120 protein-coding genes, 1 pseudogene and 1 riboswitch (1 of these 122 only partly in view) are annotated in these 115,343 nt (G+C 50.0%); of the genes and pseudogenes, 106 read left to right on the top strand and 15 right to left on the bottom strand.

What is annotated here, in order from left to right; all coding sequences use genetic code 11:
• From L3D05_RS15670 to L3D05_RS15660, 3 genes are all read left to right on the top strand, one after another.
• Positions 1–106, top strand: partial view of a carbohydrate ABC transporter permease gene (locus L3D05_RS15670; RefSeq protein WP_239617301.1) — the final stretch only. 779 nt of this gene lie to the left of the window's left edge; the window shows 106 of its 885 coding nt (coding positions 780–885); its start codon lies off the left edge, out of view; the stop codon is at positions 104–106.
• Complete coding sequence (locus tag L3D05_RS15665) at positions 106–939, top strand: carbohydrate ABC transporter permease (RefSeq protein WP_239617236.1); 834 nt, start codon at positions 106–108, stop codon at positions 937–939. The genes L3D05_RS15670 and L3D05_RS15665 overlap by 1 nt, the downstream gene beginning before the upstream one ends.
• A gap of 132 nt (positions 940–1,071) precedes the next feature.
• The gene (locus tag L3D05_RS15660) at positions 1,072–2,403 is read left to right on the top strand and encodes an ABC transporter substrate-binding protein (RefSeq protein ID WP_239617235.1); all 1,332 of its coding nucleotides are present in this window, start codon (positions 1,072–1,074) and stop codon (positions 2,401–2,403) included.
• Positions 2,404–2,532: 129 nt separating this feature from the next.
• On the opposite strand, the gene L3D05_RS15655 is transcribed toward L3D05_RS15660, so the two are convergent.
• From L3D05_RS15655 to rpsD, 3 genes are all read right to left on the bottom strand, one after another.
• Positions 2,533–3,039, bottom strand: coding sequence for a ferritin (locus L3D05_RS15655; protein ID WP_239617233.1), 507 nt, complete (start codon positions 3,037–3,039; stop codon positions 2,533–2,535).
• A gap of 62 nt (positions 3,040–3,101) precedes the next feature.
• The gene (locus L3D05_RS15650; RefSeq protein ID WP_239617232.1) at positions 3,102–3,326 is read right to left on the bottom strand and encodes a DUF1450 domain-containing protein; all 225 of its coding nucleotides are present in this window, start codon (positions 3,324–3,326) and stop codon (positions 3,102–3,104) included.
• A gap of 123 nt (positions 3,327–3,449) precedes the next feature.
• Positions 3,450–4,049, bottom strand: coding sequence for a 30S ribosomal protein S4 (gene rpsD, locus L3D05_RS15645; protein ID WP_239617230.1), 600 nt, complete (start codon positions 4,047–4,049; stop codon positions 3,450–3,452).
• 324 nt (positions 4,050–4,373) lie between these two features.
• Between rpsD and L3D05_RS15640 the strand changes: the two genes are divergently transcribed.
• The 5 genes from L3D05_RS15640 to L3D05_RS15620 all read left to right on the top strand — a co-directional run bounded on the left by L3D05_RS15640 (position 4,374) and on the right by L3D05_RS15620 (position 9,181).
• On the top strand, positions 4,374–6,350 hold the full coding sequence (locus tag L3D05_RS15640; protein ID WP_239617229.1) for a sensor domain-containing diguanylate cyclase: 1,977 nt from the start codon (positions 4,374–4,376) through the stop codon (positions 6,348–6,350).
• Between the two features lie 122 nt (positions 6,351–6,472).
• Positions 6,473–7,213, top strand: coding sequence for a hypothetical protein (locus tag L3D05_RS15635; RefSeq protein ID WP_239617227.1), 741 nt, complete (start codon positions 6,473–6,475; stop codon positions 7,211–7,213).
• Positions 7,214–7,243: 30 nt separating this feature from the next.
• Positions 7,244–8,359, top strand: coding sequence for an aminopeptidase (locus L3D05_RS15630; protein ID WP_239617226.1), 1,116 nt, complete (start codon positions 7,244–7,246; stop codon positions 8,357–8,359).
• Between the two features lie 83 nt (positions 8,360–8,442).
• A complete protein-coding gene (locus L3D05_RS15625; protein ID WP_239617224.1) occupies positions 8,443–8,682 on the top strand; it encodes an HPr family phosphocarrier protein in 240 nt (79 codons plus the stop codon).
• A 208-nt stretch (positions 8,683–8,890) separates the two neighbouring features.
• A complete protein-coding gene (locus L3D05_RS15620; protein ID WP_239617223.1) occupies positions 8,891–9,181 on the top strand; it encodes an Fpa/YlaN family protein in 291 nt (96 codons plus the stop codon).
• 81 nt (positions 9,182–9,262) lie between these two features.
• Here L3D05_RS15620 and cax read toward each other — a convergent pair whose 3' ends face one another.
• Positions 9,263–10,321, bottom strand: coding sequence for a calcium/proton exchanger (cax, locus tag L3D05_RS15615; RefSeq protein ID WP_500786044.1), 1,059 nt, complete (start codon positions 10,319–10,321; stop codon positions 9,263–9,265).
• A 206-nt stretch (positions 10,322–10,527) separates the two neighbouring features.
• Here cax and L3D05_RS15610 point away from each other — a divergent pair, with 206 nt between their 5' ends.
• Positions 10,528–10,905 carry an Asp23/Gls24 family envelope stress response protein gene (locus tag L3D05_RS15610; RefSeq protein ID WP_182301643.1) on the top strand — a complete coding sequence of 126 codons (378 nt, stop codon included), beginning with the start codon at positions 10,528–10,530 and terminating at the stop codon, positions 10,903–10,905.
• Positions 10,906–10,963: 58 nt separating this feature from the next.
• Here the strand turns inward: L3D05_RS15610 and ftsW are convergent, their stop codons facing one another.
• The gene (gene ftsW / locus L3D05_RS15605; protein WP_239617220.1) at positions 10,964–12,145 is read right to left on the bottom strand and encodes a putative lipid II flippase FtsW; all 1,182 of its coding nucleotides are present in this window, start codon (positions 12,143–12,145) and stop codon (positions 10,964–10,966) included.
• Between the two features lie 19 nt (positions 12,146–12,164).
• Positions 12,165–12,509 (bottom strand): YugN family protein, encoded by a 345-nt coding sequence (locus tag L3D05_RS15600; protein ID WP_239617218.1) that lies wholly within the window; start codon positions 12,507–12,509, stop codon positions 12,165–12,167.
• A 213-nt stretch (positions 12,510–12,722) separates the two neighbouring features.
• Here L3D05_RS15600 and L3D05_RS15595 point away from each other — a divergent pair, with 213 nt between their 5' ends.
• The 12 genes from L3D05_RS15595 to L3D05_RS15540 all read left to right on the top strand — a co-directional run bounded on the left by L3D05_RS15595 (position 12,723) and on the right by L3D05_RS15540 (position 24,570).
• Complete coding sequence (locus L3D05_RS15595) at positions 12,723–13,895, top strand: M20 metallopeptidase family protein (protein ID WP_239617217.1); 1,173 nt, start codon at positions 12,723–12,725, stop codon at positions 13,893–13,895.
• 117 nt (positions 13,896–14,012) lie between these two features.
• Positions 14,013–14,453, top strand: coding sequence for a CBS domain-containing protein (locus tag L3D05_RS15590; RefSeq protein ID WP_239617216.1), 441 nt, complete (start codon positions 14,013–14,015; stop codon positions 14,451–14,453).
• Positions 14,454–14,564: 111 nt separating this feature from the next.
• On the top strand, positions 14,565–16,268 hold the full coding sequence (locus tag L3D05_RS15585) for a DNA repair helicase XPB (protein WP_239617215.1): 1,704 nt from the start codon (positions 14,565–14,567) through the stop codon (positions 16,266–16,268).
• Complete coding sequence (locus L3D05_RS15580; RefSeq protein ID WP_239617213.1) at positions 16,265–18,232, top strand: helicase-associated domain-containing protein; 1,968 nt, start codon at positions 16,265–16,267, stop codon at positions 18,230–18,232. The genes L3D05_RS15585 and L3D05_RS15580 overlap by 4 nt, the downstream gene beginning before the upstream one ends.
• Before the next feature lie 65 nt (positions 18,233–18,297).
• Positions 18,298–18,789, top strand: coding sequence for a YlbF/YmcA family competence regulator (locus L3D05_RS15575; protein ID WP_369417979.1), 492 nt, complete (start codon positions 18,298–18,300; stop codon positions 18,787–18,789).
• A 27-nt stretch (positions 18,790–18,816) separates the two neighbouring features.
• Positions 18,817–19,080: a YlbG family protein gene (locus L3D05_RS15570; protein WP_135150394.1), complete on the top strand. Its 264-nt coding sequence runs from the start codon at positions 18,817–18,819 to the stop codon at positions 19,078–19,080.
• 223 nt (positions 19,081–19,303) lie between these two features.
• A complete protein-coding gene (locus L3D05_RS15565; protein WP_239617211.1) occupies positions 19,304–20,386 on the top strand; it encodes an ABC transporter substrate-binding protein in 1,083 nt (360 codons plus the stop codon).
• A 60-nt stretch (positions 20,387–20,446) separates the two neighbouring features.
• Positions 20,447–21,373 carry an ABC transporter permease gene (locus L3D05_RS15560; RefSeq protein WP_239617209.1) on the top strand — a complete coding sequence of 309 codons (927 nt, stop codon included), beginning with the start codon at positions 20,447–20,449 and terminating at the stop codon, positions 21,371–21,373.
• Entirely contained in the window at positions 21,374–22,168 is a 795-nt protein-coding gene (locus L3D05_RS15555) for an ABC transporter ATP-binding protein (protein ID WP_239617208.1), read from the top strand.
• Between the two features lie 121 nt (positions 22,169–22,289).
• Entirely contained in the window at positions 22,290–22,727 is a 438-nt protein-coding gene (locus L3D05_RS15550) for a hypothetical protein (RefSeq protein WP_239617206.1), read from the top strand.
• Between the two features lie 108 nt (positions 22,728–22,835).
• Positions 22,836–23,741, top strand: a complete 906-nt coding sequence (locus L3D05_RS15545) for a LysR family transcriptional regulator (RefSeq protein ID WP_239617205.1) — start codon at positions 22,836–22,838, stop codon at positions 23,739–23,741.
• The gene (locus tag L3D05_RS15540) at positions 23,731–24,570 is read left to right on the top strand and encodes a PHP domain-containing protein (protein WP_239617203.1); all 840 of its coding nucleotides are present in this window, start codon (positions 23,731–23,733) and stop codon (positions 24,568–24,570) included. Before L3D05_RS15545 ends, L3D05_RS15540 begins: the two co-directional genes overlap by 11 nt.
• A gap of 145 nt (positions 24,571–24,715) precedes the next feature.
• Here L3D05_RS15540 and L3D05_RS15535 read toward each other — a convergent pair whose 3' ends face one another.
• Entirely contained in the window at positions 24,716–26,458 is a 1,743-nt protein-coding gene (locus L3D05_RS15535) for an Rqc2 family fibronectin-binding protein (protein WP_239617202.1), read from the bottom strand.
• Positions 26,459–26,635: 177 nt separating this feature from the next.
• Here L3D05_RS15535 and L3D05_RS15530 point away from each other — a divergent pair, with 177 nt between their 5' ends.
• Positions 26,636–29,455: a calcium-translocating P-type ATPase, SERCA-type gene (locus tag L3D05_RS15530; protein ID WP_239617200.1), complete on the top strand. Its 2,820-nt coding sequence runs from the start codon at positions 26,636–26,638 to the stop codon at positions 29,453–29,455.
• A gap of 83 nt (positions 29,456–29,538) precedes the next feature.
• Here the strand turns inward: L3D05_RS15530 and L3D05_RS15525 are convergent, their stop codons facing one another.
• Both L3D05_RS15525 and L3D05_RS15520 read right to left on the bottom strand, forming a co-directional pair.
• The gene (locus L3D05_RS15525; RefSeq protein WP_239617199.1) at positions 29,539–30,060 is read right to left on the bottom strand and encodes a hypothetical protein; all 522 of its coding nucleotides are present in this window, start codon (positions 30,058–30,060) and stop codon (positions 29,539–29,541) included.
• A 54-nt stretch (positions 30,061–30,114) separates the two neighbouring features.
• On the bottom strand, positions 30,115–30,765 hold the full coding sequence (locus L3D05_RS15520; protein ID WP_239617197.1) for a TetR/AcrR family transcriptional regulator: 651 nt from the start codon (positions 30,763–30,765) through the stop codon (positions 30,115–30,117).
• 157 nt (positions 30,766–30,922) lie between these two features.
• On the opposite strand from L3D05_RS15520, the gene purT reads away from it, so the two are divergent.
• The 19 genes from purT (at position 30,923) to spoVM (ending at position 50,903) form a co-directional block, all read left to right on the top strand.
• Entirely contained in the window at positions 30,923–32,083 is a 1,161-nt protein-coding gene (purT, locus tag L3D05_RS15515) for a phosphoribosylglycinamide formyltransferase 2 (protein ID WP_239617195.1), read from the top strand.
• Between the two features lie 125 nt (positions 32,084–32,208).
• Entirely contained in the window at positions 32,209–33,039 is an 831-nt protein-coding gene (dapF, locus tag L3D05_RS15510; protein ID WP_239617194.1) for a diaminopimelate epimerase, read from the top strand.
• Positions 33,040–33,211: 172 nt separating this feature from the next.
• Entirely contained in the window at positions 33,212–33,493 is a 282-nt protein-coding gene (locus L3D05_RS15505) for an ArsR/SmtB family transcription factor (protein ID WP_239617191.1), read from the top strand.
• An 81-nt stretch (positions 33,494–33,574) separates the two neighbouring features.
• On the top strand, positions 33,575–34,777 hold the full coding sequence (locus L3D05_RS15500) for an MFS transporter (RefSeq protein WP_239617189.1): 1,203 nt from the start codon (positions 33,575–33,577) through the stop codon (positions 34,775–34,777).
• 110 nt (positions 34,778–34,887) lie between these two features.
• On the top strand, positions 34,888–36,774 hold the full coding sequence (locus tag L3D05_RS15495) for a bifunctional homocysteine S-methyltransferase/methylenetetrahydrofolate reductase (protein ID WP_239617188.1): 1,887 nt from the start codon (positions 34,888–34,890) through the stop codon (positions 36,772–36,774).
• Between the two features lie 211 nt (positions 36,775–36,985).
• Positions 36,986–37,246 (top strand): extracellular matrix/biofilm regulator RemA, encoded by a 261-nt coding sequence (remA, locus tag L3D05_RS15490; protein WP_027084220.1) that lies wholly within the window; start codon positions 36,986–36,988, stop codon positions 37,244–37,246.
• A 13-nt stretch (positions 37,247–37,259) separates the two neighbouring features.
• On the top strand, positions 37,260–37,886 hold the full coding sequence (gmk, locus tag L3D05_RS15485; protein WP_239617186.1) for a guanylate kinase: 627 nt from the start codon (positions 37,260–37,262) through the stop codon (positions 37,884–37,886).
• A gap of 13 nt (positions 37,887–37,899) precedes the next feature.
• Complete coding sequence (gene rpoZ, locus L3D05_RS15480) at positions 37,900–38,121, top strand: DNA-directed RNA polymerase subunit omega (RefSeq protein WP_239617184.1); 222 nt, start codon at positions 37,900–37,902, stop codon at positions 38,119–38,121.
• A 113-nt stretch (positions 38,122–38,234) separates the two neighbouring features.
• Positions 38,235–39,494: a bifunctional phosphopantothenoylcysteine decarboxylase/phosphopantothenate--cysteine ligase CoaBC gene (gene coaBC, locus L3D05_RS15475; protein WP_239617183.1), complete on the top strand. Its 1,260-nt coding sequence runs from the start codon at positions 38,235–38,237 to the stop codon at positions 39,492–39,494.
• Positions 39,491–41,986, top strand: coding sequence for a primosomal protein N' (priA, locus tag L3D05_RS15470; RefSeq protein ID WP_239617181.1), 2,496 nt, complete (start codon positions 39,491–39,493; stop codon positions 41,984–41,986). Before coaBC ends, priA begins: the two co-directional genes overlap by 4 nt.
• A 41-nt stretch (positions 41,987–42,027) precedes the next feature.
• Positions 42,028–42,519, top strand: a complete 492-nt coding sequence (def, locus tag L3D05_RS15465; protein ID WP_239617179.1) for a peptide deformylase — start codon at positions 42,028–42,030, stop codon at positions 42,517–42,519.
• 1 nt (position 42,520) lies between these two features.
• Positions 42,521–43,474: a methionyl-tRNA formyltransferase gene (fmt, locus tag L3D05_RS15460; RefSeq protein ID WP_239617177.1), complete on the top strand. Its 954-nt coding sequence runs from the start codon at positions 42,521–42,523 to the stop codon at positions 43,472–43,474.
• A gap of 250 nt (positions 43,475–43,724) precedes the next feature.
• A complete protein-coding gene (gene rsmB, locus L3D05_RS15455; RefSeq protein ID WP_239617176.1) occupies positions 43,725–45,122 on the top strand; it encodes a 16S rRNA (cytosine(967)-C(5))-methyltransferase RsmB in 1,398 nt (465 codons plus the stop codon).
• Positions 45,123–45,148: 26 nt separating this feature from the next.
• A complete protein-coding gene (gene rlmN / locus L3D05_RS15450; protein WP_239617174.1) occupies positions 45,149–46,219 on the top strand; it encodes a dual-specificity RNA methyltransferase RlmN in 1,071 nt (356 codons plus the stop codon).
• 17 nt (positions 46,220–46,236) lie between these two features.
• On the top strand, positions 46,237–46,992 hold the full coding sequence (locus L3D05_RS15445; protein ID WP_255807551.1) for a Stp1/IreP family PP2C-type Ser/Thr phosphatase: 756 nt from the start codon (positions 46,237–46,239) through the stop codon (positions 46,990–46,992).
• A complete protein-coding gene (gene pknB / locus L3D05_RS15440) occupies positions 46,989–49,070 on the top strand; it encodes a Stk1 family PASTA domain-containing Ser/Thr kinase (RefSeq protein WP_239617171.1) in 2,082 nt (693 codons plus the stop codon). The genes L3D05_RS15445 and pknB overlap by 4 nt, the downstream gene beginning before the upstream one ends.
• A 64-nt stretch (positions 49,071–49,134) precedes the next feature.
• Positions 49,135–50,040, top strand: a complete 906-nt coding sequence (rsgA, locus tag L3D05_RS15435) for a ribosome small subunit-dependent GTPase A (RefSeq protein ID WP_239617169.1) — start codon at positions 49,135–49,137, stop codon at positions 50,038–50,040.
• 1 nt (position 50,041) lies between these two features.
• Positions 50,042–50,686: a ribulose-phosphate 3-epimerase gene (gene rpe / locus L3D05_RS15430; RefSeq protein WP_239617168.1), complete on the top strand. Its 645-nt coding sequence runs from the start codon at positions 50,042–50,044 to the stop codon at positions 50,684–50,686.
• A 136-nt stretch (positions 50,687–50,822) separates the two neighbouring features.
• Positions 50,823–50,903 carry a stage V sporulation protein SpoVM gene (spoVM, locus tag L3D05_RS15425; protein ID WP_041064529.1) on the top strand — a complete coding sequence of 27 codons (81 nt, stop codon included), beginning with the start codon at positions 50,823–50,825 and terminating at the stop codon, positions 50,901–50,903.
• A gap of 89 nt (positions 50,904–50,992) precedes the next feature.
• On the opposite strand, the gene rpmB is transcribed toward spoVM, so the two are convergent.
• Entirely contained in the window at positions 50,993–51,181 is a 189-nt protein-coding gene (rpmB, locus tag L3D05_RS15420) for a 50S ribosomal protein L28 (RefSeq protein ID WP_239617166.1), read from the bottom strand.
• A 202-nt stretch (positions 51,182–51,383) separates the two neighbouring features.
• Here rpmB and L3D05_RS15415 point away from each other — a divergent pair, with 202 nt between their 5' ends.
• The 22 genes from L3D05_RS15415 (at position 51,384) to L3D05_RS15310 (ending at position 71,971) form a co-directional block, all read left to right on the top strand.
• Positions 51,384–51,743 carry an Asp23/Gls24 family envelope stress response protein gene (locus L3D05_RS15415; protein ID WP_239617164.1) on the top strand — a complete coding sequence of 120 codons (360 nt, stop codon included), beginning with the start codon at positions 51,384–51,386 and terminating at the stop codon, positions 51,741–51,743.
• 24 nt (positions 51,744–51,767) lie between these two features.
• Positions 51,768–53,600, top strand: a complete 1,833-nt coding sequence (locus tag L3D05_RS15410) for a DAK2 domain-containing protein (RefSeq protein ID WP_239617162.1) — start codon at positions 51,768–51,770, stop codon at positions 53,598–53,600.
• Positions 53,601–53,631: 31 nt separating this feature from the next.
• Positions 53,632–54,489: a DegV family protein gene (locus tag L3D05_RS15405; RefSeq protein WP_239617161.1), complete on the top strand. Its 858-nt coding sequence runs from the start codon at positions 53,632–53,634 to the stop codon at positions 54,487–54,489.
• Between the two features lie 29 nt (positions 54,490–54,518).
• Positions 54,519–56,570 (top strand): ATP-dependent DNA helicase RecG, encoded by a 2,052-nt coding sequence (recG, locus tag L3D05_RS15400; RefSeq protein ID WP_239617159.1) that lies wholly within the window; start codon positions 54,519–54,521, stop codon positions 56,568–56,570.
• Positions 56,571–56,716: 146 nt separating this feature from the next.
• Positions 56,717–56,947 carry a stage VI sporulation protein F gene (locus tag L3D05_RS15395; protein ID WP_239617299.1) on the top strand — a complete coding sequence of 77 codons (231 nt, stop codon included), beginning with the start codon at positions 56,717–56,719 and terminating at the stop codon, positions 56,945–56,947.
• A gap of 90 nt (positions 56,948–57,037) precedes the next feature.
• A riboswitch (TPP riboswitch) is annotated at positions 57,038–57,149 on the top strand.
• Positions 57,150–57,266: 117 nt separating this feature from the next.
• Positions 57,267–58,313: an ABC transporter substrate-binding protein gene (locus L3D05_RS15390; protein ID WP_239617157.1), complete on the top strand. Its 1,047-nt coding sequence runs from the start codon at positions 57,267–57,269 to the stop codon at positions 58,311–58,313.
• Between the two features lie 26 nt (positions 58,314–58,339).
• On the top strand, positions 58,340–58,642 hold the full coding sequence (locus L3D05_RS15385) for a thiamine-binding protein (protein ID WP_239617156.1): 303 nt from the start codon (positions 58,340–58,342) through the stop codon (positions 58,640–58,642).
• Positions 58,632–59,417, top strand: coding sequence for an ABC transporter permease (locus L3D05_RS15380; RefSeq protein WP_239617154.1), 786 nt, complete (start codon positions 58,632–58,634; stop codon positions 59,415–59,417). Before L3D05_RS15385 ends, L3D05_RS15380 begins: the two co-directional genes overlap by 11 nt.
• Positions 59,414–60,202: an ABC transporter ATP-binding protein gene (locus L3D05_RS15375; protein WP_239617153.1), complete on the top strand. Its 789-nt coding sequence runs from the start codon at positions 59,414–59,416 to the stop codon at positions 60,200–60,202. The genes L3D05_RS15380 and L3D05_RS15375 overlap by 4 nt, the downstream gene beginning before the upstream one ends.
• A 229-nt stretch (positions 60,203–60,431) precedes the next feature.
• Entirely contained in the window at positions 60,432–60,911 is a 480-nt protein-coding gene (locus tag L3D05_RS15370; RefSeq protein WP_239617151.1) for a hypothetical protein, read from the top strand.
• The gene (locus tag L3D05_RS15365; RefSeq protein ID WP_239617149.1) at positions 60,908–62,698 is read left to right on the top strand and encodes an ATP-binding cassette domain-containing protein; all 1,791 of its coding nucleotides are present in this window, start codon (positions 60,908–60,910) and stop codon (positions 62,696–62,698) included. Before L3D05_RS15370 ends, L3D05_RS15365 begins: the two co-directional genes overlap by 4 nt.
• Positions 62,676–63,128, top strand: a complete 453-nt coding sequence (locus L3D05_RS15360) for an HAD family hydrolase (protein ID WP_239617148.1) — start codon at positions 62,676–62,678, stop codon at positions 63,126–63,128. Before L3D05_RS15365 ends, L3D05_RS15360 begins: the two co-directional genes overlap by 23 nt.
• Complete coding sequence (locus L3D05_RS15355; RefSeq protein ID WP_239617146.1) at positions 63,125–64,021, top strand: MauE/DoxX family redox-associated membrane protein; 897 nt, start codon at positions 63,125–63,127, stop codon at positions 64,019–64,021. The genes L3D05_RS15360 and L3D05_RS15355 overlap by 4 nt, the downstream gene beginning before the upstream one ends.
• Positions 63,945–64,349 carry a hypothetical protein gene (locus tag L3D05_RS15350; protein WP_239617145.1) on the top strand — a complete coding sequence of 135 codons (405 nt, stop codon included), beginning with the start codon at positions 63,945–63,947 and terminating at the stop codon, positions 64,347–64,349. Before L3D05_RS15355 ends, L3D05_RS15350 begins: the two co-directional genes overlap by 77 nt.
• A gap of 14 nt (positions 64,350–64,363) precedes the next feature.
• Complete coding sequence (locus L3D05_RS15345) at positions 64,364–65,689, top strand: ABC transporter substrate-binding protein (RefSeq protein WP_239617143.1); 1,326 nt, start codon at positions 64,364–64,366, stop codon at positions 65,687–65,689.
• A 1-nt stretch (position 65,690) separates the two neighbouring features.
• Positions 65,691–65,885 carry a hypothetical protein gene (locus tag L3D05_RS15340; protein WP_239617141.1) on the top strand — a complete coding sequence of 65 codons (195 nt, stop codon included), beginning with the start codon at positions 65,691–65,693 and terminating at the stop codon, positions 65,883–65,885.
• Between the two features lie 403 nt (positions 65,886–66,288).
• A complete protein-coding gene (locus L3D05_RS26765) occupies positions 66,289–66,555 on the top strand; it encodes a helix-turn-helix transcriptional regulator (protein ID WP_369417978.1) in 267 nt (88 codons plus the stop codon).
• Between the two features lie 133 nt (positions 66,556–66,688).
• The gene (locus L3D05_RS15335) at positions 66,689–68,806 is read left to right on the top strand and encodes an alpha/beta hydrolase fold domain-containing protein (protein ID WP_239617140.1); all 2,118 of its coding nucleotides are present in this window, start codon (positions 66,689–66,691) and stop codon (positions 68,804–68,806) included.
• A 191-nt stretch (positions 68,807–68,997) separates the two neighbouring features.
• Positions 68,998–69,195, top strand: a complete 198-nt coding sequence (locus L3D05_RS15330; protein WP_239617138.1) for a WYL domain-containing protein — start codon at positions 68,998–69,000, stop codon at positions 69,193–69,195.
• A complete protein-coding gene (locus tag L3D05_RS15325; RefSeq protein WP_239617136.1) occupies positions 69,185–70,444 on the top strand; it encodes a DNA polymerase IV in 1,260 nt (419 codons plus the stop codon). Before L3D05_RS15330 ends, L3D05_RS15325 begins: the two co-directional genes overlap by 11 nt.
• Complete coding sequence (locus L3D05_RS15320; protein WP_239617134.1) at positions 70,441–70,917, top strand: YhjD family protein; 477 nt, start codon at positions 70,441–70,443, stop codon at positions 70,915–70,917. Before L3D05_RS15325 ends, L3D05_RS15320 begins: the two co-directional genes overlap by 4 nt.
• 817 nt (positions 70,918–71,734) lie before the next feature.
• Entirely contained in the window at positions 71,735–71,971 is a 237-nt protein-coding gene (locus L3D05_RS15310; protein ID WP_239617130.1) for an alpha/beta-type small acid-soluble spore protein, read from the top strand.
• Positions 71,972–72,027: 56 nt separating this feature from the next.
• On the opposite strand, the gene L3D05_RS15305 is transcribed toward L3D05_RS15310, so the two are convergent.
• Together L3D05_RS15305 and L3D05_RS15295 are read right to left on the bottom strand one after the other, a co-directional pair.
• Entirely contained in the window at positions 72,028–72,237 is a 210-nt protein-coding gene (locus tag L3D05_RS15305; RefSeq protein ID WP_239617128.1) for a DUF378 domain-containing protein, read from the bottom strand.
• A 765-nt stretch (positions 72,238–73,002) separates the two neighbouring features.
• Entirely contained in the window at positions 73,003–73,569 is a 567-nt protein-coding gene (locus L3D05_RS15295) for a hypothetical protein (RefSeq protein WP_239617125.1), read from the bottom strand.
• 248 nt (positions 73,570–73,817) lie between these two features.
• On the opposite strand from L3D05_RS15295, the gene L3D05_RS15290 reads away from it, so the two are divergent.
• The 4 genes from L3D05_RS15290 (at position 73,818) to L3D05_RS15275 (ending at position 77,412) form a co-directional block, all read left to right on the top strand.
• Complete coding sequence (locus L3D05_RS15290) at positions 73,818–74,084, top strand: YolD-like family protein (protein WP_239617298.1); 267 nt, start codon at positions 73,818–73,820, stop codon at positions 74,082–74,084.
• A gap of 908 nt (positions 74,085–74,992) precedes the next feature.
• On the top strand, positions 74,993–75,136 hold the full coding sequence (locus L3D05_RS15285) for a hypothetical protein (protein WP_239617123.1): 144 nt from the start codon (positions 74,993–74,995) through the stop codon (positions 75,134–75,136).
• Between the two features lie 159 nt (positions 75,137–75,295).
• Positions 75,296–76,723, top strand: a complete 1,428-nt coding sequence (locus L3D05_RS15280; protein WP_239617121.1) for an acyltransferase family protein — start codon at positions 75,296–75,298, stop codon at positions 76,721–76,723.
• Positions 76,724–77,166: 443 nt separating this feature from the next.
• The gene (locus L3D05_RS15275) at positions 77,167–77,412 is read left to right on the top strand and encodes a hypothetical protein (RefSeq protein WP_239617119.1); all 246 of its coding nucleotides are present in this window, start codon (positions 77,167–77,169) and stop codon (positions 77,410–77,412) included.
• 53 nt (positions 77,413–77,465) lie between these two features.
• On the opposite strand, the gene L3D05_RS15270 is transcribed toward L3D05_RS15275, so the two are convergent.
• The gene (locus tag L3D05_RS15270) at positions 77,466–77,915 is read right to left on the bottom strand and encodes a hypothetical protein (protein ID WP_239617118.1); all 450 of its coding nucleotides are present in this window, start codon (positions 77,913–77,915) and stop codon (positions 77,466–77,468) included.
• A gap of 248 nt (positions 77,916–78,163) precedes the next feature.
• Here L3D05_RS15270 and L3D05_RS15265 point away from each other — a divergent pair, with 248 nt between their 5' ends.
• The 6 genes from L3D05_RS15265 to L3D05_RS15240 all read left to right on the top strand — a co-directional run bounded on the left by L3D05_RS15265 (position 78,164) and on the right by L3D05_RS15240 (position 82,288).
• Complete coding sequence (locus tag L3D05_RS15265) at positions 78,164–78,469, top strand: YhjD family protein (protein ID WP_239617116.1); 306 nt, start codon at positions 78,164–78,166, stop codon at positions 78,467–78,469.
• Between the two features lie 325 nt (positions 78,470–78,794).
• The gene (locus tag L3D05_RS15260; protein WP_239617114.1) at positions 78,795–78,980 is read left to right on the top strand and encodes a hypothetical protein; all 186 of its coding nucleotides are present in this window, start codon (positions 78,795–78,797) and stop codon (positions 78,978–78,980) included.
• A 60-nt stretch (positions 78,981–79,040) separates the two neighbouring features.
• Positions 79,041–79,670, top strand: a complete 630-nt coding sequence (gene rsmD / locus L3D05_RS15255; RefSeq protein ID WP_439647951.1) for a 16S rRNA (guanine(966)-N(2))-methyltransferase RsmD — start codon at positions 79,041–79,043, stop codon at positions 79,668–79,670.
• Positions 79,667–80,197 (top strand): pantetheine-phosphate adenylyltransferase, encoded by a 531-nt coding sequence (gene coaD, locus L3D05_RS15250; protein WP_239617111.1) that lies wholly within the window; start codon positions 79,667–79,669, stop codon positions 80,195–80,197. Before rsmD ends, coaD begins: the two co-directional genes overlap by 4 nt.
• Before the next feature lie 148 nt (positions 80,198–80,345).
• A complete protein-coding gene (locus L3D05_RS15245; protein WP_239617297.1) occupies positions 80,346–80,864 on the top strand; it encodes an RNA polymerase sigma factor in 519 nt (172 codons plus the stop codon).
• Positions 80,861–82,288, top strand: a complete 1,428-nt coding sequence (locus L3D05_RS15240; protein ID WP_239617109.1) for a DUF4179 domain-containing protein — start codon at positions 80,861–80,863, stop codon at positions 82,286–82,288. The genes L3D05_RS15245 and L3D05_RS15240 overlap by 4 nt, the downstream gene beginning before the upstream one ends.
• Positions 82,289–82,352: 64 nt before the next feature.
• Here the strand turns inward: L3D05_RS15240 and L3D05_RS15235 are convergent, their stop codons facing one another.
• Entirely contained in the window at positions 82,353–83,582 is a 1,230-nt protein-coding gene (locus L3D05_RS15235) for a hypothetical protein (protein WP_239617107.1), read from the bottom strand.
• A 100-nt stretch (positions 83,583–83,682) separates the two neighbouring features.
• On the bottom strand, positions 83,683–84,918 hold the full coding sequence (locus L3D05_RS15230) for a nucleotidyltransferase (RefSeq protein ID WP_239617106.1): 1,236 nt from the start codon (positions 84,916–84,918) through the stop codon (positions 83,683–83,685).
• Positions 84,919–85,084: 166 nt separating this feature from the next.
• On the opposite strand from L3D05_RS15230, the gene L3D05_RS15225 reads away from it, so the two are divergent.
• From L3D05_RS15225 to L3D05_RS15065, 33 genes and pseudogenes are all read left to right on the top strand, one after another.
• A complete protein-coding gene (locus L3D05_RS15225; protein WP_239617104.1) occupies positions 85,085–85,603 on the top strand; it encodes a YceD family protein in 519 nt (172 codons plus the stop codon).
• 52 nt (positions 85,604–85,655) lie between these two features.
• The gene (gene rpmF, locus L3D05_RS15220) at positions 85,656–85,829 is read left to right on the top strand and encodes a 50S ribosomal protein L32 (RefSeq protein ID WP_115990919.1); all 174 of its coding nucleotides are present in this window, start codon (positions 85,656–85,658) and stop codon (positions 85,827–85,829) included.
• A 197-nt stretch (positions 85,830–86,026) separates the two neighbouring features.
• Positions 86,027–86,602: a transcription factor FapR gene (gene fapR / locus L3D05_RS15215; RefSeq protein WP_239617103.1), complete on the top strand. Its 576-nt coding sequence runs from the start codon at positions 86,027–86,029 to the stop codon at positions 86,600–86,602.
• A gap of 67 nt (positions 86,603–86,669) precedes the next feature.
• Positions 86,670–87,659, top strand: a complete 990-nt coding sequence (plsX, locus tag L3D05_RS15210; protein ID WP_239617101.1) for a phosphate acyltransferase PlsX — start codon at positions 86,670–86,672, stop codon at positions 87,657–87,659.
• Between the two features lie 9 nt (positions 87,660–87,668).
• On the top strand, positions 87,669–88,655 hold the full coding sequence (locus tag L3D05_RS15205) for a beta-ketoacyl-ACP synthase III (RefSeq protein WP_239617099.1): 987 nt from the start codon (positions 87,669–87,671) through the stop codon (positions 88,653–88,655).
• A 50-nt stretch (positions 88,656–88,705) separates the two neighbouring features.
• On the top strand, positions 88,706–89,632 hold the full coding sequence (gene fabD / locus L3D05_RS15200) for an ACP S-malonyltransferase (protein ID WP_239617097.1): 927 nt from the start codon (positions 88,706–88,708) through the stop codon (positions 89,630–89,632).
• Positions 89,633–89,678: 46 nt separating this feature from the next.
• Positions 89,679–90,425: a 3-oxoacyl-[acyl-carrier-protein] reductase gene (gene fabG / locus L3D05_RS15195; protein ID WP_239617296.1), complete on the top strand. Its 747-nt coding sequence runs from the start codon at positions 89,679–89,681 to the stop codon at positions 90,423–90,425.
• A gap of 82 nt (positions 90,426–90,507) precedes the next feature.
• Positions 90,508–90,741: an acyl carrier protein gene (gene acpP / locus L3D05_RS15190; RefSeq protein WP_115990925.1), complete on the top strand. Its 234-nt coding sequence runs from the start codon at positions 90,508–90,510 to the stop codon at positions 90,739–90,741.
• Between the two features lie 102 nt (positions 90,742–90,843).
• Positions 90,844–92,082 carry a beta-ketoacyl-ACP synthase II gene (gene fabF / locus L3D05_RS15185; RefSeq protein WP_239617095.1) on the top strand — a complete coding sequence of 413 codons (1,239 nt, stop codon included), beginning with the start codon at positions 90,844–90,846 and terminating at the stop codon, positions 92,080–92,082.
• A gap of 97 nt (positions 92,083–92,179) precedes the next feature.
• The gene (gene rnc / locus L3D05_RS15180; protein ID WP_439647954.1) at positions 92,180–92,881 is read left to right on the top strand and encodes a ribonuclease III; all 702 of its coding nucleotides are present in this window, start codon (positions 92,180–92,182) and stop codon (positions 92,879–92,881) included.
• A 30-nt stretch (positions 92,882–92,911) separates the two neighbouring features.
• Positions 92,912–96,481 (top strand): chromosome segregation protein SMC, encoded by a 3,570-nt coding sequence (smc, locus tag L3D05_RS15175; RefSeq protein ID WP_239617092.1) that lies wholly within the window; start codon positions 92,912–92,914, stop codon positions 96,479–96,481.
• 641 nt (positions 96,482–97,122) lie between these two features.
• Positions 97,123–98,127, top strand: coding sequence for a signal recognition particle-docking protein FtsY (ftsY, locus tag L3D05_RS15170; RefSeq protein ID WP_239617091.1), 1,005 nt, complete (start codon positions 97,123–97,125; stop codon positions 98,125–98,127).
• Between the two features lie 172 nt (positions 98,128–98,299).
• Positions 98,300–98,453, top strand: a pseudogene (locus L3D05_RS15165) (alanine--glyoxylate aminotransferase family protein); the annotation flags it as partial.
• A gap of 553 nt (positions 98,454–99,006) precedes the next feature.
• Entirely contained in the window at positions 99,007–99,357 is a 351-nt protein-coding gene (gene ylxM, locus L3D05_RS15160; RefSeq protein WP_239617089.1) for a YlxM family DNA-binding protein, read from the top strand.
• A gap of 66 nt (positions 99,358–99,423) precedes the next feature.
• Positions 99,424–100,800: a signal recognition particle protein gene (gene ffh, locus L3D05_RS15155; RefSeq protein WP_239617087.1), complete on the top strand. Its 1,377-nt coding sequence runs from the start codon at positions 99,424–99,426 to the stop codon at positions 100,798–100,800.
• A gap of 42 nt (positions 100,801–100,842) precedes the next feature.
• Complete coding sequence (gene rpsP / locus L3D05_RS15150) at positions 100,843–101,115, top strand: 30S ribosomal protein S16 (protein ID WP_239617085.1); 273 nt, start codon at positions 100,843–100,845, stop codon at positions 101,113–101,115.
• Between the two features lie 26 nt (positions 101,116–101,141).
• Positions 101,142–101,375: a KH domain-containing protein gene (locus L3D05_RS15145; RefSeq protein WP_115990949.1), complete on the top strand. Its 234-nt coding sequence runs from the start codon at positions 101,142–101,144 to the stop codon at positions 101,373–101,375.
• 198 nt (positions 101,376–101,573) lie between these two features.
• Positions 101,574–102,959, top strand: a complete 1,386-nt coding sequence (locus L3D05_RS15140; RefSeq protein ID WP_239617083.1) for an APC family permease — start codon at positions 101,574–101,576, stop codon at positions 102,957–102,959.
• Between the two features lie 45 nt (positions 102,960–103,004).
• Positions 103,005–103,775, top strand: a complete 771-nt coding sequence (locus L3D05_RS15135; RefSeq protein WP_239617082.1) for an SDR family NAD(P)-dependent oxidoreductase — start codon at positions 103,005–103,007, stop codon at positions 103,773–103,775.
• Between the two features lie 91 nt (positions 103,776–103,866).
• Positions 103,867–104,388, top strand: coding sequence for a ribosome maturation factor RimM (gene rimM, locus L3D05_RS15130; protein WP_239617080.1), 522 nt, complete (start codon positions 103,867–103,869; stop codon positions 104,386–104,388).
• 1 nt (position 104,389) lies between these two features.
• Complete coding sequence (gene trmD / locus L3D05_RS15125; protein WP_239617078.1) at positions 104,390–105,160, top strand: tRNA (guanosine(37)-N1)-methyltransferase TrmD; 771 nt, start codon at positions 104,390–104,392, stop codon at positions 105,158–105,160.
• 195 nt (positions 105,161–105,355) lie between these two features.
• Complete coding sequence (gene rplS, locus L3D05_RS15120; RefSeq protein ID WP_182301555.1) at positions 105,356–105,700, top strand: 50S ribosomal protein L19; 345 nt, start codon at positions 105,356–105,358, stop codon at positions 105,698–105,700.
• Positions 105,701–105,778: 78 nt separating this feature from the next.
• Positions 105,779–106,516, top strand: a complete 738-nt coding sequence (lepB, locus tag L3D05_RS15115) for a signal peptidase I (RefSeq protein ID WP_239617076.1) — start codon at positions 105,779–105,781, stop codon at positions 106,514–106,516.
• A 54-nt stretch (positions 106,517–106,570) separates the two neighbouring features.
• On the top strand, positions 106,571–107,443 hold the full coding sequence (gene ylqF / locus L3D05_RS15110; protein WP_239617075.1) for a ribosome biogenesis GTPase YlqF: 873 nt from the start codon (positions 106,571–106,573) through the stop codon (positions 107,441–107,443).
• Between the two features lie 136 nt (positions 107,444–107,579).
• Positions 107,580–108,005 (top strand): thiol-disulfide oxidoreductase DCC family protein, encoded by a 426-nt coding sequence (locus L3D05_RS15105; protein WP_239617073.1) that lies wholly within the window; start codon positions 107,580–107,582, stop codon positions 108,003–108,005.
• Positions 108,006–108,161: 156 nt separating this feature from the next.
• On the top strand, positions 108,162–108,545 hold the full coding sequence (locus tag L3D05_RS15100) for a DUF5684 domain-containing protein (protein WP_239617072.1): 384 nt from the start codon (positions 108,162–108,164) through the stop codon (positions 108,543–108,545).
• A 243-nt stretch (positions 108,546–108,788) separates the two neighbouring features.
• Positions 108,789–109,415 carry a ribonuclease HII gene (gene rnhB, locus L3D05_RS15095; protein ID WP_239617070.1) on the top strand — a complete coding sequence of 209 codons (627 nt, stop codon included), beginning with the start codon at positions 108,789–108,791 and terminating at the stop codon, positions 109,413–109,415.
• A 133-nt stretch (positions 109,416–109,548) separates the two neighbouring features.
• The gene (locus L3D05_RS15090; RefSeq protein WP_239617069.1) at positions 109,549–111,408 is read left to right on the top strand and encodes a TP0910 N-terminal domain-containing protein; all 1,860 of its coding nucleotides are present in this window, start codon (positions 109,549–109,551) and stop codon (positions 111,406–111,408) included.
• On the top strand, positions 111,405–111,731 hold the full coding sequence (locus tag L3D05_RS15085; RefSeq protein ID WP_239617067.1) for an EscU/YscU/HrcU family type III secretion system export apparatus switch protein: 327 nt from the start codon (positions 111,405–111,407) through the stop codon (positions 111,729–111,731). Before L3D05_RS15090 ends, L3D05_RS15085 begins: the two co-directional genes overlap by 4 nt.
• A gap of 13 nt (positions 111,732–111,744) precedes the next feature.
• The gene (locus L3D05_RS15080) at positions 111,745–112,140 is read left to right on the top strand and encodes a YraN family protein (RefSeq protein ID WP_239617065.1); all 396 of its coding nucleotides are present in this window, start codon (positions 111,745–111,747) and stop codon (positions 112,138–112,140) included.
• Between the two features lie 458 nt (positions 112,141–112,598).
• A complete protein-coding gene (gene hflK, locus L3D05_RS15075; protein WP_239617064.1) occupies positions 112,599–113,630 on the top strand; it encodes an FtsH protease activity modulator HflK in 1,032 nt (343 codons plus the stop codon).
• Positions 113,627–114,493, top strand: a complete 867-nt coding sequence (gene hflC, locus L3D05_RS15070) for a protease modulator HflC (protein ID WP_239617063.1) — start codon at positions 113,627–113,629, stop codon at positions 114,491–114,493. The genes hflK and hflC overlap by 4 nt, the downstream gene beginning before the upstream one ends.
• A gap of 139 nt (positions 114,494–114,632) precedes the next feature.
• Entirely contained in the window at positions 114,633–115,325 is a 693-nt protein-coding gene (locus L3D05_RS15065) for a GTP pyrophosphokinase (RefSeq protein ID WP_239617061.1), read from the top strand.
• Positions 115,326–115,343 lie beyond the last annotated feature (18 nt).

The raw sequence follows: 115,343 nt of genomic DNA, 5'->3' as shown, positions 1-115,343 counted from the left end.
CCATTACGGACTTGGAACGGCCAAAGCGATGATCTTCTTCTTCGGCGTTGCGTTGATTACGGTAACGCAAGTATTGCTGACGAAGAAGCGGGAGGTGGAAGTCTAATGCTGGAGAGGAAACGTTTTTCAACGGGGTTGTTCACTGCGGAAGTGATTGGGATTTTACTGGCGCTGTTGTTCTTGTCGCCTTTCTACTTTCTGATCATCAACTCTTTCAAGAAGCTTAAGGATATTCTTATTGACGCGGCCAAGCTTCCGGAGCATTTTAATCTGGACAACTACCGCAGAGCGTGGGAAGCGATAGATTTCCCGATCGTGTTCATGCATTCCGTTGTTCTAACTTGCTTGAGCGTTGCGGGGCTCGTCATAATCAGTTCAATGACGGCTTATCGAATCGTTCGCAGTCCGAGCTTGTTCAACCGTTTATTGTTCACGATGTTCGTAGCTGCAATGATTATTCCTTTTCAATCGGTTATGTTGCCGCTCATGAAAATAAGCGCGATTTTCGAGCTTAGAGGCCATCTCTACGGAATCGTAATCTGCTACCTGGGCTTCGGCGTTTCGCTGTCGATGTTTCTCTTTCACGGATTTATCAAATCCGTGCCTAGGGAGATCGAAGAGGCCGCCGTTGTAGATGGATGCTCGCCGTACGGCGTGTTTTGGAAAATCGTGTTCCCGGTATTGCGGCCTATCGTCGCAACCGTGGTTATCCTGAACGTCCTGTGGATTTGGAACGATTACTTGCTTCCGGTGCTTGTCGTCAACAACACATATACGACGATTCCGCTTGCTATTCAACTCTTTTTCGGACAATATTTACGCAAATGGGACATGGCCATGGCGGCTTTGACGCTAAGTACGATTCCGATCGTGTTGTTCTTCCTTTTCTTGCAAAAGCACATTGTAGAGGGAATTGCGGCAGGTTCGATCAAAGGGTAAATATTTGACTATACCTATCGAAATAATCAAGATTTTACACCTAACAGTACAATAAATTAGGTGTTAGGAATAAACTTATCCCCTTTATAATGACGCTGTAGCACCAGAAAAATAACCTTGGGAGGTCACACAATGACTAAGAAATTATCGATCCTGTCTTTGCTAGCCGTTATGCTCGTAACGCTAATCAGCGCTTGCGGTAAAAGTAACGACAAAGGTAGCGAAGCAAGCAGCCAAGCTACTTCGTCCGCGCCTGCTTCTTCCGCCGCGGAATCTCCTGCAGCAACGGAAGTCGCGAAAAAAGACGTAACGATCAAAGTGTATCAGTTCAAGGTTGAAATCGCAGAAGCATTAGGCAAACTAGCTAAGGAATACGAAGCCGAAACGGGCGTTAAAGTCGATATCGAGACGCACGGCGGCGGAGAAGATTACAGCGCGTTGCTCAAAGCTACGCTTGCCGCTGGCGAAGAGCCTGAAATTTTCAACTCCTCCGGATGGTCGGCATTCGATCCATACGCGGACCGCGCAGTAGATTTGTCGAACGAGCCTTGGGCTAAAGATTTGGTAGAAGCTTCTAAACCGCAAATTACTCGTGACGGCAAGCTGCTCGGCATGCCAATGAATTTGGAAGCTTACGGGTTCACTTATAATAAAGATCTGTTCGCCAAAGCAGGCATTACGGAGCTTCCTCAGACGCTTGATGAGCTTGAAGCGGATGCTAAGAAATTGAAAGACGCAGGAATCATTCCTTTCGCTCTTACGAACGAGTGGTGGTCCATGGGGATCCACACGTTAAACATCGCGTTGGCTAACCAACCTGATCCAGCTGCTTTCATCGATGAAATCAAAGCCGGCACGAAATCCTTCAAAGACGATCCGATCATGAAACAATGGATTCGTTTGGTTGATATCATGTTCGCTAATGGCCAAGATAAAGCAATCACGACGGACTACAACACTCAAGTTGCGGAATTCGCTTCCGGTAAATATGCAATGATTCAACATGGTAACTGGATTCAAGGTATGGTTGATGAAGTGGATCCAAGCTTGAACCTTGGTATGATGCCTGTGCCTCTTCTTGATAAGCCAAACGTTTTCACTGGCGTTCCGAACAACTGGATCGTTAACAATAAGTCCGCTCACCCTGAAGAAGCTAAAGCATTCTTGAATTGGCTGGTTACTTCCGAGAAAGGCAAGAAATATATCACGACCGATTTCAAATTCGTTCCCGCCCTTAACTCCATCGCTCCGAACCCGGATGCGGTAGGTAAAATCGCCGGCGACTTCTCGGTATTCGCTCCTGCACACCCTGACCAAGTTAAAACTTGGAACTGGGATCGTTTCCCGGACGGCATCACGCAACAATGGGGCGCGGCGATGCAAGAGTACCTAGGCAAACAAATCAAGAGCGATCAATTGCTAGAGAAATTGGATAAAGCGGTTGCGGATATCGTAAAAAAATAAAACGCAAATAAATGGCTGCGCAGACTTAGGTCTGCCAGCCATTTGGTGGTTGAGATACGCTCCCGGCATAAACGTTGCCCCGCCTTCCCTATGGATGGCGGGGCAACGTTTATGCTTATGTGGATTGGTTTACAGAGCAGGAGGCGTGAAAGTCCGTTGCGAGAATTCCGTGTCCATCATGAAGAAGGCATTGCTGTCCTTATCGATGCGCTTGAGCTTATTAATGATGCTGTCGAACATCGATTCTTCTTCTACTTGCTCGTCGATAAACCATTTCAGGAATTGGATAGTCGCATGCTCTCGGTCATTCATAGCGAGATCGGAGAGATGGTAAATCCGTCTTGTCACTTCTTGTTCATGCTCGAAGGCATGCTCGTAAGCATCTAGGATCGAGGTGTATTCGTTGTTCGGAGTATCCATTCCGACCATCGTTACCCTTTTGCCGCGGTCGTTTAAGTACTTGTAAATTTTCATCGCATGGAATTTCTCTTCTTCAGCTTGAACCATGAAGAAGTTAGCGAATCCATCCAAGCTTTCGCCCGAGCAGTACGCGGCAATGGCCAAGTAGACATGAGCGGAATAGAGCTCGAAATTGAGTTGGTCGTTCAGTGCTTTGCTTAAAGATTCATTCAGCATCTTGCCACTCACTCCTTCTGAACTTTGTAGGATCTACCCGAATTGTACCATAAATTAACGGGTCATCCTATCCGGTGCTTTAATTTCTCGTAAAGCGCCTCAGGGGAGGGGGCCACGATCACTTCCGTTTTGCCGATCAGTACCATGCACTGCTTCGTGCATAATTTGCATTCGCCGAGGCAGTCCTTTTTCTTCTGCTTCATATCGGGAAACTCGGCCTTCAGCGTTTTGTATACCGTCTTGGAGCCGTGCTTGAAGTTTTTGCAGCAATACTTAATTTTCCTCATGCTCGACCAGCTTTCTTGGAAAATGGGGGTACTCCAATTGATGATATTAATTCTCATTATCAATGTCAAGTGGGCAAATAAAAAACCACCCCAGTAACTGGAGTGGTTTCGGTGGCTAATGGATTAACGGCTGTAGAACTCAACGATTTGTTTCTCGTCGATTTCTTGGGAAAGCTCGCCACGATCTGGAAGACGGATAAACTTACCTTCCATAGCAGTAGCATCGAATTCTACGTAGCCCGGCAAATGATGACGGCCTTCGGAAGCTTCTTTAATCGATTTCAGGGAGCGGGAACGCTCGCGAAGACCGATAACATCACCGATTTGTACGGTGTAGGAAGCGATATCGACTTTCTTGCCATTGACTGTCACGTGACCGTGAGAAACCAATTGGCGGGAACCGTAACGAGTGTTAGCCCAGCCAAGACGGTACACGAGGTTGTCTAAGCGGCTCTCAAGCAAGAACATGAAGTTCTCACCGGCAATACCTTGTTGCTTCGATGCGCGATCGAACAAGTTGCGGAATTGCTTCTCGTTCAAACCGTACATGTGGCGAAGTTTTTGTTTCTCAAGTAATTGCTTACCGTATTCGCTGACTTTGCGACGTTGGTTAGCTCCGTGTTGTCCCGGTGGGAAAGCACGTTTTAAATCTTTACCGTTTCCGCTGAGGGAAATTCCCAGACGGCGACTTAACTTGAACTTAGGACCTGTATATCTTGACATGAGTTAGAAAGCTCCTTTTTCAAAATGAAATTTTCTGAAAATGGGTTTTCGTTGCGCGGATTTCTCCATAACCGATGTGTCGGTTCCAGTAGGGATGTTCAGCCGCAGCCCGCTGGTGGATCGTCCGAGAGGGTGTCACAAGAGCTAAGCCCAGTATTCAACAAGTTATATTATAAGAAACTGTGAGCAATTGTCAAGCTACTAAGTTAGAACCTATCATCTTTTTTTGAGAAATAGGTCTAAAGACTTCTATGAACCTAGTGCAAAAATCACTGTTTCATTGTATAGTTAAGGAAAGTGGACATCGGGGCGGAGGTGTCGGGTATGGTCAATAAAAGAAAAACGCAGCAGCAACAGGACGTGCTAGAGGATCTAGAGAATCCAACCCGCACCCGTCAGCAGCTGCCGGGATGGTTGCAAAAGCAAGATCTAACGGAAGCGGATCTCCCCTATATCCATTCTTTATTGGTTTGCAGCTATTCGGAGTGGCGGGAAGACGTTGATGGTTTTCCGTGGTTAGGCGGACAATTATCGTTATTGCATCCGGATGGAACATGCATATCCGCCGGGCAAATGGAAGACAACGAATCCAATATCGCGTCTTGGAGTCCAGATCGGATAGGGCCAACGGCAGCCAGTACGGCGCTTGAGACGTGTCGTCCTACCTTAATGCGCGCCGAGGAGCATCAACATTTCAGGCTTAAAGCGTTCGATTCAATTGCAGTTCCTATATTTACGCGAACGACAGGATTTCCTTGCGCAGTGGTTGCTTGCTTATTGCCGGCGGGTATGGCACAAGCGGGCGATCTGAAGCTGCTTCAAGCGGCTGCCTTACATATTAGAAGCTGTATTTATCGTCATTTTGAAAATTTATTCGTTGGTGGCCTCTTAAGGGAACGCAAGCTATCCATGAAAGAGGAAAGCCGGAGAGATATTCTCTTCGACGTCATGCGCCGGCTAAACGATCATATAGACGTGGAGAACGTTCTGTCCGAAGTACTGGACAGCCTTGAACAGCTGTATCCGATTTGTAAAGCGGATTTGTTCTTATCCCAAGACTATAATAGTCCGAATGAAAAGGTCAAGCCGTTAGCTTTCCATTTGAACGACATGGATTTATGCAAGTCTGCATTCGTGGACGGAAAAATTCGCGAAGACCGTTACGGAGGCCGTCATAAGTTAGCCGTACCCTTGTCCGGTAAACAAGGCGTCTACGGCGTTCTGAGACTAGATTTGCCGGAAAGCGAATTCGACGAGGCGGATATCAGTTTCTTGTCGATGCTGGCTGCATCGGCAGGCGCGGCATTCGAGAAAGCGAAGCTCCATGAGCAAGCGAACATTTTGGTCGGAGAATTGCGCCTGATCAACGAACTGACCCAGCGGCTCAACAGCAGCTTGAAATTATCGGATACGATGCAGTTTGCGTCGGCCGAATTGCTCGGCATTTTTAAATCGGATTTCTGTTGCATTCTCCAGTTCGACGTGGATACCCAGCAATTTGTCGTGATGTCTGCTAATGTAACGGAGATGCTTGGAGAAACCTATTCCAAGGATTACGGCTTTTGCGGCGTGATGTGGTCGACGAAGGAGCCCATTATCTTATCCGACTATTGCTCGGCTACACCTGTAGCTTCGCAACTGATGGACGTAACGAATTCGAGATCGCTATTGGCGGCTCCTTTGTTGCTTAACGGGGAAGTCATAGGTGCGGTCCTTATCACGAAGTACGAACCGAACCATTTTTCGTATGACAATTACAAGCTGTTGCAAGTATTGTCCGCGCATTTAGGACTGGCTATGTCGAATGCCACTTTGCATGCGAAAGTACGTAAAATGGTCATTACGGATAATCTAACCGGGTTATTTGCCCGCCACTACCTCAATGAAAGAATTGGACGCAAACAGCTCAGAGACAATTCGGGTTCGCTCATCGTCGTCGATATTGATCATTTCAAGAAAATCAACGACACTTACGGGCACCAAGTCGGTGACGATATCCTCATCCAGGTGAGCGGAATTATTCGTTCCTCGATTCGCGATAGCGACATCGCCGCGCGGTGGGGCGGGGAAGAGCTGGCCATCTATTTGCCGTTGCTCGGTCTGGAGAAGACGGAGCGGGTCGCAGAGAGAATTCGGCAACGGGTCGAATCGGAGACGAACCCGCAAGTAACGGTATCGTGCGGAATCTCGGAGTGGCGTCTTGCGGATGAGAAGATTAGCGTTGAATCGTTGTTCTACAAGGCCGACATGGCGCTGTACGAAGCTAAGCACCAAGGTCGGAACTGCATTGTGGTCGGTTAGTCTAAAATGAGAATAAGCTTGCTTTAAGTCAACGGACTTAAGCAAGCTTTTTTGTTGTGTCCATTATTCGCGTATAGTCGTGGTAAAAGGGGAGAGCATACGAAGCGAAAGGGGAGAATCTTATGTGGAGTACAATAAGAACAATAGCGAACCTAACAGGGATAGGGCTAATGTTCATGATTAGCATGCAGGGTTGCATGACTAACCCGGCCTCCTTGTCGGCAAGGGATGCGTTGGCATTGTCCGCTTCCGCGCTATCCGGAAGCGAGAGCTATCAGTTCGCGGGAGAAGTATCCGTGCTCGATCCCGGAGGCGTGGTCGGGGGGAGAGCGGCTTATAAGGGAGAAGTTACCATGCACGGTAAGCTGGACATGCAGTGGAAAACGCCGACTGGCATATCGCAGTCCAGTATAAACGAGAAAACGATCACTTATCGTCCTCTGCAATTGCTTGAATCGGTTAAAGCGACTAACGCAACGATTTCTTATGTCGAGGAACCGAGCTCGGACCGGCCGATTCGCATGCAGATTAAGTTAGACGATGTTACGGCCAAGGAAAGGGTCGTCAAACAGTTGAAGGAGGAATTTACGCTTCTGCGCGCCGATAAAGACCTTCTGCGAGGCGATCCCGTAAAAGCGGAGGAAGTATTGCGGACTTCTGAGGCGAGGCTAGAAAAGGCGCTGACAACCTTGAAGGTGTCGACGGTATGCCAATGGACTGCGAATCCGAAAAGCTGGTTTCCGTCTCGTCTGAAGGAAGAAACGGAGCTATCGTATGATTGGAATGGCAAACCGTGCAAGGAGAAACGAATATCGGAAACAAATTTTATCCTTAAAGGGCAAGGTGGTACAATGAAGAAGTAAAAAAGAGTTAACTAAAGGAGAGTTGTTGGGATGAGAGATTCACGACTACAGAAATTAGCAGCTAATCTTGCGGGATATTCCGTTAAGGTTCAACCGGGAGATAACGTCCTTATTGAAATGATAGGCTCCGAACGCGAATTGCTCAAGTGCTTGATCGAGGAGGTGGCACGCCTAGGCGGTAATCCTTTCGTAGAAATCGAGGACCGCTCCGTACTGCGAACTTTGCTTAACTGCGCGAACGAGGAACAGTTGGCGACTTGGGCTTCTTATGACCTGGAGAGAATGAAGCAAATGCAGGGTTACATTGGAATTAGGGCTGGAGAGAACGTGAACGAGCTTGCGGACGTTCCGGCGGACAAAATGAAAATGTACGATCGAATTCACAGGCATCCCGTACATATGGAGCAACGGGTCAAGAAAACCAAGTGGGTCGTCCTGCGTTATCCGAACAGCTCCATGGCCCAGTTGGCCAACATGAGCACGGAAGCTTTCGAGGACTTTTATTTCGACGTCTGCAACCTAGATTACGCGAAAATGGATCGAGCCATGGACCCTCTGCAACAGCTGATGAGCCGTACGGATAAGGTGCGTATCGTCGCGCCAGACACCGATCTAACGTTCTCGATTAAAGGGATCGGAGCCCAGAAATGCTCCGGAGAGCGCAATATTCCGGATGGAGAAGTGTATTCGTGTCCGGTTCGCGATTCCGTCAACGGTACGATTGCTTATAATACGCCAAGCGTATACAACGGATTTACTTACGAGAATATCAAGTTCACGTTCAAGAACGGGAAAATTATCGAAGCGACCGCGAATGACACGGACCGAATTAACGCGTTGCTCGATAGCGATGATGGAGCGCGCCATATTGGGGAGTTTAGCCTCGGCTTCAATCCGTACATTCTGCACCCGATGAAGGATACGCTGTTCGACGAGAAGATCGCCGGAAGCTTACATTTTACGCCAGGGCAAGCCTACGAGGTAACCGACAACGGCAACCGTTCTTCCATCCACTGGGATCTCGTGCTTATTCAAAGGCCGGAATACGGCGGGGGAGAAGTGTATTTCGACGATGTGCTTATCCGTAAGGACGGCTTATTCGTGATTCCGGAACTCGAAGGCTTGAACCCGGATTCTTTGAAATAATACATTCTCCTCTTGCGTGAATTTAGGGGAACAAGGTATGATGTGAAAGAGATTGATTTTGCCTAAAATTTAGGAGGGATACTATGTCTAATAATGCGGCTATTGTTGAATTGTCCCAAACCGCTAATAAGTTTCGTTCATCCATCGTTCTTCAAGCTGAGAACAAGTACATCGACGTCAAAAGTATCCTTGGATTGTTTACGACGCTCGTAGGCAACCTTTCTTATGAACTTCATGTTCATGGACCGGATGCTGAAGAGGCGAAGAAGGAACTGGGCGCGATTTTCGCCAAACATAGCTTGAACGTTAAAGTTGTGGAATAGGCAGCAAACTAACGGAATAATAGTTAACAATGAGACATCTCGTCCGGTTGGGCGAGGTGTTTTTGTATAAAGGGGTCCAGTGATCTTGTACTTCTGAGCAATATCGTCTAATATAAAAGGGATAGCTAGAGACGGCTAGCGTGCTACGCATTAACATAGGCGCGGGGGCTCGCTCTTTATCGGTAGTATGGGCACAGGGGGAGTGGGAATGGCAGCATCGGATACCAAGATCGATCTTAATGAAAAGGCTCAACGTCTGCTTCAGGAAGATGCCGACAAAATCGAGAAGTTGATCGCGATCCAGATGGAAAATCTGACGACCCGCAAATGCCCGCTATATGAAGAAGTGCTGGACACCCAGATGTACGGCTTCTCGAGAGCGGTTGATTTCGCGGTTAGGACAGGACTGGTTGAGGAAGGCGCGGGCAAATTGCTGATCAGCCAGTTGGAACGGAATCTGGCGATTTTATACGAAGCGTTGGAAACGAAAGAAGAGTAGCACCCATAGGGTTGCTGCTCTTCTTTTTTTGCGTGGAATGTGTTAGAGAATCCATTCGTCTACCCGGTCGATCGGTTGCTCCTATACGAAATAAAAGGATACGCCCAGAATGATATAGACGATCAGAAGCAGCTTTCCTTCAAACCAGGTTGTCGCACCGTCTCTGGAAATAGAGGTCGCGATGAGAACCGAGACGCCGATCGCGGCTAGTTCGATCGGTGTGAAGATGAGGTTCATTTCGTTGCCGAACAGCAAGCTGATGAACACGAGCACCGGTGCGACGAAAAGCGCGATTTGCAAGCTGCTTCCGACGGCGATCTCTACGGCGGCTCCCATCTTGTTCTTCAGGGCCAGCATAATGGCTGCGCTGTGCTCCGCCGCGTTTCCAACGATAGCGACAACGAAAGCGCCGACGAACAATTCGGATAGTCCGAAGCGAGCGGAGAAAGTATCCAGCGTATGGACAAGCCATTCGCTTATGAAAGCAACCATCACGGTGGCGACGATCAGGAATACAACCGACTTTCCTTTGGACCAGGCCGGCTCCTCTCCGTGGTCGGGCTGCATCTCCACATGATCCTCAAGCATGTCTTTGTGAGTAAACATCGAGTAAACCAGCCATCCGACATAAGCGAGAATGAGAAACGCTGCGACCACAATACTGATCGTCATCGTATTTTGTTCGGAAATATGCTCGGTTTTGACGAAAATGGCGGGAACGAACAAGGCGATGATCCCTAGAAGCATGAGAGAAGCGTTCTGGCTGGCGAGATGCTTATTAAACTTCTGCTCTTTGAATTTTAATCCTCCGGCCAAGGCGCTTGCGCCGAGAACGAGCAGGAGATTACCGATAATCGCGCCCGTTAAGCTCGCTTTGACGATATCGAATAATCCTTCCTTGATGAGGAAGATAGCTATGATAAGCTCCGCCGCGTTACCGAACGTCGCGTTGAGAAACCCGCCAAGCCGCTGTCCTGCGTAATGGGCTACGGATTCCGTCGCTTTGCCGAGGAGTCCGGCGGCGAATAGAATAGCCAATCCCGCGAACGCGAATTCAAGCTCCGCTCCCCAATGCATGAAATGGGACAAGGCACTTAGGGCGAACGTAGCGATAAGAAGAGGAAAGAACATTTTTTTCAACAAACGAACACCTCATCGCGGATACATTTTTGAACAACCTCTAAATTTAGAAGCAAATGGCATTTCTTACTATACCCAATAAATAATGTTAAGTAAACAGAGGTTCTAAAGTTCAATAAGAGGCGAGGTTGGCATCGCTTACGGTTGATTATGGGCTAGTCTTCCATTACAATGTAATCATAACGGGTTCGGGAGAGTGAGCCGCCATGACGGAAGAGATGCAGCAAGGTTTAATTCGAATTTCTGATGATGTCGTAGCTACGATTGCCGGATTAGCGGCATTGGAAACACCTGGAGTCGCCGCTATGTCGGGCGGAATTTCGGAAGGCTTAGCCAAAAGGCTTAGCGGTCGTAACGCGCAGAAGGGCGTTTCCGTAGAAGTAGGACAAGTTGAAGCGGCCATTGACTTGAGAATCGTGGTTCAATACGGAATTCCGATTCAAGAAGTCGGGCGCCGACTACAAGATAATGTTCGGGAAGCGGTTGAGAATATGACCGGCCTTACCGTCGTGGAAGTGAACGTCAAGGTAGAAGGCGTTGCTTTCAAAGACGAGGAGACGGAAGAGGCTCACCGGGTTAAGTAAAGGGATTCAAAAGAAAAACGTGATCGAGCAGCCTTAGGGCAGCTTAATCACGTTTTTTTTAATTTCTTTTGGAATAGGATGATGGCGGTTCTTTCTCCACCCGATTATATTCGCGGGAAATGCTAAGCAGAATTCCCATGCCTGTTAACAAGGTCAGCATCGAGGAGCCTCCGTAGCTAATGAAAGGCAAGGTTACTCCGGTAATCGGAATTGCGCCGCTTACGCCGCCCATATTGATAAGCGCTTGGATCGCAATCAAGGATACGAGTCCGATTCCGACCAGCGTTCCATAGATGTCCGGGCAACGAAGGGAAACGATTAACGCTCTCCATAAGAAGACGATATAGAACAGGATGAATATAGTCGTGCCAACGAACCCTAGCTCTTCTCCGATGACCGCGAAGATGAAATCGTTATAAGCGTAAGGCAAGTAGAACAGCTTCTGAACGCTATTGCCTAAGCCGGTGCCCAGAAGCCCACCATGCCCGAAAGCTTCGAGGGAACGCGTCAGGTGATAGCCGGTGCCTTGCTGATCGGCCAAAGGATCCATGAAGGCCGTAAAGCGGTCTCCCCGGAAACCTAGACTGGCATCGCTGTTTATAAGAAAGTAAAAACTTGTCCCAAGTGCCGCCAGGCCCAGAAGGACGCCTGATGAAAGCACGATATGCTTGAGGTTCGAGCCTCCGGCAATTACGATGGCGGAAGCGCACATGACGAGTATCGCGCAGGAACCGAAGTCAGGCTGCAGCATGATCAGGAAGGCGAAGAAGCCGACCACGATCATAACCGGAAGCAGACCGCGCTTGAAGTCGCGGAACTTCTCATCCTTCTTCGCGATAATCGCGGCTAAGTATAAGATGATGGCCAGCTTGGCGAACTCCGTCGGTTGCACGCCGAAGCCTCCGATTCCCAGCCAGCTCGTCGCGCCGTTTCGCGATTCGCCGATGATTGGAACTAGAACGAGCAGAACTAGCGTCCCGATAAAGAAAAGCATAAACAGCTTCTTGTACTTCTGGAAATGGATGTTCATCATTACAAGCATCACAAACGTTCCAAGCCCGACCCACATCAATTGAAGCTTCACGAAATGCAGAGCATCATTGTTGTAGGCGGGCTTAGAGACGGCCATGCTTGAGCTTGCGCTGAACACCATGACAAGACCGAAACCCACGAGCAGAAGCGTCAGAATAAGCAACAGAAAATCTGGCGTGCCCCGCTGGCCGCTCTCCGGAGTCTTCATCACTGATTCCCCCGCGCCGCTAGGACAGCAGTTTTTTTAATTCCTGCACACGCTGTGTTGCCGAGCTTAGAATCGGTGCCGGAATCGGCGATTCATAATCAAGTCCGTGAGGGAACGTTGCACGTCCGATATAGACACCTTCTACCTCAAGAATAGCATCCGGGTTCTCAAGCTTGCCTTCAACTGCTCTTGTCGCGATGCGCAAGAAGAAATCTTGACCGCTTGTCCGGTCATGCAACTTAAGGTCATATGTAGCGCGGCGATATTCCCACTGCCAACGTACGAAACCCAATTTGTCGCTGGATTCGTCCAGATGTCCGAGGTCGCTGCGCATTCCGTTTAATCCGGTATTGTCAAGTAACATGGATAATCCTCCCTTATCGTCGCTGAGGTCAAAATAAGCGCTTTTCCTTTCCATGATAGACGGTTTGCGATTCTTCTGCAAGCCCGCCTACGCACACAACTTCGAACGTTCATTGACAATTATCCCCTCTAGCCCTGCTTGTAAGGTTACGGAGCGGTACGCTTTCTGATACAATAGTACAAATAGACGGATTACGGGAAGGGAGGCGCCACCATGAGGGTTAAGGAGCAAACATTGTTATCGCTATATGAAGATATGGTCAAATGGCGCCGGCACTTGCATCAACATCCAGAGCTTTCCTTCGAAGAACATGAAACATCCAGATTAATCGCCGATTTGTTGAGTTCTTGGGGACTTGAAGTGCGCCGCGGAGTAGCGGGAACCGGAATCGTCGCCAAGCTTCACGGACAATTGCCGGGTCGAACGATTGCCCTTAGGGCGGACATCGACGCGCTTGCCATACAAGATGCGAAAGACTGCGCGTACCGATCCACCGTTCCCGGCGTTATGCATGCGTGCGGACATGACGGACATACTGCCCAGTTACTTGCCGTCGCTCGTTATTACAGCCTACATAGAGACGAAACTGCAGGCACGCGAGTTTTCTTGTTCCAACCAGGTGAGGAAGTGTTGCCAGGCGGAGCGATTCGGATGATTGCGGATGGGGCGTTAGAGGGAGTGGATGCGATCTATGGTATTCATCTATGGTCGCCGTTCCCCTATGGAACTGCGACGACCCGACCCGGACCGATTATGGCTACGCCGGATGAATTCGAGATCGAAATCACGGGCAAAGGCGGCCACGGCGGATTACCTCACGAGAGCAGAGATGCTTTAGTCGCAGGGGCTTCGCTAGTCATGGCGCTTCAGACGATCGTGTCCCGAAGCGTGAATCCGCTAGATGCGGCAGTGTTGTCAGTCGGCAGGATCGCTGCAGGGTCCGCGAACAACGTAATCGCGGCAAGCTGCAAGTTGAGCGGAACGGTACGTTCTTTCAATAAAGAAATTCGAGCTGTCGTCCGCAAGCGGATGGAGGAAATCGTCAAGCATACTTGCGAAATGCATGGCTGCGAGTATAAGTTGCAATATTTCGAAGGTTATCCTCCGGTAGTCAACGACGATCGTGAAGCCCATAGAGTGCTGCGAATAATCGAGGAAATGATGCCGGAAACGGCTGCCGGACCCTGCGAGCAAATCATGGCAGGAGAAGATTTTGCTTATTATTTGGAACAGAAGCCGGGTTGCTTCTTCTTCGTGGGCGCAGGCAATGGCGCGGGCAGCTCTGCTCCCCACCATCACCCTCAATTCGACATCGAAGAGAAAGCGATGCTGCATTCGGCCAGACTGCTGATTGCCGTAGCGGATGACTCGGCTTCAGATTCCTAAGCTGAAATGAATGCCGTATAAGGTTTTCCTGTTTCGGTCATCCTAGACTCCGATTGAGTATGAGGATAGGCAACCGGTGATTGAGGTTGGTTGCTGAATCGAAACAGGAGGAATAACATGCGTAAAATTGCAGATATCATGTCAGCGGATTGTATTACGATTACACCGCAGAGCGACATTAAAGAAGCGGCGAGTATGATGAAGGAGCATGACATTGGCTTCATCCCTGTTATCGAGGGACGAAAGCTTGTCGGAGTCGTTACCGACCGCGATCTCGTTATCCGGGGCTACGCGAACAACCATGATGGCTCTACGTCCGTCTCGCAGGTGCTTTCCGATAACGTTCGAACGATTTCTCCTGACGTATCGGTCGACGAAGCTGCTGCAATGATGTCATCGGGTCAAATTCGCAGATTGCCGGTCGTGGAGAACGGACACTTGGTCGGAATCGTTTCATTAGGGGATTTAGCCATCCGGGAAATCTTTGTCAATGAAGCAGGGGAAGCATTAAGCGGCATATCCGAGCAAGAGGGTCAATCGTCCCAATTCGCCCATTAAGAGAATAAGGGTCCATTTCACGGGAACCGTGAGATGGGCTTTTTTTGCGTGATCAATAAGCTTAGATCCTCATAGGAAAGGGAAGGCTGAATAAGCAAGGAGGGATATGGAATGAACAGATCCAAGCCGTTATGGGTGCAATCCGATGGCACGGTGTTGCTGGACGAGCGACATCCCGAGTACGAGGAAACGAGAGATTTTCTTAGAGTGATCGCCGAGCTTCATAAGCGGCCTGGAGAGTGGCACACCTATCGTCTAACTCCGGTGACGTTATGGAATGCGGCGGCTTCGGGATGGCAGTCCGAGCAGGTCTTGAAGCGGTTGGCCGATCATTCGCGGAATGCGCTCCCCCATCGGTTAGAAGAGGAAATTCGCACGCAAATGCGCAGATACGGACAAATAAGGCTAACCCCTTCGCCCCTCGGCTTGACGCTTATCGCGGAATCTTCAGAATTAATGACGCAACTGTGCAATTGGGAAACTGTTTCATCGGCGTTCGCATATCCTCCTGCAGAGACGAACGTTGTTATCCATGAAGCATCCCGAGGAAGGATTAAACGCGAGCTGGCCGCAAAAGGATATCCCGTCAAGGATGAGGCTGGATTTCATGCCGGCGAGGCATTGGAAATTTCTCTGCGCGAAACTTCTGATACCGGAGCGCCTATCGTACTAAGAGATTATCAAGTTGAAGCGGTGAAGGCCTTACTCGGAGACGAAACGCTCGACGGGGGGAGCGGCGTTATCGTGCTTCCATGCGGTGCCGGGAAAACGTGGGTAGGGATGGCGGCAATCGCCAAGTTAAAATGCGAAACGTTGATCTTGACCCCGAACGGAGTATCCGTCTCGCAATGGATCACCGAACTGCTTCGCAATACGACGCTTACGGACGGCGAAGTCGGTGAATATACGGGACATAAGAAAAACGTGAAACCGATCACGGTGGCAACTTATCAAGTACTTACACATAGAAGCTCCAAATCGGAGGAATATCCTCATTTAGCGCTTTTCGTTAATCGGGACTGGGGGCTTATTATTTACGATGAAGTCCACTTATTGCCGGCTCCGGTGTTCCGAATGACAGCGGAAATCCAAGCGACGAGACGATTGGGGCTAACGGCAACGCTCGTCAGGGAGGACGGGTGTGAAAAGGACGCCTTTGCTTTAATCGGGCCTAAACGATATGAAATTCCTTGGAAGGCAATGGAAGACAAAGGGTGGATTGCGCAAGCCGCATGCACGGAAGTGAGAGTCGCGCTTGATCCGGAAACCGCGATTCTCTATGCAGCGGCTCCTAAGCGGAGCCGACATCGAATAGCGGGAGAAAATCCGCGCAAGACCGAGGTCGTCAGGTCATTGCTGGAGCGCCATCATGGGATGCAGACGCTCATTATCGGACAATATTTGGACCAGCTTCGCGAGATGTCGAACGAATTGTCGCTTCCACTCATTACAGGAGAGATGCCTCATCGCAATAGGAAGCAATTGTTCGACCGGTTCAACGAGGGGCAAATCGACGTGCTACTCGTATCGAAGGTAGCTAATTTCGCGGTGGATCTTCCGAATGCGTCCGTCGCGATTCAAATATCGGGGAGTTATGGGTCTCGGCAGGAGGAAGCGCAGCGTTTAGGCAGGATCATGCGCCCTAAGCAGTCAGGAGGGGGAGCGACTTTCTATTCGGTTGTAAGCGAAGGGACGGACGAGGTGGAGTTTGCCCGTAATCGGGAACGGTTTCTACTGGAGCAGGGTTATCCCTACCTCGTAGATCGATGGGATTCGTCGACGAATACCTATACAAATCAGAAGGTGGTGCCATGAACTTACTTTTATCCGTTCAACGTCTTCCCGATTCCATTCGTCGACTGATCGCTTCCGACCCGGCAGTTAAACTAAGGCATGATCAGGGGGAGCCATTAGAAGCCATCCTCGGCAGCCGTAAGTGGGCGGAAACGTGGTCTAGGCATCATAGCGAATCTCAGGAGCTTCGGGTTCTCAGAGCCATTCTAATGAACTTCGCCAGTGTTCCGTTCGAGGTCGAAGCGTTATCTAAGCTTATGGAGCGAACTTCCGCTTTCACTGGGGCGGAAATTCGGGTTGCCGTGACGAAGCTGCGAAGATCGGGAATCGTCTATGCGGTACGCAAAGCCTGGGGAGATCAATTATTATATTTGCCCAACGATAGTATTACGTTATGGCAGCCGTTGTTGCTGCCGGTTACAGGTAACTCGATTGGAGAAGTCAACGAAAGAGAAGTAAGCTACTCTGCCCGAGAATTCCGTCTCCCGCTATCCTTAGAGCTATTGTCCGTTTGGCATGAAATCGCAATTAACCCGATAGCGTGGACAACAAAAGGTACGATTCACCGCACGGAGGTAACCCGGCTAATCCGTAAAATGCTTCTTTCAGAAAGAGAATTAAGTTGCTTGTCATTGGCTTACCCGCAACAAGATAGAATCCCGCCGCAGCTAGCTTTGGCACTCGATCTTGGATTGCATAGCCGTGTGTTGAATAAGGCAGGAAACGAAATACGCATTTCCGCTAAGGGTCTCTCTAACTGGCTGGCGCTCTCGCTCCTAGAGGCGGATCGCAGATTGTACGCCCACCTATCCGACTGTTATGGGGCGATTAATCCGGCTATTCATCTAGCAACCGTATCGATCTTGACATTAAATGTGATGGAATGGTATCGGGATGACATTCTGAACATTACGAGTGGGCGATTCGAAGCTATAAACGATTGGCTGGAATTGCTGCAGTCCATGGGCTGGCTTGAACGAGGATTATTGCACGGCAATTCCATTTTCCGCATTAAGCAGCCGTTTAGCTTAGCTGTAGAAAACCAGCCATCCGATAAACAAGGAACTTTGTTCGTGCAACCGGACGGAGAAATTTTGGTTCCGCCTGAAACGGGGTTAAAGGAGCGTTGGGTGCTGTCGGAAATCGCGGAACTCGTGACGGCGGATGCTGTTTTTGTGTATCGGTTAACGCGATCTTCATGTATCGAGGCATGTAATGCAGGCTACTCTAAGCAATCGTTGATCGACTTTCTGGAACAAGGAACTTGTTCGCCGTTGCCGGAATCTGTCGCTAGAATGATCGAAGATTGGTATGCCGCGTTAGGAAAAGCTAGGTTCTCCGAGGTATTGTTGCTGCGGACGGATAATGCGACTACAGCGGAGAAGCTTAAGAATGATCCCGAGCTCGCGGAAAAGTTGCTGGAGCAAGTAGGAGACCGGGATTTTATTATTGAAGCTTCTTCTTACAAGCATGTGCACGCCAGATTACGTACAATAGGATTTCCGCCGTTGGAAGATCAGCGCGATAGGATGGGGGATCAAGTTGAAATCGTGCCCGATTCCGAGGTCGAGGATGCGGATCATTTAGGTTGGATATATAAGCGTAACGCGATATCGATGTTCGAAGCTGATCGTTCCTTGCCTATGGCAGAGGAACTGTTCCCGGGGTTATCGGATATTCCGGCAACGTGGCTGTTAAAGCCAAGAACGTATCACCTTTCTACGCGTAAAGAATTATTGCAGCAAGCGATCAATTGGAAGGCGTCCGTTCAAGTGGAACAGAAGGGCAGTACCGGACTGTTCGTCCCGAATGAGTTGAGGGTAGAAGGCGCTAAGTGGTCGGTCATCGGCCAGTGGAGGCAGAAATTCTCCGACGATAATATCATTACCTTGAACTCGCATGCGGAAAATGTTGAAGTCTCCGCGGATGAGATGGAGGGCGTTATGATCGTGCTGCCTTCCTTGGAGGAGATTGAAACCAATTGACCGGATAGGCGCATGTTGTGTTATTATGAGGGGGTATGGCAAAGCCGAAAGGTGAGGTGAGGCCGATGGCCAGCATGATACAAACCCTCCCTGCGGCAGAACAAGGTGTGATGGATAACGCGCCTGCCGATATGGCAATGCTTTTATCCTACGCCTTCGAGCTGGGGGATTCGCTTAAGAGATCCGCTTTAGCTGCGGAATATGCGTATTGGAAAGATCAAGTCATTCAAGACGCCGAAGTGCAAAGCCTGACCAAGCAATTCGCTAAGGCGAAAGAGAAGTTCGCGGAATGCGAACGCTTTGGAAGGTTTCATCCGGAATATAATGCCGCGTTGGAACGAGTGTACGAGATGGAAGCACAGCTTGATGAGGTGGAAGCGGTTAGGAAGTACAAAGCCGCGGAAAGCTCCTTGGACGAACTTCTTGGCGATATATCCCGAACGCTGGCGCATGCCGTGTCGCAAACCATTAAGGTGCCGGATAATAATCCGAACCCTAAGGCGTCAGGCTGCGGTAACGGAGGAAGCTGTTCTTGCGGGAGCGGCGGTTGCGGTTGATCAGATTCAGAGAACCGGAGGTTAGACATGTTTGCCGAACGGACAGGTTATATCGTGTGGTTTAGCGATTCGAAAGCGGCTAAAGGCTTAGACAAATACGGAACCTTGCATTATATGTCCCGCAAGATGCAATATGCCGTCATGTACATGAATGCCGATGTAGCGGAGGAAGCGGTCCGTAACCTTCAGCGTTTGCCCTTCGTCCGTAAAATCGAACGCTCCTACCGCAATGAAATCAAAACGGAGTACGAGAAAAACGTACCCGACAAAACCCGGTTTTACGGATTATAATGGCAAGCAATATCGTATAATGGAGAAAGCCTCCCGAATCCGGGGGGCTTTTTTCCATAATGTGAGAGGAATGTCAAATGGAGTGCGGGAAATAAATAATTAGAATTGACGAATAGCGAAAGCCCCTATTAAACTATTAACAATTCTGTTTTATTGCTGTAATTGGCAACAGCGTTACAGCTTTAATCAGCGCAGGATATACAACAAGAAAAGGGGTAAGAAAATGAAGAAAAAATGGCTATCTACGATTATGCTTTTCTCTGCCGCTTTAATGGTTATGGCAGGCTGCGGGAACAAACCCGAAACCAACAATAACTCAGGCGCAGCAACCCCAGCACCAAGCGCCACGGAGAGCGCATCTCCGACCGCATCCGGTTCTAATGCCGACGCGGGCAATTACAAGATCGCGATCTCCCAATACGTGGAGCATCCGTCCTTGGATGCAACTCGTGAAGGTTTTCTGGCAGCACTTAAAGACGCCGGAATCGTCGATGGTGAAAATCTAAAGGTGGATCTCAATATCGCCCAAGCGGATTCCACAAACAACCTGTCGATCGCTCAGAAGATCGCTTCCGAGAAGAACGATTTGGTAGTAGGCATTGCAACTCCTTCCGCTCTATCGGTAGCGCAATACGTGAAGGAAACTCCAGTTCTATTCGCAGCAGTAACAGATCCTCTCGCAGCGAAGATCGTAACGAACCTGGATCAACCTGGCGGTAACGTATCCGGTGCCTCCGATACGAATCCGGAAGCCATTACTGAACTCATGGACTTCATCGCTAGCGATCTGCCGAATGTGAAGAACGTCGGTATCGTCATCAATGAAGGCGAAGAGAATGCGGTTATCATGGCGAAGAAAGCGGAAGAAGCTTTAGCGGCGCACGATATCAAGCTGGTAAGAGCGTCTGCATCCAATACTTCGGAAGTGAAACAAGCCGTAGAATCGTTAGTCGGCCGTGTCGATGCCCTCTATATCACGTTGGACAATACAGTCGTGAGCGCAGTTGATACGATCATCCAAGTGGCAAACGACAAAAAAATCCCGTTTTTCTCAAGCGATAGGGATACTGTAGAGAAAGGCGCTTTCGCAACGGTTGGATTTAAATACTATGATCATGGATATCAAGTTGGACAAATGGCCGTTGAAATTCTGAAGAACGGCAAGAAGCCTGCAGAAATGAAAGTAACCGTTCCGGATAAGCTCGATCTCATTCTTAACTTGAAAGCCGCAGCCGCGCAAGGCATTACCGTTACGGATGCGATGAAGGATAAAGTTAAGGACAAAGACAATAATATTATCCAGTAACAAATATTGGGGTGGACGATTTCGTCGTTCACTCCATTTCTCTCTACAGGAGGCTGAACCATGATTGATTCAATTTACGGAGCGATAGCATTAGGGCTTCTCTACGCTTTAATGGCTCTCGGTGTCTACATAACATTCCGTATCCTTGATTTCCCGGATTTAACCGTAGATGGCAGCTTCGCTACTGGAGGAGCAATCGCCGCGATTATGATTACGCATGGCTATAGTCCGATTCTAGCAACGCTGGCCGCGTTCGGCGGCGGGCTCGTGGCTGGGGCCTGCACGGGTCTGCTCCATACGAAAGGGAAAGTAAATGGGTTGCTGGCAGGGATCTTGATGATGATTGCTCTTTATTCCATCAATATTCGGATCATGGGCAGGCCCAACGTTTCCGTCGTCAATACCGAAACCTTACTGTCGCCGATTATGAAACCAATTGGACTCTTTATTCTCGTAATGGGAATTGCCGTAGTGATCGTGAAGCTATTATTGGATGCATTCTTGCACACGGATCTAGGTCTGGCGCTAAGAGCAACCGGAGATAATGCCAGGATGATTCGAAGCTTTGGGGCCAATACGGATCGGACCAAAATTCTCGGAATCAGTTTGTCGAACGGATTGGTAGCGGTTTCCGGAGCATTAATCGCGCAACAAGGAGGCTTCGCCGATATATCGATGGGAGTCGGCATGATCGTGATCGGATTGGCGTCGGTTATTATCGGTGAAGCGATATTCGGAGCAAGATCGGTATTCATCGCTACGCTTGCGGTAGTGCTTGGTTCTATCGTGTATCGTATCGTGGTTGCCCTTGCTCTTCGGGTTGAACTGTTCAAATCCTCCGATCTCAAGCTAGTCACCGCGCTCATCGTCATCATAGCGCTCGTTGTTCCTTACGTGAATCGTTTGCTGAAGCAGAAGAGCGTTGCCCGTAGACGGTCTGCAGAGTTGCTGGCCACAGTCTCTCTGAAGAAAGGGGGCAAATCTTAAGTGTTGGATCTAGTGAACGTATCGAAATTGTTTAATCCGGGAACTCCGGATGAGAAAATCGCCTTGATGAACGCGAATCTACGGTTTAAGACAGGGGATTTCGTCACCGTAATCGGGAGTAACGGTGCTGGGAAGTCTACACTGATGAATATCATCTCAGGCGTAATGAAGCCGGATATCGGTGAAGTACGGATCGAAGGGAAAGCGATTCAGCACGTTCCAGAATACGAGAGAAGCCGGTGGATCGGGCGAGTTTTCCAGGATCCAATGGCGGGAACCGCTCCCCGGATGACGATAGAAGAAAATTTGACGATGGCTTATAAACGGGGCAAAACGCGCGGATTCGGCTGGGGAGCTACTTCGGCGAAAAGACAGCTTTTTCGGGAACATCTTAGCCGTCTAGGAATCGGCCTAGAGAATCGTATGAATGCTAAGGTCGGATTGTTATCCGGAGGGGAACGTCAAGCGTTAAGTCTGCTGATGGCAACCTTCACGAAGCCGGCAATATTGCTCTTGGACGAGCATACGGCGGCATTGGATCCGGCGAGGGCGGAGTTAATTACTCGATTGACCGACGAAATCGTACGGGAAATGAAATTGACGACGCTGATGGTTACCCATAATATGGAGCAGGCGATTCGGCTAGGCAACCGTTTGATCATGATGGATAAGGGACGCATTATTCTCGATATTCCGGAGGAAAAGAAGACGAATTTAACCGTCGCCCAACTTCTCGGAGAATTCGAGCAAATTAGCGGAAATAAGTTATCGGATGATCGAGTTATTCTCGGCTAGAAGAGACATTTTATTTTATTGTTGAATCATCGGGAATGAATGCGGTAAAATGAACTTATGTTCCTAGTATTTAGGAGCGATCGTGAGTCATTAGACCTATAATCGGGAAGGGGAAAGCCCGGTGAAGGATAAACATACGGAGCGTTGGAATACTTACGAACCCTTCCATGTTGTTCTAGGGGATAAGAAGGTAGCCGATATCATCATTACCAATCATGCTCGTACGCGTTGGACGGACCGGGTCGAGAACGAGAAAACCGGTTATTCCGATATTGCCGAGTATATGTGGGAATGCTTGAAGGAAGGCCGGATTGTCTCTTATTACCGCAATGAGCAGGATGTGTATACGATTGATGACGACCTCGTATTTGTTGCGGAATTCGCTGTAAGTGAAACCGAGACGGATCTTATCGGAAACCCTTTGCACAAAATGATCGTGGTTACGTTTCTTGGAAGAATGTCGGAAACGATGGAGTTGCGCGACTTGAAAACGTATTATTCCTGGTTGCGGCACTCCAGACGGATGACATTGATTAAGAATAATCGTAAACGCCGTTAAGGCATCCCAATATCACGAACAGCCGGGTTGGAGGCTCACCTCCCCCCGGCTGTTCGCGTGATGTGATATAGTTGAGTAAATAATCGGACGGAAGGCGGTGGAGCGAGCATGGCGTTGAACGTACATCAGCTTCATATTTTCTACACAGTGGCAGAGCGTGGAAGTTTCTCGGCGGCCGCGCAGGCTTTGCATATGACCCAACCCGCCGTTACGATGCAGGTTCAAGCGTTGGAAGAAAGATTCGGAACGAAACTGTTGAACCGGACGACCAAAAAGCTTGAACTGACGGAGGCTGGCCATCGGTTGTTGCCGCAAGCCCGTAAAGCAGTGGAGCTCATGCGGGATACGGATGAGATGATGGTTGCATTTATTGAGGAATTAAAAGGCCGGCTGCAATTCGCGGCGAGCTTAACAATAGGAGAATACGTATTGCCGAGTCTTCTCGGGCCTTTCTTGCGGCGGTTTCCGGATGTTACGGTCGATATGAAGGTCATGAATACGACGGAGATCATAGAGGCCGTGGCACATCAAGGGTTGGAATTCGGAATCATCGAAGCTCCTTGCGAGGTTCCGGGTCTTGAAGCGCAGTCCGTCATGGACGACGAGTTGTTGTTGATTACGCCAACGGACCATCCTTTTGCCTCGCGTGACGAGGTCACGCTCGAAGAGGTCATGCAAGAGCCGATGGTACTTCGGGAGAAAGGCTCAGGAACGCGCCAGATCATGGAGGAAGAGTTGCGCCGGCACGGAATTAGCGAAAGCGGTTTGCGCGTCGTTAGCGAATTCGGCAGCACGGGGGCGGTTAAGTCGGCGGTAGAAGCAGGATTAGGGCTGAGCCTGCTTTCCGTTTGGACGATAAAACATGAGCTGGCATTAGGCCTTCTCAAGCCGGTCAGGATCTCAGGCGTTAATTTTAGGCGGCAGTTCTATGCAGTCTGGTTGCAATCATCGCTTCTGTCGATGCCGGCTGCCGCTCTACTGAAAGATTTAAGGGGACTTTCCCATGGGAGATAGGGCTGATTTACATACCCATACGACCGCTTCGGATGGAATGTTCCCCCCGGCTGAAAATGTGCGACTTGCAAAGGAAGCGGGTCTCGCCGCGGTGGCCATCACAGACCATGATACGATCGCAGGAATTGAAGAGGCGTTAAATGCCGGAAAAAAATACGGAATCTCGGTTGTTCCGGGCATGGAGATTAGCACGTCGTCGGGAGGCAAAGAGATCCATGTTCTCGGCTACGGGATATCGACGGAAGATAAGGTTTTGTTGTCTCGATTGCTTGCATTAAGAAATGTAAGGAATCGTCGTAATGAGGAGATGCTCGGCAATCTAGCAGAGCTAGGCATGCACGTTTCCTATGAAGAGCTGGAAGCGGCGGCAGGCAAATCCCGTCTTGAGGATGGCTCGATCGGAAGACCGCATATTGCTCAGGTGCTTGTCGACAAAGGGTATGTTGCCGATAAGAAAGAAGCGTTCGATCGATGGCTTGGCGAAGGAATGCCGGCCTATGCGAGCTTGACGCGCATTAGTCCAATGGATGCGATTCAATGGATTCATGAGGCGGACGGGATTGCGATCATCGCTCATCCGGGATTGTATGGCGATGACGATGTGGTGTTAACGATGCTCGATGCCGGCGCGGATGGACTGGAGGCGTATCACACGGAGCACGATGCCCAGATGGAGCAACGTTACGCGGAGTGGGCGGAAAACCGCGGTAAGCTCGTGACGGGCGGTTCCGACTTCCATGGCGTGAAAGACGGAGTCGCTTTCCATGGCGCAATCGGAAGCCGCACAGTAGATTCATCCATCGTAAGCAAATTGCTGCGTAAGGGCTGACAGTGGCGTCGATTCCGGTAAAACCAAACTGCACGCCGCACAAGTGACTAATCCGGCTCTGTAGTCCGGCGAAACCGAACTGCACGTCGCCTGAAAGTAAAAAGTGGTGGAACAAGAGGCTGATCCTCATGTGTCCACCACTTTTTTATTTCACTATCGAAGGCATTCGCTGCACAAGGCTTTCGTCTGGCGTTACGAATAAAGTTTTCTGGCCTTCGTATATGACAAATCCGGGTTTCGCTCCATTCGGCTTGCGAACGTTACGAATGCGCGTATAGTCTACCGGCACGCTGCTGGAAGCCCTAGCTTTGCTATAGTAAGCGGCTAATACGGCGGCTTCGCGCAACGTTTCCTCTCCGTACTCCGCGCTGCGGATAAGCACGTGGGATCCCGGAATATCCTTCGTATGGAGCCAAGTATCCGTGGACATCGCCAAACGGTTGGTTACGTAATCATTTTGCGTATTGTTCTTGCCGACGTAGATCGGAATACCTTCGCTGGATGTGTAACAGAGAACGGAAGGAGTGTCTTTCTTCTTTTTCTTCATCCCCCGTTTCAAGCCGCGCTCCCGAATGTAGCCTTGCTCGATCAACTCTTCGCGTATTTCTCCGATATCGTTCGGCGTCGCCGATTCAAGGCCTTGCAGCACGGATGCTAAGTATTCCATTTCCGTTCTTGTCGATTCCATTTGCTCGGTGACGACGGAACGGCTGTTTTTCATCTTCGTGTATTTGCGGAAATAACGCTGAGCGTTCTCGTTCGGAGTGAGAAGAGGATCAAGCGCGATCGATATCGTTGGCTGGTCTTCCTCGTAGTAGTCAATGACATCAACGGTTTTATCGCCTCTCTTGAAAGCGTGAAGATACGCGGTAAGCAATTCTCCTAGCCGTCGCACATGATCGGCTTCTTCAGCTTCTTTGAGCGTATCTTGCAGCTTGAGCAGTTTTTTCTCGTTTTTGGCCATTTCATTCAATAGGAAACGGTTCAAGTCGGTCGTACGCTGACGGACCAAGTCTCGTGATGCCTTATCCCGATAAAATATTTCGAGGCATTGGTGCATGGAGTCGAAAGTTTTCGCTTCGCCTTTGGCATGCGTCAACGCAACGGCCGAGAATAAGGCTTTGCCATCCTCGGCGATGACTAGATTCGGCTCATAATCATTTTCCGATACCTTCCTCATCATTTGATCGAAGACAGTCCAAGGCTCTTGCTGCAAATTAGCCGCCCGATAGGCAATCTCGCGTGTAAGGAGCGGGCTTAGTCCCGTATAGGCATTAAGCAGGGTGGAAGAAATGGTGTTTACGTCAGACTGCCGCGCATCCGCAGGCAATGTATCCATTAAGGCTTCGAAGCTGGAGGAAGTCGCTTCGAGCGGATTGACTTTGTCCTGTGACGGAGGAGATACATAGGCGCTGCCCGGCAGGACGACCCTATAGCTGCTAATAGCCGGGGTGACATGCCGAATTCCGTCGTGAATAATACCGCTTGCCGGATCCAGCAAAATCAAGTTACTATGTCGTCCCATGATCTCCAGTACGATTGTTTTGAAGGAAGAGTCTCCCAGTTCGTCGCGATGGCGAACGTCGATTTCTACGATCCGCTCAAGGCCGACCTGCCGAACGGCTTCGATGACGCCGCCTTCGCAGTATTTGCGCAGGAGCATACAGAACATAGGCGGCTCTTGAGGATTCGCCCACGTTTGTTCGGTCCAATGAATTCGAGGCATCGAAGGATGCGCGGATAACAATAGCTTTCCGTTCACGCCTTGTCCTCTAATGTGCAGAATCAGTTCATTTTCTGTTGGTTGATATATTTTATGAATGCGTGCTTTGACGCTTGCTTGCAGCTCGTGTACGAGCGCTCGGGTAACGATTCCGTCCAATGACATAGCGGTTGCTCCTGTTACATCGCTTCGGATGCGTGATTTTCTGTCTTCCTATGATGCCACACATCGAACCAAAGGGAAAGCTTTGACCTCCGATGAGGACAACCAAGCGGGATATTTCCCGGCTTGTCTGAATACACATAGGTCATAAATGCGGATAGACGGAAGGGGATGACCATCGTGGAAGGAAAGGCATGGCATCAGCTTAGCGAGGAACAAATGATGACGACGCTCGATTCTGATGCCAAGAACGGTCTGACGGCGGAAGAAGCGTCCAATCGATTGCAAACGTTAGGGCCTAATGAGTTAGCGGAAAAACAGGGAGAATCTCCTCTCAAGCTATTGCTGAACCAATTCAAGGATTTTATGGTGCTCGTGTTGTTAGGGGCAACCGTTATCTCCGGTTTGCTCGGGGAAATGCTGGATGCTCTTACTATCGTTGCGATTATTCTAATTAACGGAATACTGGGCTTTTACCAGGAATTTCGGGCGGAACGGTCGCTCCGCGCGCTTAAGGAGTTGTCCGCCCCGTCCGCGAATGTCATTCGAGGAGGACAATACCATCAGATCGCCGCGCGCGATCTCGTAGCGGGCGATATCGTCTTGCTGGAGAGCGGGGATCGGGTGCCGGCGGATTTGCGTTTCTTGGAATGCAATGAATGCTCGATCGATGAGGCTGCTTTAACCGGAGAATCGGTACCGGTCGTTAAGCAGGCTGTACGCATTATTACGGAAGAGCTTCCTCTCGGAGACCGTAAAAACTGCGGGTACTTGGGGACGATGGTTACGAGAGGCACGGCTAAAGGCATCGTGACCGTCACCGGAATGCAGACGGAAATGGGCAAAATCGCTAATCTCATCCAGCAGACGGAAGAGGCGGATACGCCGCTTCAACATCGGTTGGAGCAGCTCGGCAAAATACTGATCGTCGTCGCGATTATATTGACGGTCGTCGTCGTGCTTGCAGGGATTATGCATGGACAGCCAATCTATGAAATGTTCTTAGCCGGCGTAAGCTTGGCCGTTGCCGCTATTCCGGAAGGATTGCCGGCAATCGTAACGATCGCTCTCGCGCTTGGCGTTCAGCGGATGATCAAACGAAGGGCAATCGTTCGCAAGCTGCCATCTGTTGAGACGCTCGGCTGCGCCTCCGTCATTTGTTCGGACAAAACCGGAACGTTGACGCAAAATAAAATGACCGTTACCCAGCTATGGCTTGGCGGGAGAGCAATCGAGGTTACCGGCGAGGGCTACGAACCGTTCGGATTGCTCAAGGAAGCGGGCAAAGGCATTGACGCCAAGGGAGACGCTGCGCTGCGCAGATTAACCCAGATCGCGGCTTTATGCAATAACTCGGATTTGTCCCAGCAGGAGAAGACGGAGGATCCGAAAAAACGCAAATCCGGCAAGGGCGAACAACCCGCTGCAGGAGAAGCGCTGGAATGGCGGATCAAGGGGGATCCGACGGAGGGTGCCTTACTCGTGCTCGCAGCCAAAACGGGTATGGTTAAATCCGCCTTGCAGAGCCTGTATACCAGAGTGAAAGAATTTCCTTTCGACGCGGAACGCAAACGGATGTCCGTGATGGTCTCCCACCAAGGCGGCAAGCTGATGTGCACGAAAGGGGCGCCGGATTTGCTTGTCGGTAAATGCGCTTACGTGTTATGGGGAGACCAAGTCGTGCCTTTTACGGGGACGTTGAAGCAAAAGGTGATCACGGCAAACGAAGGAATGGCCAAAGATTCGTTGCGCGTCCTCGGTTTAGCTTATCGCGAAGTGAAGCATCACGAGGAATGCAGTAACAGCGACCAAGCCGAAAGCGGGCTCATTTTCGTCGGATTGACGGGCATGATGGATCCGCCGCGCAAGGAAGTAAAAGAAGCGATCTATAAGTGCCGCCAGGCTGGGATCAAGACCGTGATGATCACGGGAGATCATGGTACGACGGCGGAAGCAATCGCCAAGACGCTCGGTATCATGGGGCGTGGAGGTCGAGTCGTCACAGGTGCAGAACTGTCCGGCATGAACGACGAAGAGCTAGAAAAAATCGCGGACGACGTTCAGGTATACGCTCGCGTGTCCCCCGAACATAAGCTAAGAATCGTCCAAGCCCTACAGCGGCGGGGTCATGTGGTCGCGATGACGGGAGATGGCGTTAACGATGCGCCAGCCGTCAAAGCGGCGGATATCGGAATCGCCATGGGCATATCGGGAACGGACGTGACGAAAGAAGCTTCCGCGCTTGTCCTAGCTGACGATAATTTTTCCAGCATCGTGGCCGCCGTTGAGGAAGGCAGAGGAATCTACGAGAACATCCGCAAATTTATCCGGTATTTGTTGGCGTCCAACGTCGGAGAAATCATGACGATGTTCATGGCGATGATGGCCGGATTCCCGTTGCCGCTCGTTCCGATTCAGATTTTATGGGTGAACTTGGTGACCGACGGATTGCCTGCCATGGCACTCGGAGTCGATCAAGCGGAGAGCGACCTGATGCAACATAAGCCGCGCTCCGCCAAAGAAAATATTTTCGCGAGACGCTTGGGCTGGAAAATCATAAGCCGCGGTATTCTAATCGGCGTATGCACCTTGGGGGCTTTTATCATCGCCTTGAAAGCGGGGGCCGGGCATTCGGATCAGCTCGTGCACGCGCAAACCGTGGCATTTGCCACGTTGGTTATGGCACAGCTCATTCACGTATTCGATTGTCGAAGTTCCCGCTCCATCTTCCACCGCAAGCTGCTCGAAAATAAATTTCTCGTGCTGGCAGTGTTGTCTTCCTTGGTACTGATGTTAGCGGTGCTTTACGTGGAGCCGCTTCAACCGGTATTCAAAACCGTTCCTCTCGATCTGAGGGATTGGGCGCTTGTCCTCGTAGCGGCGGGTATTCCTACGTTCGCGATGGGAATCGGAAGCGTGCTCGGGACGTCGAAGCCGAAGAAAAAGAGCAACAGGATTACGTACGGCGGAAATTCCGCGCCGCCCTCTATCGCGAGATAATGTACAAAGAAGAAGCCCTGGGCCGAACTTCGATTCGGAACAGGGCTTCTTTCTTTGAATCTGCGATACTCTGGCTTTTAAACTCAGGCTTCTATGACGACAAACTCATGAGGATTGGATCGAATGAATGAGCTAATGATTCCATGACTCAATGGCGCGATTAGCTGAAAACGATCAAATAGAGAGACAACGTTAATATGAAGTTCCTCATCCTTATCCAAGTCACTCATGGAAGCGTCGCTCCATTGCTTGCTTAGCTTGAGGTTCCTCGCTTGGAGAATTTCTTTTGTCTCCTCAAGCAGCTGATGCATAGCGTGATCTCCGAAAAAACTTAACCCGCCCATAACCCCGTACCAATAACCCGGTTGATCTAGCAAATAGGACATCCAGCAGTAAAATTCCGCCGCGGAGTTTTTCGCGTGGTCGTACATGACCCTGAACATGCATAGTGCTTGTTGCCCTTTATTCAGTTCCGAGATGACTTGGGTCTTGATCGGTAAGTTCTTCCCGCGGATTTGCTGGAAGATCGGCTCCATGCAAGCCCGACCCAAACTGTCTTCGCTTAATAAATCGAAGTCCCTTTGCTTCATTTTCACTAATGTCATTTAATCTCTCCTTTTTTTGACTGACATGAATGTCAATAAAAAGAGTAAAATTTTTTATTTTTTTAATACGGCCGAAGCCGAATGTACGATTTGGTCGAGAACGGTCGTCAACTGTTGCTTTACTTCCTGCTCTTCAGCGCCCTTCGATAGGAGATCCTGCTGCAACTGGTCTAAGTAACTAGTTCCGTGGGAAACCGCGCCCCAGAATTGTAAAGCCATCAGATTGGCGTCGCCTTGATGTATCGTGCCTTGCTTTATGCCAATGTCTACGGCTTGCTTCATCGGCTGAATAAAGCTCTTCATCCATTCGAACGGCGAGAACTCCTCGGGTGAATACAAGTAATGAATATCAAGGCTGATTCTCGAGTAGAAGCGGGAGGTCGCTGGGTCTTCTAGCACTTGTTTGCATACCATCCTCGCATATCCCTCAAACAATTCAAGGGAAGAACCCTCTTGCTTGAAATAGGTTTCCGTAAACTTCTGCGTTCCGTCCATCATGGAATCATAAAGTTCGCGGAATAAGAGCTGCTTTGATTTGAAATAGTGGTACACCAGTCCGCGCGCCAGACCGGCCTTTTCCGCGATTTCTCCGATTTCAGAAGCAGCGTAGCCTTTCTCCGCATATACGATTATGGCTGCACGCAAAATTTCCTGCGAGCGTTGCTTACGGATTTCTTCGTTTTGTTCCTTTGTGCGTGGGGACATGTTGGATTCCTCTTTTTCATTGACATTCATGTTAATCAAAAATATATCGTACCGCATATCCACTGTCAATGAGCGGATGTCTAATGATGCTGTCTAATGAAAAGCCATCGTGTATAATGGACGATATTGAATAAGCCAAGCAGGAGGAAAAGAACAAATGTACATAGGAAAAAAGCTGTTGCTGTTAGGCTCCGGGGAGTTAGGAAAAGAAGTGATTATCGAAGCGCAACGCCTCGGAATCGAGACCGTAGCGGTGGATCGTTACGACCATGCGCCGGCCATGCAAGTCGCTCACCGGAGCTACGTAATCGATATGCTGGATCGTCAAGCGCTTCGCGAAGTCGTAGAGCGCGAGAAGCCGGACCTGATCGTGCCGGAGATCGAGGCGATAGCCACAGCCGAGCTCGTGAAGTTGGAGGAAGAAGGGTATCGCGTCATCCCGACCGCTCGCGCAGCGCAGTTGACGATGGATCGCGAAGGCATTCGCAGACTGGCTTCCGAGACGCTCGGACTGCCGACGGCGGGCTACCGTTTCGCGGACACGTATGAGCAATTCGCGCAAGCGGCTAGGGAAATGGGATTCCCGTGCGTCGTTAAGCCGCTTATGAGTTCATCCGGCAAAGGGCAAAGCGTCTGCCGGTCGGAAGAGGATTTGGACCGTTGCTGGACGATCGCGATGGAAGGCGGCCGCGTTCAACAGGCAAGAGTCATCGTGGAGGAATTCATTACGTTCGAATCGGAAATTACGTTGTTGACGGTACGCGCCGCTAACGGAACCTTGTTCTGTCCTCCGATCGGCCATATTCAGAAGGACGGAGATTACATCGAATCCTGGCAGCCCCACGAGATGACGGACGAACAAATCGCGGAAGCCAAAAGGATCGCCGGCGTTATTACGGACGCTCTCGGAGGTACGGGTATTTTCGGAGTGGAGCTGTTCCTTGCCAAGGATAAAGTATATTTCAGCGAAGTTTCCCCGCGCCCGCACGATACGGGATTAGTGACTTTGGTAAGTCAGAACTTGTCCGAGTTCGCGCTTCATGTGCGCGCGATATTGGGATACCCGATCCCGGAAATCTATGTCACCGCGCCAGGCGCGAGCCGCCCGCTTAAAGCGGCGGAGGAGCTAGGCGAATACCGGATCGAGGGAATCGGCGAAGCTTTGTCCGTTCCGCAAACGCAGTTGCGCGTATTCGGCAAGCCGGTAACGAAAGTCGGCCGACGAATGGCCGTCGCGTTATCTACGGGCGATTCAGTGGCGGAGGCGCGCGAAAGAGCGGCAAAAGCGCTAGCTTCCCTTCGTATTCAAGCGGAATAACGTTCCGGATAGTCGGAAAAGTGCAAATAAACGGAGGATTGTTGTATGCTCATCCCGCCGAATGACCGTTATGATTAAGGGAGAAACCGGATCATATCGGGCTTATATTCTCGGGAGGTATTGCAATGGAATTCACGAAAATGCACGGACTTGGCAACGACTTCATCATCGTTGCCGGAGAGCAAGCTCTGCCTAATAACGTTGCGGAATTGGCCGTCCAGTTATGCAATCGATTTTTCGGTATCGGCGCTGACGGCTTAGTATACATTTTGCCTTCCGTTAATGCCGACTTTAAGATGAGAATCATCAACTCCGACGGTTCTGAAGCGGAGCAATGCGGAAATGCGATCCGTTGCGTGGCGAAGTATGTGTACGATAGAGGGTTAACGAACAAAACAGAGCTGACAATCGAGACGTTAGGAGCGGGCGTCCAGCCGGTTCAATTGCAAACAACGGCGGGAGAAGTCGAACGAGTTACCGTTGATATGGGGCAACCGATCTTGAACGGACTGGACGTGCCTACGACGATCGATGCGAATCCGGTTATCGGCCATACCGTATCCGTGGACGGGCGGGAGTTCGCTTTTACGGCTGTGTCGATGGGTAATCCTCATTGCGTCATCTACGTGGACGATGCTCCCGGATTCGATCTGGCGACATGGGGGCCAAAGCTGGAGAAGCATCCGCTATTTCCGCGCAAGATTAACGTGGAGTTTGCAACCGTTAATTCACGCAGCCAAGTGGACATGCGCGTGTGGGAGCGCGGAGCGGGTCCGACGCTTGCATGCGGAACGGGCGCTTGCGCGACGCTTGTATCTTCCTTCTTGAACGGACATACCGATCGCAAAGCGACCGTTTCCCTTGCCGGGGGCGATCTATTCATCGATTGGAAGGAAGACAACAATCGGATATATATGACGGGTCCTGCGGCGTTCGTGTTTACGGGTAAAGTCTAAGCTTTAATAACGATAATTGTTGAAACTGTCTCTATGCGGAAGGAAGTTCATCTGCGGAGGCAGTTTTTTTAGCCCATTTTTCGTTAAGAGGTTTACAAGGTGGGGAGGACTATGTTAATGTTTATTTCGATAAACATAGAAATATATTGTTCGAAGCCGAGGTGAGTAGAAGATGGTTGAAGAGAACGCGGAAATCACGCAAGCGGTTAAAGTGTACAAAGCACTAGGGGAGCCGACCAGGTTGAAAATCGCTTTACTGCTAACCGAAGAGAAAAATTTGTGCTGTTCCGATATCGGGGGCAAGCTTGAATCCGTGGCCGGTTCAACTTTGTCGCACCATCTGAAGCAGCTTACGGATTGCGGATTGCTCAATCTCCGCAAGGACGGAACGTATATTTACTATAGCGTTAATCGCGAGATGGCGGAGAAGTACGCGCCTTATTTGCTGGTGTAATTTTTTTTAGCCAATATTTCTATATATTTAGAAATATAAAAACAGAGAAAAATACTGGAGTGGAGAGAGGAGCTTTAAAGCATGACGAATTCTTGGAAAATTTACATGCTGGCAGCCGTTAGCTTCCTGGTCGGAACGTCGGAAAACATTATCGCGGGAATTTTGGATAGGGTTGCCGGAGACATGGGGGTATCGTTAGCTGCGGCAGGACAGTTAATTACGGTATTCTCTCTGGCCTATGCATTCGGGACTCCGATCATCATGGCCTTAACGGCGAGAGTAGAACGTAGAAAACTTATGCTTGCGGCATTGGGGGTATTCATCGTCGGAAACTTGTTGGCGGTATTGTCCTCGGGGTATATTTCGCTGATCGGGTCTAGGATTATTCTGGCAATTAGCACGGGAGTGTTCGTAGTGGTCGCGCTCACGGTCGCTACCCGATTGGCGCAACCGGGCAAACAAGGAAGCGCGATTGCGACGTTGGTCATGGGGTTTAGCACTTCGCTAATCGTCGGCGTCCCCCTTGGAAGAGTAATTGCCTCGGCTTATGATTGGAAATTGATTTTCGCCGGTATCGGAGTTCTTGGCTTATTGGCCATGATCGCCGTTCTTCGCTTAATTCCCCAATCGGAAGGAGAAGCCCCGATTCCGGTTCGCTCCCAGCTCGCCCTGTTCAAAAATCCTCGAATCGCCACGGCGCTTTCGATCACGTTCTTCTGGATTTTCGGCTATTCAATCGTCTACACGTACATTTCGCCTTATTTGCTCAATATTACCGGAATGAGCGAACGGGGAGTGAGCATCGCGCTGTTCGCCTTCGGAATAGCCAGCTTGATAGGCTCCAAGTTAGGCGGCTACAGCACCGATAAGTGGGGAATCTCGCGAACGTTGATCGGAGGCATGCTGCTGCATTCGGGCGTACTCTTCCTGCTAACCGCGTTCTCGCAATCTGCTGTATGGATGTTTCCAATTCTTATGCTCTGGGCGTTCTCCGCTTGGTCGTCCGGCCCTACCCAGCAATATTATCTGATTACATTAGCGCCTGAAGCTTCAGGCATCATGCTGAGCTTAAACTCTTCCGTTCTGCAGTTGGCGATGGCCGCGGGGGCGGGAATCGGCGGAGTCATCGTGGAAAGCGTGTCTTTAACCGCGGTTGGTTGGTTTGGCGCAATTGGGGTTGCGATAGCCGCGCTACTCGCCGGAGTTTCGTTCGGATTAACGCGAGCGCAGGCCAGGAAAAAGTGTCCGATTGCCGGGGTCGAACCGGAGGTTTCTTCAACTTAACGATACCAAGAATGACAACCCGATCAATCCGGTCGGGTTTTTCCATTTTCCCCGAGACGAAATTGTGCTACATTTAGAATACTTTATCGAGGAAATGGATGGGAAGCATCATGAAACCGGATTTACGTTCGGCGCTAGCCCTTAAGCCCTTGGTCGGCGACGGCGCGATGGCCACTTACTTATATCAGCTAGGTTTGCCCGTAGGGGTGTCGTTCGAGGAATTCAATTTGCTCAAACCGGACGTGATCGCGGACGTGCATCGTCGCTATGCCGCCGCCGGGGCGGAAATAATCGAGACGAATACGTATTCCGCGCAACAAAATAAATTGGCTAAATACGGCTTGGAGAAGAGAACAGAGGAAATTAATGCCGCAGGCGTAGCGATTGCGCGTAAAGCCGTAGGACAAGAGGCGTACGTCGTCGGCTCGATCGGGGCTGTTAGGGGCGGCGCAGGCAAAAACGTCAGAACGGCGATCGTGAAACGGGATTTCGAGGAGCAGATCGGCGCGTTGCTCGGCTCAGGCGTAGACGGCTTATTATTGGAAACGTTTTTCGATCTTGAAGAGCTATCATTAGCGTTATCTATTATTCGTAAACAAAGCGATATTAGCGTCATCTGCCAGTTCGCCGTCGAGGATGCCGAAAGAACGCATGACGGAATACCGCTGCCTGAAGCTTTTCGTAGGTTGAAGGGGGAGGGGGCCGACGTGATCGGCTTCAACTGCCGCAGCGGTCCTAACGGAATTCTGCGCGCGCTTCAGACGATTCCTCGGGATTTGGGCGTACCGTTAAGCGTATTCCCTAATGCCGGCATTCCGGATTACGTCGACGGCCAAGTCGTCTATTCGGCCACGCCGGAATACTTCGCCTCTTCCGCCATTCAATTCGCGAATGCGGGAGCACGATTGATCGGGGGATGCTGCGGTACGACCCCGGAGCATATTTCCGCGATTGCGGGGGCGCTTAAAGGATATGACCCGATCGCGCAACAGGCAGCTTCTGCGAATGCGATCCCTGTGAAGCAGGTTGAAGTTATCGAGGTAAAACCTTCAGACGTAAACGATAGTAACGAGCCGCCGCAAGTTGCGGAGCCTAGCATTGTGGATCTCGTGAGGAAACGGCACACGGTCATCGTCGAATTGGACCCTCCTCGTGATTTGGATATAACGAAATTCATGGCTGGCGCCCAAGCGCTGAAGGATGCCAAGGCGGACGCCTTAACGATGGCGGACAATTCGCTTGCGGTGACGAGGATGAGCAATATGGCGCTTGCCGCGTTGTTGAAAGAACGGGTAGGCATTCGTCCGCTTGCGCATATTGCATGCCGCGACCGTAACTTGATCGGCACGCAAACGCATATGATGGGCTTTGACGCACTCGGAATCGACCATGTGCTAGCGGTTACGGGGGATCCCGCCAAATTCGGGGATTTGCCTGGTTCCAGTTCGGTATACGATCTAACTTCGTTCGAGATTATTCGGATGATCAAGCAATTAAACGAAGGAATAGCATTCTCGGGCAAAGCGCTTAAGCAGAAGGCTAAGTTCGTCGTAGGCGCAGCCTTCAATCCGAACGTCAAGCATCTGGACAAAGCGGTTCAGCGTCTGGAACGCAAAATATCGGCGGGCGCCGACTATATTATGACCCAGCCCGTGTACGATCCGGAGCTGATCGTTCGCGTCGCGGAAATGACGAAACACTTGAGTATTCCGATTTTCATCGGCATTTTCCCGCTTGCTAGCGGACGTAATGCGGAATATCTTCACAACGAGGTGCCGGGCATTCAACTTTCCGATGCCGTTCGGCAACGGATGAGCGGCTTGGAAGGCGCGGCCGGTCGCGCCGAAGGCGTGAAAATCGCGGAGGAACTGCTCGATGTCGCGATGGAACATTTTAACGGGATCTATTTAATGACCCCTTTCATGGCTTATGAGATGACCGTATCCTTGACCGAATATGTCAGAAGCAAGAGTAAGAGCGTGATTTCCGACAAGTAACCTGCGCCATCCTCTTGTCCCACTTTGGGATTTGAAGTACAATAAAGCAATATATCGTTAATGAGAGTTGAATAACCTCTCATAGATGAAGAGAATAGGCATTTTCAAGCCTGCAGTATGCGGGGAGCCGCTTTCGGCAACACTGGAAGCGATGCTTGGTATCCCGCCTATACGCTGTTTGGTAGGAATGACCGGAGGGAAAGTGCTAATCATGGCGATCAAGCTGATTAATATCGGATTTGGCAATATCGTTTCAGCGAATCGGATTATTTCAATCGTCAGTCCGGAATCGGCTCCGATTAAACGGATTATTCAAGAAGCACGTGACCGTCACATGTTGATCGATGCGACTTATGGTCGACGGACTCGGGCTGTCATCATTACCGACAGCGATCACGTTATTTTGTCGGCAGTCCAGCCGGAGACGGTTGCACACCGGTTGTCTACCAAAGACGACGAACACGATGAATGAATTGGGGAACACCATGAGCAGAGGAATATTATTCGTATTATCCGGACCTTCAGGAGTGGGCAAGGGCACAGTCTGCGCCGCGTTGCGCCGCAAGCTGCCTGATCTAATCTATTCCGTCTCGGCAACGACCCGGACTCCCCGGGAAGGCGAACTGGACGGAGTCAATTATTTCTTCAAGACTCGCGAGCAGTTTCACCAAATGATAGAGGCGGACGCGCTGTTAGAGCATGCAGAGTACGTCGGCAACTACTATGGTACGCCGCGCGACTTCGTGGAGAAGACGCTTTCCGAAGGAAAGGATATTATTCTAGAAATCGAAGTGCAGGGAGCGTTGAAGGTAAGGGAGAAATTCGCCGGCGGCGTATTTATTTTCCTAATGCCGCCTTCCTTGAACGAGTTGAAGCAAAGAATCGTAGGCAGAGGGACGGAGTCTCAAGCCACGATCGACCACCGATTATCGGTTGCCGTGGAAGAAATGAATTTGCTGCACCATTACGATTACGCTGTCGTAAACGACGAGATCGATCAGGCGTGCGACCGCATCCGCTCCATCATTACGGCGGAGCATTGCAAGCGGGAGAGATTTCTAGGCGAGCTGTTTCAGCAGCTTGAGGTCGTCAATACCGCAGACAACGTCTGAAAGAGGTGATATCATGTTATATCCATCCATTGATGAATTGGTTAAGAAAGTGGACAGTAAATATACGCTTGTCGTTGCTGCTTCCAAGAGAGCCCGCGGGTTGCGCGAAGGTGTTATGTGCAACTTAGGTGCTCCTAAATCCCATAAATTCGTTGGCGTCGCTCTCGAGGAAATTTATCACGAGGCGATCAAAGTCGAGCATTTGAAAATTGTTCCTACGGTGATCAAAGATTAGGATTCTGAATAGGATCGGAAGGAAGGACAACCCACGCGGTTGTTTTTTTTCTACGCTTTGATGGATCATTTTTCTATTTCTAGTGATTTTGTTTACTTGCAGGGAGGGGAACCATGAACAAGTCGCTATCGGGAAAAACGATTTTGTTAGGAGTGTCCGGCGGTATAGCCGCATACAAGTCCGCTACGCTGTGCAGTCGTCTAGTGGGCCTCGGTGCCATAGTAAGGGTTATGATGACGGAAGGCGCGACACGATTCATTACGCCGCTAACGCTGCAGACGCTTACTCGGTATCCCGTCGCTACGGATGTTTTCGACGAGAAAGACGCTTCTATCGTTCAACATATCGATTGGGCGGATTCTGCCGATCTAGCAGTAATCGCGCCGGCTACGGCGAATCTGCTATCCAAGCTGGCGAACGGTTTGGCGGATGATATGATCAGTACGACTTTGCTGGCGACGACGGCACCTTTGCTGATCGCGCCTGCTATGAACGTACATATGTGGGAGCATCCCGCCGTTATCGACAACGTGAACAAGCTTGCCTCGAGAGGCGCCACCTTCGTGGAACCGGGGACAGGCCAATTAGCATGCGGATATGTTGGCAAAGGCAGACTTGCGGAGCCAGATGAGATCGTTGAAGCTATCGTGGCAATGCTAGTCGGACCGAAGCCGTTGTCCGGTAAGCGTGTTCTCGTAACGGCAGGGGGAACGGTGGAAAGAATCGATCCCGTTCGCTACATTACGAATGACTCCTCGGGTAAGATGGGCTTCGCGATTGCAGAAGCGGCAAGAGATCGCGGTGCCGAGGTCACGCTTATCTGCGGGAAGACCGAAGCGAACGTTCCTCACGGAGTTAACCTCGTCAAGGTCGATTCCGCTTCGCAAATGCACGATGCTGTCATGGAACGTCTGCCCGGGACGGATATCGTCGTCAAAGCCGCGGCCGTCGCGGATTATCGTCCTGTGCACCAAGCTACGCAGAAGATCAAAAAAACCGACGATAAAATGTCGCTAGAGCTTGTTCGCAATCCGGATATTTTGCTAGCGGTCGGAGAGTGGAAAAACGCTCAACCCAATAAGGACAAGCCATTGGTCATCGGTTTTGCCGCGGAGACGAACGACGTGGAGAAACACGCGATGGACAAGCTGAATAGAAAAAAATGCGATCTTATCGTCGCGAATAACGTAGCGGAGACTGGCGCGGGATTCGGAACGGATACGAATATCGTTAGCATATACGGTCCCCGAGGGCTGATCGAGAACGTTCCGCAGATGACGAAGAGAGCGGTGGCGGAGAAGCTGCTGGATATTGCGCAATCGACGTTAAGCCTGCAGCAAGCTCAAGGCGATGGGAAAGGACCGGGAAGATGACCGTTGCCAGAGTCATTGTTGACGTACCGAGCCGGGATACGGACCGTACGTTCGATTATTTAATTCCGGATCGTCTGAACGGCTGGGTGGAGATCGGCAGCCGTGTTGCGGTTCCCTTCGGACCCCGCAAGCTTCAAGGAATCGTAATCGGGCTGGCGGAGGATGCAGAAGTCGAGTATGCGAAGCTGAAGCCGCTGGAAGATCTGTTAGACGCCGTTCCTCCGCTCTCGCCGGAATTAGTGGAGCTTGGGGAGTGGATGAGCAGAAGGTGGTTATGCCCACTTACGGTAGCGTTGCAAGCGATGCTCCCCGCCGCGCTGAAAGGAAAGGCGGAGAAATACGTATTTCCGGCCGCTACGGCAGTATGGTCCGCGGAAGAGATCGCCGAGAGCGGCGGTCTCTTGCTTGCGTTGATGAAGGGTAAACCGCTTAAGCTGACGAACCTTCTGCAGCAATATCCGGAGCAAGGACATCTGCTCAAGCGCTGGCTTCGTCAAGGGCGCTTGGAGGAACGTCAGAGGGTAGAGGATCAATTGTCCGTCAAAACCGTTCAGACGGTATTTCCCGAGACGCCGGAAAAGTTAACGATAGCGATCGGGAGCATCCCGGCAAGGGCGAATAAGCAAAGGGAAGTCGCGCAATACCTCGTAGAGAACAATGAGCCGATCGCCGTATTGAAGCTGACGGAAGCCGCGGGCACGACGTCTTCTACGATCCGTTCGCTCGCCGAGAGAGGCTTGCTCGAGATCCGCTCGGTTACGGAGGATCGCGATCCGTATGCCGACCGGGATTTTCCGGCATCCGCTCCGATGAAGCTCACTCCCAAGCAAGCGGTAGCGTTAGCCCCGATTCAATCGGCAATAGATTCGCGCGAAAATAAAACGTTCCTTCTGCATGGCGTTACGGGAAGCGGCAAAACCGAGGTTTACCTGCAAGCGATTCAGCGGTGTTTGGAATTCGGTCGCGAAGCCATCGTTCTCGTTCCGGAAATCGCGCTTACGCCGCAGATGGTCGAACGGTTCAAAAGTCGCTTCGGTGCAAGGGTCGCTGTGCTGCACAGCCGGTTGTCCAACGGGGAACGTTACGATGAATGGCGCAAAATCAGGGAAGGCAGGGCACAGGTCGCTGTTGGTGCCCGCTCGGCTATTTTCGCACCGTTCACGAGCATCGGACTTATCGTCATTGATGAAGAACACGAAACGTCGTACAAGCAAGAAGAGAGCCCGAAATATCACGCTCGCGACGTAGCGGTAGAGCGAGCTCGGCTCCATGATGCGGTTGTCGTTCTAGGCTCGGCGACTCCCGCGCTGGAAAGTTACGAAGCGGCAGTCTACCTAGGTCGGGAAACGGGGTTAGGCGGGACGGAGTACATCGCTCTGCCGGAGAGGGTTGCCAATCGTCCTCTCCCAGGCGTCCGTATCGTGGATATGAGAGAGGAATTGAAGCTTGGTAACCGAGCGATGTTCAGCAGGCCGCTAGCTGACGCCATCCGGGATCGACTTGCGAAGCAAGAGCAAATCGTCTTGTTGCTTAATCGCAGAGGTTATGCGACGTTCGTCATGTGCCGATCATGCGGCTATACCGCCGCGTGTCCGCATTGCGAGATTTCTCTAACCTATCATAGAGGATCTCAAAATCTTAGATGCCATTACTGCGGTTATTCGGAAGCCGAACCGAAGACGTGCCCAAGCTGCGAAAGCCCGCACATTCGTTTCTTTGGCACGGGTACGCAGAAGGTGGAGGAGTCGCTAGCCCAGACGTTCCCCGGAATCCGAGTTATTCGGATGGATGTAGATACGACTACGGAGAAGGGCTCCCACGAGAGATGGCTAACGGAGTTCCGCGAACGGCGAGCGGACGTGCTGCTCGGTACGCAAATGGTGGCCAAAGGGCTCGATTTCCCTTACGTTACTTTAGTAGGCGTACTGGCTGCCGACGCCGCTCTAAGATTGCCTGATTTCCGGGCATCCGAGCGGACGTTTCAACTATTGACGCAGGTTGCGGGCAGAGCAGGCCGCCACGAGCTTCCGGGCGAGGTCATTATTCAGACCTACGATCCCGAGCATGAGTCGATTACGTACGTTCAGGGCCATGACTATAATGGGTTCGTAGAGAGAGCTCTCGTGCTGCGCAAGCAGCTAGGTTACCCGCCTTACGGTCGACTTTTGTCGGTAACCTTCTCCCATGAATCCGTGCCTATGCTGCTTTCAATAGGTTCAAGCTTCGCGGTAGGCATTCGGGAGAAAGCGGCGGCTCTTGGCATTCGCAAGGATTTCGACATGGGAGGCCATGCAGCCTTGGAAGTGTTAGGCCCCGTTTCTTCGCCGATCGCGAGATTGAAGGATCGCTACCGTTTTCAATGTATGGTAAAATATCGAGGAGACGTCGACGCGAGTTTGTTGGCTTCTCAAGTATTAGTGGAAATAGCGGATGCGGTGAAACGCGCAGGCGTGCAGATAAGCGTCGACGTGGATCCTCAGATGATGCTATAAGGCTAGTGAACAACCTGTAACGAGAAGGATGGATGCCGTTTATGTCAATTCGATTAATCGTGAAACACCCAGATTCTGTGCTTAGGGAAAGAGCGCAGGAAGTGACGAAGTTCAATGCCAACCTGCATAAATTGCTGGACGACATGGCGGATACGATGTATGACGCCGACGGAGTCGGGTTAGCTGCACCTCAGGTCGGAATATTGAAGCGTGTCATCGTCGTCGATGTCGGGGATGAACATGAACTCATCGAATTGGTCAATCCTGAGATCGTCTCCGCGGAAGGGGAACAGCTCGGGCCTGAAGGCTGCCTTAGCATTCCAGGGCTTCAAGGCGATGTTCGCCGGGCGAACCGGATCGTCATCCGGGGCCAGGATCGCAACGGCAATCCGATACAATATGAGAGCACTGAATTTCTGTCGAGGGCATTTCAGCATGAAGTAGATCACTTGAACGGCGTTCTGTTCATTGATACTGCCGAATCCGTGTACGAAGCCCGCAAGCATGACGAACAGGAGCGGGATGAGGATTAGCATGAAAATATTGTTTATGGGTACGCCGCAATTCGCCGTATCTTCATTGGCCTTATTGCTGGACAAAGGTTACGAGATCGCGGCGGTCGTCACTCAGCCGGATCGGCCGAAGGGGCGCAAGCGCGAACTTACTCCGTCGCCGGTGAAAGCTTATGCGGTAGAGCGCGGGCTTACCGTTGTGCAACCGGAGAAGTTGCGCTCGCCGGAAGGCGTTGCCGCGGTGGCGGCCATTGCGCCGGATTTGATTATTACTGCCGCATACGGACAAATTCTTCCGAAATCGGTGCTCGATCTTCCGCGTTTCGGCTGTATTAACGTGCACGGCTCATTGCTGCCCCGCTATCGCGGCGGCGCACCGATTCAACGATCGATCATTAACGGGGAATCGGTGACGGGCGTTACGCTCATGTACATGGCGGAAGGCTTGGATACCGGGGATATGATCTCCAAGGTGGAAGTACCGATCACCGATGAAGATACGGCGGGCACGATCTTCGAGAAGCTTAGCGTCGCTGGCGCTGAATTGTTGTTAGAATGGTTGCCCCGCATAGCGGAGGGGACAGCCGGGAGAACGCCGCAAGAAGAAAGTGAAGCGACTTACGCGCCGAACTTGTCGCGGGAAGACGAGAAGCTGGATTGGAATTGCGATTCGCGGCAACTGTTTAATCGGGTGCGTGGCCTCAGTCCGATGGCTGGAGGTTTTACGTATTTGGACGGCGAGGTATTCAAGGTGTGGAGCATCCGAATTCCTGAAGCCGCCGATAGCGCGTTGCGCCCAGAGTGGGCAGCAATGGCTCCAGGTTCCGTATTGGAGACAGGGGCATTCGGAATCCGCGTTCGCACGGGTGACGGAAGTATCGTATTAACGGAAGTTCAGCCAGCCGGCAAGAAAACGTTAGCGGCAGCGGAGTATGCCAAAGGCGCTCGGCTAGCTCCCGGTAAGACGCTCGGGTGATCCCGAGCTTTTTTGCTTGCCTGGGGAGCTTATGGCTACTATAACCCGGAGGTTGAGGCACATCTTATCGGGAGCGGCGACTCATCTGGCTCTGCAGTCCGGTGAAACCTGACTAAACAGCTCCAAAGCACCTCGGAACGCGCTGCAGTCCGGTGAAACCTGACTACATAGCAAACTAAAGTGCCTCACCCGCTATCAGCGAAGCTAATGGCGTAGAAACACAGACTTATAAGCAGATAGGATGCGAATGATGAAGAAACCGATTCGATTGCCCGGCGGCAAGCCGCAAGGGGCGCGAGAAGTCGCCATGAACGTGTTGCATAATGTGGAAATGGCGGGGGCATATAGCGGGCTTGAGCTTAATCAAGCTTTGCAGTCTTCCGATCTCTCCCGACCGGATGCGGCGCTGGCCACCGAGCTTGTATATGGAACGATTCAGCGGCTTAACACGATCGATCATGATCTGAAGGGCCGTGTTAAAGGCTGGCCCAATAAAATAGAGCCATGGGTACGAAGCTTGCTTCGGATGAGCTATTACCAGCTTCGCTGGTTATCCCGAGTACCCGCACATGCGGCCGTAGACGAAGCAGTGCGGATAGCTAAGAAACGGGGACATGCCGGTATCGGCGGGCTCGTGAACGGAGTGTTGCGGGGATTGTTGCGAGAAGGCTTCGATGCGGCGCTTCCTGAAAGCTTGCCGGTAGCGGAAAGAATATCGCTTACGCATAGCCATCCGTTATGGTTAGTTGAACGTTGGATTTCTGAATTCGGGGAAAAAGTAACCGAAGAAATATGCGCAGCCAATAACGATCATCCTCATGCTTCAGCTCGCGTGAACCGGATGAGGGCTACCCGGGATCAAGTCGTGGCGGGGCTGACGGACGCAGGAATGGAGGCGATTCCGTCCCCGTTAACGAGCGAAGGCATTCTCACGCAGAAGGCGGGAAATCTCGTCCATTCGGATTGGTATCAACAAGGATGGATCACGGTTCAGGACGAGAGCTCCATGCTGGTCGCCGCTGTGGCTAATCCTAAGCCCGGCATGCAGGTTCTCGATTGCTGTGCGGCTCCGGGCGGTAAGACGACGCATTTAGCGGAGATTATGCGCAACGAAGGAAAAATTATCGCCAATGATGTGCATCCTCATAAGGAAGCTCTCATTAAACAGCAAGCTGACCGTTTAGGATTAACGAGCGTGGAGACGATGGCGGGAGATGCTCTCGAACTGGGTAATCGCATAGAGCCGCAATCCTGCGACGTCGTACTGCTCGATGCACCGTGTTCGGGGCTAGGCGTCATACGCCGCAAACCGGAGATCAAATGGAACAAGTCGGCCGAAGACATCGAGAGTTTATCGAATTTACAAAGCAAATTGCTGAGTTCTGTACAAGCATTGGTTAAACCGGGAGGCGTGCTTGTCTACAGCACTTGCACGATTGCCTCGGAGGAAAATGAGAGTACAATTCGGCGCTTCTTATCCGAATATCCGGATTTTGCTCTGGACGCGGAATGGCCGGACGAGGTTCTGGCTCCGATCCGTGAAGCTGGCAAGCTGCCGGAAACGTTCGCGGGGATGCTTCAACTTCTCCCCCAGATGTTCGGTAGCGACGGCTTCTTCATTGCCCGGTTGCGGAAGCAATCCCAATAAATTTATGTTAAAATGGACGAATGGTGGTGACGAAATTGGATAATGAGGAAAACAAACCTTTTATTTACGATCTAACTTTAGAAGATATTCAAGACTGGATTAAAGATCAGGGAGAGCCTGCTTTCCGCGCGGGACAGATCTTCGATTGGATTTACGTCAAGCGGGTCGGTTCTTTCGAAGAGATGTCGAACTTGCCGAAGCCGCTGAGGGATAAGTTAATCGCGAGCTTCCGGTTCATCACTTTATCGGAGATCGCGAAGTTCGAGTCCAAAGACGGAACGGTGAAGTTCCTGTTCGGGCTGCATGACGACCATGCGATCGAAACGGTTATCATGCGTCATAATTACGGCAACAGCGTCTGCGTAACTACGCAAGTCGGTTGCCGGATCGGCTGCACGTTCTGCGCTTCCACGCTAGGCGGACTCAAGAGAAGCTTAACGGCGGGAGAAATTATTGCGCAAGTGGTGCAATCGCAAAGGATTCTCGATCCCCTGAACGAACGCGTGTCGAGCATCGTCATTATGGGCATTGGCGAGCCTTTCGAAAACTATGAGGCGACGATGCAATTTCTCCGGACGATGATTCATCCGAAAGGCTTGAATATCGGAGCAAGGCACATTACTGTATCGACCAGCGGAATCGTGCCAAGCATGATCAAATTCGCGGACGAGAATACTCAGATTAACTTAGCTATTTCCATTCATGCGCCAAACGACGCGCTCAGATCCAAGCTGATGCCGGTCAATAGACGTTTTCCTTTCGTGGATGTCATAGATGCGTGTAAATATTATATCGAGAAAACCGGACGCCGAATTACGTTCGAATATGCACTGATCGGCGGTGTCAACGACCGTCCGGAGCATGCGGAAGAGCTTGGTAACGTGCTTCAAGGGATGTTATGCCACGTCAACTTGATACCCGTCAACTATGTGCCTGAACGCAATTACGTAAGAACGCCCCGGGACGATATTTTCGAGTTCCAGCGCATTCTACAGAAGAAAAATGTTAACGTTACGATTCGTAGAGAGCAAGGCCATGATATCGCTGCTGCTTGCGGACAACTGCGGGCGAAGCACATGGAGACGACGACGGGGTGATAGATGTGAAAACGGTAATGCGAAGTCATGTCGGCAAAGTTAGACAGATTAATGAAGATCAAGCCTGGAGCGGGAGTCTGCCAAGCGGGATTACGGCCGCAATCGTCGCAGACGGAATGGGCGGCCATCGGGCTGGCGACGTCGCCAGCTCCCTTGCGGTAGATAGCTTGGTACAATCGTTGCAAGTATGGGGAGAAGGCACTTCCCTGAAAGATGGCGCATCTTCGCTAACGGATATGATTCGCAAAGCCAATAAGGTCGTCTATGAAACAGCGTCCTTGAATGAGCAATATCACAATATGGGTACTACGGTCGTATCGGCGTTGGTGGATGGAAGTACCGGGTTGATCGGCCATATTGGCGATAGCAGAGCTTATCGTCTACGGGCCGGTAGGCTGGAGCTATTGACCGAGGATCATACCCTTGTGAATGAATTGACCAAATCCGGGCAGCTAAGCCCGGAAGAAGCCGCCCATCACCCAAGACGTAACGTCTTGACGAGAGCACTCGGAACCGACCGTGAAGTCGAGGTGGATGTTCAAGCCATCGACTGGCAGTCCGGTGACCGAATTTTGTTATGCAGCGATGGGCTGAGCGGGTTGGTCGAGGCTTCGGATATCGAAGCAACATTGGAAGATTCCGCCTTGCAATTGGAAGAGCAGGCACAGAAGCTGATCGATCTGGCTCTGGCCGCAGGCGGAGATGATAATATTACCGTCGTACTTGTCTCAGACGAGGGACTGGTTAATGCCACAGGAGGGGAAACAGCATGATCGGACTTACGCTTAGCGGGCGTTACGAACTGCTGGCTCGTGTTGGCGGGGGCGGTATGGCGCTTGTGTACAAAGCACGGGATTTACTGTTAAACCGTTTCGTAGCCGTCAAGGTGTTAAGACAGCAATTCACGCACGACGATGATTTCGTTAAACGGTTCCGCCGCGAAGCTCAGGCAGCCGCATCTTTGTCGCATCCTAACATCGTGAGTATTTATGATGTCGGACAAGTGGAAGATACCCACTATATCGTCATGGAATTCATCGATGGCGCTAACTTAAATGAAATTATTCGCGATAGGGCTCCTCTGCAAGCCGATGAGGCCGTTAGAATCACGGCGCAAATATGCGATGCATTGGAACATGCCCATTATAATCAGATCATACACCGCGATATTAAACCGCATAATATTTTAATCGGCAATAACGGCAGGGTGAAGGTTACGGATTTCGGCATCGCCCGCGCCGTAACGTCTTCCACGATTACCCAAACGGGTTCCGTTATCGGATCTGTCCACTATTTCTCCCCCGAGCACGCCAAGGGCGTCGCAACGGGCGAGAAGTCCGACTTATATTCGCTCGGGATCGTGCTGTACCAAATGCTGACGGGCAGACTGCCTTTCCTAGGCGAAAGTCCGATTAGCGTTGCGCTTAAGCATTTGCAAGAGCCGTTCGAGCAGCCGCGTAAAGTGAATCCTTACATTCCTCAAAGCGTGGAGAACGTTATTCTGCGGGCGATGCGCAAAAATCCTCAGGAGCGTTACCAATCCGCGCGGGAGATGCATGCCGATCTCGAAACCTGCTTGCAGCCGCAAAGGTTGAACGAGCCCGCCGTGCAATATTCGAGCGACGAGGACAACGAAGAGGACAAAACGAAGGTCATACCAGCGATCCGGCCGGACATGCGTAATACGATAGAAGCTCCTGCCGTGAAAGTGTCGAATGCGAATAACGAAGAGCGTTGGAATTCCGAAGGGTTAACGGAACAGAAGCGTAAATGGGTATTACCGACCGTTCTCGGCGCGTTGGCTGTCATCTTGATCGCGGTGCTAATCTGGGCGGTCTCCGCTCTTAAGCAGCAGATGCCGCAGGATGTGTTAGTGCCGGATATGGTCGGGAAAACGCTAACGGATGCGAAGGAGCAATTAATCGCTGCAGGGTTTACGATCGCAGAACCGATTCTATACGAAGTCGTCGAGGGTAAAGAAAAGGACATCGTCATTAAGCAGGATAAAGCCAATATGGAAGCCAAAGAGGGCTCTCCTATCCAGCTTACGGTCAGCAAGGACAAGGATCTTCCTCCGATGCCGGACTTAATCGGTAAGACCCTTGATGAAGCGAAAGTAGCTCTTATCGAAATGGGCGTTAAACCTGGCAATATCGGCACGACTCCGGAGTTCGATCAAAGCGAGCCTGATACGGTATTGGATCAAGTTCCTCCTAAGGACGAATTGTTCAATCCGACTACGGCGGTCGTGAACCTAAAGATCAGCAAGGGCGAAGAAGCGTTCCCGATGCCGGACCTGCTCAAGAAGACCGAAGCGGAAGCGCGGGCTATTCTTATAAGTAAAAACCTTAAGCTTAAAGAAGACAAAATCATCAGAGAACCAAGTTATTTCCCTAAAGGAACGGTATTCAAGCAGTTCCCGGCGGAAAAGGACGAAATGGTAACGCCACAGACGGAGATTACGATCTACGTGAGTAGCGGCTATCCGGCGGACTCCAGGAAGCAAGACCTCAGCATAACGGTCTCGCCTGCCGTCGCAGGAAAAACAAGCAAGATCAAAATCGAATATTCCGACGCCACGGGCGATAACATCGATGGCGGAACGTACAAGATTAGCTCGACGACCTCTTTCCCGATTACGTTGATTTTGTCTCCGTCCAAGGACGGACAAATTACAATTTATCGCGACGGTCAGGTCGTGCAGACGGAACCTGTTCCTTACCTCGTCATTCCAGCGACTAACAACAGCCCGGATCCTGATCCGGGTGTCGACGGAGGCGCCGCATCCGGAGATAATCAGGGCGGCGAAGAGGGAAGCGTTCCGGTGGACGGAGAAATCACAAACCCGTAATAAGCGATTGATTGAACGATGATGACTAGAGCCAATTCGGGCTAGGAGAAGGAGATGTTTCTGAGTGCCCGAGGGCTTAATCGTTAAAGCGTTGAGCGGTTATTACTACGTACAAAATGTCGAAGGCGGACTCCCGATACAATGCCGGGGGCGGGGAATATTCAAAAAACGGGGAGAGTCGCCTTTAGTCGGCGATCGCGTCGTGTACAGCGAGACGGAGAACGGCGAAGGAACGGTCGAACAAATATTGCCGCGTACTTCGGAGTTGATCCGTCCGCAAATCGCGAACGCCGACTTGGCTATTCTTGTCTTTTCCGTCGTGCGTCCCGAACTAAGTTTAGTTCTTCTGGATAAATTTCTGGTGCACACCGAGCATGCCGGGATGGATGCCATTATTGTCCTTACGAAGATGGATCGTATTCCTGAGGGCCCGGAAGGGGAGGGCATTCGTGGAGCAATCGATAAAGCGAAGGCTCTTTATACCTCGATCGGGTATCAGGTCGTGCTGACAAGCGCGCACCAAGGCGAAGGAATGGACCAACTCCGTGAAGCACTCGCCGGGCATATTAATATGCTTGCGGGGCAGTCGGGGGTCGGGAAGTCCTCTCTCGTGAATGCGTTAGTCCCCGGACTCAAGCTGGAGACGAACGAGATCAGCGACAAGCTTGGCCGCGGAAAGCATACGACGCGCCACGTAGAGCTCGTTCCGATTGACGGAGGCGGGTATATGGCGGATACTCCGGGATTTAGCCAGCTAGATTTCGCCGAGCTTGGCATCGACGAGATCGGTTCATGCTTCCGGGAGTTCGCGAAGCTATCTGCCACATGCAAGTTCCGCGGCTGTACGCATACCCACGAGCCGCACTGTGCCGTCCTGCAAGCGAAAGATCAGGGGATCATCGGGGAAAGCCGGTACGACAATTACGTCAACTTCATGACGGAGTGGAAAGAAAACAAGCGGAGGTACTAACATGACAATTATCGCACCCTCCATTCTTGCTTCCGATTTTGCTTTGCTCGGAGATGAAGTCCGCAGCATCGAAGCTGCGGGAGCAGATTGGGTACATATCGATATTATGGACGGACATTTCGTGCCGAACTTGACGTTCGGTCCGCCGATCGTGGCGATGATTCGCCCGGTTACGAAGTTGTTTTTCGACGCTCATCTGATGGTCGAGAATCCGCAAACGTTGTTCCCGGCGTTAGCCGCGGCCGGAGTAGACCGGATTACCGTACACGCGGAAGCTTGCGTTCATCTTCAACGTACGCTTGCGGAGATACGCGGACTCGGAATGAAAGCAGGCGTGGCCTTAAACCCGCATACGCCCCTATCCGTACTTGAATATATGTTAGACGAAATTGATCTTGTTCTCATCATGACGATTAATCCCGGCTTCGGGGGCCAATCCTTCCTGCCATCGATGTTGCCTAAGCTTCGCCAGCTACGCGAGATGTTGGAGAGACATGGCCGCCAAGATATCCACATTCAGGTCGATGGAGGCATCAATGCGGAAACCGCCCTACTCGTGAAAGAAGCGGGAGCCAATTCTTTGGTGGCGGGAACCTATATATTCGGTCACCAGGATCGGGCGGCCGCAATCGCTGCTTTGAGATAAGTGCAGGATCAGAGAAATAGGCGCCTTCTTCGTATTTGTCTGGTATAGGACAAATTCAACTCCGCATACATTGGAATCAATAGCGCGCTTCGAACGTAAGAAGCAAGGGTTCAGCCTGCGGAGGAGGGATGGGAAGATGAAGTTTTACACCATCAAGCTGCCGAAATTTTTGGGTGGCTTCGTCAAAGCGATTCTCAACACGTTTCACAAAAATTGACGCCTTTGAAGGCTCATCATGAACAAAAAAAGAACCGTCAGGATGACCTGACGGTTTTTCTTCATAGCTAAAGTAGCCGATTACGTGAATTATACGCGTGTTACTGCTCCCGATTTCAAAGCACGTGCGCTTACAAAAACACGTTTAGGTTTTCCGTTCACCAAAATGCGCACTTTTTGTACGTTAACCCCCCAAGAACGGCGGGTAGTGTTATTCGCGTGAGATTTGTTGTTTCCGGAACCTGGCTTTTTCCCTGTGATATAACATTTACGAGCCACTAAAAATACACCTCCCTGCCACGTCCATACAAATACTACACTATCTTAGCACAGCGAGTTGCTTGTTGCAACGGAAAAGTGGTCTTTCGCAACGCTTGTCGCCAATATCGATGGAATCACCTATAAAACGGCTTCATTCTCCCGTTTTTTTATAGTACAATGAGGTATGGTCCATAATACAGGCATAAAGGAGTGAATTTCCATGCCTCTGCAGCTTGTCTCGGAGAACGGAAAGATAGATGTTGCTGATCAAGTTATCTCTGTAATCGCAGGTTCGGCGACATTGGATTGTTATGGACTTGTCGGCATGGCATCCCGCAAAGGATTGAAGGATGGGATTGCGGAGCTGCTTGGCCGCGAGAATCTGTCTCGGGGTGTGGAAGTACGTCACGAGGGCGAACTAGTCCACCTCGATCTTTATGTCATCGTAAGCTACGGAACGAAGATTTCCGAAGTCGCTCATAACATTCAATCCAAGGTGAAATATGTATTGGAAGAAGTCGTCGGCTTGAAAGTCGACCAAGTGAACGTATATGTTCAAGGAGTGCGAGTATTGAAGTAGCTTATTAGGAAGGGGAATTCTGCATTGAGTAAGCGCTTCTTGAACGGTACGGAATGGGCGGCTATGATCCTGGTCGGCGCGGAGCGGTTAACCCGCAACGTGGACCGGGTGAACGCCCTAAACGTGTTCCCGGTGCCGGACGGCGATACGGGAACGAATATGAATTTGACGATGACGGCCGGCGTGGCCGAATTACAAAATAAACCATCCGAGGAAGTCGGCCGTGCGGCGGAAGTGCTATCCAAGGGACTTCTGATGGGCGCTAGAGGCAATTCGGGGGTTATCCTGTCCCAATTGTTCCGCGGTTTCGCGCGGTCCATATCCGGTCAGGGCGAGCTCACGGTGCCTCTGTTCGCCAATGCTCTGCAACAGGGAGTTGATACCGCTTACAAAGCGGTGGTCAAGCCGGTAGAAGGCACGATTCTTACGGTAGCGCGCGAAGCTGCGCGTCACGGGTTGACAGCTTCCCGTAGAACTACCGATCTGAAGGAATGGATGCATGAAGTTCATGCCAAAGCATTGGAGACGCTTGCGCGCACGCAGGAAATGCTTCCAGTGCTTAAGCAGGTAGGCGTAGTCGATTCCGGAGGACAGGGGCTCGTTTACTTGTACGAAGGATTCTTGGATTACTTAAGCGATGGCAACTTCGCAGGCACCGCCGTGAATGATCGCGGGCATCAAATGTCGTCTGCCGCGCCTGCGGTAGCTGCCGTTTCACCGTCGGTCCCGGCTCCTGCAGTCCGCACGATGGGTGCGAATACGGCTGCGCAATCCAAGATTACGACGGAGAGCATCGCTTTCCCTTACGACATGGAGTTTTTCATTCAACGGGTAACAACGGCGTCGCCGTTCCCAGAACAGACGTTCAGGAAAGCATTGGAGCGGGACGGGGATTCGATTATTCTTATCGAAGACGAGGGGATCGTGAAAGTTCATGTCCATTCCCGTAGACCGGGCGATGTCATGAACCTGGCTCTGACGTATGGCGAAATTACTCACATCCATATTCTGAACATGCAGGAACAACATCGCGAGCTCTTGGCTCAGCAGCCGGCTTCCAAGCCTGAAGTAACCAACTTGCATCAAGCTGAGCCGTCTATTTCACCCCTGGTCGATTATGCGTTGCCAGGCGTCGTTGATCTCCCTTCGATAACGGCTTCTCCGGAAAGCGAGCCTAATCCTGACGTATACGAGATGGCTTCCTACGGAGTTGTTGCCGTAAGCGTTGGCGAAGGGAATGCGGAGTTATTCCGCAGCCTTGGCGTCGATATCGTTCTGTCCGGCGGACAAAGCATGAATCCAAGCACGGAAGACCTGCTTGGTGCAATTACATCGCTGTCCGCGCATCATATTATCTTATTGCCGAACAATCCGAATATCATCATGGCGGCCAAACAAGCCGCTGAACTGGCCGAACGTCCGGTGACGGTCCTTCCTACCCGGACATTACCGCAAGGGATGGCCGCCATGCTCGCCTTTCAAGAAAGCGACACGGAGTCTTCGAATATCGTTCGGATGACGAAAGCCTACGAACAGGTCGTCACCGGATCCGTTACTCAAGCGGTACGCGATACGGAGATGGACGGCGTGCAAATCAAAGAAGGCCATTATATCGGAATTAAAGATAAGACGATCGTCGTATCGGCTTCGACACCATCGGAAACGTGTAAAGCGTTGTTGACCGATTTGCTCGTGTCAGGCGGGGAAATTCTTACGATCCTAACGGGTGATACTGCCGACGCCGAACAAACCGAGGAGCTTGAGCAATGGCTTGCGGAGCAATTCCCGAACGTCGAGGTCGAGGTGCATGAAGGCGGTCAGCCGCTGTACCCGTATTTGTTCGCCGTTGAATCGTAATCATCTATATTAGGCGCTGGAGGTACAAGCTATGGCATCTGTTGTTCTGGTCACGGATAGTACGGCGGATATTCCGATAGAGGTAAGAGAAAAACTCGGCATATCGATGGTGCCTCTTAAAGTGAATTTCGGGGATGAAACTTTCCTGGACAACATCACGCTGCAGCCGACGCAATTTTACGAGAAGCTAACTTCTTTCGGAGGGCTTGCGACGACGTCGCAGCCTTCACCGGCCGATTTTTACGATGTGTTCAAAAAATTGACGGACGAAGGGCATGCGGTCATCTCCATCCAGCTATCGGCTGCGTTAAGCGGAACGTATCAATCTGCAACGATAGCCCAATCGATGCTGGACGAGGGTGCTGATGTTACGGTTATTGATTCCAAATCGGCTTCCTTCGGTTATGGTCAACTGGTCGTCACGGCGGCAGAGATGGCAGCATCCGGAGTTTCCAAAGAAGAGATCATCGCGGAGATCCACAGGATGCGCTCGGAACTCCGGCTTTACTTTCTCGTAGACACGTTAGAATATTTAAGGAAGGGCGGACGAATCGGCAAGGCATCGGCCGTGCTGGGATCGCTGCTCAATATCAAACCGATCTTATCCATAGATTCCGAAGGCGTCGTGTTCCCGTTCGATAAGGTCAGAGGCCAGAAAAAAGCGATGGCGAGAATCGCCGAGGTACTGGAAGCGGATGTGAAAGACGCTCCGGTCAACTTAACGATCGCTAAGACTCCGGGCCACGAGGCCGGCGTGTCCGAAATATCCGAGCTGATCAAGCAGCAACTGAACGTACAGTCATATCGGGAAACGGAAATCGGACCGGTTATCGGTACGCACGCGGGTCCAGGAACGATCGGGTTGTTCGTGTTCCCGATACGGGGATAAGTTAACAGTCCTATAAAGAGGTTGGTCTAATGTCTATTCATTTGTTCCAGGTTCCTCTGACGAAACTACAAGGCGTGGGCCCTCAGAAAGCAGAGGAGCTTCACGCCTTGGGTATTTCCACAGTCGGGGATCTCATTGAATATTATCCGTTCCGATATGAGGATTATCGGGTACGCGAGCTGCACGATGTGAAGGACGGAGAGAGAATTACGATTCAAGGCACGATCGCTTCGATGCCTTCGATGCAGCGATACGGGGGGAAAAGCCGATTGATATGCCGCGTTACGGTCGATTCTACTTTGGTCACCGCAGTGTGGTTTAATCGGGCATTTCTGAAGGATCAATTAACGCTGGGCAGAGAGATTACTTTAACCGGCAAGTGGGATCAGAGGCGGCGGCATCTGACCGTGGCGGATTCGGAATTTCCGGACCGCAGTACGGCCAAGACGGGCACGCTGCAGCCGGTCTATTCGGTTGGCGGCAACGTTACGCAAGCGGCGATTCGCAAGCTGATCGACAAGGCTTTGAATCAGTTCGGAGCGTTCATTCCCGAAATTTTGCCGCCGGAGTTAATGGACAAGCATTCGCTTATTCCTCGCAGGGAGGCGATTACGCGAATCCATCGTCCCGAGAATACGAGCGAAGGGCAGGAAGCCAGAAGAAGAATGGTATATGAGGAGCTGTTCTTGTTCCAGCTTAAGCTTCAAGCTTATCGGACGACTCATATCAAGAAGGCGGATGGCTTGGTTCATCCGGTGAACAACGAGGAAATTCGCCAATTCGTTGGCGTGTTGCCGTTTACGCTGACGGATTCCCAGAAACAGGTCATTAACGAGATCCTGCACGATATGAAGCAGCCCTATACGATGAACCGCTTGCTGCAGGGAGATGTCGGATCAGGTAAAACCGTGGTTGCGGCAGTTGCCTTGTACGCATCGGTACGAGCTGGACATCAAGGGGCGTTAATGGTGCCGACGGAAATATTGGCCGAGCAGCACGCTCGCTCGTTAACCAAAATGTTCGAGCCGTACGGCATACAGGTGGGTTTGCTGACCGGCAGCCTGACGGAACGCAAGCGGCGCGATCTGATCGCGTCCTTGCAGATGGGATTGCTCGATATCGTAGTCGGTACGCATGCGTTAATCCAAGAGGATGTATTTTTCAGGAGCCTGGGTCTTGTCGTAACGGATGAGCAGCATCGATTCGGGGTCAATCAAAGAAGTATTCTTCGCCGCAAAGGAATGAATCCGGACGTGCTCTCGATGACGGCGACGCCGATTCCAAGAACGCTGGCGATTACCGTCTTCGGGGATATGGACGTGTCTACGCTTAGAGAACGACCTAAGGGCCGACTGCCAATCAAAACATACTCGGTCAAGCACGACATGATGGATCGGGTTCTCGGTTTTATTCGCAAAGAGGCCGAGCAAGGGCGACAAACGTTCTTCATTTGCCCGCTGATCGAGGAGTCGGAGAAGCTTGACGTGCAGAATGCGATCGATCTACACATGCAATTGACGCAGGCGTTGCCGGATTTGAAAATCGGACTGTTGCACGGACGTATGACGGCTGCCGAGAAAGAGGCGACGATGGCCGTCTATGCTGCCGGAGAGACGCATGTGCTGGTGTCGACGACTGTAATTGAAGTAGGCGTTGACGTTCCTAATGCGACGTTGATGATCGTCATGGATGCCGACCGGTTTGGGTTATCCCAGCTACATCAACTAAGAGGGAGGGTCGGCCGAGGAGAGTATCAGTCGTATTGCATTCTAATCGCCGATCCGAAGTCGGAGAACGGGCAAGAGAGAATGAAGGCCATGACGGATACGGACGACGGGTTTGAAATCTCGCGAAGAGACTTGGAAATTCGCGGTCCGGGTGAGTTTTTCGGAACGAAGCAGAGCGGGATGCCTGAATTCAGGCTAGCGAATCTGATGACCGACTTCGAGATTCTTGAGATGGCAAGGGACGATGCCGCCGCTCTCACTTCCATGGAACAATTCTGGTCTTCGCCCGTCTACGGAGAGCTAAGGGATAACTTGGCGCGTGACGCTAAGCTGCATGGCGAGCAATTGGATTAGGTTTGGGCTTGAGCTATTGTCATTACGCGTCTTCTGGTGGCATATGATGTACCGAATAGCCGCCGGAAGGAGCGTGAACCTCTTTGAGCCCAAGCTGGCAGAAGTTCGGAATCAAAGCGGAGTTCGTAGAACGTGTGAAGGTAAAAATGAAAACCCCGGCAACCAAGGAGCGAATTAAAAGCATCCTTGAGGGAGTCACGAAATACGATTTGCAGGATCGGGTGAAAGTTCGTAAATGGGTGAAGCAATTCGCGAAAATCTTAAATGAACCGTTATCCGAAAGTCAGGAGGATCAACTGGTTAATTTCATCATCGCCCAGAAAATCGATCCGAACAATATGCTCCACTTGATTAAGCTGTATACTATGTTCAGATAGTCGAACGCACTTTCCGTTAAGCAATAAGAGATAGACAATATCTAATGATTTGCTATAATAGGGAAGATAAGAAGCGGGATTCTTGAATTGAATACGCCCCGGGGGAGCTGGACGAAGGCCGGCTGAGAGTGCATTCCATTAATGCAGACCCTTATTACCTGATCTGGTTAGTACCAGCGTAGGAAGGTGGGAGCACGACAGCACCTGTCGTGTCATAGTCCATTATTATTTAGGGCGCCCTCCGGAATCGGGGGGCGCTTTTATCGTTTCACGAAGCCCTCTTCCCAACACGAGACAAGACATAGAGAGGGAGAGAACCATGCGAAGAAAAAGCAAGCTATGGCAAGGTATGGGGCTGACGATGTTAGCCGGGATGTTATTATTGGCGGGGTGCGGCAATAAGGGGAACACGGAGGCTTCGGGTAGCCCATCGTCGTCCTCGAACCCACCGTCGGCCCCTTCGGAGTCGCTGCAGAAAGTAACACTCGTGCTAGACTGGACTCCGAATACGAACCACACGGGGCTGTATGTAGCTAGAGATCAAGGTTTGTGGAAGAAGCACGGTTTGGATGTGGAAATCATCCTTCCGCCGGAAGCGGGAGCAAGCGCGCTAGTGGCGAATGGAACAGCCGATTTCGGCGTAGGCGCGCAGGAAAGCATGATCTTGGCGAGGGAGCAAGGCTTGCCGCTCGTCTCCATCGCTCCGATCATTCAGCATAATACGTCCGGCTTTGCATCTCCGGTAGATAAGAACATCAAGGAACCGAAAGATTTCGAAGGCAAATCTTATGGTGGATGGGGATCTCCGGCAGAGCAAGCGGTCATCGAATCGATTATGAACGTGCAGAAGGCCGATGTAGGCAAGGTGAACTTCGTGAGCGCCGGAACAGCAGATTTCTTCACCGCGGTGAAGAAGGGCATCGATTTCGAATGGATTTTCTACGGTTGGACGGGGATCGAAGCGGAGCTTCGCAAGGAGCCCGTCAACATGGTCTATCTGACGGATTACAGCAAGCAATTGGATTATTATACTCCGTTATTATTGACTAACGAGAAGCTGATCAAGGAAAAGCCGGATGTTGTCCGCGCGTTCTTGGCGGGTGCTTCCGAAGGATATAACTATGCGATCGATCATCCTGACGCTGCCGCGGATGTGTTGATCAAGGCGGTACCTGAGTTGAATGTAGAGCTGGTTAAGGCAAGCCAGAATTGGCTCAGCCCGAAATATAAAGACGATGCGCCTCGTTGGGGAGAACAGAAGCGGGAAGTATGGTCCGGCTACGGAGACTGGCTTACCGAGAATAGCCTTATGAAGAAGCAGTTGAACTACGACGATATGTTCACGACGGAGTTCCTTCCCCAATAACGATAACGAATGAGGAGAGGTTAACGATGGCTCAAGCCTTATTAAGCATACAGATCTTGCCGAAGGTTAAAGCGGGAGAAGACGTGATCCCTTACGTTGATCGGGCAATCGAGATTATTAAACAATCAGGCGTCGCTTACCGGGTGGCCCCGCTAGAGACGACGATGGAAGGCGACTTGGACCAACTCATCGAGATCGTGAAGCAGATGAACGCCGCCATGTTCGAGATGGGCAGCCCATCCGTTATGTCGCAGATTAAATTGGTCGTTGACGGACAAGAAGGGGCATCAATGGCGCGGTTGTTGCAGAAATATCCGGATGGGCAATAAGAGGCTGAGAGGAATTTTACTGCCCGTCGTAACGTTGTTAGTATTCGTTGGCATTTGGCAAGCGGTTTGCGCGATTTTCGAGATTCAAACGTATACTTTACCGTCTCCGTGGAATATTGCGGTTACAATGTTTGAAGATTCCGCCATGTTAGGCGAGCATGTACTGGCGACGTTCAAGCTGGCACTTATCGGTTTAGCGCTTGGGTTGGTCATCGGTGTCGCAGTGGCGGTATTCCTGCACATCGTTCCTTTGTTAAGGGAAGCCTTCGCACCGCTCCTGGTGTTGTCGCAGAACGTTCCGCTCATCGCTTTAGGACCGTTGCTAATGATATGGTTCGGCTTCGGTTGGATGCCTAAGCTGATTTTGCTCGTACTTGTTTGTTTTTTTCCGGTAGCCTTATCGATACTCGTAGGGCTCGGACAAGCCGAGCCTCAACTTCGTGAATATCTCGGCATGATCGGAGCTTCGCGATGGGAAAGACTGAAGCGTCTTGAATTTCCTGCGTCTTTATCCTACTTATTCTCGGGTTTGCGGATCGCGGCCACCTATGTCGTGTCTTCGGCAATCGTAGCGGAATGGCTTGGCGCGAACAAAGGGATCGGGTTTTACTTGAAGCTTAAGTTCAACGGGTTCGACCAGGCTGGCGTATTCGGCTCTATCGTCTGCATCGTGACGTTAAGCTTCCTGTTCTATTACGCGGTAGTGCTCGCGGAACGTCTAACGATTCGTTGGAGGCCTCGTTCACAGGGAGATTGGAAAGGGGCATCTTCATGACGGGTTCACTCGTTCGCAATACGTTGGAACTAAGCGGCATTTACAAAGCCTATACGCGTGGCAAACAGCAGGTGCCCGTATTGTCTGATATTAACCTTCAGGTAAAAGCCGGGGAGTTCGTGACGTTGATCGGCCCATCCGGAAGTGGCAAATCGACATTGTTCAGGTTGATCGGCGGCGTAGAGCGTGCGGATCGCGGGACAATCGTCATCGATGGCCAAGAGGTGTCCGGACAACGTGGCCTGATCAGCTATATGCCGCAGCAAGCGGCTTTGTTCCCTTGGTTGTCCGTTCGCGATAACATCTCATCCGCTTTGGTAACGGCAGGAGCGTCGAAAAGCGAAGCCAAACAATCGGCGATGGAATGGCTGGAGCGAATTCAACTCGGCCATGTGGCCAAAGAGTATCCCCATGTGTTATCCGGGGGGATGCAGATGAGGGTTTCATTCTTGCGCGCATTGCTTATGAAACGCAACTTAATGTGCTTGGACGAGCCGTTCGCCGCATTGGACGCCTTGACGCGGGCGGATATGCAGCGCTGGTTGCTGCAGCTATGGGAAGCGGATCGGCGTTCCGTGCTGTTCGTCACGCACAGCATCGAAGAAGCGCTTATGTTGTCAGATCGGATCTATGTCCTCTCTTCTGCTCCGGCAACGGTATTGCGCGAGATCGCCATTCCTTTCGAACGGCCTCGCAGAGCTGACGTCTGGACGGATCCGGCGTTCGTCGAATTAAAAAGAGAAGTGCTCGCATTGCTTGAATATGGGGATTCGATGATCGGCTGACATCGTGAATCCATGCAGATTTCGGAGTTTTCCAAGTCATAAGGCGGTACAGGATGTCATTCCTGTGCCGTCTTTTTTATTCTCAACGGCTTCATTCAGCTTTCTGATAGGAGGCGGAAGCTATTGATTTTTGCCTCGAAAGATACTACATATGTGCGATAGTTTTTCCTCATTCGCAAAGATATGATAAATATACAAGATTTTAGAAGATGTTGGGGGAGGGTCGACGATGATTGTCGAAAGAGGCTTCGCGCATCGAAAGCTGATGAAGCAAACGAAGAACTGGCTGGAACCCGGCGAATATTTTCCGAATAACATCTGCTCCAACGAGAACAACGTTATTGATATTTATACCCTCAATCGCGGATGCCTGTTCATTATGTTCGTGAACACCGACTGCGAACCATGCGGCGATGCTTTAAATACGCTATATCAGATATTGACCGAGCGGAGGCTGCCATTCGTAATATTAGTAGCCACGCGCGAAACGGAGAAGTTAAATACGATTCGGGAAGCGTTCGACGATCGCGCTACGGTGTATGGGTGCAGTCAGATGGAAATGAAGAAACATTTCCTGACGGATGCAACGCCTTGGTGCTATGGAATCAACTCTGTTGGGCAGATCGTGACAAGCTCGGTAGCTGGCAATCGGGCCGAAATGGCGAAGTTGCTGGCACCTTTTCGAAGCTTGATCGGTGAAATGCGATGATGACCGTCATGCAGTGGGTCGCCTATCTTTCCAGAGGATCGAGAATGTTACTGGCAGGCGCAGTCATGATGATGATCGCGGGTCCTGTATTAGGTTGGTATCAATTTGTATGGTCGCAACGGTTTTTTAACTTGCTCGCCTCCGGATTTCAAGATCGATTGAACGTCGTGATCGGATTTGCTGTCGGACTGTTCGCTATCAAGATGCTGGAAAGCGCTTTATTGCGCTTTAACGGGTATTTGCAAGAATCGCTGTCTTTGAACTTAAATCGGCAAATCGAATCTTATCAATTCGAACTGATACAGCCGACCGACATTACGCAAATCGAAACCCCGTCCTATCAGAACGATCTAAATCTCTTGAAAAACAATCTAATGAAAATCGGCCAAATTATCCAGTCTTGCATTACCGTCGTGAAGGAGGCGGGGGTGATCGTCGTGTATGCCTACTTAGTAAGCCAATATAGCTGGCTTATTCTAGCGGTCATACTCGTCTTATCCTTTCCGAATTTGTTATATGTATGGAAACATGCCCGGCAGTTGGACACATTCTTCGGACGAATCTCTCAGGCTCAGATGGAGGCAGGGAAAGTAACCGGATTTCTAACGTTGCCGATGGCGTTGAAGGAGATGCTCATTTTCGCGGCCAAACCGTTTTTCCTGTCCAAGTGGAACAGGGCTACCGATCGGGTCATTCAGAAGAATAAGCAACTGATGAGAAGTGAATATTCCTGGGGGCTATTAGTAGATTTGTTCGTTCCGGTGAAATACATATTGACGCAGTTAATTCTTATCCGAATGCTCTACCATCATCAGATACAACTAGGGGATTACTTGGCCATAACCGCTGCCGTCTCCCCGTTAGAGAACGCATTGCGTTCGATGTTCGTCTCGCTCGACAGGTTCAAATACTTGCGGCTTTTCCGGGAGAAATGGAAGGGGTTCGAAAGGAAATATTTATCTTCTTCAACGGTTTCCTATTCCTTAAATCGAATCGACGAGATCAGAGAAGTCGCAGTGGACAAACTCACTTTTGTGTATCCGGATCGGAGTCTGCCCGCATTAAATAAAGTATCTTTGCGATTGAACGGAAAAACGCACTTAGCCATTATTGGCGCAAATGGATCTGGCAAATCCACGTTAGCGAAAATAATGGCTGGATTGCACCAGGTCCCGGAAAAGAGCGTGTTCTTCAATGGAGTACCGATAGAGAAGGTAGATCGCACAAACTTGTTCGAAAAAATTTCGATTACGTCCCAAGATTTCATTAGGTATCCATTGTCGATATATGAAAATATTTGCATGAAGGAATACGCAAGCAAGGATGACGATTACCTAAGATTAATAGAGCGTTATCCGGAACTGGTCCCCGATAGTTTACGCGACGATCCTTCCCAGTTGCTCGGGAACGATTTTCTGGGAGCGGTACAAGTGTCCGGCGGCCAGTGGCAGCGGATTGCGATTGCGAGGGGGCTATATAAGGGAAGCGACGTCTTAATCCTGGATGAAGCAACCTCTGAGCTCGATCCCGTCGCGGAAATGGAAATCGTGCGCAAGATATTGGCGGATCGTCAGGGTAAAATGACAATCGTGGTCACGCATAATATGAATCTGGCCCGGATGACCGACTTCGTCCTAGTGTTAAATGCGGGTGAAATCGAGGAAAGCGGGGCTCCAGATGCACTCCTGCGCCAGCAGTCGAAATTCAAGCATATGTGGGACATGCAGGGCAAAGACGATACCCATGCGGAGGTGCGGAATCAGGATGGACTTCAAGACGCTATTTAAGAATGAACGTCAGGCGCAGCAGGGAAAATCGGCCGCTCTATTGCCGGGAGAAACGTTTCCGATGAGCTGGCACAGCGATTTCTACGAGCGAAACGTCCTCTTTGCTGGAGTTTTCTCGTTATATTGCTCCCATTGCATCGATTTATTGCCGGAGCTAGTAGAAGCAATTCGTAACCATCGTATTCCGTTTGCGTTGATTACGAACGGAAGCGTACCCGAGAATATGGAAATTGCCGAACACTTTAAGACGGCATTTCCGATTGCAAGTATCGAAGAAAATGAAATATATGATTTGTACAAAGTGATCGAAACGCCTTATTTCTACAAGGTACACGCCTCTGGAGAAGTGTTGAAAGGTTTCAAGATAGAGTCGGGGGACGATCTCGCGTCGCATTGGAAAGAGCATATTCGGCTTGAGGTCAACGGATGAGTTGGGGGGTCATGCTGGTCGGCTTCGTGAATGTCGCAATGGGCTACATCTTTATGCGGTCGGCATGGGAGAAATGTCGTAATCCGCTTAATTTCGCTCTATATTTACAACGTTTTCTATATCGCTTGCCTTTGTCGGGATTACGGATTCTGGTCTACGCGATTATCTCTCTTGAGTCCGTATTGTTCCTCTCGTTCGCAATAGATCTATGGAATGGATTCAAGACTATCGCGGCTTGCTCCGTACTTGTCGTCTTTACGGCGTTCTTGATTGCCAATCGAGAGACGATACATCAATCAGGTTGCTCATGTTTCGGCGATCGTTCCCGTTTGAACCGTTATCCCATTGCACGGAATTTAACGCTGATGGGGTTATGCCTGCTCCCTTGGGCAATCGGATTCCAATCCCTTGATGAGGTAATGACGAGGGTCCAGATCGGGATTGTTGCAGTGTTGGCGCTCTTGCTCTATAGGGGATACACTCGCCAAGACAAGCGCATGAAAACCGAATACCCGCAGGCGAGCCATGAGTTGCCGACTCTCGTACTTTCTTATCGAGCATCGGATTTCGAAGAGGCAGATCGGCTTCTCGCCGATACGGCGGGATATCCGCTACAAGTGCTATTGGATGCGCCGGAGTGGATACTTGCCATGAAGCAACGGAAGTGGAGGAGTCATATCGTTGTTTATGATGTTAGGGGTGACCGCAGAAGCGGGCAAACTTATCTGTTGGCCTCCCACGGTAAAGGTAAGTTAAGAAAATTCTCGGAGTGGTCATCTTATACCAATTCGTATTTAGGCGGTGAATTCAGTGGGCATGGCACATTCGATAATTCCAGCCATAGTGGCGCAGCTTATCCCGGCGAAAGAGATTCAATTCGATCGGAATCTTAAAGTCCATCACATCCGCGAAGTCATAAACCGTCTGTCAGTTCCTACTTTTCCGTTTATCGCTTCTTGCGATGTCCTCGTTCAATTGATGTTGCCGGAGGGGCATGCTGAAATGATCGAGCTGCGGGTGTTGGATAAAACGGGAAATGTTCTGACTCTCATGCAAATAGACGCGCGCAATGTCAGGGAACCCGATTATCCTCCTGGTTGCGATATATCGATGAGCGTGCGGTTTCTAGCAGAGAAGGAAGGGATTTATGAAATCCAAGCGCTGGGAATGGAGGGGGTAATAGCTCGGTATCCCTTCTATATCGGTAAAGGAAATAAGTGAACGGAGGAATGGGAATGCGGTTTCGCGCTATGACAATCTTCATCGCTATTATGCTCTTCTCGATATTAGCGACGGGGTGCCAGAACGAACAGAAGCAACCAGTCAAACTTAAAATATTGCTGAATTCGAGCGAGTCGGGGTATATGCAATTTTACGGCGGTCAATTGTACGAACAGAAATTTCCGGAAGCCGAGATCGAGTACATTACTTTCGATATGCTTAAAGCGATAGAGGGTGACGCGGCGCAAAATTATATTAAGTTCATCCGCGAAGAAAAGCCGGACGTTATTCTCTCTTCCTTCTACAGCGTGCTCGTCAACGAAGGAATCCTTCTCGATATGAACGCTTATATCCGTAAAAATAAATTCGATCTGTCGTTACTCGATCCCAGTGTCATGAAATGGTTAAAGGCACCGGCCGCAGATGGCGGGTTGTATGGGCTCGCTCCCCAGTTCAGCAGTAGTGCTCTATACTATAACCGCTCCTTATTCGAGAAATACGGAGTTCCGCTCCCGACGGACGAGATGACTCCGGAAGAGCTCATTCAAACGGCCAGACGATTTCCGGTGAAGGATGAAACCGGCAAGCCTTTGTATGGTTTTCATTACGGGCAAATCTCGTCGCCGGATTTTTATTTGAATTTGATTAATCCTAAAGGAAGTATCTTTGACCGGACGGGCAAAATGACAATGGATACTACCGAATGGAAAGAGAAGCTAACCCCTTTAGTAGATGCGCTTCGTGAGGGGCAGCTATCCTATCTATCTCCGTCCGACGACAGAAACAATGGGGCTTATAACGAGCAATATTTGTTCAGTCAAGGACAGGTCGCCATGTTCATCGGTTCGTCGGACCAATTGACGGAGTTGTCATCCGCTCCGTTCGACTGGGGAATCGTCGTCATTCCGCACGATCGGGTCGATCCCGTCGGAAACTTATATCCCGATCTCATCTACTCCATATACCGAGACTCCCCGAACGCCGACGAGGCGTGGAAATACGTGGAATACATGAATAGCGAAGAAGTCGCGAAAAAACGTTCGAAGACGACATCCGCTTTGCTAACGAGAACCCAGTTTAACCAAGAACGGGAAGGAGTGAGCCTTGCGCCATTTTTTAAGCTGGACATGAGCCCGCCGTCCTCAGGAGGTGCGGAATCCGCTCCTATTCATCCCTTGTTTCTATCGCAAACCTTGTACCCGTTAATTAATCGCGAACTCGATCAAGCGATACAAGACACTCAGTCGATTGAATCAGCTCTTAGCCGTATTCAGACCGAAGGTCAAGTTCTGTTGGATCAAGAATGGAATAAATCTTCCGGATTGAAAGGAGGTGAATAATATGTCCTATCCAAGTTGCCCAAGCGGCTATACGAAGCTTAGTACTTCGGATGGTAACCCGTTTTGCGCGGGAATGAGCTGCACGCAAGGAGGAGGCAGTCAGAGGGTTGTAAATCTCTATACTTTCTGTCAGAAAGATACTTACCCTTACGACTATCAAACTCCATCCAACACAATGTACATCGGCTGCTGCTAAGCTAGACCCAATCTATTATGAAGGGAGTTTTAGTGATGGCGTATCCTTCTTGTCCAAGTGGTTATGGGGAGCCTTCCTCAACGTTTGACGATAGCCCGTTCTGTGCGGGAATGAGCTGCACACAAGGCGGAGGCAGTCAGAGGGTCGTTAATCTGTATCGCTTGTGTACGAAACTAACTTATCCGTATAATGTCACAACGGTTTCCAATCAATCCTATATCGGCTGTTGCTAGCTAGACAAGGTGGAACCTGCGGCGATCAGCTGCAGGTTCCACCTCGTCTAGCGATGCTCCTTGTATTCTATAGTACGGTTGCGTTTGAATAGTTCGAAAGAACTAGAGATTAAAATAGTAATTAAAGGTAAAATATAGAAGGAAAACATTTTCTAAGAAAGAGGTGGAAGATGGACCTTCTCGTTTTTTTTCAAAAACAGATCCAGGAATTCGGATTATCTCCCAGAGAGCAGGAGGTCGCCCTTCACTGGATGATGGATTTCAATTATAAAGAAATATCATTACTTATGCAGATCAGCGAGTTGACGACGAGGACGTATATTAAAAATATACACTTGAAACTAGGCGTGAACTCTAAAGCTTCTTTAATCATTAAAGTCATACAACATGGGACCTCATCCGGGGAACTAATATCCGGTATGAAATCGCTTATATAGTAGAGCTCCGCTTCGGCGGGGCTTATTTTGGCTTAGACTTTGCATATGCCGCACTGCATATGGAGTTCGGTTTGACGGAACAGGCCGAGCAGCTTACTCAAGTTTATTTCATAAAAGGATAAGGAGAGCAAAAATGCGTCTCAAAGGAGCTAAGTACGTAATCGGAAGTTTGATCGTGCTTGTCGTTGCCGTTCTGTTGTATCGGTCTAACATTGATAAAAGGGAAGAGCAGGTGTCCGCAACGCCCGAGTCGCTCAGTTCTCCCCAGGCTAAGGCCACTCCTTCGTCCTCATCTGTGCCTTTCCTTGCCCAATCGGAAGATTGGATGTACCTTGAGCCGCGGTTTAAGGTCGTGGTTCATCCGGATATCGTTTATCAAACAAAACCGAATTTCCGAGAAGAGACAGAAACTCTTGCATTCGATTTGTATGAACCAGAGGGAGACGATCATCCCCAACGGCCGGTTGTTGTCTTTCTTCACGGCGGCGGATACAGTGCGGGAGATAAGCGGGATGGCGCGGAAATCGCGAATGAGTGGGCAAGCCGCGGATTTGTCGTTCTGTCGGCCAACTATAGATTGCGCGCCAATCCGTTCGATGATATTACGGGCACCTTGAATGATGCCATGGACGACGTGAAAGACGTTATCGGCTGGGTTGGGGAGCACGAGACGGAATTCCGGTTGGATAAGGGACGCATTGCGCTCGGGGGAGATTCGGCGGGCGGGAGCTTGTCGATCAATTTCGCCAACGAATTTCTGGATTCCGGTAACCGGAATAAATACGGAATTTACGCGGTACTCGATATTTATGGAGGCTTATTCTACGATACCCGAAACCCGGAACTGCCCCCGACGATGATCGTTCACGGGACGAAAGATCGTACGGTTCCTTACGACTTGAGCGTGAAGTTATCGCAAATATTGGAAGCGCAAGGCGTGTACCACGATTTTTTAACGATGGAAGGCATCGACCATAATTATAAAAACCCGAAGTACTGGGATGCGGTAATCGCGTCTACGTCGCATTTTATGAGAAATACGATGGACAGGTCTCAATCTCTCTTAAGGCCGGAAACGGAATATTGGAGCGGGTCCGCTGGAGACACGGTGGTTATCCGGCTCGAAAGAACGAAAAGCCGTACGGACGCGGCAGGCTCGTTGCGGGCGGCTTTGCCAGCGGGATGGGAACAAGTCGGGGATGCGGAGTTCGGATCCGATTCGAAAGTCGAGTTAAGCGTTAAGGTACCCGAGGAAACATTACCCGGTGTTTATAATGTATTAATCGAAGCTAAGGCCGAAGACGCTTCCGATACGGGCACTCTTTCCGCATATGTGAAGTTGGATGATCCGCTTATCATTAATTTTGCCCCTTTTTATGACCCGATTTCGAAAAATATTCATACTCGGGCTAGCCTAATCAATCAATCGCGCTCCGATCAGGCCGGATTGTTGAGATTGGAGTTTGGAACGGCGGAAGGTTCTCAACTCAAAGAGGCATCGATTGATCCGATTGCTCCGGGTGGAACCCGGGTAGTTGAGCTTCCGTTCTATATGGATGGCGACCAAACCGTAAGCTTCTCGAACCTTAAAGGCAGAATCGTACAGAAGAAAGACGTTCTATCCAACGTACTGCTGGCCGTTCCTCAAGCGAAACCCGTCGCAATCGACGGTTCCCTTAAAGAATGGAAAGGTCAGTCCGAATTCGAGCTAAATGAAGAGGCGCAAGTTAAGATGCAGAATTGGAAAGGCGTCGAGGATCTTGGAGGGAAAGGATACGTATCATGGGATGATCTAAATGTATACATCGGGTTGGATGTGACGGATGACATACACTCGCAAGAGAGTAGCGGCGGCGATATCTATCAAGGGGATAGCTTGCAGTTCGCGCTGAACGTTACCGACTCGGTGGGCAAGGAACTAGGTACGCATGAATTCGGCGTTGCGCTCCTGAAAGATGGAACGGTATCGAACTGGCGATGGATCTCGCCTGATTCTTCCGAACCCGGAAAAATAGAGGCGCTAAAAGCGGCCGTATCGAGAAAAGGCAACCACACTACATATGAGATTGCCTTACCGTGGTCGGAGTTGGGCCTTTCCTCGCCGTCAATCGGCACCGTTGCCAAATTCTCCCTCATGTTGAATGACAATGACGGGGAGGGAAGACGAGGGTGGATAGAATATAACGGAGGAATCGGCTACAAGGATGAGGAGGCGTTCGGAACTCTCATATTAACCGGTAGCCGCGAGTAAAATGAAATATGTTTAAATCAAAGGTCTGCCAATCGGCAGACCTTTTTAATAGGCATACGCTTCTGCTCCTTACTTGCTCAAGGTCCATCATGTCCCTATTGGAAAAATCTAGATGTCTTTTTATCCCTTGCATAAGAACGTGCGTTCGCCATATAATAAGGGAACAAACGTTCGCTATGGAGGCGAGGAACATGCCTGAAAAGTACATTGGGCAGATCGTTCAGATTATTTACCAAGATGCTAAGGGGAAAATTACGCAGCGCACGATTCGAATTCGAAAGATCGTTGACGGTAAAGTGTTCGCGTATGACTTGGAGAAGCGAGCTCCTCGCCCCTTTAGAATGGATCGTATCCTATCTCACTTTCCGGTGAGCTTCCATGCCTCCTGAACGCACTATATTTTTAGTCGATGGACAGTCTTTTTACGCATCCGTTGAAAAAGCGGCTCACCCGGAGTTCCGGAATAAGCCCGTAGCGGTAGGCGATCCCGAGAGGAAATCAGGCATCATACTCGCGGCTTGCCCAATGGCCAAATCAAAGGGCGTAACGACCGCTGAGCGAGTAGGAGAAGCACTTGCGAAATGTCCGGATCTTGTAGTCATACGGCCTCGGATGCAACGATACATTACGATCTCATTATTGATTACGGAAATATTCGAATCCATTACGGATCAAGTCGAGCCCTACAGTATCGACGAACAATTCCTAGATGTGACGGGGTCAACTTCAATATTCGGCGAACCGAACGCAATCGCCCATGACATTCAGGAGCGCATTTATTTGTCGACGGGGGTCCGGTCCCGGGTAGGTATCGGTCCGACTAAGATTCTAGCTAAGATGGCAACGGATAATTTCGCTAAGAAAAGACCGGATGGTATTTTCAAACTTGGATACGAAAATATGGAGGAAGATCTTTGGCCGTTGCCCGTGCATCAAATGTTTATGGTGGGCAACCGGATGACGAAGCATTTTATGTATATGGGACTGAACACGATCGGAGATATTGCCAGAATGCCGCTTGCCGATTTCAAAAGGCGAATGAGGCAACGGATGGGGAAACAGAGCGATATTCAAGCAGAATATTATTGGCAGACCGCTCGAGGGATTGATCCGAGTCCGGTTGTGGCTTCGATACGCGGAAATCTCAAATCGGTAAGTCATGGCAAGACGTTAAGAAGCAGCCTTTACAAAAAGTTAGCTGATATTGAAGTCGTACTTCTCGAACTCGTTGTTGAAGTGTGCAGGAGAGCGCGCAGGCTTGGATATCAAGGCAGAGTTCTCTCTGTGGGCGCTGGTGAAACAGATGGCGAACGTTCAACCGGGTTTGGACGACAAATAACGCTTCCCCATGCGACTTCTCTTACTCATGAAGTTGCTTCTGCGGCATTAAAGCTATTTGGGGAACATTGGCACGGACTTCCGGTGAGTCATCTGTATATTTCGCTTTCACAGCTTTCCGACGACAGTACCTATCAGCTTACGTTATTCGACGATAGAGTAGCGGCATATGAAATTGAACGAGCGACAGACCAAATCAAGGACCGGTACGGGAGCGGAGCTATCATGAGAGCATCATCGCTACTAGCAGCCGGAGTAGCAAGAGAACGTTCTGAGCAAATCGGAGGACACTACAAATGACAAAGCTTGATGGGAACGAGCGTTGGAAGTCGAAGATGCTTTTGACGGAACATCAAGAGCAATATCAGAATCGCCATAACAAGGCTATTATAGGACGGGCAACGACTGAGGAACTTACTATGATCCGTGATTCTATCATGTTCCCTCATATGCTCACGATGTGTGATAAGAGCCTGCAAGAAGTAAAACGATCGCCTAATCTATTTAAAAGGTTTTTCGAACAGTTCATCCAGTCGTTAATGGATAAGATCAGCAAGGATCTATTCACACTCCGGCGCGAGATGAAGACTCGAAACATAAAAGTGTTCGATGATGAGACGGCGGACGGGATTATCTATCATAGATATGCTTGCCGTGGGTATGAAGATAAGTTTGGTATCGTAAGAGAAACATTGCGTACGGAGATAAGTGTCCGTTTAGCCAAGTATGCTACATCGATATTTAACCCTGAAATCAAACAACATAAGGAGTGATCGGGGCTTTCTTGTGCGGGCATAGAATACCCCATCATGCGACGGATCATGATGGGGTCCCAGTTCATACGGTGATTTCAATACTCTTAGTAGATCCCGGTTCCAGCACGCAGGATAATGACCAACAGTATGAAAAGGACAAGAACAAATGCAGCAGCTTGCATTCCACCATAACCGCTCATAGAACTCACCACCGATTTGTTATTGTGATTCTTCATCACACCATTAGCTTATGTATGGTTAAGCATACTGTCAGTGCGTTCGCACAGATCTATGAATAACCCGCTTCTACCCAGCCAATCGAGAGATGGTAAACGAATAACCCCGCATAGCCGTGGGGCTGAGCGGGGTTAATGATGGATGACTTAAAGACTAACGACTCCGACTATTTTAGTTGCTTGCGGTGTGCGGGAACGGGAGGAATAGGAAAAGATGTCGGAGGTATAGGTGGATTAGGAGGTATTGGGGGAATAAATGGAGATGGGGGAATGAGCCACGGGGGGAACGGAGGAAACAAAGCCATATTGTAATCCCTCCTAAATAATATTTGGTTCATTTTATTCTCAAGCGTGCTTTACGCGAGGGCTAACGAACTACAAATACAATCAATCAGTTGGAAAATTCAAAAAAGGAGCCACGAAAGTGACTCCAAGGAGAAAAAAAGGTTATGAAGAAAAGTGCAAATATTCATTTGCAAGTTTCTCTATATCATATGATATACGATTCGTATATCACTTTCATTAGGTGGTTGGTGGAAGTGAATAAGAGAACTTATAGGAAGGCATAATACGTGGTAAATCGTGGAGGTGATTACTTAATGGCAAACAATCAGAATTCGAATCAGTTGGTTACCCAACAAGCTCGCGCAGCAATAGACAGATTGAAATACGAAGTCGCGCAAGAGCTAGGGATTTCATTCGCTAAGGACGGTTATCACGGGGAAATGCTAACTAAGGATACTGGTCGTATAGGCGGAAATATTACTCGTCGACTAGTGCAAATGGCTGAGCAACAATTGGCCGGACAATCTGGTCAAGTCAATTCGTTCAGATAAGCAAAAAGAGCAGGCGGATTTACCGTCCTGCTCTTAACTTTGTCAGCTCGAAAGTGTTACCTAGCAGGCTCCTCTGCTCGAACATCGTTGATAAACTTGATACAGTAAATTGCGCATATTCCGACGACTACATATACAATTCGCGATAAAGCTGAATTTGTCCCGAAAACCCTCGCAACCAAATCGTATTCAAACAATCCAACCAAAAACCAGTTCAATCCTCCGACGATTAATAAACAGAGTGCCACGACGTTTAAAGTCTTCATTAGAACTCTCCGTTCAAAGTGATTTTATGGTGAGATGTTCTTACAATTCCCAAGTGCAACCCCTCTTATACAACAAGTCGACCCCCGTCTCGCGACGAGGGCCTTTCATGGGTGAAGCGGGATACAGCGTATATAAGTCGCAGTTTTCGGGCGACATACTCCTGCATGGCCTTGTCAAACAACTCTTGCCAGTCGTCGAAATAAGTATGATTTGCACAATGCCTCAAAAGAATCCAAATGGGCTGTTTTGATATTTGTTGTGGTTAATTAGATTATTAGAAAATGATTTTTCGATAAGTATAAAAACCAAAAGAATGAATATTACAAGTACGATTAGTGCTACAACAGAAATGTTCATTAAATCACCACCTAATTGAGTTTCTTAAAAAACCCGCCATCACTGACATAGGATGGCGGGTTCAAACGATTAATTAATAACCAGCACGAAGGATAATTACCAAAAGGATGAATAAAACAAGTACGAATGCTGCAGCCTGCGCGCCGCCATAACCTGCACAAGATCCAGTACCTACACCACCAACACCATAACCCATGTATATCACCACCATTGTTTATTGTGATGTTTAATCACCCTGTCAGTTTATGTAGAGATAAATATACTGGCAGTGCATTCACACAGACCTATACATTTTCCGCAAGAGCACAGAAGTACCCGGGTGCTTCAGCTATACTCAAAACATTTTCAATGAGCATCAATGTATAGGGGATGGATTTATGCGTTTAGATTGGTTGGTAAGGGATGTTTTAATTTCCAATTTGTGATATGTACCAATTTCCATCTTTTTTTTCTACACGAATGTCAAAAGCTTCGATATCTTTCCAATCAATCTTCTTATTCATATCGTCAGAGGTCCGAAAATCGAATTTAATTTGAAACTTAAAGGTACCATCTGAATTTTTATGACCCTTTGAAATCTTATATCTTTCTAGCCAAGGACTAGAAACACCTGTCACCCAATTACCCGCCTCTAACAATTTAAGTTCTTTCTTCTTAAGTTCAGTTGATAAGAGGGCATACTCCAGCGCACCGTTTCGCGTATAAATAGCTTTGGCCCAAGTTTCCGCCGCTTCCTCAGGCGTTTTCGCTGCTAAAGCTTTTTCTAGCATTCGAATTTGTTGGTTCAACGATTCCAACTTAGCTGAGGGGTCCTTCGTTACTTTATTGACCATAACGATTTCATCCGCTTTGGTCTGCTGATACAATGATTCTGCTTTAGTATTGGATTCTAAAGCTTGATTTTCTGTTCCACAAGAGATTAAGGAAATTGCGGAAATTATAAGTATTGATGTTATTAATAATAATTTCTTCATAGTAGGCTCCTTCAGTAATCATTTTTGTGATCCTGAAAGATTGGACGTTACTCTGAGGGAAAAGGTTAGAAAAGCAAAATAAGAGCAGTAAGGGTAGCCCTTATGCTTTTTTTCATCCCTTGCATAAGAACTAATGTTCGCCATATAATTGTACGGGAGGCCCTACGGAAGGAAATGAACTTTAGGTTGTCAAAGTATGCCTCTTCGATTTTTAACCCAGATATCAAACAACAGAAGGAATGATTGTGATGCCGCCAGTTGAGAAACCAAAGAAGAAAGCCAAGGATAAGAGACCGACGAGAGATGAAGCTATTCTCGAAGAAATCGGGGAAAGACTAGTCGAAGCGATGAATGAGGAGTCGGTGGTAGTCCTGACCGTATGGGGCTGGGATGATCCAGTTCAGGGAGTCATCGTGGCTATGGATTCTAGGACTAAGTTAGTCCATGTGCAGAAGCATGGAAATTTAATTAAAGTGCCGTTCATGGATATTATGGAAGTTGGGAGCCCCGAGTGATAGGGGCTTTTTTCTATATAATAAGTGCGTTTTATCGGTTGAAACAGTTTTGATAATGAGAGGTAAGAAGAATTTAGCCACCAATCGGCTTCCAGTCAGATGTCAAATGCAGGGACTAGGATTGCACTCTGTATGAGAATGAGTAGATGATCGTCCTCGACGTGAAGGAAAGCTATCGATCTTTTTTGTACCATACTGGGCTTGAATAAGTTGATCGTTTTCGAAAACTAAGGTCATTCTTGGTACTCCAAATAGCAACCTAGAAAAGGTTAACTTTTTTACAAACACTTTCCTTTCGATTCCAGCAGAGTCGTCTGCACTTACATCATATCCGAAGCTTCCCAATATGTTTTTGACTTCTGCTTTGCTCATTCCAAAGTATATATTGGAAATTTGCTCTTCGCTGTATTTTGGTTTCCCGTCCAAATAGTTGACGTACCTAAAATAATCAATCGTTGCGAAGATTGAATAAAAGACAACAAAGATACTAAACAACAACAGAATCCCTATGCAATTGTCGTAAAATTTCTTCAATTTCGAAGTCTTCAACACCGAGCCTCCATGTGTGCGTTTTCAAGTATTTTACACAAAGGCTGATGAATCGACAATATTTTCCTGTGAATTATTGATAAGGAGCTGATAGATATGAACGACAATGGCCAAAACGGGAAGCAGTTCGTTTACAGGGAAATGGGATACGAGCATCACGCAGGCTGCTTGGTCGAAGAGGCAGTGGAAGATCCGCACTAGGAGCTGTTCAGCAGATTATCTCTCCCGAAGCGATTCCGATTACGACGTGCGCCGAAGAAGAGATCGACGACGTTCTGGATGCTTACGGAGACGCGCTCGATCGGATCGAGAAGCAACAACTATGCTTTATGTTAAAACTCCCGGCACGGGGAATTCGGGTGGACAGCGAAATGATGAGGCGGGCAACCTCGTCACGGGATCCGTCTTCGAGAATCGTCCGACAAATCCTCTGCCAGATGGAGCTGAAATCGTCGATGGATATCATCGAGGGACCGAACGGTATCTTGTATCCTGCCGACTAAGTACTGCCAAAAACAGATGCTCAGCGCATAGCGGAACTGGAACAACTTGTCGCAGATCTTGCCGCGCATCAATTGGGGGAAAAGTAAAAAAAAAATAGACTTCAACCTCTTTCTAAGGTAGGGTATTTCTGGAGTGAATAGTTGGAGGTTGGAATTTCTATGAATAATTTTCAAAGAGTAAGGTCGTTAGACTTCTTAAGGGGTATTATGGCTTTATTAATTATGGTTTACCACTATTCTGGGTGGATTGGTATAAATTTTATATACCCCTTAAATGATCTAAATAATAGGTTAGGGATATACGCTGTATCAGCTTTTTATTTAATTAGCGGAGCAAGTTTGGCTTTAGCTTATATGAATCAAGAAGTAAATAATACTTTATTAAAAAGTTTTGTTGTTAAAAGATTTTATAGAATAGTGCCGTTATTTTATCTAGCAACAACTTTAACAATACTAGTCGAAGAATTATCTAGCTTGATTTTTAGTAACACTTTATACTTACCAGAAATTAAAAATTTATTTTTAAATTATTCACTATTATTTAGTTGGTTTGACCATGATGGGTATATAGCTACTGGTGCATGGTCAATTGGTAACGAACTGGTGTTTTATTCAGTATTTCCTTTGATTTTAATAATGTTAAGGAAGTCAGTGTATTATTTGGTTTCCTTTTTTGGATTTTCGTTAATATTGACAGGGTATTTTTCTACTACTCTACTTAATGATCAACAGAGTTTAGCGGAACAATGGAGTGATTTTATTAATCCATTAAATCAAATGTATTTGTTTATTGGGGGCTTGATTATTGGTTGGTTGTTTATTAATAAAAAATTAAACATAGTTTGGATTTCAAAGTGGTTATTTGTAGCTTCCATATTGGTCTTTATATTTTTCCCGATAAACGGTGAAGATCAAATAAATTATGTTACAGGTTTTGGGAAAGTAGTATTATCAATAGCTATTTTTTCTATGGTAATGAGCGCAATGCCTATTAAATTAAAAGAAAGCTATTTGACTACAGTTTTGAAATTTTTTGGAGACATTTCTTATTCAATGTATCTAATTCACCCAGTTGTGTATACGGGATATGGCATAATTAAAACTAAAATGCAGTTAGAGAGTAATTTAACGACGATGATTGTCTTGATGATATTTACAATTTCATTGTCAACAGTAACATATTATTTTATCGAAAAACCGATGATTAAAATTGCAAGAAGAGATAAAAATGAAAATATTGAGACAGGGAGAAAGAGGAGGCTTGGTTACAGCTTAATAATAACTAGTTTTATAGGTTTATTTCTATATTTCAATGTTACAACAAGATCTGATAATGCCTTTGATTATGACTTGAAATGTTCTGTTGAAAATAAAATAATTCACCTAAAATGGAATGAAAAATCTGATGTCGAAAATTATCTAGTTACTTCTAGTCAAAAAGGGGAAAACCCAAAGTCGATTTGGGTGAATACAAATTCTTTTAGCACATCAGAAACCGATTTTACAGAAACGGTAGTTACCTTTAAAGTAGCTGCGTCCGGTAGCAATCCATCAGAACCAGTTATGTGCAAAATAAATAATAAATAAAAATATGTGAACCAACAGAAATACTTCAAGCTTGGAAATGAAATCTTTAGAAGTTCACAATAGTACGATTATACGCAACAACCAAAATCCCAATCATTTGGGATTTTTATTCTTGAAAAGGAGCTGTCGCTCCATGTTTAATCGAGGTTCGTTTAACCGACTACCATTCAATCGGGCGTTCTCAGTCGGAATTCTAGCATCGTTTACCTAGAATGGCGAGGGGGATGGCAGTCAAGGGAACCGGAGAGTTCTTGGCTGTAATCTCCATGCACAGCGAAGGCGAGCTCGAAATTAATGCAAGCCGCTACATAGTGTGTAACACTTTTATCTGGACCGGGATAGATTATTCCAAAACTCCCGATATGAGCGAGTAAGAGCGGCAAAGACTCCTACAGACCAAGCTTACGCATTACAACTATGTGGCTATGCGACCGATCCGCAGTATGGCAGCAAAACAGAAAGCATTCGAAGCGCTTCAAAAGAAAGTGGATGAGCTTACAATCGAAGTCGCAACTTTAGCAAAGCAACTTAAATCGGCGGGCGAGAACATTCCGACCCCTAAGTGGTTTGTAACAGAGTTTGGTGAGGGTGTCGTTGCGAAGATGAGCGATCCGACAGGAACACTGGACTTCTGGAGATCGTTGGCTGTCTCGCTACGAGTGCAAAATAATAAAGCAAAAGTTTTATAAATTTAGTAAGAGAAACTGCGCCCCTATTAGGAGCGCAGTTTCAATAGAGTTATTTAGCTATAAGAAAAATTGATGTTATAAGTCAGACTTGTAGAATAATCAGATCCAGTTTGTCCTCTAACTTGGAAATACATTGTCCATCCTGCAGGAAGATTGCCTCCCATACTATCGATGGCACCAGCACCATGATCAGTTGCAGCGCCATTAGATAGATAAGAAGATCCTGTATATGTGACTGCATGTAGATCGTAGTTCTTACCTGCAGGTGACTGCAAAGAGGCTACGAAATTTACACTTTTCCCTGTATCATTTGTCCAAGAGAACCAATCTACATCATCGGAGCCATTGATAGTGGTTGAAACCCCACTAATAGGACCATTGAGAGAGTAAGCTGTTGGGATTGAATCAGCCCAACCATCATAGGCGAATGCAGATGTTGCTCCGAATAGTGACATAACAAGAGTAAGTACAGTGATGCTGAGCTGTTTCATTCTTTTTCTCATAATCTTACATCCTCTCAATACCATATTTGATAAGCTGGCCAGCTATCACACTTCTAAGACAATCCAAAGTTACATATAGTTGCATTAATATATCAATTTTAGGTAAACTTTAGGTTGTTAATGGAAACTACGCTTGTCAAATGATGCATGTACAACGATAGTTAATAATTCCGATCCAGGCGGAAAATCCGGGAGGAATAACTGGCGATCGCGCACTCATAACATCTCTGGCGTTCGGGTGTCGTATCATGAGTGCAGCACCAACAGCTGAACGCGCAACTGTCGAAGAACTTACAATGATCCGGGACTATGTCATGATGCCCCATATGTTGACGATGTGCGATCGTATTCTTGAAGACGTTAGGCGTTCCGGCAATCTATTCGCAAAGCATTTCGAGCAGTTTATCCAGCTCGTAATGGACGGGATCACCCGGGATCTTAACATGATCCGGCGTGAGTTCCGAACGCGGCAGATCAAGGTTTGGGACCGCCAGTTGAGAAACCAAGGAAGAAAGCCAGGGATAAGTGACCGACGAGGAATGAAGCTATACTAGAGGAGATTGGGGAAAGATTTGTCGAAGCGATGAATGAGGAGTCTGGGGTAGCACTGACCGTGTGGAGATAGGGGATGGGATGATCCGGTTCAGGGAATCATCGGGGATTTCTTCTTTACAATAATAAGAGCCTTATATCGGTTGAAACTGATTAGATAATAAGAGGTAAGAAGAATTTAGCTACCAATCGGCTATCAACTGTATAAATTCACTATGCTCAGTTACTTAATTCAAGCGTTAAATAAATCAATAAACCCAATTAAAACAAGGGTTTTAAGCTGTTTATAAACAAAAAGTCGACCCCCGTCTCGCGACGAGGGCCTTCATGGGAGAGGAGAAACCGGACGAAGAGCTTATGGGGAAACGTAAGTCTTCTCCGCGGTTGTCCCCGACACCTCTCGGCGCCGGTACTATCATTGTGACCTTACGCAAGGAAAATATACGTTGGCGAGGAAAAAAATTAACGGATAGCGATACGCCCATTCGGGGTCAATATTCCAAGCTTTTGTAACACGGGAGATTGTGGTAACATTACACCAGTTATGATCATCCTTGCTCATCTATAACAGCTATGCACAATGGGGTTGAGAATTTGCGAGTCATCTCTGGACAAGCCAAGGGGCATCCGCTTAAAGCGGTTCCGGGCAGCAATACCCGTCCGACAACGGACAAAGTAAAGGAATCCTTATTCAGCATCATTGGCCCTTATTTCGATGAGGAGCGGGTGCTTGACCTATTTGCCGGTACCGGCGGATTGGGGATCGAGGCGCTTAGCCGAGGTGCGTCTAGCGCGATCTTCATCGATGCCAGCCCGCAAAGCGTTGAAGTTATTCGGCGTAATCTTGCGTCTACAAGATTAGCGGAACGAGCGGAAGTTTATCGTAATGATGCCCGCAGGGCGCTAAAACTTCTAGAACGCGCTGGGAAAACCTTTGATCTGATTTTTCTAGATCCTCCATACGTGGTTAAGGATTGCGATGCACTACTAGGGGAAATGGCCTCCAAAGGATTAGTGGCGGACGGCGCGATAGCGGTCGTTGAACACCATCCGGATGTGGTTTACGGCGATTGTTTCGCCGGATATGAACGAACCAAATTCGCGACATATGGGGAGATAGCCTTGTCCATATACCGCTATCAACTATCAGACGAGGCGGAATCTGTTTCTTCCTCCGTCGAAGAGGAGGCGACTGAACGATGAGCCCTCATCAATCCCGTACCGAGAGTGTAACCCGAATAGCGGTATATCCCGGTAGCTTCGATCCCGTTACGTTCGGACATTTGGACATCATTCGCCGGGCGGCCAAGCAATTCGACCGCGTTATCGTGGCGGTGCTCAATAATACGACGAAGACACCTTTGTTCAGCGTTCAGGAAAGAAAAGAATTATTAGCGGAAGTGACGCGGGATCTCCCGAACGTCGAGATAGACAGCTTCCGCGATTTGCTCGTTCGCTATATGCGTTCCCGTCAAGCGCAAGTCATCGTGCGCGGCATTCGTTCCGTGACGGATTTCGAGTATGAGCTGCAAATGGCTTCCACGAACAGGCAATTGGATGAAGGCATCGAAACCGTGTTTATGATGACGAATCCCAAGTATTCTTACTTAAGCTCCAGCATCGTGAAAGAAATCGCCAAGTTTAACGGTCCCGTGCAGGATCTTGTCCCTCCAGCGGTCGAAAAAGCGTTGCAGGGCAAATGCGTAGCTCCGGACGGGGACCACAATTAACTCAAGCATGGAAAGAGAAAGCCGACGATTATCGTTCGGCTTTTTTTTGTCGTTGTCATGAACCGAAACGATGAATCCTTGGTCTAATACTTGAACGATTTGGAATTCGGGGTAATGATGTCCACAAGGGAGTGACAAGGCTTTGGAAATGATCGGAGATGTCGAGCTTGCGCGAAGAGGAGATAAGGAAGCGTTCATCCGGTTGATGCGAATGTTGGAATTATCGTTATACCAAACGGCAAAGGCGTTTCTTCATTCGGATGAAGATTGCGCGGACGCCATGCAGGAAACAGCTCTTCGAGCGTACCGTTCGGTTCGGAGTCTGAAAAATCCGGAATATCTCAAAACATGGATCGTGCGCATCTTGATCAACGAGTGTAAAAGAGTGCTGGAAAAGAAACGAAACATAGTCCCCCTGCAACCGGAATACGAACCGGCGATGATGGATCCGGGGTATGCCCGGTTCGAGTTGAGGGAACTAGTGGATCGGCTGGAGGCCCCTCAACGCAGTGTCGTGCTCCTATACTATTACGGCGGTTTGACGGTTAAAGAAATCGCGGAAGAACTCAATGTTCCGGAAGGGACGATTAAGTCGAGGCTTTATAAGGCGCGCGAAATATTGGGAACTCAGTACGATAGGCTCTCGAAGGGAGCGGAAAACTTATGAATGAACAACTATGGGGCCGGAAAATACAAAGTGAGTTGGATTCGAGCTCTATCGCCCTTCCGGCGCTTGTGCGCGACAGGATGGATGGCGTGTATAGCCAGTTACCGGATTTTGCGACTAAACGCGCTAACCGTAAACGGATACTTTGGGCGAGCGCTTGCGTCATCTTGCTGCTCGCGGGCATATTCGCAATGGGATTCGTTTCTCCGGCAATGGCGAAAGTTTTGCGTCAAATTCCGGTCATTGGATCGGCCTTTCAGACGGTCGGAGATGCGGGCATTCAACATGCTGTTGAGAGAGGTCTTGCATCGACGGTCGACCAGACAGTGGAGGATGAGGGGGTTGCCGTTACTTTAGATCAAGTGATCTATGACGGTACTCGTCTCTCGATTGGCATCTTGCATTCCTCGGACATCACGATATTGATACCGGGTTCTTCGGAAATGATCCGGGCCGACGGGCGAGAGATTAATGCGTCAATGGGCGGATCCACCAAAGCACTTGCGGATGGTATGACGGCAACGATCTATAAATTCACGCCTACCGAGCCTCTGCCTGAACGATTTAAGCTTGATTTCCATTTCAATGAGGTGTCGATGAACAAAGACGGCCGTTCGGAGAAAATCGCGGGCAACTGGTGGTTTACTACGCCGGTCGTCAAAATCACGGAAGGAGTAACCGTCACTCCATTTGATCCACCGCTTATTCGTGAACATGATGGAATACGGATTGCGGTTACGGAAGTGACAACAACGCCGTTAACGACCCAAGTCGCGTTCGAGCTTGTAGAGCCGGCAATGTTCGATAGTATGCTTCCGGGCAGGGAGGTTGTCCCCAAAGGTGAAATCGTAGTTGATCATAGACTGGATTACGAGCTGTTGGATTCGAACGGACTGAGTCTTGAGCCACTCAGCATGAGCTGGAGCCAGAAGGCAGGCGAGCCGGCAAAAGTCGTCGCTTTATTCGCACCCGTTACTATGGACGTACAGTCTTTTACTCTTCGAACCATCGATCGCGTAGATAAGATGAGAAGTCGGGGGGATGGTTCTTTCGATGGAGCGAGTACCCCGCAGATCAGCTATGCCGAGCTGCCCCTAGATACCCCGATTTCGGTGAAGCAAGGCGAAGCGGGAGAAATCGTGTTTAAGAGCATACTATTCGAGAAAGATCAAACTTGGATAGAATACGAGGTACGCGGCACGGAACCCTATATTCAAGACGGCGCATGGTGGCTTGAGAACGACGAGGGCGAGCAATACCGTTTCGATCGTTACGACCGAACCCGCGTGAGCCAAGACTCTTATGATTACAAGGTGAAATTACCGGCGATTCCTTCTAATGAAAGCCTGAAAGTTGCCGTTTATCAGATAAAGTCAGATGAGCGGAAAAAGCAGTTGGATATCCAACTGCCGTTAAACCGGTAGGAGAATAATCAAGGATTCGATAAAGAGCTCTCGCCTTCGTAGCGGGGGCTTTTAGCTTTATCCACTAGTCTTTCTTACCGGGTGGCTTCGGACGGATGAGCGCGGCTATCAAGGCTAGCAGAATGAATACCCCGAAGCTTGCGAGCGCGACCGTCAGATTAACGGTTAGGAACCCCCAGCCGCTCGGCACCGTTCCTTCCGACACCCATACTTCCATCGCGGGCGATCGTATAGGCCAAATTCCCGTAATCCAATCTTTCACGGGCTCGGACAAGGAGACTAAAGCTATCGGATAGGCGATCACCAATGCCAATGCGCTATGTAGAAGACGGCTAGCTACGATTCTGACCCAAGGAAACGGAGTCTCTATCCCGAATGCTGCCCGAGCCTGCAGCAGGCCGCTCCAGCCGCTCCAGGCTAATGCCGCGGCAAGGAGGGCGGCCCCTTGCGCGGGAGCGGACGAGAATAATGCGGAACGGCTACTTTCATAGGCGCCGAGGTGCATTTCATAGAGACCGGGGATGGCTAGCCATACATCGTTCCCGGGCAAAAACAGCTGAATCAACCGCACGACGACGGCGCTCATCATCATGAGGCCGCCTATCGCCATCAAGGTAGCGACGGCATTCGTTACGGAATCCGCTAGCTGCTTGCCGAGCGGGCGTGCATCTTCGATCCGCGCGTCGACGGCAGTCCTTAATGCCCGCTGAAATAAGGCTCGGGGATGGCTTAGCGGGATGCCCGGGGTAATGGGCTTCCGAGGCTTCGCGATTCTTGCCCATAAGTACCCGGATACGATAGCGGATAACCATAAACTGAAGGCGATCGCCCAACCTAATTCGGGGGATTGAAGGAAACCGCAACCGATGACGAGCACGATGACGAAAGGGTTCGGCAAATGGGAGACGAGCAGCACGGTGTCGACGTCTCCCTCTTGGATCATGCCGCTCTCCCGAAGACGGGCGGTTTCCTTGGCTCCGGCAGGAATACCCGCAGCCCAGCCGAAGGCGATCGCCCAACCGGACGCCCCGGGCAAGCGAAATAAGCCGCGGGTCAGCGGCTCAGCCAACGTCGCTATTCCGTGCAAGAGACCGGATGCGGCTAATAGCTCCGCGAGCATTAACGGAGGAAGCAAACCGGGAAACACGTTCTGCCACCATACTTGTAAGCCCGACAGCGAAGCGCGAAACGCTTCGCCGGGCGAATGAACGATTCCGGCCACGATTAACAATGAGGCCGTTCCTAATAATAAGGATAGGAAGGCCGATCTTCTTCTTCTCTTGATTCGACTCACAACGCAACGCCTCCCGAACACGCAAATACATTACAATGTACGTGCCGTGTGGGAGGGATAGACCAACTCGTCCGAGTTTCTGGCCTAGATTACGTGCCGTTCAGAGGCGAATGGGCGGTTTGGTGAAATCGCGCATGGCTGCGGATGGATCGGCATCCCGGAAGGCTAAAGAATAGATGCCTGTAGCCCGAGCGTCCAATGCCAAATACGGGGAGATCCCTTTGGAAGCGGAAGTGACGACGGGAACTTTGGCTTTGGTTCGCATGGCATGCAGCAAACGCTGCCCGCGTTCATTAAATCCGAGCACGCGAATATATTCTATACCCGAGGCTAATCGTTGAGAGGTAAGTTGCTCCTTATGATGGCCGAGAAGGACGCGAAGTAACGTACGCTGCAGCTTCGTATGCGTATATCTTTTCGTTTTTAACGCTTGAAGTAGCGCCGCGACGGAATATTCGGGCAAGCCTGCAAGCACGCCGCGAATCCGATGCTCTAGTCCTTCTGTTACTTCGGCGTATGCGGAGAGCTGACGTTCATCCTGGCGGAACAATTCGTGGAACAGAGGTCTGGCGAAGTGTTCCCAATGGATAGGGGCCTGTCCGGCGTCTATCTCGCGTTTAAGAACCTCCATCGTTGTAAAAGGTACATAATCGGCTAACAGGTCCAACGCTCCGGATTCGCCTAGCAGCAGCTTACGCAAAGCAGTCGCGCTAGCAATCCGAACGTCGGTAATATCGGATTGTCCGTATTCTGATTTTTCCCGCTTGAGCGTATAGGGGGCTATGTTACTATTAAGTTTCCGCAGCGCCATTAAATAATGGAGTCCTAGCGTGTGATTAGGCTGCGTTAACGAGTAAGCATGCTCGGCTAAGCCGTTCTGTTCCAAATAAGTTGATGCGGCAAGGGTAAAAGCGGAAGGATAAGGCATTCCTTCTTTAAGGTACCCGTTCAGCAGGGAGACGAATTCCGCAGGTTCGTCCGTTAGCAGGGAAGCCATTAGCCGCAGTGAATCTAATTCACCGCTTTCGCTGCCGAAGCAGATGGAATCGACGACCCCAGTCGCGTCCAGGATGCCCACTGAGCCGTACGCAAACCATTGGGCAGGCTGAGAGCTATATGCGACCGGAAGCTCGAGGACAAGGTCGCAGCCCGCTCTCAGAGCCATTTCCGTCCGTGCCCACTTGTCAGCCATAGCCGGTTCCCCCCGTTGAAGAAAATGGCCGCTCATGACCGCGACTACATTTTCGGAACCCGTTATTTTCTTGGATTGCTGTAAATGATAGAGATGTCCGTTGTGTAATGGGTTATACTCTACAATGACACCGACCGTTGACATGCCAGTCTCCTTATGACGGCCAAGCCGTTTGAGTGGATTGATTTGTTTGCCACAATATAACATGTTCGGGGCGAGCAAGAGAAGATTACCTGAAAACTCTCTGTAATTGTTGACAAAGGATGCTGAATCTCGATATAATAATTTTTGTTTGTTTGGAGTGATATCATTGTTGCTAAAAGTACAAGAGCTTGTCGCTCGGCAGCAGCCGATGGAGCTACAGGGAACTCTCGACCTGAAGGAATTGTTTCGGAATAACGCCGAATACAGTCCGCTCGAACCGATGAAATACAACTTGGTGGCGAAAGCCGCCGACGATCGGATTCTAGTGTCGGGACAACTCTCCTGTGATGTTCGCATGCAGTGTTCGCGCTGCCTGGACAAATTCGATGAGACCGTGCTCGTACCGTTCGAAGAACAATTTCGAATCGTCGAGAACGGGGAAGCCGAACTGAGTGAAGATGATGAAGCCGTACCGGTAACGGAAGAGCGGATCGATCTTTCTCCTTATTTGGCGGAAGAGCTCGTAGTCCAACTACCGTACGCACCGCTTTGCAGTGAAGATTGCAAAGGGCTGTGCCCGGAATGCGGGATGAACCTGAACGAACAATCGTGCGGTTGCAATACGGAGAAGATTGATCCCCGTATGGCTGCGCTTCAGGATTGGTTTAAATCTCAGAAAGAATAGGTTGCGGTTTCGTGCCGCGGCGTCGTTCGGACCTGATAAGGAGGTGGCAGCAATGGCAGTCCCTTTTGCGAAGACATCGAAAGCCCGCAAACACAAACGCCGGACGCACTTTAAGTTGGTAGTTCCTGGTATGGTGAAATGCGAGCAATGTGGAGAATTGAAAATTTCGCACCGCGTATGTAAAGTTTGCGGTACGTACAAATCACGCGAAATCATCAAGCAATAAAGCTTAGACGCGTCTGGATTCACGACGGGGAAGCGCATTCGACCGCACAGCGGGTGAAGATGGCGTTACTTGCGTTCGTTGCATACCGGCGCGTTTTTCTTTACACCATTATTGGCACCTGGTATTAAAGGTTATTCATATAAATTAGCAATGAATAGGGATCGGAATCTCTACATGTACAGAAAGCGGTGGTGAGTATGGAGCGGCTTCCTAAACGTCAGCGTCATCAACAGCTTAGCAAGCTATTGGACGAAAATCCGTTTCTCACCGACCGGGAACTGACACGCCAATTGAAAGTCAGCATTCAGACGATCCGCTTGGATCGATTGGAGCTTGCGATACCGGAACTAAGGGAAAGATTGAAGCTAATGGCGGAGCGCTCGTACGATTCGGTACGGTCTCTACCTCTGCATGAGGTCATCGGCGATATTCTTGACTTGCAGTTGGACAAAAGCGGGATTTCTTTGTTCGAGATTAGCGCGGAGCATGTTTTCTCCCGTTCGGGAATTGCCCGCGGACATCATGTGTTCGCTCAGGCAAACTCGCTTGCGGTAGCGGTAATCAATGATGAGATCGCATTGACAGCGTCTGCGGATATCCGTTTTATTCGTCCTGCTAGGCTAGGGGAGAAATGTATTGCCAAAGCTTATGTAAGGGCAAGCGGTGAGCAAAAAGGGAAAGCTAAGGTTGAAGTTTTTACATATGTGGGCGAGGAAATGGTATTTCAAGGAAACTTTATTATTTATAGATCCGCCGGGGAATCGAAAACCTAATTGCAAGTTCTTAGAGGTTCGGATTTCGGCGTAACTTTCTGAACGACTTCATAAAGGAGTGTAGCTCATGCGGATTGCTATTGATGCAATGGGCGGAGACCATGCGCCCCATGCACAAGTCGAAAGCGCTTTGTCTGCAGCTGCCGAATGGCCGGATACGCATCTGATCTTGGTTGGTAATCCGGAAGTGCTTCAGCCTTTGCTGGGTAATAGCGCCCCTTCGAATATTTCTATCGAACCCGCTCTGGACGTCATCGAGAACGATGATGAACCGGTCAAGGCCGTTCGTCGCAAGACGAATTCCTCCATGGTTGTAGCTGGGCGGTTAGTGAAGGAAGGCCAAGCCGATGCGATGATTTCCGCGGGAAACACTGGCGCGTTAATGGCGTTGGGCTTGTTGGTCTTAGGGCGGCTTAAGGGCATTGAACGTCCAGGCTTGGCAGCCATCTTCCCTACGCTGGATAACGTCGGTGTGCTCGCGCTCGATATGGGCGCCAATATGGATGCGAAGCCTGAACACCTGTTACAATATGCGATCATGGGTAGTATCTATCGCAGTAAGGTGCATGGAATCGCTAAACCGCGGGTTGGGTTGCTCAACGTCGGAACAGAAGCCGCCAAAGGCAACGAATTAACGAAGGTAGCCTTCGGGCTGCTCGAGGAAGCCCCAATCAACTTCGTCGGCAACATCGAAGCCCGCGACGTGCTGGATGGGAAATGCGATATTATCGTTTGCGATGGATTTTCGGGGAATATCATGTTGAAATCTTTGGAGGGCGCGGCTTCGACGATCTTCAAGCTTTTACGCGAAGAACTGACCTCGTCATTGATTTCGAAGATAGCGGCAGCGCTTCTTAAGCCGAGTTTCCGCCGAGTTAGGGATCGAATGGATTACAATGAATATAACGGAGCGCCATTGCTCGGCGTGAACGGATTGGTCGTCAAAGGACATGGATCTTCGGATGCGAAGGCGATGAAGACGGCCATTCGGCAAACACGGACGGCTATCGGCAACGGACTAATCGCGGCGCTAGCCGATGAAATCAGCGGAAAGTGAGAGAGGCGTATGAATGGAGTTTCCGTCGGTATTCTCGGAACGGGTAAATACGTTCCGGAGCGTCGACTAACAAATCAGGATTTAGAACAGATGGTGGAAACGAACGATGAATGGATCGTAACGCGCACAGGGATAAGGGAGCGCAGAATCGCGGCTCCTGAACAAGCGACCTCGGATCTAGCTTACGAGGCTTCCGTACAAGCTCTGAAGGCTGCCGGGATTACGGCGGACGAGCTTGACCTGATTGTCGTAGCGACCATTACGCCGGATATGTTCTTCCCTTCCACGGCATGTTTGCTGCAAGAGAAGCTCGGAGCGAAGAAGGCGGCCGCATTCGATTTGTCTGCCGCTTGCTCTGGATTTATATACGGTTTGGCGAATGCGACCGGATTGATTGCGACTGGCTTGTATCGTCACGTTCTCGTGGTAGGCGCTGAATGCTTGTCTAGAATTACGGACTACTCGGATCGCAATACGGCTATTCTTTTCGGAGATGGCGCTGGCGCGGTCGTGCTCGGCCAAGTTCCCGAAGGTCGGGGATTCAAATCCTTTAAGCTGGGCGCGGATGGAGCAGGCGGAGAATTGTTGCGCATTTGCGGCGGCGGCTCTCGTCTTCCTTCCACGGAGCAATCGGTAACGGAGCGCCGTCACTTCATCGAGATGAACGGACGCGACGTGTTCAAGTTCGCGGTCAGAGTCATGGGAAGCGCAGCGGAGGAAGCCCTGAGCAGCGCCGGCTACGAGAAATCGGACATTGATCTGCTGATTCCTCATCAAGCGAACATCCGCATTATTCAGTCCGCGTTGGAGAGATTGGATCTGTCCGAGGACAAAGCCATGATCAATCTAGATCGATACGGCAACGTATCCGCGGCTTCGATCCCGTTAGCCTTAGCTGAAGCGGTTGAAAATGGCCGAGTGAAAGAAGGAGATTGCCTCGTGCTCGTTGGCTTCGGCGGCGGTTTAACATGGGGAGCTTCCGTCCTTGTCTGGTAAGCCGCGGCAAAGGGTAAGGACTGACACAAATGAAGTAAGGAGGAGTCATTTTGGGTAAAATCGCATTCGTATTTCCCGGCCAAGGCGCGCAAGCGGTCGGAATGGGTTATGATGCTTACGAGAGCCATGCGGCTTCTCGTGCCATATTCGATCAAGCGGACGAAGCGCTTGGATTTCCGATTTCGAAGCTAGCGTTCGAAGGACCGGATGAAGAGCTTCGCCAGACGGCGAACACGCAACCCGCGTTATTGGCGACAAGCATCGCATTGCTCGAAACTTACAAAGAACAAAACATAAAGCCGGATTTCGTTGCCGGACATTCTCTAGGCGAATACAGCGCTCTAGTGGCTGCCGGAGTACTTGCTTTCAGCGACGCGATCCGTTTAGTTAGGGCGCGCGGCCAATTCATGGAACAAGCCGTACCGAGCGGTCAAGGTGCTATGGCGGCCGTTCTGGGTGCAGAACGTGAAGCTCTGCAAGCTCTGTGCGCGGACATTACGGCTAACGGTACTCTCGTGGAGCTGGCGAACGTGAATTGCCCGGGGCAAATCGTCGTTTCCGGTTCTTCGGAAGGAGTCGCGGCCGTAGTGGAGCGCGGAAAAGAAGCAGGAGCCAAGAGGGTTATTCCGCTTGACGTTAGCGGTCCCTTCCATTCCTCGCTGATGCAGCCTGCGGCGGATAAATTGTCCGCCGAATTAATGAAGGTTGAGTTTCATGCCGCTCAAGTGCCTGTCGTCGCGAACGTTCATGCCAAGTCTGTTACATCGGGCGAGGAGCTTCGTGAACTGCTCGTAAAGCAAGTCGTCTCTCCCGTGCAATGGGAGGACACGATTAAATTTCTAATCAGCGAAGGCGTCGATACGTTCGTTGAAATCGGCTCCGGAACAGTGTTGGCTGGATTGATCAAGAAAATCGACAAAACCGTGCAAGTCATCTCGGTTAACAGCGCGGCGTCGGCAATGGCAGTTGCACAATGAAGCTGAAACAGCGACAATGTTCGAGAGGGTGATCGAAAAGATGGCGATGTGGGATTTGAACGGCAAGACCGCATTGGTGACGGGTGCTTCCCGCGGAATCGGTCGAGCGATCGCGATCGCGCTTGCGGCAGCGGGCGCGGACGTTGCGATTAACTATTCGGGCAGCGAAGCCGCGGCGGCGGAAACCGTCAAAGAGGTGGAAGCGCTCGGACGCAAGGCGATCATGATCAAAGCGAATGTCGGAAAAGCGGCGGAATTCGATGAGATGGTGGCGAAGACGCTCGAAACTTTCGGCAAATTGGACATCCTTGTGAATAATGCGGGCATCACCAGGGATAACCTGATTATGCGTATGAAGGAATCGGAATTCGATGAAGTCATCGAAACGAATCTGAAGGGCGTGTTCAACGGACTCAAAGCCGTGACGCGTTCCATGATGAAGCAGCGTGCTGGACGGATAATCAATATTTCGTCCGTAGTCGGCGTGCTGGGTAACGCAGGCCAGGCCAATTATGTTGCGTCTAAAGCGGGCGTAATCGGCTTGACGAAGTCCGCGGCCAAGGAATTGGCTTCCCGGGGCATTACCGTTAATGCGGTAGCGCCAGGCTTCATCGAATCGGATATGACCGACAAGATCCCTGCGGATATTAGGGAGAAGATGCAAGGTGAAATTCCAATGGGTAGAATGGGCCGTCCCGAGGACATCGCGTCGGCCGTTGTTTACCTAGCTTCAGATGCGGCATCCTACATGACCGGTCAAACGATTCATGTAGACGGCGGAATGTACATGTAGTGAATTACGAGGTTCCCCGTGCAACGCATCTATGGCTTTTTGTCCATGATTCACGTATAATACGTTAAGGGAGGTGAACCGGATGTCCGATGTACAAGAACGTGTAAAACGCATCGTTATCGAACGCCTAGGTGTTGAAGAGGCAGAGGTAACAGCCGAAGCATCCTTCAAAGACGACTTAGGCGCTGACTCTCTCGATGTGGTAGAACTCGTTATGGAGCTCGAAGACGAATTCGACTTGGAGATTTCAGACGAGGATGCAGAGAAGATCACAACGGTGGGAGAAGTCGTTAAATACATACAATCTCATGCGTAATGATCGACCGGGTCCCGTTATCGCGACGGGACTTCTGCACATTTAAGCACCGCTTCACATTCGGGAGCGTGTACTGAATTACCCTGAAGAGGTGAATGGGTTTTGACACAGCGAGTTGTTGTTACAGGCATGGGGGTAGTAACGTCCCTAGGTTCCGATCTGCCTACGTTCTGGAACAATCTATTGAACGGCAAATCCGGCATTAGCCTTATAGAAGCATTCGATACAACGGAATATACAACTAAGATTGCAGCAGAGATCAAGAATTTCGATCCTAGCTTATATATCGATAAGAAAGAATCGCGTAAGATGGACCGCTTCGTTCAATTCGGCGTCGTGGCTAGCAAATTGGCTCTTGAAGATGCGAAGCTCGTCATTGGCGAGAACGCGGACGCCGAGCGTGTGGGCGTCGTTGTGGGCTCGGGTATCGGCGGTTTGGGCACTTGGGAAGATCAGCATACGTTATTGATGGAGAAGGGCCCGCGTCGCGTAAGCCCATTCTTCATTCCGATGATGATCGCCAACATGGCCAGCGGCCAAGTCTCGATGAGCACGGGAGCCAAAGGTCCGAACTCCGCAGCCGTATCGGCTTGCGCGACGGGGACGCACTCCATCGGCGACAGCTACAAGATGATTCAACGCGGCGATGCCGATGTCATGATCTGCGGCGGCGCGGAAGCGACGATTCGTCCGATCGGGATGGCGGGATTCTGCGCGATGAGAGCGATGAGCACACGCAATGATGAACCTGAGAAAGCAAGCCGTCCATTCGACGTGGATCGCGACGGTTTCGTCATGGGCGAAGGCGCCGGCGTTCTCATTCTGGAATCGCTTGAGCATGCTCAGCAGCGGGGCGCTCATATTTACGCCGAAATTATCGGCTACGGAATGAGCGGCGATGCCCACCATATGACGGATCCAGATCCGGACGGTGCGGCTCGCTGTATGAAGAAAGCGTTGAAAGACGCGGGAATCGAACCGGAAACCGTTAATTATATTAACGCCCACGGAACTTCGACGGGTATCGGAGACAAATCCGAATCTACCGCGATCAAGAAAGCTTTCGGAGATCATGCTTATAAGCTGGCGGTTAGCTCGACCAAGTCGATGACCGGTCATCTTCTCGGCGCTGCAGGCGGTGTAGAAGCGGTTATTCTCGGATTGACGTTGCAGAACGGGATTATCCCCCCGACGGCTAACTTGGATAACCAAGATCCGGAGCTAGATCTGGACTACGTACCGAATAAGCCGCGTGAAGCGGATGTGCAAGTGGCATTGTCGAACTCTTTCGGTTTCGGCGGTCATAACGCTACCATCATCATGCGTAAATTCGAAGCTTAAAGTTAAATATACGAAACCTAATAAGCGCGTGAACGTCGACGCAGGCGGCATATGCTGCCTGCGTCGTTTGTTTATGGGCGCAGTTGAGGTGAGAGACGTGAAGGACGGTTTTCAACAGCTGCAAGAACGCATCAATCTGACCTTTCGCAACCCAGCTTTGTTAAAGCAAGCATTCACTCATACTTCTTACGTAAATGAGCAGCGGGGAGCAAGGATCGCGGACAACGAACGATTGGAATTTCTAGGGGATGCCGTGCTGCAACTAACGGTATCGGAGTATTTGTACCGCCTATATCCGGATTCTCCGGAAGGCGAGATGACCCGTTTGCGGGCGAGCATCGTCTGCGAACCATCGCTTGTCCGTTTTGCCGAGACGCTCGAATTCGGGCAGGTCGTGCTGCTCGGCAAAGGGGAGGAGCAAACAGGAGGGCGTACCCGCCCTTCCTTGCTCGCGGACGCGTTCGAAGCTTTCTTGGGAGCGCTCTATTTGGATCAAGGACTGGAAGCCGTGCGAGCTTTTCTGGAACGCCATCTGTTCTCTCAATTGCCAAGCGACGGACAAGCTCCGCTTAAAGATTTCAAGACAGAGCTGCAAGAAAAGGTTCAACAACTGTCTATGGGCGCACTGGATTATAGGATCGTAGAAGAACGAGGCCCTGCGCACGATCGCGAGTTCGTGTCCGTCGTGGCCATCGGCAAGCAAAGGTTAGGCAAGGGGATCGGGCGTTCCAAGAAGGAAGCAGAGCAGCAAGCTGCCTCTCAAGCGCTAGCGACGTTTGCGAAGCAATATCCTGGGTAACCGAACGACTCGAGAGGAGAAATTATCCTTATGTTTTTGAAAAGAATCGAGCTGACTGGGTTTAAGTCATTCGCAGACCGGACCGAGCTGGAGTTCGTTCGAGGTATAACAGCCGTAGTCGGACCGAACGGCAGCGGTAAAAGCAATATTTCCGACGGAATTCGCTGGGTGCTCGGCGAGCAGAGCGCGAAGTCTCTTCGCGGCGGTAATATGCAGGACATTATTTTCGCCGGAAGCGATTCGCGTAAAGCCGTGAACTTCGGCGAAGTGTCATTGACGCTCGATAATATGGACAAGGCGTTGCCTCTGGATTTCAGCGAGGTGACCGTTACGCGCCGGGTTCACCGGAACGGAGAAAGCGAATACTTAATTAACAAACAGCCTTGTCGGCTCAAGGATATTACGGAATTGTTCATGGATACCGGTATCGGTCGAGAGGCTTATTCGATAATTGGACAAGGCCGTATCGAGGAAATCTTGAGTACGCGCTCCGAGGATCGCCGGGGCATTTTCGAAGAAGCGTCCGGAATCGTAAAATACAAGAGCCGCAAGAAAGAAGCCCAGAAGAAGCTGGAAGATACAGAGAACAATTTGCTGAGGATTCACGACTTGGTTAGCGAACTCAAGGGGCAGATCGAGCCGCTAAAGGATCAGTCGGAAAAAGCCGAGGCGTATAAAGCGTTAAAAGAAGATTTGAAAAATAAAGAAATCGCCCTTTACGTGCATCAAATCGAAGGGGTACATACAAATTGGACGCAGACGAACGAACGTCTCGCTACTTTGCGCGAAGAGCAGCTCGGTTTATCTACGTTCGTCAGCAAGCACGACGCCATCTTGGAGGAAGAGCGCCAAGCTCTTGTCCAACTTGAAGAGTTGCTCGAGAAACTGCAGGACGAATTGCTTCACTGCAGCGAAGAAACCGAGAAATCGGAAGGTTACGTAGAGCTGCTTAACGAGCGCAGAGGCCATCTGGAACGGACCCGCGAAGGTCTTCAGCAATCGATGGCATCCGCGGAGGAACGGTTCGAGCAAGCGACTGCGGAGGAAGCCGAGCTTAAGACGAAGCGGGTTCAATTAGAAGCTGAGCTTGCGGAATTGTCATCCAAGCTTGCGGACGAAGAGGACAGGCTTGCCCTTGCGGACGGGAGCACGGAAGTCGAAGAGCGGCTGAAAGCGGAATTGTTCGATACGTTAAACGCGATGGCTCAGGCGCGGAACGATATTCGTTACGGCGAAGGCCAGCGCGAGGTTCTTGAGCGTCGGATGGCTCGGATCGCGGAGGAAGAGACGAAGTGGCGCGAGCAGATGGACGCGTTGCAGGAGAAGCGCGGAATGCTAGAAGAGCGAGTGACCGCGGTGACGCAAGCGCTGACTGAAGTGCGCGACCGTTATGTCGCGGAAGGAGCTCGCTCCGGTGAGCTTCAGCGGAAGCTGGAAGAGGCGCAGGCATCCGTTCGTCGTTCGGAGCAGAAGAAGGAAGCGCTCGTCTCCCGTAGAGATACGATCAAAGAGCTGCAGAACGATTACGACGGGTTCCAGCACGGCGTTCGGGAAGTGCTGAAAGCTTCCAAACGCGGCTCGTTGCATGGAGTGCACGGTGCTGTTGCCGAATTGGTAACCGTTCCGGGGCATCTGGAAGTCGCAATCGAAACCGCGCTCGGTGCGGCGCTGCAGCATATCGTCATGGAAGACGAGAAAAGCTCGCGTACCGCAATCGCTTATTTGAAACAACGCCAGTCTGGACGCGCTACGTTCCTTCCGCTCGACGTTATTCGTGCGAGGAACATGTCGGATAGCGATCGCCGTACGTTGGAGCAAGCGGAAGGATTCATCGGCATTGCGTCCGAGCTAGTCGGCTCCGAGCCGAAATATGCGGCGATCGTAAGCAGTATGCTCGGCAACGTGCTGATCGCCGAAACGTTGGAGCTTGCGAACCGAATCGCCTCAAGGCTTCAGTACCGTTTTCGCGTCGTAACGCGGGATGGCGACATCGTCAATGCCGGCGGTTCGATGACCGGCGGTAGCTTACAGAAAAAATCTTCTAGCCTGCTTGGTCGCCAGCGTCAGTTAGAAGAGCTGGAGCGCGAGATTAAGGAAGCGGAAGCCGCCAGGGAGCATGCAAAAGCGGAAGCCGACGACTTGAAAAAAGAGCTAGCGCAAGTCGCGCAAAATATCGAACAGCTTCGCAATCAGGGAGAACAAGAGCGCCTGAAAGAACAGCAAGTGTCCGGGGAACAAGCCCAATTGCTGCAGGACGAGAAGCTGCTGGAAGATCAGAAGGCGGAACTGCTAGGAGAGAAAGCTGCTTTCGACGCGGAAGCCGGCGGTCTGAATTCCAACAAGGAAGAAGCGGAAGCCAGGCTTGCTGCTCTTACGGAAGAGGAGAAGCGTATCCAGAGCCGGATTCAGGAGGCCGAGGAGCTTCGTCGCAAGAGCGCAACCGCGAAAGAGGAACTGCAAGCGGAGCTTACCGAGTTGAAAGTTTCTATTGCCCGGCTGGAGCAGTCTCGCAGCGCTTTGGACGAGCAATCTAATCGCCATCGCGCGGAATTGTCTCGTTTAACGGTGGAGAGGAAGCAGTTTAAGGAATCTTTGGAGCATAACGATGCGGAAACTGCGCGTACGCTAGAAGAGTCCGTGGAGCATAGAGAACGATTGAACGAACTGCGGATTCAGAAGAAGCAGTTCACGGAAAATATCGAGTTCAAACGCGCGGACCGTGCGGAGAAACAGCGGGAGCTGGAGCGCAAGGAAGGCGAAACGAAGGATCAACGCGCCAAGCTGAGAACCGTCGAGGAAGGCATGCGCCAAGCGGAAATAGCCGTCAACCGGATGGATGTAGAGCTCGACAACCTTCTGCGTAAGCTGACGGAAGAATACGAAATCGGATTCGAGCTAGCCAAAGAGCGGTACCCGGTTCCGGAAGATATCGTGAGCACGCAGAACGAAGTTCGCGATATGAAGCGGAAGATTTCGTCGTTAGGCGACGTTAACTTGGGAGCGATCGAGGAGTATAAACGCGTATTCGAGCGTTTCCACTTCCTCTCGGAGCAAGAAAACGATCTGATCGAAGCGAAGACGAAGCTTCATGGCATTATTCGCGAGATGGACGAGGAGATGTCCAAGCGTTTCCGCACGACGTTCGAGGAAATCCGCAAGCATTTTGTCGTGGTGTTCTCCCGGATGTTCGGCGGGGGGCGCGCGGATCTCATCTTGGTCGATCCGGACCATCCGCTCGATACGGGGATCGATATCGTCGCGCAGCCACCAGGCAAGAAGTTGACTAACCTTCAACTTTTGTCCGGGGGAGAGAGAGCCCTTACGGCCATTGCATTGCTGTTTGCGATTCTTAACGTCAAGCCCGTTCCTTTCTGCGTGCTCGATGAGGTCGAAGCGGCGTTGGATGAAGCAAACGTTGCCCGTTATGCTCAGTACATGCGCGAATTCTCGGATTCGACTCAGTTCATCGTCGTTACTCACCGTAAAGGTACGATGGAGGAAGCGGACGTATTGTACGGGGTTACGATGGAAGAGGGCGGCGTATCGAAGCTCGTCTCGGTTCGCCTAGAGGAGACGGAAGAGCTAACGGTGACGGCTTAAGTGCGCTAGGTGTCTGAGTTAGGGAAATAGGACCGTGTGGCGGTACTAATTGAGGTAATGCTAGCTGGTTTAGCGAAATAGGACCGTGTGGCGGTACTAATTGAGGTAATGTTAGCTGAATTAGCGGAATAGGACCGTGTGGCGGTACTAATTGAGGTAATGTTGGCTGGTTTAGCGAAATAGGACCGTGTGGCGGTACTAATTGAGGTAATGTTAGCTGAATTAGCGGAATAGGACCGTGTGGCGGTACTAATTGAGGTAATGTTGGCTGGTTTAGCGAAATAGGACCGTGTGGCGGTACTAATTGAGGTAATGTTAGCTGAATTAGCGGAATAGGACCGTGTGGCGGTACTAATTGAGGTAATGTTGGCTGGTTTAGCGAAATAGGACCGTGTGGCGGTACTAATTGAGGTAATGTTAGCTGAATTAGCGGAATAGGACCGTGTGGCGGTACTAATTGAGGTAATGTTGGCTGGTTTAGCGAAATAGGACCGTGTGGCGGTACTAATTGAGGTAATGTTAGCTGAATTAGCGGAATAGGACCGTGTGGCGGTACTAATTGAGGTAATGTTGGCTGAATTAGCGAAATAGGACCGTGTGGCAATAGTAGCTGTATTAGCAATAGGCTGGAGGAAATAGAGATGAGTTTTTTCAAGAGGCTTAAGGAAAGCATCGCTTCCAAGACCGAGGCGGTAACGAGTAAATTCCGGGATGGATTGTCGAAAACTCGCGATGCTTTCGTCGGGAAAGTGGCGGAGTTGTTCTCGCGCCGCAAGAAGATAGACGAAGAGTTTTTCGAAGAGCTGGAAGAAATCCTGATCGGAGCCGACGTCGGCATCAATACGGTTATGGGATTGATCGACGATCTTCGCGCGGAAGTGAAAAAACGCAAAATCGAACAACCGTCCGAGCTGCAGCCGATTATGTCCGAGAAGCTTGTTGCCATGCTTCAGAGCACGGGCGAAGAGGTGGGCATCAAGGAAAACCCGAACGGGATTACGGTTATCTTGTTCGTCGGAGTAAACGGTGTCGGCAAAACGACGACGATCGGCAAGCTCGCATGGCGCTATAAGCAGCAAGGCAAGAAGGTGTTGCTGGCAGCCGGAGATACTTTCCGTGCGGGAGCGATCGAGCAATTGGAAGTGTGGGGCGGACGTGTCGGCGTCGATGTCATTAAGCAAGAATCTGGCTCCGATCCGGCAGCAGTTATGTTCGATGCAGTCCAGGCGGCGAAAAAGCAAAACGTCGACGTGCTGATCTGCGACACGGCGGGTCGTCTCCAGAACAAATCCAATTTGATGGAAGAGCTTGCGAAGATCCATCGGGTCATCCAACGTGAAATTCCCGGAGCGCCCCATGAAACTTTGCTTGTACTTGATGCGACGACAGGCCAGAACGCGCTTCAGCAAGCGAAGCTGTTCGGGGAGAAAAGCGGCGTCACCGGTTTGGTTCTTACCAAGCTTGATGGAACGGCTAAAGGCGGTATCGTCATCGCTATCCGCAATGAGCTGTCGCTTCCCGTGAAGTTTGTCGGACTTGGCGAGAAAATGGACGATCTGCAACAATTCGACGCGGACCAATTCGTTCATGCCTTGTTCGCCGATTTGGCAGGCAATGAAGAAACGGACGAAGAACAATCCAACTAACCGAATATCGGTCTATGATCATCACCTCAAATGGCTTTAAGCCAGTGAGGTGATTTTTTTTCGTCCAATGTTGTAATAAGTGGTTCCGCAGGCATAGAGAACTCGATGCTCACTCCTGCTTCATTAGTCCACCGTATCAAGAAATCGCCGAAAGGTGCGGCGCGGATACCGTCGTATATGGAGAATCGGAACGATGGGCTACAGTTGCAGTCGTAAAAAACGTTCTTCATTTGTTATGGGCCCTAGAAGCCGTGCTCGTACGCCATGGTGTTAGTGTCCACACAGGCGCGGGCATTCAAGCGGCGTTCAATGCATACGAGATTTGATTCTAACCGGGAATGAGCTGATCGAAAGACGATCGACCCCAAATGGCAATCTTAATGTATTTCTTACACTTAATTAAGCTGAGAAAGCAGCAGCTTCGCGACTAAGTGTATAATAGGCAGTTAGTTTTTGTGATTTGTATAAACAATTGCTTGCTCATCTTAATTAAATGCCTAAAATACACTAAGATTCAAAAATGCCAATCTAATCTCGAAACTAATTGTACAAATTACATGTAGATGTTGAAGGAGTAGTTGCAGTTGCAGTATTTGCAATATCTGCAGCATTTGCAGGAGTTGCGGTAGTCGGAGCGACTGGGAATGTAGCGTTGTACAAGAAGTCAAAGTTGTAGATGAAGTCGTTGTTGTGCAAAAAAAACTGGTAAGTGGAGAGATGTTAAGGGATTTCCCTTGACATCTCTTTTGCGATTGGGTAACATAGTGAAAGTAGTTTGGATGTAAAGGGTTTTTCCTTGACATTGAATTAGCGGATGCGTATCGTAAGCTTGTAACATAAGCACGAGCGTAGCCGCGGGGAATGAAGGGAGCAGCCATTGTGAACGGGGAGAACGCGCTAGAGAAGACGAACCGAATCAATGAGTTGTATGATTTTTACGGTCCCTTGCTAACCGATAAGCAACAGACATTCTTGAAATGTTATTTTCATGATGATTATACGCTGGGTGAGATCGCCGCGGATTTTCAGATTAGCAGGCAAGCGATTTATGAGCATATCAAGCGAGCGGAGCAGGTGCTGGAGGAATACGAGTCCAAGCTGCAGCTCGTGGAGCGTCACGGTAGGCTGCACGCGGGCATCGATTTGTTAGAGTCGCAGATTGCCGGATTGCCCCAGGAATGGCGTCAATCGCTCACGGAAACGGCCGCTAAGCTAAGGAATGCGGAATGATTCATTTAGAGACCCTAGACCATCGATTGATGGAGTAAAAAACCGTTCCGAAGGAGGGATGGGAATATGGCTTTTGAAGGATTATCAACCCGGCTGCAGAACGTATTCGGCAAGCTGAAGGGCAGAGGCAAAGTATCGGAAGACGACGTTAACGACGCGATGCGCGAGGTGCGTTTAGCATTGCTGGAAGCGGACGTTAACTTCAAAGTCGTCAAGGATTTCATCGCCAAGGTGAAGGAACGAGCCACGGGTCAAGAAGTGGTGAAGAGTTTCACGCCCGCGATGGTCATTATTGACATCGTTAACAAAGAATTAACCGAGCTGATGGGCGGTACCCAGGAGAAGCTCGTGAAGGCGAACAAACCGCCGACTGTTGTTCTGATGGCCGGTTTGCAGGGGGCAGGAAAGACGACGCTTACGGGTAAGCTCGCCAAGCTGTTGCAATCCCAGAACCACAAGCCGTTGCTAGTCGCGGGCGATATTTACCGTCCTGCGGCGATTAAACAGCTAGAGGTGCTCGGAGGCCAGATCGGAGTGCCGGTATTTACGCTCGGCGATCAGGTCAGTCCTGTCGAGATCGCGAAGCAAGGCGTCCAATTGGCTAAAGACCAAGGCAATGATTACGTTCTGATCGATACGGCCGGCCGTCTGCAAATCGACGCCGAGCTGATGCAAGAGATCAAAGATATTCATTCCGCGGTTAACCCTGACGAGGTGTTGCTCGTCGTCGATGCGATGACGGGGCAAGAAGCGGTTAACGTGGCGCAAAGCTTCCACGAGCAACTCGCTTTAACCGGCGTCGTTCTTACTAAGCTAGACGGTGATACGCGCGGCGGTGCTGCGCTTTCCGTTAAAGCCGTAACCGGCTGTCCGATTAAATTCGCTTCTACTGGCGAGAAAATCGATCAACTGGAAGCATTCCATCCCGATCGGATGGCATCGCGGATACTCGGCATGGGAGACATGTTGTCGCTTATCGAGAAGGCGCAGACGAACATGGACGCGGAGAAAGCCGCCGAGATGGAACGCAAGATGCGCACCGCCGATTTTACTTTCGACGATTTCCTTGAGCAGATGGAACAAGTTCGCAAGATGGGGCCGCTGGACCAATTGCTCGATATGATGCCCGGCATGAACAAGCTGAAAGGCAATCCGAACTTCAAAATCGACGAGAAGCAAATCGCCCGTACTGAAGCGATTGCCAAGTCGATGACGAAAGTGGAGAAGAAGAAGCCGGATATCATTAACTATAGCCGTCGCAAGAGGATCGCGGCAGGAAGCGGAACGACCATTGCGGACGTTAATCGCTTGCTGAAGCAATTCGAAGATATGAAAAAAATGATGAAGCAATTCTCCGGCATGATGGGCCCCAAAGGTCCTAAAGGCGGTCTCAAAGGCCTGAAAAACATGTTCGGCGGAAAAAATATGAAGTTTCCTTTCTAACGTTCTCGTTAGTCTGAATTCTAGTCAAGGAGGTGAAAGTCAATGTCAGTTCGCATTCGTTTGAAACGGATCGGTGCTCATAAAGCTCCGTTCTATCGCGTAGTGGTTTCGGATTCCCGTTCCCCGCGTGATGGACGTTTTATTGAAGAAATCGGCGTGTACAATCCGGTTGCTCAACCAGCCCACGTACAAATCGACGAGGAAAAAGCTTTGAAATGGCTGCAAAACGGCGCGCAAGCGTCCGATACCGTTCGCAACCTTCTGAGCAAAGCCGGTGTCTTGAAGAAATTCCACGAATCCAAGCTCCAGAAGTAATCGTCTCAATACCGGAGGGCTGAGCCATGGAACAATTGATTCGGGTTATTGCCCGAGCGTTGGTGGATCATCCGGAAGACGTGCAAATTCAGGTCAAGGAAGACGCGAGAGGCCTGGTGTACGAGCTTTCCGTTCATCCCGACGATGTCGGCAAAGTAATCGGCAAGCAGGGACGTATCGCTAAGGCGTTGCGTACAGTAGTCTCTTCCGCTGCGGTTAAGGAGCGGAAGCGCGTCATCGTGGACATTGTTTCGGAATAATTGGCTAAAGGGCCGTACCATGCATATGCATGGTACGGCCCTCTTTTTAAGGTTTTTTTCTACACTCATCATTATTTTATATAGAATCTTTTTATTTATGTTATATAATATTCCAAGCGAGGGGGAATGTTCTTGATTGTTAGGATGGAATAACTTGGCAAATATTACATAAATATAACACGAAACGAGGAATCCATTTTGCAAGTTAGTACACATAACAACTCACAACAGACCTCTAAACCTTCGGGTTACCAGCAAGAATTGCGCCGTGATCAAAGTACATGGCAATTGGTACGATTCGGACTGCTTTGCATGCTTCCTATCGCACCTACTCAAGTGTGGGCTGCCGCTCATGTAACCAGTATGGGGATGGCTCCTCTCGTTTACTTATTCGGCGCTCTTGCCATGTTGTTTACAGCTCTAAGTTATAAGTGGATGACTTCGGAATTTCCAGTCGCGGGATCCTCTTATTCTTATGTCCAACGCGGCATGCATCCGTACATAGGGTTTCTTGCGGGATGGTTAATCGTAATGGACTATACGATCGTACCGGGTCTGCTAGTCAAGTTCTCGACCATATGGCTAGGTACGATAGCTCCACAATTCCCGATGTGGTTAATTATTCTCGTATTCGTCGGCATTGTAACCGCAGTCGTTGCGATTAACGGCAAAGTCGCAAACTGGGTCAATAATTTCTTCCTTTTCGGACAACTAAGCTTGATTGCCATTTTCTTGATTTGCGCTTTTAAAATCGTTATTATCGACGGTTATGGATTTGGCGGCTTCAGCTTCAAGCCTTTCTACAACTCAGATACCTTCTCATTTAATGCTCTTGCAAGCGCTGCAACGATCGGCATGCTTGGTTTCATCGGTTTCGATAGCATCGCTACTCAATCCGAAGAGGCGAAAAACGCGCGTAAAGCCGTTGGAAACTCCGTAATCCTTAGTTTAGTCATTATTGCTCTGCTGTTCCTTGGACAAGGTTATATGGCGGCACTCGTGCATCCGGATTACATCAATCTTGATCCAGACATGGGCTACTTCGATGTCATTCGCGAAGCTGGCGGCGATTATCTTTACTATGCTTTTATTATCCTTGGCGTTATTTTTGTTGGGATTGCGAATGTTATTCCCGTTCTTTCGGCCATTTCACGCGTACTTTATGCAATGGCACGCGACAACACCATTCCTTTCTCCGGATTTTTCAAGCAAGTAAACAAGAAATATCAAACACCCATGAACGCAACCCTATTCGTCGGAATACTCTCCATCGGGATTGCATTTTTCGTTGAACTTGATTTCCTTTCGCGGCTCGTTAATTTTGGCGCAATGGCGACTTACTTCCTATTGAATATCGCCGTCATTACCCACTTTCTGTTCAAAAAGAAGCAATATCAAGGCGCGAGCATTTTGAAATACGGTATTTTGCCTCTAATCGGAGCTGCGATCATCGGATTTATATTTTCGGGATTCGATTCTCTGACTTACGTGATCGGTTTTTCATGGCTTGCAATCGGCGTAGTCATCTTAGTATCGAGATTAAAATCTTATAAAGATATTCCTCCGGTTATCGAGGAAGTATAATGACCTTCAACTCCAATCATCACATCATAAGGGGATTTCATTTTTATGAACTTAAACGGCAAAATAGCAATCGTTACGGGTGCGGCAAATGAACAGGGAATCGGATACGCGATCGCGAAGAAATTTCTCGAGTATGGCGCTATAGTGACTATTACGGATGTCAATCCGCATATCCAAGAAGCGGCCGATCGGCTTCAAGCGATAACAGGCAGGCCGATTACCGGAATCCAGCTAGACGTCACGCATTTTAACGCTATGTCGGAAGCGATTTCTTCTATCCGCGACCAGTACGGCCGTATTGACATCGTCGTCAATAACGCAGCCGTTAACATTCCTGGCGACAGCATCGAAGCATCGCTGGATGAATGGGATCTGCACTACAACGTTAATGTTAAATCGCAGTTTATTATGAGTAAATTGGTTACGCCGATTATGCGTCAGCAGCGCTATGGCAAAATCGTGAATATCGCTTCGGTTAATAGCTACATCGCCGAGAAGCAGTTATATGCCTACATCGGAACGAAGGGTGCGGTCCGTCAGCAAACGATGGCCGACGCTCTCGACAACGCCCCTTATGGCATTAATATCAATTGCATCGGGCCAGGCCTTGTCAATACGGGGTTCAATGATCCGCATCACGATAAAGTGGACGGCGGCCGCGATGAAGTGATGAAGCATATTACGGAGATTAATCCATCGGGACGGGCAGTCGAAGCCGAGGAGATTGCCAATATGGCACTCTTCCTAGCTAGTGATCTTGCATCAGGCTGCGTTGGGGGCTACTATCCCGTAGATGGCGGATACAGTATCAAGTAGTCGCGTACATCTCGCGGCGTTTGCGAATTCCGACTTCGATGCTATATTATAGGTACTGATGTTTTGTGCTGAATCGAAGGGAGTTTATTCCATGTCTGACGAGCGTTTGCTCAACATAGGTAAGATCGTGAATACACACGGTATCAAAGGGGAACTTAAAATTTATCCGCAGACGGATTTCCCCGAGGTGAGATTCAAAGTGGGTAACAAGCTCATGATGTTTCCACCTGAATCCGGCGCACCGATCGAGATTGAAATCGTCGCCGCGCGCGAACAGAAGACGATGTATATCGTCAAAATAAAGGGCTACGATAACATCAACCAAGTGGAAAAATACAAGGGCTGGGAGCTTAAGGTAAACGAGAACGATCGCGTGCCGCTGCCAGAAGGCGAGTATTACTTCCGCGATATTCTGGGTTGCGAGGTTATTACCGAAGAGGACGAGCTGCTGGGAACGGTTACGGATATTTTGTCGCCGGGCGCTAATGACGTATGGGTCGTGAAGCTGGCGAAGGGTAAGGAGCTTCTGCTGCCCGTCATTGACGACGTCGTACTGGACGTGGACGTAGCCGCCCGCAAAATCAAAGTGCACCTGATGGAAGGGTTGCTCTAAGATGCGTATCGATGTATTGACTTTATTTCCGGAAATGTTCACGGGCGTGTTCGGTTCAAGTATTCTGGGCAAAGCCCGGGACAAAGGGATCTTCTCGCTGAATACGGTGAACTTTCGCGATTTCTCGAATAATAAACATAACACGGTCGACGATATGCCCTATGGCGGCGGCGGGGGAATGGTGCTGAAGGCGGAGCCGATCTTCGGGGCGGTCGAACATCTGCTCGAGCAACAATCCGACAGCCATGTTCCGCAAGCCGAGGAAGGAAAGAAGCCTCGAGTCATTCTTATGTGCCCACAAGGCAAAACCTTCTCCCAGGAGGTTGCGCAAGAGCTTTCTAAGGAGTCCCATCTGATCTTTATTTGCGGGCATTACGAGGGCTACGACGAACGTATACGGGAGTACTTAGTTACGGACGAGCTTTCTGTTGGAGATTACGTGCTTACCGGTGGAGAGCTACCGGCGATGGTCGTCGTCGATTCCGTCGTGAGGCTGCTTCCCGGCGTGCTCGGCAACGAGCAGTCTGCCGTAACGGATTCCTTCAGCGACGGTTTGCTCGAGTACCCGCATTATACGCGTCCCGCCGAGTTTCGGGGATGGAAAGTGCCTGATACGCTGTTATCGGGGCATCACGCAGAAATCGTAAAATGGCGGCGCAAACAATCGTTAGAACGAACGTTGGCCAGACGCCCGGAGCTGCTTGAGCAGGCCGAGTTGACGGCTGCGGAGCGCAAGTGGCTGCAAAGCCTTTCCATCGAACGGGAACAATAGACATTTACCGCCAAGATAGGGTTGTAATTTGTTCGGGGATATGATAAAATTTCAAATGTTGTTTTGTCTTTGTTCTTCGAATGGAGCGGGACAAACGAATTGTACGAGTAGGACGGTCCTCTGCACGCCATGATCCGAATGAGGACATTCGGGGAGCGGGGTACGAACGTCTGTTATGGAAGGAGTGAACACTCAATGAGCAACCTAATTCAAGCGATCACGCAAGAGCAACTTCGCAAAGACGTACCAAGCTTCCGTCCGGGCGATACGCTTAAAGTACACGTGAAAGTCGTCGAGGGTTCCCGTGAGCGCGTACAGCTGTTCGAAGGCGTTGTTATTAAACGTCGCGGCGGCGGAATCAGCGAAACATTCACGGTTCGTAAAATTTCTTATGGCGTTGGCGTAGAACGTGCTTTCCCAGTACATTCCCCGCGCATCGAGAAAATCGAAGTGGCTCGCCGCGGTAAAGTTCGCCGCGCGAAACTGTACTACCTACGCAACCTGCGTGGTAAGGCAGCACGGATCAAAGAAATTCGATAAGAGCGTCAGAGGAGGGCTTGGCAAAGTTCAAGTCCTCCTTTTTGCATTTTTAATAAGAGAAAGCAGAGGCGATTGCGAATGGAAAAAGATCAAATCACACAACCAAACGAATCCGCCGAACGAGAAGCAGCCTCTGTTTCCGATGAGCAAGCGATTCGGGATTCACTTTCAAACCAAAATCAAGCCAATAGCTCGAATAACGGCAATTCAAGCCCAAGCCGTTCGGACAAGGCTAAGAAATCCCGCGCGGGCAATGAGTTGACGGAATGGATTAAAGCGTTGGCGATAGCGGGTATTCTTGTTTTCGTCATCCGTTGGTTCTTGGTCAGTCCTTTTATCGTCGACGGGCAATCGATGGAACCGAACTTCTGGGACCGCGAGCGTATTATCGTTAACAAAATTATTTTCGACATACGTGAACCGAAGCACGGAGAAGTCATCGTATTCCACGTTCCTAACGAAGGAAGAGATTTCATTAAACGGGTTATCGGGGTGCCGGGCGATACCGTTAAAGTCGAAGACGACAAAGTGTACATAAACGGACAGCAAGTGGACGAGACTTACTTGAAGGAAGCGTACGACAAAGCACATGCGCAAGGCGTGCTGTACAATAAACAAGACGACGAACGGGCCAACTTCCCGAATAACGAGTTTCCGGACGGCATAGTGCCGGAGGGTCACGTGTTCGTGATGGGCGACAATCGCTCGAACAGCGAGGATAGCCGGATGATCGGCTACGTTTCGATGAAAGAGATCGTAGGTCGAGCCGATCTGATCTTCTGGCCGATCAAGGATTTCAGCTTGGTCAAGCATTAAGATAAGCGAGGGGATCTTCCCCTCGCGTTGTTGTCTGTAAGAGAGGTGAACGATATGACGATACAATGGTTTCCGGGCCATATGACCCGGGCGAAGCGGCAAATCGAAGATAAGCTTAAGTTGATCGACGTCGTCTTCGAACTGCTCGACGCCAGAATTCCGCAATCGAGCCGAAATCCGATGGTGGACGAAATAACCGCATCGAAACCCCGTCTCGTGCTGCTGAATAAAGCGGATTTGGCGGACCCTGATCAAACGGCCGAATGGAGCCGCTATTTCCGGTCGCAAGGACTTGCGACACACGCGATCGACGCGAACGCAGGCGCGGGAGTGAAAGAGCTGGCTAGCAAGGCTAAGGAATTGCTTCAGGAGAAGATCCAGAAACAGATCAGTAAAGGCATGAAGCCTCGTCCGATTCGCGCGCTTATCGTCGGAATACCGAACGTAGGCAAATCTACGTTGATCAATCGATTGGCCGGCCGGAACATCGCTGTTACCGGTGATCGTCCGGGCGTAACGAAAGGCCAACAATGGATTCGTTTCGGCGGAGAATTGGAGTTGCTCGACACCCCGGGTATTCTATGGCCGAAATTCGATGATCCGATAGCCGGTTTCCGCTTGGCGGCAACCGGAGCGATCAAAGAGGATGTGCTTCATCTCGACGAAGTCGCTTGCTTCGTCCTGAAGGTGCTCGTCGAAAATTACGGGTCCGCCTTGTCGGAACGTTACGGCTTAGAAGGACTTCCATCCGAGTTACCGGATATGCAGGCTGCGATCGACGTGCTGGAAAGCATCGGTAAACGCCGCGGGTGTCTCGTGAGCGGAGGTCATGTCGATTACGAGAAAGCAGCGACTTTATTGCTGCGCGACTTGCGATCGGGCAAACTTGGCCGCATGACGTTGGAAAGTCCGGAATTCGCGGAATGAACCGAATAGGAAACGTGCACGAAATGCTGCTTCTAGGCGAATTCTTCGCCAGGGGCAGTTTTTTGTTTTGCGTATCGCTTATGTGTGTTAAATTACGTATAATTCCCCACCGACATTAAACGAAGGAGGTAACGCGATGTGCGCTAAAAAGAAACAATCGAAAGATCCCGTTATTCTCTTAATCGACGGTCAGTGCAATATGTGTCATGGCATTTCCAAGTTTGTCATCCGGAGGGACCCGTCTGCCAAATTCCGGTTTGCATCGCTGCAATCGGAAACGGGACAACGATTGCTGCAAGACGGAGGGTTATCCAGAACCCGATTGGATACGTTCATCATGATCGATAACGGTCGGTACGATATAAAATCGACAGCCGCATTGCGAACTTTCCGAAAGCTTGGAGGGGCATGGGCTTTATTGTATACAGGCATAATTGTCCCAAGGGCCATCCGAGACCGGGTATATGAATTCATAGCCAAGAGACGTTATCGTTGGTTCGGGTACAACGAAAGCTGTCTGATCCCGACGGAAGACGTTCGGAAACGGTTTATAGACGATTAGCGCGAGACGGGAGAAGTAGAGGAGATAGATTGTAGGGAAATAACGGTAAATAAACTTGTTCAAGTTGTAGAATTAAGAAGGATAATGACGAATAACATCGAAATATAGGAAGTACATTTTTGACTCTGTTTCCAATATTAAGGGGAGGCTATTCAATTGTTGTTCGTTGTCCTGTTTTCAATTGTTCTTTATTTCTTAGTGTGCGGAGCCTACTATTCGCTCGCTAAGAAAGCTAATCTAGATGGGATTGCCTGGTTTGCGTTCATTCCGATCTTAAGCCAAATTTTAAAGCTAAAGATGATTAAAGAAAGCGGATGGATGATTCTGCTCATGGTGATCCCGCTGGTTAACTTTATCTTTACGATTATTTGGGAAGTTAAATTGCTTAACGCATTCGGCAAGAACGGAGCGCATGTCTTGTTCTTCGTCTTCCTCTCTCCCGTTTACCTAATTCAATGGTTGGTTTGGGGATACTCTAGCAATACGACATACCGGTTATCCAATCCGATTAACCCTAACGGGCCGAATGCTGCTTATTAAAAGCGGCAACTTTAGTACTTAATGTTTCGAAATTAATGAGGTCAAATAGGTTAAAAATGTACAAAGCTTCTAAGGAGCCACATCCGATTGCGGAGTGGCTTTTTATTTTTTTGGAGATTGGAAAAAAGATTTAACATCACCTTGTCGTTATGACTTTCATGGAAGGCGTTAATTAATGCTTGGCTTTCTAGCTAGGATATCGGAAAATAAGAGGAAGGTAAGGATTTAGGGGGCAATACGAGTATGAGTGAAATCAATCGATTGGCATATGAAAGCGAGCTATGGGCGCAGGGGTTGACGGCCATAGCCGGGGTAGACGAAGTCGGACGAGGCTGCTTGTTCGGGGATGTGGTGGCGGCGGCCGTCGTTTTGCCGGTGGGGCTCGTGCTCGAAGAAGTGAACGACTCGAAACAGATTAGCGAGAAAAAGCGGGACAGGTTATATGAGCTCATTATCGAGGAAGCCGTTTCTTGGTCGGTAGCGCGAGTCGAAAGTTCCGTTATCGATTCGATTAACATCCGGCAAGCGTCAAGATTGGCAATGAAGCAGGCCGTGCAAGGACTAAGCGTAACGCCCGAGTATTTATTAGTCGACGCGGAAACCGTCGATCTCAAGCTGGCGCAGGCCGCAATCATTAAGGGAGACAGCTTAAGCCAATCCATCGCGGCGGCTTCGATCATCGCCAAGGTGACGCGGGACCGTCTATGCACGGAGGTTTGGGATTCCTTGTATCCCGGTTATGGGATTGCCGTACATAAAGGATACGCGACGAAGGTTCATCGGGAAGCTTTGCTAGAGCTGGGGCCGACGCCGATGCATCGGAGAAGCTTTCTCAAAAACTTATTCGTAGAACAGCAGGAACTGTTCTGATCGAATAATGTGAACAATTTCATTCAACGGGATGGATATAAATACCGATACATAGGATAGGAACTTCCTAATTAAAGAGGATCGGCTTCCGATTTCAAGGATATAGAAGATAGATTGAAAGGAGGAACGCGGCATGAGCATGAACATCGGTCCGATGCTTCGAGCAATAATGGGAGATGCACAGCCAACGGACGGTCGCGCGCTAGAGTTGAAAATCGGCCAGATCGTAAGAGGCGTGCTTCTAGAGTTGATGGAAAACCAAGAGGCATTGGTCAACATCAACGGAGTTCAGGTGAGAGCAAAGCTCGATGCGGAAATGGCCGTAGGCAAAAGCACGCTATTGCAAGTGCAGCCGGGCGGAGCTGGCGGTCTAGTGACGCTAAAGCCGTTGACCGATGCTTCGGAAGGGATGCCGGAAGAAGGGCTGAAGGATATTCTGAAGACTTTCGGCTTGCCGGAGCAGAAATGGGCAATGGAGCTTCTTCGCGGGCTCAAGCGCGATGGATACCCGATCGGCAAAGAAACCGCGTCGTTCTTCCATACGGCTGCGGCAATGAAGCCCGCGGGAGTCGACGCGGCCACTTGGTCGAGCGCATCGGATGTCGCGTTCCGGCGCGGTCTAGCGCCGACGGAAACGACCCTTTCTTCGCTTAGGCAAGCGTTGTTCGGCCAACCGATTCATGATGAGCTGGCAAGCTTGCGGACGGCTGTAGAAAGTTGGCTAGGAGGGGCGAAAGCGCCTCCCGCGGATGCGGCAGCGTTAGGTCAAAGGCTGCAAAGCTTGCTTTCCCAAGGTGCTGCTCTAATCGCTGAGGGAGAAGCGCATTTGGCTGGGGAAGAAACGTTGACGAAGGCGGCTTCCAACGGAACGGAAGCCGAGAAGGCGCAAGCGGCAAACCAGGCGAAAGAGACGGGAAGCGGTAAACTCTCAAGCGAGAGCGGTAAAGTCGCTTCCGATTCGGCAATGGCCAGAGGAGATGCGGCTCGGTCAGGGAACGCGATGGCGGGAACGGCTTCGCAGCAGGCGCAGTCGCAAATCCCGGCGGCACAAGCAGGTGCCGCCGGCTCGAAGGGCGCGCCGCAGGAAGCTGCGCGCGCAGTAGCCTTGCCGCCGGAGCCGCCGCGTCCGGCGGCTGAAGGCGGTGCGGCAGCGGCGAATCGCGCAGCCGCTGCCGAAGTCGGCGCGGCCGCCGATGGCCGCCGCGCCTTCGCGCAGGCTGACGGTGCGCAGCCGTCAGCCGCCAAACCGGAAGCGGCGTGGATCGGCCGCTTCCTGCAGTGGCTCGGCGTCGGGCATGAGCGGCAGCTCCTGCACGTCGCCGAGCAGCGGTTGCCCGGTGGCGGTGACGCCGGGCTTGCCACGGGCGCAGCCGCTGCTCTTGCGGCCGGGGATGCCCCCGGGCAAGAGGCGCGGCCCGCCGCGGAGACGCTCAAGAGCGCGTTGCTCGCCCTTGCGGCGCACGATGACGTGCCTCCCGCTCTGCGGGAAGCGGCGCAGACGTTGGCCAATCAAGTAACCGGCCAACAATTGCTGCTTACCTCCGACCGGAGCAATGTAGCCCCCTTCAGCCACATGACGCTGTTCGTGCCAATGAAAGGCGCGGACGGAGATACGACGGCTACCGTTCACGTCCAGACGAGGCGTAGTCGTCGCGGAGAATGGGACACCGACAATTGCCATCTGTTGTTCGACCTAAAGATGCGGAACATAGGGGATACAGTCGTAGACGTCCAAGTCGTAGATCGAATCGTCTCCTTGAAGTTGCTAAGCGATTTTCCGGGAATGACGAATTTGCTTGACCTAGCCCGCGACGAATTGGCTTCAGGAATGTCGTCAGCCGGGTTTCAGCTACTATCGTTATCGACCTCTCCTCTTCCGGCATGGAAGGGCGGATCAGCCGCGTCCGCAATTGTTGCGGCCGGCTCCGACAAAGCGGCTGTTGCAAGCGCCTATTCCGCTAAACCGTATAAGGGAGTCGACTATAGAGCATGAAGCAAGAGGGTTTCCGCAAACAGAATGTACCTAAGAAAGCTGTAGCGCTCAAATATGAACCGGAGAATGGATCGGCGCCAACCGTCATCGCGAAAGGCCAAGGTGTTATCGCGGACGAGATTATGCGCCGGGCGCTAGAGAACGGAGTTCCGTTGCAAGAGGATTCCTCTCTCGTCGAGGTTCTATCTAAGCTTGACTTGAACCAGGAAATTCCTCCCGAGCTTTATACGCTTGTCGCGGAAGTACTTAGCTTCGTATACCGGTCGGATCGTCGCGCCGGTCTGAAGGCGAAGAACAAAGGCAACAAGCCTAACCTGCCTTAAGGAGACGTCGTTCATGGAAGAAACTCCTTCATCTTCATCCTTGGCTAAAAATCGCAGAGCGGCGGTCGGCAAAGCCGGAGAGGATGTCGCCGCTCGGCACCTGCAGCGCTCCGGTTACGTCGTGAAGGAGCGCAATTGGCGATGCCGCTCCGGCGAGCTTGACTTGGTTGCGCTTGACGGCGAGACTCTCGTCTTCGTCGAAGTCCGTTCGCGATCCGATCCAAGCCGATTCGGTACGGCTGTCGAAGCGATTACGCCTCGCAAATGCCGGCAAGTGCGCGAAGTAGCGATCCATTACTTAAAGCAATGCCAAGCCGACTTCCGACCGATACGATTTGATGTGGTAGCCGTAACCTTCGGCAAGGATGGAAGCGTGTTGGAGGTCAAGCATCTCCAAGGCGCTTTTTGAGAGGGTGCAACCGAGTGCCGTGTCGATTTAGTTAGGTTATATTTTCCATTATATTACTTTTGTTATATTCTACCGAGTACTGTAGTCCTCCTTCATTCATTGGGAGGCTTTTTTATTTGTGAGTTGTAGGGCCGGAATTGTTTTCTAACGGACACAGATGACCTTATTTGCTCGTAATGGTCCGGAAACGCGTGGAATTGTGCGAAATAAGCTCTGTTGTGTCCATAAGCACCCGGCAACAGAGGTCTATTTGGCAAATAAGGTGTCTGGTGTCCGTTCATTCAATGCGAAGTATTGAAAGTGGTTTCGTTCCTTATAAAACAAGGTTAAATTTTCACGATAGTCTGCTCGGTTCATGAATGTCGTGAGAAAAAAATGGGTAAATGTTGAAACGTAGGGAGACTCCGCCACGTAACCCTATATGTAAGGCGAATGAAAATTAGGGAGGCATAATGGAAATGGAACTCGTTAACATTCCGAAAAGACCGAAAAATCCACTGGATTTGCCGCCGGGATTGCTGAAGAAAATAGGATTCGGCATTGCTGCGCTATTGGTGGTCCTTATCGGCTATTCTAGTTTTTACACCGTACAAGAGCAGGAAAGAGCCGCGATTCTAACCTTCGGCAAGTACACAGGGGAATCGACGGCTGGCCTTCATTTCAAATGGCCTTATCCGATACAGCAGGTTATCGTGGTGCCCGCAGAGCTTACTCAGCGCATCTATATCGGCTATCGCCAAGTGGGGGATGTCTCTACGCCCGTCGATGAGGAAGCGATGATGATTACGGGCGACGAAAATATCGTATCGGCGGACGCCGTCGTCCAGTGGAAAATAAGCAATATCCAAAAGTACTTATATAACATCGATAATCCGGAGCAATTTTTGCGGAATGCCGCCAGCTCGTCCATTCGTTCCGTTATCGGATCCGAGAAGCTGGACTACGCGATAACGGATGGAAAAACTGAAATTCAAGACAAAGTTCGAGAGCGGTTACTGGAGATACAAGGTAAATATGAAACTGGCATGCAGATTATCGACATCAAGTTTCAAGACATTGAGCCGCCAAGCGGCCAAGTAGAGGAATCTTTCCGGGAAGTCACGAATGCGCGCGAAGAGAAAAATACGAAGATCAACAACGCTGTCAAATACGAGAACGACAAAATACCGAAAGCGCGCGGAGAAGCCCAAGCCCAGCTTGAAAACGCGGAAGCGGTCAAAAAATCCCGGATTCTGAACGCGGAAGGGGACGTGGCGCAATTCAATGCGATCTATGCGGAATATGCCAAAAACAAAGGCGTAACCGAAAGCCGCTTAATCGTGGAGACGTTGGAGAAAATATTGCCGAAAGCGAAAATTTTCATCTCCGACTCGAATAGCGATACCGTCAAATACTTACCGATTAACGAGCTTCTGCGCAATTCTAGCTCTGCCTTGTCTGGCAACGCGTCCGCTTCTGCGGGTGCGCAGCAAGGAGGTGCGGCAAAATGAGCAAAAAGTTAATCGTCTGGCTCGTTGCCATCGTCGTTGTTGTTATTATCGGCGCAGGATCGCTGTTTATCGTCAAGGAAGGGGAATATAAGGTCGTCCTTAAATTCGGCGAGGCGGTAAGGGTAGAGGAAAGTCCTGGCTTGTATCTCAAGATCCCTTTTATCGAGAGCGTGTCGCAACTGCCCAAATATCAAATGACCTATGAGAGCAATCCGACTGCGATTCTGACGAAAGACAAGAAGCCCATCATCGTCGATAACTATACGGTGTGGAGAATCAAGAGCCCGCAAAGCTTCTTGAGAACAGTCCAAACGTTAAGCGGAGGCGTCCAAAGGATCGATGAAGCCGTCTATAACTCCGTTCGCCGGAAGCTTTCCGAAGTTAATTATGATAATATAATTAGTGAGAACACCGAGAGAGGCAATATTAACGACGATATCACGAAGGATGTCGCAGATGCGATCCTAAGGGATAATTACGGAATCGAGATCATAGACGTTCGAATTAAACGCACGGACTTGCCGGAAGGGAACAAACAAAGCGTCTATAACCGGATGATCTCGGATCGCCAATCGATCGCCGCCCGCTACTTGTCCGAAGGGGACGAGGAATCTCGTAAAATTACGTCCAAAGCCGACCGCACGGCTACGGAATTGCTTGCGCAAGCGGAGGCCGATGCTAAGAAAATCATTGCGCAAGGGGAACAGGAAGCCGCGAAAATCTACAACGAAGCGTATGGCAAGGATCCGGAATTTTACAACTTCTACCGTACTTTGCAAAGCTATGTGACGACGCTAGAGAACGAACCGGTTATCATGCTTCCGATCGACTCGCCTTACACTCGCATTTTACTCGGAAAATAATACGTATTTGAGGTTGATCTAAGTCAGGGAACACGACTTAGATCAACTCTCATTATTAGCTAAAGGGTGAACGAATCTGACTAACTTACCAATACCGATGGAACAATTCAAGAAATTCAAGGATGAAATCACCCGATTCATGATGATGTACAAATTCGCGCTCGACTCCTTGGAAACGAAAATCGAAATATTGAAAGAAGAATTTCATTTTCTACATGATTACAATCCGATCGAGCACACGAAATCGCGGTTGAAGTCTCCGGAAAGCATTTTGAACAAGATCCATCGGAAGCGTTGCGATATTTCCTTTACAAGCATTAGGGATAAGATCAAAGATATCGCGGGCTTAAGAATTACTTGTTCGTTCGTCACCGATATTTATCGGATCAGCGAGATGCTTCGAAGCCAGAGCGATCTTACGATCGTGGAAACGAAAGATTACATCAAGAATCCGAAGCCTAACGGCTACCAAAGCCTGCATCTTATCGTCGAAGTGCCGGTGTATATGTCCGATAGGCAGGAAAAGGTATGCGTAGAGGTGCAGATCCGCACGATCGCCATGGATTTCTGGGCAAGCTTGGAGCACAAAATTTTCTACAAATACAACGAAGCCGTACCTCTGCGTCTTCTGCAAGAGTTGAAGGAAGCGGCAGACAACGCAGCGGCTTTGGATAAGCAAATGGAGCGGCTGCACGACGAAATCTCCGAAATCAAAGAAAATCATGAGAACAACGAGATCGCCAAGGCGAAACGGATCATCATTAACGAGCAGGAGTTTCAAATACCGGCAGCTTTGCTAGAGATGATCGACATTGGGCAAGGAAACGACTAGTTTCCTTGCTTTTTTCTT

The sequence above is a fragment of the Cohnella mopanensis genome, from assembly GCF_022352055.1.
GTDB lineage: Bacteria > Bacillota > Bacilli > Paenibacillales > Paenibacillaceae > Cohnella > Cohnella mopanensis.
The sequence above is the reverse complement of the archived record's forward strand: the minus strand, read 5'-3'. Positions and strand labels throughout refer to the sequence as shown.

Bases quoted from the DNA above. Each gene is read 5' to 3' on its own strand.
- L3D05_RS15665 (WP_239617236.1), top strand. From the start codon at position 106: ATGCTGGAGAGGAAACGTTTTTCAACGGGGTTGTTCACTGCGGAAGTG.
- L3D05_RS15660 (WP_239617235.1), top strand. From the start codon at position 1,072: ATGACTAAGAAATTATCGATCCTGTCTTTGCTAGCCGTTATGCTCGTA.
- L3D05_RS15655 (WP_239617233.1), bottom strand. From the start codon at position 3,039: ATGCTGAATGAATCTTTAAGCAAAGCACTGAACGACCAACTCAATTTC.
- L3D05_RS15650 (WP_239617232.1), bottom strand. From the start codon at position 3,326: ATGAGGAAAATTAAGTATTGCTGCAAAAACTTCAAGCACGGCTCCAAG.
- rpsD (WP_239617230.1), bottom strand. From the start codon at position 4,049: ATGTCAAGATATACAGGTCCTAAGTTCAAGTTAAGTCGCCGTCTGGGA.
- L3D05_RS15640 (WP_239617229.1), top strand. From the start codon at position 4,374: ATGGTCAATAAAAGAAAAACGCAGCAGCAACAGGACGTGCTAGAGGAT.
- L3D05_RS15635 (WP_239617227.1), top strand. From the start codon at position 6,473: ATGTGGAGTACAATAAGAACAATAGCGAACCTAACAGGGATAGGGCTA.
- L3D05_RS15630 (WP_239617226.1), top strand. From the start codon at position 7,244: ATGAGAGATTCACGACTACAGAAATTAGCAGCTAATCTTGCGGGATAT.
- L3D05_RS15625 (WP_239617224.1), top strand. From the start codon at position 8,443: ATGTCTAATAATGCGGCTATTGTTGAATTGTCCCAAACCGCTAATAAG.
- L3D05_RS15620 (WP_239617223.1), top strand. From the start codon at position 8,891: ATGGCAGCATCGGATACCAAGATCGATCTTAATGAAAAGGCTCAACGT.
- L3D05_RS15610 (WP_182301643.1), top strand. From the start codon at position 10,528: ATGACGGAAGAGATGCAGCAAGGTTTAATTCGAATTTCTGATGATGTC.
- ftsW (WP_239617220.1), bottom strand. From the start codon at position 12,145: ATGAAGACTCCGGAGAGCGGCCAGCGGGGCACGCCAGATTTTCTGTTG.
- L3D05_RS15600 (WP_239617218.1), bottom strand. From the start codon at position 12,509: ATGTTACTTGACAATACCGGATTAAACGGAATGCGCAGCGACCTCGGA.
- L3D05_RS15595 (WP_239617217.1), top strand. From the start codon at position 12,723: ATGAGGGTTAAGGAGCAAACATTGTTATCGCTATATGAAGATATGGTC.
- L3D05_RS15590 (WP_239617216.1), top strand. From the start codon at position 14,013: ATGCGTAAAATTGCAGATATCATGTCAGCGGATTGTATTACGATTACA.
- L3D05_RS15585 (WP_239617215.1), top strand. From the start codon at position 14,565: ATGAACAGATCCAAGCCGTTATGGGTGCAATCCGATGGCACGGTGTTG.
- L3D05_RS15580 (WP_239617213.1), top strand. From the start codon at position 16,265: ATGAACTTACTTTTATCCGTTCAACGTCTTCCCGATTCCATTCGTCGA.
- L3D05_RS15575 (WP_369417979.1), top strand. From the start codon at position 18,298: ATGGCCAGCATGATACAAACCCTCCCTGCGGCAGAACAAGGTGTGATG.
- L3D05_RS15570 (WP_135150394.1), top strand. From the start codon at position 18,817: ATGTTTGCCGAACGGACAGGTTATATCGTGTGGTTTAGCGATTCGAAA.
- L3D05_RS15565 (WP_239617211.1), top strand. From the start codon at position 19,304: ATGAAGAAAAAATGGCTATCTACGATTATGCTTTTCTCTGCCGCTTTA.
- L3D05_RS15560 (WP_239617209.1), top strand. From the start codon at position 20,447: ATGATTGATTCAATTTACGGAGCGATAGCATTAGGGCTTCTCTACGCT.
- L3D05_RS15545 (WP_239617205.1), top strand. From the start codon at position 22,836: ATGGCGTTGAACGTACATCAGCTTCATATTTTCTACACAGTGGCAGAG.
- L3D05_RS15540 (WP_239617203.1), top strand. From the start codon at position 23,731: ATGGGAGATAGGGCTGATTTACATACCCATACGACCGCTTCGGATGGA.
- L3D05_RS15535 (WP_239617202.1), bottom strand. From the start codon at position 26,458: ATGTCATTGGACGGAATCGTTACCCGAGCGCTCGTACACGAGCTGCAA.
- L3D05_RS15525 (WP_239617199.1), bottom strand. From the start codon at position 30,060: ATGACATTAGTGAAAATGAAGCAAAGGGACTTCGATTTATTAAGCGAA.
- L3D05_RS15520 (WP_239617197.1), bottom strand. From the start codon at position 30,765: ATGTCCCCACGCACAAAGGAACAAAACGAAGAAATCCGTAAGCAACGC.
- purT (WP_239617195.1), top strand. From the start codon at position 30,923: ATGTACATAGGAAAAAAGCTGTTGCTGTTAGGCTCCGGGGAGTTAGGA.
- dapF (WP_239617194.1), top strand. From the start codon at position 32,209: ATGGAATTCACGAAAATGCACGGACTTGGCAACGACTTCATCATCGTT.
- L3D05_RS15505 (WP_239617191.1), top strand. From the start codon at position 33,212: ATGGTTGAAGAGAACGCGGAAATCACGCAAGCGGTTAAAGTGTACAAA.
- L3D05_RS15500 (WP_239617189.1), top strand. From the start codon at position 33,575: ATGACGAATTCTTGGAAAATTTACATGCTGGCAGCCGTTAGCTTCCTG.
- L3D05_RS15495 (WP_239617188.1), top strand. From the start codon at position 34,888: ATGAAACCGGATTTACGTTCGGCGCTAGCCCTTAAGCCCTTGGTCGGC.
- remA (WP_027084220.1), top strand. From the start codon at position 36,986: ATGGCGATCAAGCTGATTAATATCGGATTTGGCAATATCGTTTCAGCG.
- gmk (WP_239617186.1), top strand. From the start codon at position 37,260: ATGAGCAGAGGAATATTATTCGTATTATCCGGACCTTCAGGAGTGGGC.
- rpoZ (WP_239617184.1), top strand. From the start codon at position 37,900: ATGTTATATCCATCCATTGATGAATTGGTTAAGAAAGTGGACAGTAAA.
- coaBC (WP_239617183.1), top strand. From the start codon at position 38,235: ATGAACAAGTCGCTATCGGGAAAAACGATTTTGTTAGGAGTGTCCGGC.
- priA (WP_239617181.1), top strand. From the start codon at position 39,491: ATGACCGTTGCCAGAGTCATTGTTGACGTACCGAGCCGGGATACGGAC.
- def (WP_239617179.1), top strand. From the start codon at position 42,028: ATGTCAATTCGATTAATCGTGAAACACCCAGATTCTGTGCTTAGGGAA.
- fmt (WP_239617177.1), top strand. From the start codon at position 42,521: ATGAAAATATTGTTTATGGGTACGCCGCAATTCGCCGTATCTTCATTG.
- rsmB (WP_239617176.1), top strand. From the start codon at position 43,725: ATGAAGAAACCGATTCGATTGCCCGGCGGCAAGCCGCAAGGGGCGCGA.
- L3D05_RS15445 (WP_255807551.1), top strand. From the start codon at position 46,237: ATGCGAAGTCATGTCGGCAAAGTTAGACAGATTAATGAAGATCAAGCC.
- pknB (WP_239617171.1), top strand. From the start codon at position 46,989: ATGATCGGACTTACGCTTAGCGGGCGTTACGAACTGCTGGCTCGTGTT.
- rpe (WP_239617168.1), top strand. From the start codon at position 50,042: ATGACAATTATCGCACCCTCCATTCTTGCTTCCGATTTTGCTTTGCTC.
- spoVM (WP_041064529.1), top strand. From the start codon at position 50,823: ATGAAGTTTTACACCATCAAGCTGCCGAAATTTTTGGGTGGCTTCGTC.
- L3D05_RS15415 (WP_239617164.1), top strand. From the start codon at position 51,384: ATGCCTCTGCAGCTTGTCTCGGAGAACGGAAAGATAGATGTTGCTGAT.
- L3D05_RS15405 (WP_239617161.1), top strand. From the start codon at position 53,632: ATGGCATCTGTTGTTCTGGTCACGGATAGTACGGCGGATATTCCGATA.
- recG (WP_239617159.1), top strand. From the start codon at position 54,519: ATGTCTATTCATTTGTTCCAGGTTCCTCTGACGAAACTACAAGGCGTG.
- L3D05_RS15395 (WP_239617299.1), top strand. From the start codon at position 56,717: ATGAAAACCCCGGCAACCAAGGAGCGAATTAAAAGCATCCTTGAGGGA.
- L3D05_RS15390 (WP_239617157.1), top strand. From the start codon at position 57,267: ATGCGAAGAAAAAGCAAGCTATGGCAAGGTATGGGGCTGACGATGTTA.
- L3D05_RS15385 (WP_239617156.1), top strand. From the start codon at position 58,340: ATGGCTCAAGCCTTATTAAGCATACAGATCTTGCCGAAGGTTAAAGCG.
- L3D05_RS15380 (WP_239617154.1), top strand. From the start codon at position 58,632: ATGGGCAATAAGAGGCTGAGAGGAATTTTACTGCCCGTCGTAACGTTG.
- L3D05_RS15375 (WP_239617153.1), top strand. From the start codon at position 59,414: ATGACGGGTTCACTCGTTCGCAATACGTTGGAACTAAGCGGCATTTAC.
- L3D05_RS15370 (WP_239617151.1), top strand. From the start codon at position 60,432: ATGATTGTCGAAAGAGGCTTCGCGCATCGAAAGCTGATGAAGCAAACG.
- L3D05_RS15365 (WP_239617149.1), top strand. From the start codon at position 60,908: ATGATGACCGTCATGCAGTGGGTCGCCTATCTTTCCAGAGGATCGAGA.
- L3D05_RS15360 (WP_239617148.1), top strand. From the start codon at position 62,676: ATGGACTTCAAGACGCTATTTAAGAATGAACGTCAGGCGCAGCAGGGA.
- L3D05_RS15355 (WP_239617146.1), top strand. From the start codon at position 63,125: ATGAGTTGGGGGGTCATGCTGGTCGGCTTCGTGAATGTCGCAATGGGC.
- L3D05_RS15350 (WP_239617145.1), top strand. From the start codon at position 63,945: ATGGCACATTCGATAATTCCAGCCATAGTGGCGCAGCTTATCCCGGCG.
- L3D05_RS15345 (WP_239617143.1), top strand. From the start codon at position 64,364: ATGCGGTTTCGCGCTATGACAATCTTCATCGCTATTATGCTCTTCTCG.
- L3D05_RS15340 (WP_239617141.1), top strand. From the start codon at position 65,691: ATGTCCTATCCAAGTTGCCCAAGCGGCTATACGAAGCTTAGTACTTCG.
- L3D05_RS26765 (WP_369417978.1), top strand. From the start codon at position 66,289: ATGGACCTTCTCGTTTTTTTTCAAAAACAGATCCAGGAATTCGGATTA.
- L3D05_RS15335 (WP_239617140.1), top strand. From the start codon at position 66,689: ATGCGTCTCAAAGGAGCTAAGTACGTAATCGGAAGTTTGATCGTGCTT.
- L3D05_RS15330 (WP_239617138.1), top strand. From the start codon at position 68,998: ATGCCTGAAAAGTACATTGGGCAGATCGTTCAGATTATTTACCAAGAT.
- L3D05_RS15325 (WP_239617136.1), top strand. From the start codon at position 69,185: ATGCCTCCTGAACGCACTATATTTTTAGTCGATGGACAGTCTTTTTAC.
- L3D05_RS15320 (WP_239617134.1), top strand. From the start codon at position 70,441: ATGACAAAGCTTGATGGGAACGAGCGTTGGAAGTCGAAGATGCTTTTG.
- L3D05_RS15310 (WP_239617130.1), top strand. From the start codon at position 71,735: ATGGCAAACAATCAGAATTCGAATCAGTTGGTTACCCAACAAGCTCGC.
- L3D05_RS15305 (WP_239617128.1), bottom strand. From the start codon at position 72,237: ATGAAGACTTTAAACGTCGTGGCACTCTGTTTATTAATCGTCGGAGGA.
- L3D05_RS15295 (WP_239617125.1), bottom strand. From the start codon at position 73,569: ATGAAGAAATTATTATTAATAACATCAATACTTATAATTTCCGCAATT.
- L3D05_RS15290 (WP_239617298.1), top strand. From the start codon at position 73,818: ATGCCGCCAGTTGAGAAACCAAAGAAGAAAGCCAAGGATAAGAGACCG.
- L3D05_RS15280 (WP_239617121.1), top strand. From the start codon at position 75,296: ATGAATAATTTTCAAAGAGTAAGGTCGTTAGACTTCTTAAGGGGTATT.
- L3D05_RS15275 (WP_239617119.1), top strand. From the start codon at position 77,167: ATGGCAGCAAAACAGAAAGCATTCGAAGCGCTTCAAAAGAAAGTGGAT.
- L3D05_RS15270 (WP_239617118.1), bottom strand. From the start codon at position 77,915: ATGAGAAAAAGAATGAAACAGCTCAGCATCACTGTACTTACTCTTGTT.
- L3D05_RS15265 (WP_239617116.1), top strand. From the start codon at position 78,164: ATGAGTGCAGCACCAACAGCTGAACGCGCAACTGTCGAAGAACTTACA.
- L3D05_RS15260 (WP_239617114.1), top strand. From the start codon at position 78,795: ATGGGAGAGGAGAAACCGGACGAAGAGCTTATGGGGAAACGTAAGTCT.
- rsmD (WP_439647951.1), top strand. From the start codon at position 79,041: ATGCACAATGGGGTTGAGAATTTGCGAGTCATCTCTGGACAAGCCAAG.
- coaD (WP_239617111.1), top strand. From the start codon at position 79,667: ATGAGCCCTCATCAATCCCGTACCGAGAGTGTAACCCGAATAGCGGTA.
- L3D05_RS15245 (WP_239617297.1), top strand. From the start codon at position 80,346: ATGATCGGAGATGTCGAGCTTGCGCGAAGAGGAGATAAGGAAGCGTTC.
- L3D05_RS15240 (WP_239617109.1), top strand. From the start codon at position 80,861: ATGAATGAACAACTATGGGGCCGGAAAATACAAAGTGAGTTGGATTCG.
- L3D05_RS15230 (WP_239617106.1), bottom strand. From the start codon at position 84,918: ATGTCAACGGTCGGTGTCATTGTAGAGTATAACCCATTACACAACGGA.
- rpmF (WP_115990919.1), top strand. From the start codon at position 85,656: ATGGCAGTCCCTTTTGCGAAGACATCGAAAGCCCGCAAACACAAACGC.
- fapR (WP_239617103.1), top strand. From the start codon at position 86,027: ATGGAGCGGCTTCCTAAACGTCAGCGTCATCAACAGCTTAGCAAGCTA.
- plsX (WP_239617101.1), top strand. From the start codon at position 86,670: ATGCGGATTGCTATTGATGCAATGGGCGGAGACCATGCGCCCCATGCA.
- L3D05_RS15205 (WP_239617099.1), top strand. From the start codon at position 87,669: ATGAATGGAGTTTCCGTCGGTATTCTCGGAACGGGTAAATACGTTCCG.
- fabG (WP_239617296.1), top strand. From the start codon at position 89,679: ATGTGGGATTTGAACGGCAAGACCGCATTGGTGACGGGTGCTTCCCGC.
- acpP (WP_115990925.1), top strand. From the start codon at position 90,508: ATGTCCGATGTACAAGAACGTGTAAAACGCATCGTTATCGAACGCCTA.
- smc (WP_239617092.1), top strand. From the start codon at position 92,912: ATGTTTTTGAAAAGAATCGAGCTGACTGGGTTTAAGTCATTCGCAGAC.
- ftsY (WP_239617091.1), top strand. From the start codon at position 97,123: ATGAGTTTTTTCAAGAGGCTTAAGGAAAGCATCGCTTCCAAGACCGAG.
- ffh (WP_239617087.1), top strand. From the start codon at position 99,424: ATGGCTTTTGAAGGATTATCAACCCGGCTGCAGAACGTATTCGGCAAG.
- rpsP (WP_239617085.1), top strand. From the start codon at position 100,843: ATGTCAGTTCGCATTCGTTTGAAACGGATCGGTGCTCATAAAGCTCCG.
- L3D05_RS15145 (WP_115990949.1), top strand. From the start codon at position 101,142: ATGGAACAATTGATTCGGGTTATTGCCCGAGCGTTGGTGGATCATCCG.
- L3D05_RS15135 (WP_239617082.1), top strand. From the start codon at position 103,005: ATGAACTTAAACGGCAAAATAGCAATCGTTACGGGTGCGGCAAATGAA.
- rimM (WP_239617080.1), top strand. From the start codon at position 103,867: ATGTCTGACGAGCGTTTGCTCAACATAGGTAAGATCGTGAATACACAC.
- trmD (WP_239617078.1), top strand. From the start codon at position 104,390: ATGCGTATCGATGTATTGACTTTATTTCCGGAAATGTTCACGGGCGTG.
- rplS (WP_182301555.1), top strand. From the start codon at position 105,356: ATGAGCAACCTAATTCAAGCGATCACGCAAGAGCAACTTCGCAAAGAC.
- lepB (WP_239617076.1), top strand. From the start codon at position 105,779: ATGGAAAAAGATCAAATCACACAACCAAACGAATCCGCCGAACGAGAA.
- ylqF (WP_239617075.1), top strand. From the start codon at position 106,571: ATGACGATACAATGGTTTCCGGGCCATATGACCCGGGCGAAGCGGCAA.
- L3D05_RS15105 (WP_239617073.1), top strand. From the start codon at position 107,580: ATGTGCGCTAAAAAGAAACAATCGAAAGATCCCGTTATTCTCTTAATC.
- rnhB (WP_239617070.1), top strand. From the start codon at position 108,789: ATGAGTGAAATCAATCGATTGGCATATGAAAGCGAGCTATGGGCGCAG.
- L3D05_RS15090 (WP_239617069.1), top strand. From the start codon at position 109,549: ATGAGCATGAACATCGGTCCGATGCTTCGAGCAATAATGGGAGATGCA.
- L3D05_RS15085 (WP_239617067.1), top strand. From the start codon at position 111,405: ATGAAGCAAGAGGGTTTCCGCAAACAGAATGTACCTAAGAAAGCTGTA.
- L3D05_RS15080 (WP_239617065.1), top strand. From the start codon at position 111,745: ATGGAAGAAACTCCTTCATCTTCATCCTTGGCTAAAAATCGCAGAGCG.
- hflK (WP_239617064.1), top strand. From the start codon at position 112,599: ATGGAACTCGTTAACATTCCGAAAAGACCGAAAAATCCACTGGATTTG.
- hflC (WP_239617063.1), top strand. From the start codon at position 113,627: ATGAGCAAAAAGTTAATCGTCTGGCTCGTTGCCATCGTCGTTGTTGTT.
- L3D05_RS15065 (WP_239617061.1), top strand. From the start codon at position 114,633: ATGATGATGTACAAATTCGCGCTCGACTCCTTGGAAACGAAAATCGAA.